The sequence below is a fragment of the Marinitoga sp. 1155 genome (assembly GCF_001021175.1).
Classification (GTDB): domain Bacteria; phylum Thermotogota; class Thermotogae; order Petrotogales; family Petrotogaceae; genus Marinitoga.
Map to the genome: position 1 here is coordinate 1 of NZ_AZAX01000005.1, position 115,343 is coordinate 115,343.

A 115,343-nucleotide genomic window follows, 5' to 3' on the forward strand; every position below is an offset into this window, starting at 1 on the left:
TCTCTAAATTGAATTCGCTCAAAAAATTTAATTTATAACTTATTTAAAAAGTCAAACAAAGCAAAAATTTGGGGAGCAAAATTATATAGAAAAAATAAAAAATATCCCTATCTTATGACAGGGATATTTTAGCATATTAAAGCTTCATTTAAAAAAAGATTTGTAAATATCATATAACAATTTTTCAGAAAAATAAAGCGAAAACTTTAAATAATATATAAGACACAATAGCAGCCGCTGGAACTGTTAAAAACCATGAAACAAATATATCTTTGATAACACCTAAGTTAATTGAGCCGGTACCTCTGGCTAAGCCATTTCCTATAACAGAACCAACTACTGTATGTGTTGTTGATATTGGCATTCCCATATTTGAAGCTAATAATACTGTTGTTGCGGTTGAAAAGTCTATTGCGAATCCTCTTGAATTATTTAATTCTGTAATTTCTGTTCCAACTGTTTTCATTACTCTGCTTCCCCATATTGCAACACCTATAGCTATACCTAAACCACCTAATGCGAGAATATACCTTGGGATTTCAGCTTTGGCACCAACTGTACCTGTTACTACAGCGGCGTATATAGCAGCTACGGGACCAATTGCATTTGCAACATCATTGGCACCATGGGCTAATGCAACATAACATGAAGTGACAACTTGAGATTTTCTGAATATTTCTTCGACATATACATAAGGATCATCTGAAACATTTTTCAATTTTATTATTATATAAATCATAATTATTAAAGACATAAATATTCCAAAAAGTATAGCGTATAATATGGCTTTAAAGGTTATCGGAATATGAAGGGTTTTTACTATAAAAGAAAGACCTATGATAAATGCAGCTAATCCAAGAAAGAATGGAATCCAAATTTTTGAGTTTTTCTTGATATTTTTACTATGAAGAATAGTTGCAGAAATAGCTTTAAACATTGCAAATGAAACTGCTAAACCAACTAAAGGAGAAATGATCCAGCTTAAGGTAATGGTAATGATTTTAGACCAGTTAACTACTGCAAGCCCGCCTGCAGCAATACCATAACCAACCATTCCACCAACGATTGAATGTGTTGTTGAAACAGGCCACGATTTATATGTTGCAATTGCAAGCCATATAGTAGCGCCAAGTAAAGCTGCCATAGAACCCCATATAACCAGTTTTGGATCTGCTAAAATGTCTAAATGTAGGATGCCCTTTCTTATAGTGTCTGTAACTTGCTTTCCGAAAAATGTAGCTCCAACGAATTCCAATACGCCAGCAATTACAACAGCCTGTTTAGGAGTTATGGCCTTAGCTCCAACAGCAGTAGCCATAGAATTAGCAACATCATTGGCACCAATTGCTAATGCCATTCCAAATCCTATTAATAGTCCGATAATAAGTATCGCGCTCACGATATTCCTCCTTTATTCATTTATTAGAATATGTACTCTATCACATACGTTTTGGGTTACGTCTGCTATTCTCGCAAGTAATAAAATTAATTCTCTAATATATAAGAAATCAATAGGGTGTATATTATTTTTTTGTGAATAAAGCCATTTTCCAAACTCAAACAATTTATTATCTATATCTTTTTCAAACCATTTCATTTCTGCAATATCTTTTTCTTCAGAAGAAATGGTTGATTTTGAAAAGTCTGATTCGAGTATTACATTTATATATTTTACAGTTTTTTTGAAATGATCTAACATTTTTTCAATTTCATCAACTACAGAATATATCATTTTTTTATGTTCTTCATCAAAATCTATTCTATTAAAAGTCATTTTTTTTGCGACATCTTCTATCAAATCTATTATTTTATCTTGTAGGTCAATGAAATTCAATAATTCAGATCTTTCAAATCTGTATAAGTGTCCCCTTTTTAAATATTGACGAAAGTTTCTTTTTATATCGTCAGCGTCATCTTCTAATTTATCAATTTTGTTTACAATATCATCAATAGGTTTGTTATTTAGATATCTTTCAAATAATTCTGGTAAATAATCAGATGCTTCTTCAACTATACGAGCATGTTTTATAAGTTCTTCTATGGGACTGAATTTTTGAAACATTTTACCCCAAATACTAATAACAATCACCTCCAGAGCTGTTTTCAAGGTTATTTTGCATATTTTAATAAAAATTCATAAGCTTCATTTATTTTTTTAAATCTCTCTTCGCATTTTTCTTTATCTTCTTGACATTTATCAGGATGATATTTTTTCGTTAATTCTCTGAATTTCTTTTTTAATTCATCTTTAGTGTAATTTTCTGGTAAATTGAATAAATTTCTGTAATAATCATATTTCTGCCTCAATTCATAGTAGTTTTGTGAACCATATGAATGTTGAGAAGTGTCATTATAATTTCTATTTTGGTTGTAGTATCGTCTATAAGTGTAAAATTTGAATCTCATATTCCTGAATATAAAGTATATTCCAAATATACCAAAAAGAAATAATATAGGATATCTGAACATCATAGCAAAGATTAGTCCAATAAATCTGAAAAATATTGATATAACAACTAATAATCCGATAAAGGTTAATAAACTTTCCATAGTATTCCTTCTTTCATAAATTTATAATTAGTATTTATAGATAAATATTTTATTTCACAAATTTATTGTATCATAAATACTTTGAAAAAATGTTTCCATGCTTTTTCAAAAGTAAATAATCAATAGTTTCTATTAGAGAAGCTATTAAATACATTTTGAAGGCAATGTATTTATAAAAATGTGGAAATAATTTTTTTATAATCTGTAATTAATAGACTCTCTGATTCTCAGAGAGTCTATTAATTAAGAATTCATTATTGATATATACCTTTCGATAAAATTTCTAACTTCTTGCATTCCAAAATTTCTGTAAAATCTATTTAATTCTCTGTTATCTTCATCAACAAAAACCAATGTTGGAACTGAAAACACTAACATCTGACCAGAAATTTCAGGTTTTTCTTCAACATCAACATATTCGAGTTCTACATTATATTCATCCATTAATCCTTCAACCTTTGGCCATAGTCCTTTACATGTTCTACATGTTTTGTTTGCAAAATAGTAAGCTTTCACTCAATTACCCCCTTTTCAAAAATTCTTTTCAGGGGATTTTAACAAATAGACTTTAAATATTTAAGAAAAATAGTTAACAAGAATCAAATTTTAAAATTCTATATAATCTCCAGGTTTTAATATTTTACATTTAATATTTAAGCTTTCAACCTTGGTTTTAAATACATTTGAATCAGCACTAATTATTTCCCATGTATTGTAATGAAAAGGAACAACTATTTTAGGTTTAATCATTTTAGCTGCAATAACGGCATCTTCAACATCCATAACGAAGTTACCTCCAATAGGCAGAAATGCAAGGTCTATATTCTCTAAATCCAATAATTCCATATCTTTTGTTAATCCGGTATCTCCTGAGTGATATATTTTTTTTCCATCAATTTTTACTATAAACCCACCAGGATTACCACCATAAATAATATTATCGCCCTCTATAATACCAGAACCATGTAAAGCAGGAGTCATTTTAATACTTCCGAAATCAAATTCCTTTCTTCCACCAATATGCATGGGATGTAAATTTTTTACTCCTTTTTTTCCAAGATAATTTACTATTTCAAAGTTAGAAATAACAGTAGCTTGAGTATTTCTGGCTATTTCTACTACATCACCCATATGATCCAAATGTCCATGAGTTATAAGTATATAATCTAATTCTTTAAAATCTGACACTTTTTTAGCGGCTTGAGGATTTCCATTTAGAAATGGATCTATTAATATTTTTTTACTTGCTTCAATATATACAACAGCGTGACCTAAAAAATATACTTTCATAAAATCCCCTCCTTATCCTAATTTTATGTTTATAAGAATATAAAAAATATAAGATAATAATAAAATTAAACCTTTCCAGAAACCAGCTTCTCTTTTTTTGAATAAAAATATTTCTGTAAGAAAAACAACTCCAACCATATAATAAGCATCAAATATAACGCTTCTATCAGGAATTACAGGATGAATACTTGCCGTTATTCCTAAAACAACAAGAATATTAAAGGCATTTGATCCTATAAGATTACCTATTAAAATATCATTTGTTCCTTTTTTGGCTGCAATAATACTTGTTACTAATTCTGGTAAAGATGTTCCAATTGCAATAATTGTTACACCGATTAGTGTTTCTGTTAAGCCGAGAATTTTTGCGAAATCTGAAGCACCTCTTACGGTTATTTCGCCGCCTATTGCAAGCATAACAATTCCAAGTAAAACAAGAAATACAATTTTATTCCATGAAGTTTCATCTGTTTTGACTTCATGTATTTCTTCTAACAATTGTTCCTGAATAGTTTTATCATTTTTTGCCATATTATACATATATGCTATGAATATAATCAAATAGGTTAGTAAAATAAAACCATCAAAATTTGAAAGAGAACTATTTCCATCTAATAACATAAATAATAAAGTTAGTGATATTAATATTACAAAAGGAATTTCATATGCAAGTGTGCTTTTTGGAATGGAACTTTTTTTAATCATTAATGATAATCCTAAAATTAAAGCTATATTGGTAATATTACTTCCTATTACATTTCCAAGGGCAATGCCAGCAGAACCGTTTAACGCAGCACTAATACTAACAAATAATTCAGGTGCACTTGTTCCAAAAGCTACTAATGTAAGGCCTGTAAACAATTCTGAAACTCCGATTTTTCTTGAAAATCCAACAGATCCTTCAATTAGATAATCTGCACCTTTTATCAACAATAACATTCCAATTATAATAAGGATTATATCTAAAATCAATTATTTTCTCTCCTTTCAAACTCTTTATAAAAATTGTTAAAATATTTATCGGATAATGTTTTGTTTTTATAGGTATTTATAAAATCAGTAATGAAGAAATGAAATTTATTTATTATTAAAGGGTATTTTAGCACCAGAGAGTATATATCTTTTTTGTTTTTTTCTTTTTTATTTAATAAATTATTATATAATTTTTGATTATCTAAATAAAGGTATTTGAGTCTTATGCTTTCACATAAAATTTCTGGCCATGTATCTTCTTCGTTTTTCTTTTTAATAAGGTAGCCAAATGTATAATGTGAAAGTTCATGAACTATTACTCCATTAAATAAATCATTTTTTCTTAAAAATATATAATTAGGTGGTGTAAAAAATGATTGCATGTATTCTGTTGAAATAATATATAATTGTTTTGGTAAGGAAATATAATTGTTTTTAAAGAATAGATCAATTATTTTAAAAGTTTCTGCAGGGATGTTTAATTGGGTAAATATAGTTAAATTACTTAAATACATCTGTTTAAATGTGTTGTCATAGACTAAAAATAAATTGTCTGATTCTGATATTATCTTTTTAGAAATATTGATAATTATTTTTTTCCCAGGACTATTAAATTTTAATACACCGTTTCCTTTAAATGGGATTTTTTTATATGTTGAAATTTCAGAATATAAATTATTATTATTTATTAATTCAAAATGAGGATAAAAGGATAAATTTAGTATATATAAGTAGTTATCAGTTACCAATATTATTTTAAGAAAATTAATTAATATTATTACCAGGAAAAATATAGATATCCTTCTGAATTTCCGCCTATCCATGTTTTATCACCTAATTTTATTTTTGTTTTACCCAATGATGGTGGAGTTAAATAAAGATAATTTTCTAGCTTAATTAAATTATTTTGATTTATAATTTCAAAATATGGGTTAATATAAATGTTTAAAATATTTTTATTATTTTCAGGATTAGAGTTTATAATTATCTTTTTTTCACCAGTAAGTTTAAATGAATAGGTTGTTACTATTTCCAATTCTTCATATGGTTTTTGAATAAATAACTGATATCTTTTATTATACATTTGTGCTGTAATTATAGTACAATTATTATAATCAGAAATAGCTGATAAAAAATCACTGATTTGTTCTATATCTTCATCGGATATGGAACCATTTTTAAATGGATTGCCATTAATAAGGAAAAAGGATAGTTTTTTATGATATACAAAATCCATAATTCCTTCTATAAATTCTAGATTATCTTCTAAAGTGTCAAGTGTATTAAATTGTAAAGCAAGATAGTTTAAACTCATATATAAGCCTCCTTTTTTAAAGCTGACATTAACACTAAAAAATAACAATAATATTATATCATATTAAATGACATTTTATTGTATAAAAATGACAATATGTCTTTTTATTGTTTAAAAGGTAATAAAAGTAATATATAATTTAAATAGACAAAAAGATAGTAAAGTGGGGTGATGGTATGGAAAAAGAGATATATCGTTCAAGGAAGGATAGATTTATTGGAGGGGTTTGTGGAGGTATAGCAAATTATTTTAATATTAGTTCTACACTTGTTAGACTATTATGTTTTGGATTAATTTTGGCAGATGGTATAGGCATAATATTATATATAATAGCCTGGATAATTATTCCTGAAGAACCGATAAATAAAACAGTAGAAAAAGAAGATAGAACTTCTGAACAAAATGATTTTTATAAAAAACATAGTGAAAGAAATAATTTTTTTATTGGACTATTTTTCATAACAATTGGAATTATTTTTGTAATAAAAAATTTTTTCCCTGATTTAATATCTTTAAGTTTATTTTTTGGAATTATCTTTTTGATCTTTGGGATATATTTATTGATGAAAAGGGGGAGATAAAATGAGATATGTATTTGGTCTTTTTTTTGTTGTAATAGGCATAATATTTATATTACAGGGTTTTACCGTTGATATATTAATTAAAATGGGATTTAATTTTTTAAAATTCTGGCCTTTTCTTTTGATAATTACGGGTATATCAATATTATCAAAAAACATCAAATGGATTAAATATATTAATTGGATCATAACTTTGCTTTTTTTATTGCTACTTGTTTTTTGGAATTATAATGTGGATTTTTTTGATTATAATAATGATATTAATTATGCTAATTATGAAAAGTTTGAATTTGCAATATTACCAGATTCTGAAATAATAACTTTAAGGTTTGATGTATTGACAGTTACACTTGATATATCAATAGATGATAATTCTGATAAAATATATGGATATTATTATGGCTTAAAGGATTTGAATATAATTCAAAAAAGAGGGAAAATAAATTTTGAAAGTGATATATTTGGATCAAAAGGATATAAAATTTATTTGAAAATACCATCTAAATATATATATAAATTTTATATTGATAGCGGTGTTGCAAATGTTAATTTAAATGAAGAAGTAAATACTATAAAATATTTTCAGATAAATTCAGGTGTTAGTAGAATTGAAGGTGAAATAGGAATGTTTAAAGAAAAAGTATTTTTTGATATAGATAGTGGGGTAACTAAGTTTAATATGATATTACCAGGTAAAACAACGTATTTTTTAAAATATGATGCAGGAATAAAAAAGATTAATATTAGTAGTGATATGATTAAAGATAGCGAAGGTGATTTTCAAGGAAATATAGATGCCGGAGTATTAACCATTAATTTAAAAACAAATGATTTTGAAAAATTGGAAAAAGAGGTGAAATAAGATGAGAAAAAATAAAAATATTTTAGGTGGTATGTTTTTAATAATAATAGGGATATATTTAATATTTTCTAATATTTTTAATATAAATATTTCTTGGAATTATATCTGGCCTCTATTTATACTAATTCCTGGGATAAAATTTGAATATGATTATTTTAAATATAAAAAGAACCCGGGTATTTTGGTTCCAGGAGGAGTATTAACTACAATTGGAATCATATTTTTAATAAGTTCTTTTTTGGGGAATGAGGTATTGAATTTATTATGGCCAGGATTTGTTTTAGCACCAGCTGTTGGATTATTTCAAATGTATTTGGCAACTAAAAGAAAAAATCTTTTATTTCCATCTTTTTTATTAAGCGGTATATCTATTATATTTTTTATTGAAGAAATTTCAAATAGTGTAAGAGTATGGAATTATGCTGTTGGTATAGTTTTTATTCTTTTTGGTTTAATGTTTTTAAGAAAAAAGGGTGTGGATAATAATGGATAATGTAATAGAAATAAGGCATTTAAAGAAATATTATGGTAAAGTTAAAGCCGTTGATGATATTTCTTTTGCTGTAAGAAAAGGTGAAATTTTTGCATTTTTAGGGCCAAATGGTGCTGGTAAAACAACTACACTTGAGATAATAGAAGGATTAAGAAAAAAAGATTCAGGAGAAATAATTTTTTTTGAAAAATACACATCTCCTCAGGATTTTTATATTAAAGAACAAATAGGGGTTCAGTTGCAGAACAATGCTTTTTTTGATAATCTAACAGTGTATGAGACTTTGAAAATGTTTGGCGGTTTATATAAAAAATCAATTGAACCTATTGAATTAATTAATAAAATGTCCCTAAATGAAAAAAAGAATGCTAAAGTAAAAGAATTATCTGGAGGTCAAAAACAAAGGTTGGCAATTGCTGTAGCATTAGTGAATGATCCTGAAATCGTATTTTTAGATGAACCTACAACCGGGCTTGACCCTCAATCGAGAAGAAATATTTGGGATATAGTGTTGGAGTTAAAACATCAGGGTAAAACTATAGTTTTAACTACACACTATATGGAAGAAGCTGAATATTTAGCAGATAGTGTTCAAATAATAGATCATGGTAAGATAATCGCAAAAGGTACAGTTGATGAATTGATAAAATTATTAAATAAGGAATCGGTAATAGTGTTTAAAAGTGGGAATAATAAAATATTTGAAGAAAAATTTAATGGTGTTATTTTTGATGAAAAAGTAGAAATTAAAACAGATAATGTTGAAGATACTCTGTTTAATATAATGAGTTTTTCAAAAGATAAAGATATATATCTGGATGATATAGTTATAAGAAAACCAAACTTAGAAGATGTGTTTTTAAACCTTACAGGGCGAACTTTACGGGAATAAGGTGATAAAATGAAAAAGATATTAAAACTTGCATATTTCCAATTTAAAAATGATATGAGAGAATTTGACTCTTTTTTCTGGTCTTTTATTTTTCCACTTATTTTGTTTTTTATATTGGTTTCAATTTTTGGAAGTATGAAAAATACTGAAAATATAGATTTATCAAGTTTAAAGGTTGGGGTAGTTTATGAAAAAGAATTATCCGGATTTTCAAAAATAATAATAGAAAAAACATTTAATAATGTCCCATTTGAAAAAGAAATATATGAAAATGTGGATGCTGCAATTAAAAAATTGAAAAATAAAGAATTAAATGCTGTATTATATTTCCCGGCTAAATTTTCTTTAGATTTTAATACTTCATTAATGGGGTTAAAAAAGAAAGAATCCAATATTGATATATATTATGTGAAAGGGAGAAGTGATTCAAATATCACAAAAGACATATTAAAAACATTTTTTGAATATGTGAATATTGAAATATTAAAAAGAATCAATGAAACGAGTGCAAAAAAAATAAAGGAGATAAATATTAATAAAGTATCAATAACAACGTTAAAAAACGAGTTTTCCTATAAAGATTTTGTTTTTCCTGGAATATTGGTTTTATCAATTATGTCAGTGGGTTTTTTTAATATTCCCTTTAATATTTTATTTGCTCGTGAAAAAGGAATAAACAAAAGATTTTTAATCATTCCAATAAATGGGTTTTCTTATTTTTTTTCTTTGATTATAAGTAGTTTTTTAATGGTAGTAATATCAAGTGTATTTGTTATAATTGAAGCTATTATAATGAAAGTTTCAACTAAATTTTTTTCATTTGAGTTTTTAATATTTTATATATTTTCTATAATAATAATTTTCTCCCTCGGATTAATGTTTATAAGTATATCGAAGAAATTATCAACAGCAATGGCATTGATAAATATAATATTTCAAGTTTCCATGTTTTTAGGAGGATTATATTTTCCAGTTTTTAATGTTTCGTGGGCGATTAAATGGTTTGTGTATATTAATCCAATAACTTATTTAGTTGAAGGAATGCGAAGAATAGTGGGATTTAATTTAGCGCCTTTTCAAAATCATTGGGTTTATATAATACCAATGATTTGGGGGATATTTTCTATAGTAATATTTTCTGTAAATTATAAAAGGGTGATGGGATATGAATAAAATATTATGGCTTTCAAAATATATTACAAAAGAAGCATTGAGAAACAAAGCGGAGATTTTTTTTACATTGTTTTTTCCGTTAATATTTCTTATTATTTTTGGTTTTCTATTTAATGATGAAGATAATGAAAGTATGTTAAACATAGCTTTATATGCCGATAAAAATATAAATTATTATTCAGCTGAGTTGTCAAAAGTATATACAGTTAAAATTATAAATAATATAGAAACCATATCAAAAGACATAAAAAATGGCAATTATGATGTTGGTATAATTATAGAAAATGACCAAATAACCTTATATTATGATAACGCAAATATGAATAACTCATCAATTTTAAGAAGTTTGGAACTTGATTTGAAAAAGATAGTAATGAAAAAGAAAGAAACTTTTTTTGAATATTTAAAAATTAATGAGATAAATGTTTATCCAACAAAAATTCAAAGTAAGTATATTGATTTTTTACTTACTGGAGTAATTGCAATTTCTATTTTATCAAACGGGATGTTTTCTATGATAACTGTTTTTGGTAGATATAAAAAATTAAATATTTTAAAAAGGTTTATATTAATTCCCATAAAATCATATGTATTTACTGTGGGAATAGTTCTTACAAGGGTAATAATTAGTTTTATATCATTGATTTTTCTTATAATAACAGGTATGATTATATTTAAGTCAAATATAGAAATAAACTGGATATTATATTTATTACTGTCATTTACAAGTACAATTGGTATGATGGGGCTTGGATTGGTATTTTTATTTGTATTTAAGAAAAGTGAAACTGCGCAAAATGTAGCATCGATATTTTTTACAATAATGATGTTTTTTTCTGGGGTTTATTTTCCAATAGAATTTTTACCAAAAACATTTCAAATAATTTCTAATTTTTTACCGATAAAATATATTGTTGATTCACTAAGATATGTAGCAGGTATAGATATTATGAATATATATTATTTTATATTTTTAAATGTAATAATGTTTGTATCAGGTACGTTTTTATTAATACTTGCATCAAAAGCATTTTTAACTCCAGAAAAATAAAAATTCACAAACTATATTATTAAAAGAAAAACAATAAGTGTATAATAAATGTATAATATGTAATTTGGAGGGAATTTTTGTGATTAATTATGAAGATGATTTAAAATATGATGTTATTGTGGTAGGAGCTGGACATGCTGGAATTGAAGCAGCGCATATTTCTGCAAAAATGGGTATGAAAACATTATTGCTTACTATAAACTTAGATAATGTTGGATGGGCGCCGTGTAATCCTGCAATAGGAGGGCCGGCAAAGGGGATCGTTACACGCGAAATAGACGTGTTAGGTGGGATTCAGGCTAAAGTTACAGATGAAAATATGATAAATATTAGAATGTTAAATACTAAAAAAGGACCTGCAGTAAGAGCATTGAGAGCTCAAATAGATAAATATGATTATTCTCAGCATATGAAAGAAATTTTACATTCTACACCAAACTTATTATTGAGATATGGTCTTGTTAAAGACCTGATTATAGAAAAAGGAAAAATAAAAGGCGTAATTACTGAATTAGGAGCGAAGTATGAAGCAAGGGCAGTTGTTTTAACTACTGGGACTTTTTTAAGAGGAAAAATTTTTGTAGGAAGAAGTGTATTTGAATCTGGAAGAATGGGAGATTTTCCAGCAAATGGATTAAGCAAATCTCTTTTGAAAAATGGTATTAAATTGGGAAGATTTAAAACTGGAACACCTGCAAGAATTCTAAAAGAAAGTATAGATTTTTCTAAAATGGAACGACAAGATACCTCTGATGAACCATTAGCTTTTTCGTATTTTTCTCAGCCTAAAGTGTTAAATAAAGAATATCCTTGTTGGCTTACAAGAACTACTAAAAAAACACATGATATAATAAAAAAATATTTGATGTTTTCGCCATTATATGGTGATATAAAATTAATAGAAAGTGTTGGGCCAAGATATTGTCCATCAATAGAAGATAAGGTGGTTAAATTTAATAAAGATTCTCATCAACTGTTTATAGAACCTGAAGGAAGAAGAACAAAAGAGTATTATATTAATGGATTAAGCACTAGTTTACCATATGAAGCACAAATTCAAATGGTGAGAAGTGTTCCAGGATTGGAAAATGCAGTTATAGTTAGACCAGCATATGCAGTTGAATATGATTTTGCTTATCCAGATCAACTTCAACACACTCTGGAATCAAGTATAATAGAAGGGTTGTACTTTGCGGGGCAAATTAATGGAACAAGTGGTTATGAAGAGGCTGCAGGTCAGGGATTAATTGCTGGAATAAATGCAGCATTGAAAATTAGAGGAGAAAAACCATTTATTTTATCACGAGCAGAATCGTATATTGGAGTATTAATAGATGATTTAATTATAAAAGGTACAAATGAGCCATATAGATTATTAACATCAAGAGCTGAATTTAGATTACTCTTAAGGCATGATAATGCGCATATAAGATTAGCTAAGTATGGTTATAAATATGGATTGATTCCTAAAGAATTTTATGAAAAGGTTATAAACTTGGAAAAGAAAGTCCAGGAAGAAATTGAAAGATTGAAAACAGTTAAGATAAAACCTAATAATAGGATTAACGATATTTTAGTAAAAAGTGGGACAACACCTATAAAAAGTGGGATGAATTTATATGAATTATTAAAAAGGCCACAGGTGTTATATGTAAACATAAGAGAATTTGACAATAATCCAATTTCAGATATAGAACTTTTAGAACAGGTTGAAATAGCAATAAAATACGGTGGTTATATAAAAAGAATGATGGAAGATGTGGAAAGAATGAAAAAACTTGAAAATGAAAAAATTCCTGAAAATATAGATTATAAAGAAATTCCTAATCTGGCTTACGAAGCGGTTGAAAAGTTAAGTAAAGTTAAACCGAAATCAATAGGTCAAGCAATGAGAATCCCGGGAATTACACCAGCGGATATAATGAACTTAACCATTTATTTAAAAACAAAATGAGCACTATGCTCATTTTGTTTTTAATATAGTAATTATTTTTATAATTCTTTAATTGTTGGATTCAATATTTTTATTAATAATTTTTTTAATAGTTATTTTATTTTTTATGAAAATATCAATTAAATCAGGATCAAACCTTTTTCCAGAATCTGATTTAATAATTTCAACAGCTTCTTCAAATGAATATGCATTTCTATATACTTTTTTTGACATTAAAGCTATTAAAGTATCAACAATAGCAACAATTCTTCCTTCTATTGGTATTTCGTCTTTTGAAAGGCCATAAGGATAACCTGAACCATCCCAATTTTCATGATGTGAAATAATAATTTTCCCAGCATTTGAAAATGGAAATATATTTATATTATTTAATAAAATTAGACCAAATTTTGTATGTTTTTTGATTATTTTCCACTCATTTTCATTAAGTGGTCCTTTTTTTAGTAAAATGTTTTCAGGAATAAATATTTTTCCCAAATCATGAATTTTAGCTCCATAATATAAACCTTTTAGTTTTAATTCATCTAATTCTATTTGTTTTCCAAGAAATAAAGAAATATCTCCCAGCAGATAATTATGAATATGATTGTATTCTTTTGATTCGGACATTATTCCAATAATATTAAAAAGGTTTTCTAGTTGGGAGTAATAATTATTTTTAATATTATTTATTTCAAGAACCTTAATATTTAACTTCGTTGCCAGATTGTTTAGGTTTTGTCTTAATAATTCAGATTCAAAAGGTAGTTCTGCAATTAGTTTATTTATGGACAATTCAAAATTCCTTCTATCATATTCTTCATAAATGAATTTTTTAAAAGAAGAAAGAAAAGTTATAATTGCAAAATTTTCTTTTTCTATTCTTTCTAATTTATTTTTTAAAATTTTATTTTCTGATATAGTTGTTTGTAAAGGGATTTTTAATGAATTTATTATATAAAAAAAAGAATTAAAAAGTTCATCGAATTCAGGAATAGATGTTTCTGTTGTTTTGAAGTAATCCTTTTTTTTAATAACGGAATTTAAGTTTAAGTTTTTTATAATATCTTTATTTATATTAAATCTTGACATTATAAATTTAAAAAGAAAGAAGTGATAGATAAAAACAATTATTATTGATATAATAAAAGAATAAAAAAAAGATTTAAAATAATTTAAAGGAAAATCAAAAATACCAGGTTTAAAAAATGTATAAATCTTTAAAAGTGGTTTATTTCCAAAATAAAAAAAATCAAAATAACTCATATAAAATTTTTTAATTTTGAAAGTATCTTTAATAAAATGAATATTTTTATATTTTTCATAATAGCTTTCATTACCATAAATGAAATTTCCAGAAAGATCTGTAATATAAAATTTGAAATCTAAATTTAATTTTGAAAAATGCGTGTCAAAAAAAGTATCCAATTGAAATTTTAAATTTTTAAAATCATCTTTGTTTCTTATTTTTAAATAAATACTATTATTTTTAATTCCATAAACATAAACATTTAAATCAAAAATATTTTTTACAAATTCACTGTTTTCAAAAGGAATTATTTGTGTTTTTAAAACAAAAGGAGGTTTTATTTCTGATGAATAATAATTTATTATTGTATGTTCGAAGTCATTTACTATAACATCATTTATAACTTCGATTGTTAATTTTATATTTTCATAAAATTTATCTATTTGCTCATTTTGTTTCAAAAAAGATGATATGATAATAAATGAAAGAGAAAAAGATAGCAAAATAACACTCATTGTTATTAATGTTATTTTATGCATAGATAAATTTTTCATTTAATACACCCTCTTTATTAGTTTCGTAAATATTATATCATAGAAAGGAGAAATAAGTATGTTTTTTTACGAATTGTTTGTAAGATCTTTTTATGATTCAAATAATGACGGAATAGGTGATATAAAAGGAATCACTAAAAAACTTGATTATTTAAAAAAGTTAGGTGTAGAAGGAATTTGGTTGTTGCCTATTATGCAATCGTCTGCATTTCATGGATATACTGTAATTGACTTCTATTCAATTAATCCGTCATATGGCACATTGGAAGATTTTAAAGAATTGGTGAAAGAAGCACATAAAAAAGATATTAAAATAGTTTTAGATATTCCAATAAATCATACGTCTGTTAAGTGTGAGTGGTTCCAAAAAGCTATAAATGGAGATGAAAGATATAAAAATTATTATATTTGGGCAAATGAAAAAACAGATTTAAACGAGAAAAGGCATTGGGATGATAGTAACATATGGTTTAAATATAGAGATAAGTATTTTTATGGATTATTTGGTTCATCCTCTCCAGACTTAAATTTTGAGAATAAAGAATTATGGAAAGAGATGAAAGCAGTTTTTAAATATTGGCTTGATTTAGGTGTGGATGGATTTAGATTGGATGCGGCTAAACATATTTTTGATTATGATATAAAAAATATGAAATTTAAATATCAACATGAAAAAAACATAAGATTTTGGAAAGAAATGGTAACATACATAAAAAATTTAAAACACGATGCAATTATCATCAGTGAAATCTGGGATTCTCCCGATATTGTAAAAAAATATCATGGTATTTTTGATGTGGAATTTAATTTTCCATTATCTTATTATATAAAGGATTCTCTTAAATATCATGATCCCAAAATATTGATTGAAGGAATAAAAGAAACATTAAGTCATTATATAACAGGGGATATTGAATCTATATCTGGTAATTTTTTTACAAATCATGATATGGAAAGGTTAATTTCAACATTATATGATAATTCTAATATGGCTAAGATGGCATTTAATATTCTATTTACGCTACCTGGTTATCCTTTTGTTTTTTATGGAGAAGAATTGGGTATGAGAGGAGAAATAATCGATGTAAATTATACAGAGGATTCTCAGGAACCGATGCAATGGTATGAGTCTGGTTTTGGTCCAGGGCAGACAGAATGGAAGGGTTGTAAATTTAATAAACCATATTCTTTTGTTTCGGTAGAAGAACAGGAAAAGGATAAAAATTCGTTGTTAATTCATGTCAAAAAGTTGACAGAATTTAGAAGTAAAAATAAATGGATTGAAAATGCATTAATATCTAATCTAAAAAATGATAGGTTTATAATAAAATATGAATTGAAAAATAATGAAAAAAACATATTAATTTATCATAATGTTAAACCACAAATAGTAAAAATAAACTTAGAAGTGTATAATTCATATAGTGTATTTGGTTCTGCAACTGTAAAAAACAATATAGCTTATTTAAATGGATACTCAACATTGATTTTGGAAAAATAAATTATGGAGGTGATACTTATAAAAAAGTATCTAATATTAGTTGTTGTTTTATTGACAGCTTTTGTATTTGGTGAAGTGAAAAATTATAATTTAACAAATGAAACGAATTTAAAACTATTTTTAGTGGATTTTATGAATCGTGAATACAAATTAACTACTGGAAAGGATTTAAAATCTGAAAGGAAAATATTACTGGCAGATGGTATTTTAATGGCATCAAAGGAATTTAATATTTCTCCAATACTTATTGCATCGATTATCGATATCGAAACAAGTTTTAGAAATGTTATAGGTAAGTATGGTGAAATAGGTTATATGCAGATTAGACCAGAAACAGCCAAATATATAATAGAAATGTATAAAGAAACATTTGAGAAATATAAATATTATAATCTGGATTTGAAATGGATTAAACAAAGATTATTATATGATCCAAAGTATAATATACTTGTTGGAACTGCATATCTTGATTATTTAAAAGAATTACATGGAGATATTACACATGCTATTAGCTGGTATAATGGTGGTGGAAATTCATATTATTTAGATAAAGTTGTATTTAAAATAGCTCAAATAACAATAGAATATCCAATAATCTAAAATATTCAAACGTAATCTAAAAGGAATCGCTATGCGATTCCTTTTAGATTTATATTATAAGCAAATTTATATATAAACCATTTTCACCTATTTTTGAAAGAAACGTTTTTCAACTATAATCACGTCTAGGGATATATTATGTTTTTTATGTTATAATTACAGAGTATTGAAGAGCACAAAAAATCCAAGTGTAATTTTGAAAGGAGGAGATATTATCGATAATTTATTAGCAAATGATTTAAAGGAAATAATAAATTACTCAGTTGAATCTGTTTTGCCTGAAAATGCTGTGAAAAATAATATAAAAAAGTTAAATATTGGAAATAAAATATTTTTAATCTCGATTGGAAAAGCAGCGTGGAGAATGGCAAAAGCGGCAAAAGAAGAATTGGGAAATAAAATAGAAAAAGGAATAGTTATAACAAAGTATAAGCATAGTATGGGAAATATTGACAATATAGAAATATACGAAGCGGGACATCCTATCCCAGATAATAATTCGATAAAAGCTACAAAAAGAGCTATAGAAATGATAAAAAATTTAGATAATAATTATGAAATATTATTTTTGATATCTGGTGGTGGATCAGCTTTGTTTGAACTTCCTGAAGAAAATATAAATCTTGAGGATATTCAAAAAATGACAGAAAAGTTATTAAAATCTGGAGCAAGTATAGTTGAAATCAATGCAATAAGAAAAAGGATGTCAATGGTAAAGGGAGGGAAATTTGCATCTTTGATATCACCAAAAAAAGTATATGCATTAGTGTTGTCAGATGTATTGGGAAATAAGATTGATAGCATAGCTTCTGGCCCCGCTTATATTGATGAAACAACTACAGAGGATATTTTTAAAATATTAAAAAAATACAATATAGTAGTAAATGATAAAATTAAAAAAGCCCTTATAAAAGAAACGCCGAAGAAAATAGACAATACAGAACATATTATAATTGGTAGTGTAAATGTAGCCTGTAATTCAGCAATAAAAAAAGCAAAAGATATAGGATACAATACTTTATTATTAACAACTACATTAAATTGCGAAGCTAAGGAAGCTGGGAAGCTTTTTGCATCAATAGCTAAAGAAATTATTGATTCAAATGAACCAGTAAAACCACCATGTGCGATTATCGCTGGCGGGGAAACAGTTGTAACTGTAAAAGGGAATGGATTAGGAGGAAGAAATCAAGAATTGTCGTATTCATTTGCTCTGGAAATAGAAGGAAAAAGAAATATTATATTTGCATCAATTGGAACAGATGGAACAGATGGTCCAACTGATGCCGCTGGCGGAATTGTTAACGGAAATACGATAAAGAAAATTAAAGAAAAAGGATTAGATCCTCTAATTTTTCTTGAAAATAATGATACATATAATGGGTTAAATGAAGCTAATTCATTGTTAAAACTTGGTCCAACAGGGACAAATGTAAATGATATAATGATTTTATTAATAAAATAAGCCTTGCTTTTGCAAGGCTTATTTATCTATTTTTTCTCCCATTTGAAATATATTCCAGCTAAAGGAGGTAAGGTTAAATTTATAGAATATTCTCTATTATGAAAAGGGATTTTTTCAGCATAAACTCCACCTTGATTTCCTACATTGCTTCCCCAGTAGATTTCAGAATCTGTATTTAGTATTTCTTTATAAAAACCATCTCTTGGAACACCTATGCGATAATTATATCTTATAACTGGAGTGAAATTGAATATGGCAAGTATCATTTCTTCATGATTTTTTCCTTTTCTTATAAAGGAAATGACACTATTTTCTTTGTCGTTATAATCTATCCATTCGAATCCATCTGGTGAATGGTCTAATTCATATAATGCTAGATTATTTTGATATAAGTTATTTAAATCGGTTACTAATTGAAGTAATTTTTTATGTGAATCAAATTCCAATAAATTCCAATCTAAAGATTTTTTGCAATTCCATTCATTAAATTGTCCGATATCATTTCCCATAAATAATAATTTTTTCCCTGGATGGGCAAACATATAAGAATAAAACAGTCTTAAATTAGCAAATTTTTGCCAGTAATCGCCAGGCATTTTATTTATCATAGAACCTTTTTCATGGACTACCTCGTCATGTGATAATACAAGAATGTAATTTTCTGCATAAGCATATACCATGGAAAAAGTAAGATCATTATGATGGTATTTTCTATATAAAGGGTCCTTACTTATATATCTTAAAGAATCGTTCATCCATCCCATATTCCATTTCATTGAAAAACCAAGACCACTAAAATCAACGGGTTTTGTTACTCCGGGCCATGCTGTGGATTCTTCGGCTATAGTTAAAATTCCCGGGAAATATTGATGTGTAATAGTATTGAAATATTTTATGAATTCTATTGCTTCAAGATTTTCTCTTCCACCATATCTGTTAGGAACCCATTCGCCATCTTTCCTGCTAAAATCTAAATATAGCATTGAAGCAACAGCATCAACTCTTAAACCATCAATATGAAATTTATCCAGCCAGTATAATGCATTTGAAATTAAAAAGTTTTTTACTTCATTTCTGCCATAATTAAAAATATATGTTCCCCAATCAGGGTGTTCCCCAAGTCTTGGATCCATATGTTCATAAAGTGCTGTTCCATCAAATTTTCCGAGTCCGTGAATATCTTTTGGAAAATGCCCGGGAACCCAATCAAGAATAACTCCTATATTATTTTGATGCATATAATCTATAAAATACATAAAATCTTCAGGTTTTCCATGTCTGCTGGTAGGAGAAAAATATCCAGTTACCTGATATCCCCATGATTCATCTAAAGGGTGTTCTAAAACAGGTAAAATTTCAATATGAGTATAATTATGCTTTTTAACATATTCTGCTAATTCATGTGCTAATTCTCTATAATTTAGAAAATCATCTTCATTTTTCTTTTTCCATGACCCAAGATGTACTTCATATATAGAAATAGGTTGTTCAAACCAATTTGTTTTTCTTCGTCTTTCCAACCAGGCTTTATCTTTCCATTCATGCTTTTTGTGAAAATCATAAACGATAGAAGCATTTTTTGGTCTCATTTCAGTATAAAAAGCATAAGGGTCTGATTTTAAAAGTATATTATTGTCTTTTGTCTTTATTTCAAATTTATATATATCCCCTTCCTGAACTAAAGGGATAAATATTTCCCATACGCCGGATGATCCCAGGACTCTCATCTGATGAACTCTACCATCCCAATTATTGAAATTGCCAACCACACTAACTCTTTTAGCATTTGGGGCCCATACGGCAAAATAAGTACCTTTTGTCCCGTCAATTTTCATAGGATGAGCACCCAGTTTTTCATAAATTTTGTGATTATTTCCTTCATTAAAAAGATATAAATCATAGTCTGAAATAATTGGTAAGAAACTGTATGGATCTCTTGAACGCCATACATTATCATTATTATCCTTATATTCAAATTCATATTTGAAAAAAGTTTTTCTTTTTAAAACCTTTTCAAATAACCCATCAGGATGAATCTTTTCCATTTTGTATCTTCTTTTAGTTTTTGTATTTAGGTTTATTATTTCAATTGATTTAGCAAAAGGATGAAAAGTTCTAATAACCATTTCCTTTTCATTTAATTTGTGTATTCCCAATATTGAAAATGGATCGTGATGTTCAGCATTTACTATTTTTAATATTTCTTCATTTAACATTGTTCCCATGTCATAACCACCCCCGCCTTATTTTTGTATAAAAAAAGGAGATTTTTAAACTTTATCGCTTTTATTTAATTATAACACAAAATTTTTATCTGTCAAGAGGAATAAAAAAGGTAGAAGTTTAAATTATTCTCAAATTAAAAATGGTTCTTTCTAAAAATACTTGAAAAATTTTATTGAAACATTTATTATAATTTTGGTTTGATTAAAATAATTTGTTATTAATTGGTTTTATCAAGTGAAATTAGACAGAATATTAAAAAGCAGAAGCATTAGCTTCTGCTTTTTAAGTAATCCTTTAATTTTTTAATATCTTCTGAATTTAATTTTTTTATATCTCCAGGATTTTTAACCTCGCTAATATTCCATGGACCAAATTTAATTCTTTTTAATTTAATTACATTATATCCCAGAGCTTTAAACATTAATCTAATTTGCCTTTTTTTACCTTCATGTATGCTTAAAGTTATTTCTGAATATTTACCTTTTTTTTGAACCTTTTCAATAGTTGCTGGTTGAGTTTTATAGCCACCTTCAATTAAAATTCCATTTTCTAGAATTTTTAAATCCTTTTCTTTTATGTGTTTGTTTATTAAAACTTTATATGTTTTATAAATTTTTCTTTTTGGATGAAGAAGTAAGTTAGCAAGGTCTCCATCATTTGTGAGTAACATTAATCCAGAGGTATTATAATCCAATCTTCCTACATGAAAAACCTTTTCTTTAATTTTATTTTTTATTAAATCGGTTATTGTTTTTCTTCCTCTATCATCCTTCAATGCTGATAAATATCCAACTGGTTTATGAATTAAATAATAAACATAATTTTCCGCTTCTTCAATTTTATCTTTGACATGAATTTTTTTGTTATTTATTTCAATAATATCCTCTTCTACAACTTTGAACCATGGTTCTCGTATTATTTCACCATTTACTTTAACTTTTCCAGATATAATTAAATTTCCAATTTCTCTTCTTGAGCCTTCACCTATTTTTTGAAGAAACGTTTGAAGTTTTATCAATTTTAGCACCTCTTAATTTATTTATAGTTTTTTCTGGTAATAATTCAAAAAACATTTCAGAAAGAGCGTATAAATATCTATTTTTCGCATTTTCTTTTCTTTTTTTTATAATTAATCCCATTTCTAAAAGCTTTTTTATTTGATGATATGATGATTTTCCTCTTGATTTTTCTATTTCTGTAGTTGAGGAAGGACCATTTAACAATAATATTGCCAATATTTCAAATTGTGATTCAGTAAGAGAAAAAACTCTTGGTTTTGGATTCAATATACTTTTTATTTCATTTTTTATTGTAAATCTATATTTACCCTCAAAATTTTCTAATTCTATACCATGTATTTCGGAATTATAATGTTCCCATATATCAATAAGTATAGAATTAATTTTTTCTTCTGGTTCATTTAATTTTTCAGATATTTCCTTTGAACTAAATCCAGAAGGTTTTGAAAAAAGCATTGCTTCAATTATTGGTATAAGGTGTTTATTTTTCATTTACAGACACCTCTTCTGTATTTTTTATAAATTCATAATTATCCGTTATATAATGTAATCCATTTCTAACCAGCATTAAAGAGGCAAGAAAATATACAATAAATCGTAAGCGTTCATGATTTGCGATTACATATAGTTCCTTTATTGTGAATCTATCTTTGTTTTTTAACTCTTCTACGGCTTCTTCAACAGTAAAACTCTCTTTTAATATTTCCAATTTTTGTTGTATTTGTAGATAATCATACATATATAATTCCAATTGTTTATGGATTTTATCTTTATCAAAACGTGAAGTTTTGATTTTTACTGATTTTTTCGTTGTATTTTTTCCAAAATCTTTTTGTAAAATTTGCATAGTTTCTTTTATTTTTTCATAATCTTCAATTATATTGTATAAAGTATTTCTTTCTCGTGTGAATTCTTTGTTTTCATCAGAACGTGGAAGTAGTTCTTTTGATTTTAATAAAGTAAGATAAGATGCTATTCTCAGAAATTCGCCGATATCATCAAGATTATCATAATTTTTTTCAATATATTCATTGAATATACTGGCTATTTTTGATACAGATAATAATCTTACAGGGATTTTTTTATCTTTAATCAGTTGAACAAGCGTTTCAAAAGGACCTGAAAATATATCTAATTCAATGTTTAAATCGGAAAACATTTAAATCACCACCTGAGATTCATAGCCTCCCGCACTTCGGCAAGCGTTTTTTGGGCAATATTTGAAGCTTTTTTATTTCCTTCATGTATAACGTTTAAAACATCTTTATCTGATATTTTACTATATTTTTCCCATATAGGTTTTAATCTTTCTTCCATATTTTTTAGTAGTAATTTTTTACATTGAACACAACCAATATCGGCGGTTTTACAACCATTTGCTACCCAATTTAATTCTTGATTTTTATGCGTAAAAGCTTTATGATAATCCCATACTGGACATTTTTCTGGATTTCCAGGATCAGTTCTTCTCATTCTCGCTGGATCTGTCATCATTGGCATAATTTTCTTTTTTAAACTTTCTGAATTTTCATCTATCATTATAATATTCCCATAACTTTTTGACATTTTCCTTCCATCTGTTCCAGGAAGTTTAGGAATCCTTGTAACAAGTGGTTTTGGTTCCGGGAATATTTCTTTGTATAGATTATTAAATCGTCTTGCAATTTCACGGCTTAATTCAATGTGATATACCTGGTCTTCGCCTACAGGGACACCAGTTGCTTTATAAATCAGAATATCTGCAGTTTGTAATACAGGATAAGTTAAAAATCCTGCAGTTGAAAGATCTCTGTTTTCTAAATTTTCTTTTAAATCTTTGTATGTAGGAATTCTTTCCAATCTACTTACAGAAACTAACATATTAAATAATAAATATAGTTCAGCATGTTCTTTAATTGCAGATTGAACAAAAATAACAGACTTTTCTGGATCTATACCTGCAGCTAAATATCCTCTAACTATATCAAGTGTTGATTGATATATAATGTGACTCTCTTCTTTATGAGTAGTTAAAGCGTGCCAGTCAGCAACGAAAAAGAATGTTTCATTACCCTCATCCTGTAATTTTTTCCAATCTTCCAAAACTAACACATGTCCAAGATGCAATTTTCCAGTTGCACGCATACCACTTAATATTCTCATACAACTCCTCCTTTTTCATGAATACTCCTTTAATTTTACCACATTTTGTGGTATTATATAATAAGAAAATATAAAAATTCAAGGAGGAATTTAAATGGCGGAAGGACAACAAAAGAGGAACTCATCTAATTTTATTATTTTTGCTTTAATATTTATAGTTGGTATAGGTATTTTTAATTATTTTATGGCTAAAAATGCAAGGATAGATTTTGATATAATTAACAATGATAATTATTATTACATTCAGGATAATGGAAATGTTATTATGTTATCAAAAGTAACGGTTCAGGCTAAAGATGAAAAATCATATAATAAGTTATTAGAAAGTTATAAAAAACCAGATTCTGAAAAAAGAAAGGTATATGAAGATTTCATTTCTAATTTGACCAAAAAAACTGGAAGAATGTTTGAATTAATCAGTGTTCAATCAACAGTATCGGTTAGTGATGGTTATAAAATTAATGTTATAGAAAAATCTGAAATTAAAGGATTTATTCAAAAAAAAGGTAATAATGAATATGAATTTTCTTTAGATGATCAGAAAATAAATTTAAATAGTGCAACATTATATATATATAAACCGGAAAATTGGGATTTTATCAAAGTTATACCAAATCCAACAGAAATTACGGAAAATTACTTATTATGGAAAAATACAGGTGAAATAGAATTTCCTGAAGTGACATTAGAAAGGAAGTAAATATGGTAACATTAATAATTTTTATTTGGTTAATAATTTTATCAGTCGTTTCTTTGATAAATTTATCGTTAATAATATCGTTATGGAGAAAATTTAATAATTTTTCTATTTCGATTGATTCATCAATTGAAGATCAATCCAATACTTTATTGGCAAGGTTTCAAAAAATAACTTCTTCGAGGTTACGAGCACTTGATAATAAAATAGAAATATTGGATCAGTTGATAAAAGATGCAGATGAAGCTTATATGAAATCATTTTCCATGCTTACAGATCTGGAAAAAAAGAATGATGAATTGATGAGAGTTAAAACTGTAGAAAGAATAAAAAAGGAAAAATCACATTTTTCGAGTTTGGATTCTAAAAAAGTAGAAATGCCAGATATTGAAGATAAAAAAAGAGTCAACAATGAATATTATAATCTTCAAAATACATTTAGAGAATCTTATACAGCACAAACAGATCAAATAGAAGAAAATATTGGAAACCGACAAAATGAAGAAATGTTGATAAAACAATTAGCCAAGAATAAGGAATTGAAAGAAAACTCATTAAAAGATAAAATTATAGAATATTATAATAGGGGAATGAGTATAAATGAAATAGCCAAAATGTTGGATAAAGGTTCTGGAGAGGTAAAATTAATAATAGATTTATACAATAGAAATACGTTGTAATAAAAAGAAATAAAAACAACAGACGTTTTGCGTCAGCACATAGTATTAATTATTTTAATAATAAAGTAAGAAATTATATATAAAGAATATAAAAAGAAATAAAAACAAGTGACGCTTGCGTCACTTGTTTTTAAAGGCTATAGTATAAATTTCTCTAATATCTTTTTCTTCTAATTTTTTTAATTTTCCCATAGGCGCCATTTGAACAGCATTTTTAACAAGTGTTTCAATATCCTCTTCTTTTGCACCTATCTCTTTTAATGATATTGGTTGGCCTATTTTTTTATACCATTCTTTTAATGCTTGAATACCTAAATTAGCATCTATAGCAGCATTTCCTGTGTCAATATTGAATATTTCATTAGCAAACCTATCAAATATTTCTAAGTTGTCATTTTTTACATATTCTAACCATGCAGGGAAAATAATTGCCAATCCTTCTCCATGGGCTATATCAAAAATAGCAGAGACAGAATGTTCAAGTGCATGACTTGCCCAATCACCACCTGATGAACCTGCATTTAAAAGACCATTTAATGCTAAAGTTGCACTCCAGGCAAGATTTGAACGAGCATTATAGTCTTTAGGATTTTCTAATAAAATTTCTGTGTTTTTTATTACAGTTCTAATAATTCCTTCTGCAATTTGATGTTGTATTTCTGTTCCAGAAGTTCCATCGAAATAATATTCCATAACATGACTAATTGCATCAACAGCACCATTAATAGTTTGTTTTTCTGGTAGGGAATATTGTGCTGTTGGATCTATAATGGATACTTTTGGATATAACTCTTTAGAATGAGTTGCCCATTTTTGTTTTGTCTCTTCCTTTGTTATAACTGAATTCCCGTTCATTTCAGAACCAGTAGCTGATAATGTTAAAACGCTAAATAAAGGCAAAGCTTTTTTTATGATATATTTCTTTGAATATGCATCCCATATATCACCATCATAATAAAAGCCACCAGCTATAGCTTTTGCAGAATCTATTACACTACCACCACCAACTGCAAGTATTCCATCAACATTGTGTTCTTTTGCGAATTTTATACCTTCATATACCTTAGATAATCTTGGATTAGGCTTTACTCCAGAAACTTCAATCCATTCAATATTATATTCTTTTAAAGAATTTATAACCTGATCATAAACACCGTTTCTTTTTATTGAGCCGCTTCCATAATGCAATAAAATTTTATTGAGACCAAATTTTTTAATTTCCTCGCCAATTTTGCTTATAGTATTTTCTCCAAAAATTATTTTTGTAGGATTATAAAAAACAAAATTTTTCATACAATCACCTCCATGTTTTATTCGTATAACTAATTATATTATATCACAAAATTTTATAATTTCTACATTTTTTGTAAGAAATAAAACGTTGGAGTTTGTAGAAATATAGCTGATAGTATTTACCTTTTTGATAGTCTAATCATTTAATATTATTCTAAAATCCCATTTTTTTTCTTCAAAAGGCTGAAAAGTGAGAATTTTTTGGTATTTTTTTGCAATTTCTAGAGAATCATAAAAACCATTAGATGGTTCTAAAGCACAATTAAATTGATTTTTGAAACCACCTTCATTTTTCCATATACCTAAATAGGGAATTTCGGGGAATTCTATAGTATATAATAATTTGTTGTTATTTAGAGTTAAACCAGCAGATGTAACTTTATCTATTAAATAGAATTTTTCAGTATTTTTAGAGCTTTTTGGTAAAAATTTATTTAATCTATAATTATTGTATTCAGGGTAAGAACATATGTTTTCCACGTTACCAAGAAATTTGCTTTTATGTACATTTATAACTTTTTTAACGTTTAATATTATTTCGCTATTTTCATCGATAGCGATTAAACCGTGAAATGTCCAAAATCCTCTAAATATATTATTAGATAAATTTTTTACAGAATAAGCCAAAAAAATTTTATTTTTTTCTAAGTGGATTGTTCGTTTGAAAATATAATTAAATTTGGGGCTTATTACTTCACAATGAATATTATTATTTTTTTTATAACAGTTCCATGGAATAGACCATAATTCTCCATGATCTGGTAAAATTTCGCCGAAATATTCTTCAAATGGATATTTCCCTTTATCTACGTTTGGAAACATTTCATCGATTCCTGAAGTATCATAATTTTCAAAAGGATCTCCGTATTTAGGTAATTTATATTCAGTAGTTCTAAATAAAACTTCAAAACTCTGTGGTTTATAAAAAATAGAAGCAATTTTAGCTCCTAAATCAGGAAATAGTTTCAAACTAATAAAATTGTTTTCTAAACAGATAATCCTCACGATATCATCTCCGAAATTGAATAAAAGCGATGCTTTACGCATCGCTTTTATTATTTTTTATTTGCTTTTGCTGCAATATTTAAAGACCATGCTAAACCACCAAATAATACAACTCCAGCAAAAATCATAAAGAATATAGCGCTTCCAGACATATTTTAGCCCCCTTATTCTTCTTCAATAGTAATTTTCGTTACTTTTTCACTATATTTATCATCTTTTGAAGGTAATTTTGAGAATATAAATGCTATTATTGGTACAATTAGGAAAATAATAAAGCCAACAGTTAGTGCCCATGATTCATAACCACCATATGGATTCTTAATTTCATCTGCTATATTTAACCCTAATATAGCAATTAATACAATAGGGATAATGTATTTTAAAGAAATATCAAACCATTTGCCAATTTTTATTTCAGATACTGAATTTATATATTCTCTCAGATTTTCTGCTCCTAATACCCAACCAATAATGATGGATTCTAAAATACCAACAACCAATAATGCGTATGTACCCATGAAATGATCTATAATATCTAACCAATACAAACCACCCTGAGTTGCAAATAAAAGACCAAAAATAAAGCCCAATATTGAGAATCCAATTAAAAATGATTTTTTATTAACTTTGAATTTATCTCCAGCAGCAGCTTCTATAGCTTCTACTAAAGAGAAGGCAGAATCAATTCCTAATGTTAATAACATTATGAAGAAAGCTAAACCTATAATCGATTGAACTATAACTCCACCGGGAATCAATGATATTGCCTGTGGATAAACAACAAATGCCAACCCAACTCCACCACTAACAACTTTGTCTACAGGTACGCTCATTTGTTGAGCCATATAACCTAAAACAGAGAATACAGCGATACCGGCTAAAAATGATGTAGCAGAATTACCAAGGGCAGTAATAATAGCATTATTTGCAACATCATTCTTTTTATCATTGTAACTTCCGTATGCTATCATAATACCAAATGCAACACTTAATGAGAAGAAAATTTGCCCAAAAGCATTAGCCCAAACTCTTGGATCGCCTAATTTTGAAAAGTTTGGTTCAAATAAGAAATTTAAACCTGTAGCTGCTCCTGGTAATGTAACGCCTCTAATTCCTAAAAGTAATAATAAAATTACTGGTAATGGAACTGTCCACATAACTGTTTTTCCAACAGATTCTGTACCTTTTCTTAATATTAAATATATCCATAACCATGAAATAAGAAGTCCGATAACAATAGGCCATCTCAATCCGCCGAGTTGCCCTGGGCCATCGGTTAATTTTAAGAAATCACCAAAGAAAAACCCCTTTGGATCATCTTTCCACGCAGTTCCTAATGAAAAATATAAATAGTTAAATATCCATGCCATAATTACATTATAATAAAAAGTAATTATAGCTCCAGTAATTACAGCCCACCAACCAATTGCTTCAGCACCTTTAGTTATTTTCCCTAAAGCCTTTGGAGCACTACTTTGAAGACCCTGACCTATTCCAAATTCAGCCATCAAAATTGGAATACCGGCTAAAAATAAAGCAACGAAATATGGAATATAAAAAGCTCCGCCACCATTTGAATAAGCCATATAAGGGAATCTCCATGCATTACCTAATCCAGCAGCTGACCCGATGGCAGCTAAAACAAACGCCCACCTTGAACCCCACTTTTGTCTTGCCACAAAACCACTCCTTCCATATTAAAATAAAAAAAATAATATTGCATTTATATATATTTTATTACTATTTATAGTTTTAAATAACAAAAAGCATGAAAAATATTTCATATATGTTAATCAATTATATAATACCATAATTTGACTGTAAAGTCAATATCTGGCATAAAAAAAGTGTTTTTATAGCAAGAAAAATTAACTTGACATAATATGAATTTTATGATATAATTATTATTGGCAGCCTTGGAATAGGGTTGCCGTTTTTTCTATTCAAGGAGATGATATGATGCTATGGATAATATTAATATCTTTTTTGGTTGGAATGTTTTTAGGGATGAAAGGAAAGTTATCGTTTATAAAAAGATATAAACCAGTTACCTATATTACAGTTCTATTGTTATTTTTTATGGGGTTTGAAATAGGTTCAGATCAAGATTTAATATCAAAATTATCAGAAATAGGATATTTATCATTATATATAGCTTTATTTTCAATTGCTGGAAGTGTGGTTTTAACAACAATATATGAAAAATTTTTTAGGGGGAATAGTAAATGATTTTATTACTTAGTTCTGTTATTATGGGTATTTTAAGTGGATACTTTTTTAAATTTAGTATTCCAGGAAATTTAATAACTGTGTTATTAATGTTGCTTGTTTTTACTGTTGGTGTTGATATTGGATCTGAAGAAAATATTTTATTTAAAATAAAAAAGAGTTTGAAAACTATATTTATTCAATCATTTTTAATAATTGTTGGTAGCCTTTTTTTTGGAGGTTTAGTTTCTTTGTTTACTAATTTAACATTTAAAGAAGCAGCAGGTGCTTCAGCTGGTTTGGGATGGTATTCTTTATCTGGAATAATGATAAGTTCCTTACACTCCCCATTTTTGGGAGCCGTATCTTTTACTGCAAATGTTATAAGAGAAGTGTTAGGGATTATTTTAATTCCGATTTATTCAAAATTTTCACAATTAGGAGCTATTTCTATAGGTGGTGCAACAACTATGGATACGTTACTGGGGGTAGTTTCTAAAAGTACCAATAAAGAAAATACATTAATAGGATTCGGACAAGGAGTAGTTTTATCAGTTGCGATACCTATACTTATCTCTTTAATTTTTTAGAATATATTATTTATTCAATTTTATCAACACCATTTGAACTTTCTACCTTAAAATAATGGAGTTTTATGTTAAATTTTTTTTCATATTGATAGGATAAATCATTAATATAGTATTCGATTTTATTCTTTTTAGAAAGAATCAAAACAGAACCGCCAAACCCACCGCCAACAATTCGAGCTCCGCATATTTTATTTTTTAAATATTCAACGATAAAATCTATTTCTTCACAGGAGACTTCGTATAAATTTTTTAAACTTTCATGGGATTCAAATAAATATTCTCCTATAATTTCAATATTCCCCATTTTTAGAGCATCTACAGTTTTTAATACTCTATTATTTTCGTCAAGAATATGTTTTGCCCTTTTATATAAAATACTATCCAGAAAATATAGATCATCATATGACACATCTTTAAAAGTTTTTTTGTTTAATTTTTCAAGTACCAGATTACATTGCTTTTTTCTAATATTGTATTCTGTGTTTCCTAATTCATGTTTCACCCCGGAATTTATAATATAAAAATTATAATCTTTTAAATTTAAGGGGATATATTCATATTTTTTTGTGAATGTATCTATTAGTAAAGCATTTTTTTCTTTTGAGAGAGCAGAAGCATATTGATCCATAATACCGCAATTTAAACCAATATATTGATTTTCAACTTTCCATGAAATTTTTGCTATCTCTTCTTTTGTTAAATTTAAATTAAATATGTCATTAATGGCATATGCAGAAACAATTTCCAGAGCAGCAGAACTGGAAAGCCCTGCACCAATTGGTAATGTTGAATCAATATAAAATTCCATAGGAGGTATGTCAGAATACTTTTTTTTGATTTCTAGTATAATACCAATAATATAATCTGCCCAGGTATTAGTTTTTCTTAATTCGTTTATGGATATTTCTTGATTTAAATTTTTTGAATGAAATAAAAATTTATCTGATTTTTTTATATCTAAAAAAATATATTTATTTATTGCAAAAGGTAATACATATCCATCATTATAATCAGTATGTTCTCCTATTATATTAATTCTTCCTGGAGCTCTATATTTCATTTTATCTCCACCTTTATATTTTTCAATTGTTCTGCCGCCTTTTCAGGATCAACAGGGTTTATAAAAGCCCATGTTCCACTTTCTACACTGGCAATCCATTTTATTAAATTCGGACCTCTCATTGGAGAGATAAATTCTACATGGAAATGAAAGAAATGTGTACTCTTATTTATATTAAAAGGTTTTTGAAAAAACATCATCATATAAGGAAATGGAGTATCAAATAATTTATTATATTTATTTGTAATAACTTTTAGAACAAGGGCGAATTCTTTCTTTTCTTTGTTTGATAATTCATAAATTGTTTCAATATGTCTTTTTGGATAAATGTGTACTTCATATGGATAACGAGCGTAAAAAGGAACTAAGGCAATAAAATTTTCTGTGTCATATATGATTCTTTCATTTATTTTAATTTCTTCTTTGATAATTTCACATATAGTACAGGTTTTCTTTTCAACATACCATTTTTTCATGGATTGCATTTTTGCTTTTATTCTTGGGGGCAAAAAAGGAAATGCATATAATTGTCCGTGAGGGTGTGGCAAAGTAGCTCCAACTTCTTTCCCTTTGTTTTCAAAAATAAATATATATTTTATAAAGTCATATTTTGAAAGTGTTAAAGTTCTATCAGCCCACATATTTATTAATTTTTCAATTTGCTTTATTGACATTTTGGATAACTCAGAATTATGTTCTTTGGTATATACAATAACTTCACAAAAACCTTGAGATTTCTCTTTAATTAGAACTTTACTTTTATTTTCAATTTCCGGTGCATCTTTTTTTAATGCCGGAAATCTATTTTCAAAACTTACTAAATCATATTCAGCAGGTAACTCTAATGCCCCAGGACAAATTGGGCAGCTATTTTTAGGAAGATTTGGTCTTTTTTGTCTTGAGGAGGATATCATTACCCATTCATCAGTAATGGGATTATATCTTCTTTCAAGCATTATTATCACTCTTTTCGCTGTAATAGTAGAATAATCTTTTATCATTTTTTAATTTTATAGTCTTTTCTAATTCTGGATATTCTATATCTGAAAAAATTTTATATTCAATATTGTTTAAATTTATCTTTATATTTGTTCTTCCATAAAATGGTAAGTAAGATATTATTTCGTATTCATTATTAATATTCATTAATCCTTTAACACTATATGTTCCATTTCTAAACTTTAAAGTTTTGAAATATATATCTTTTTTTAATTCTTTTGATAAATCATCACATTGTATAGTCATATTATTTAAAAAACTTGATACATAAGCATACATTTCAACTATTTTACTATTTAATCCGGAGTTTTTTGTGTTTAATAATAAACAACTTGGATTATTCCACCACCATTTTTCATTTATGAAAAATTTAGAAATTGTATTTTTTAACGAATAAACATAGGGGTATACAAAGTCATAATCATCAATATTACAATGTGGCGATGTTCCTATTTCCATTCCATCTACATAATTAAATGAAGTTAATAAGGGAGCTTTACAGCCTAAAATAAAATTATCTTTTAAACTTTCTTTTATAATTTTCATACCAATATGATAGGCTTCAATAGGAGTAACATTTAAATATCTTTTTCCTGGAGTAGCTCCAGAGAATAAAAAATCAATTTTAAAATATTGTATTCCATTATTTTTTAAATACAAAAATGTTTTCTTGATATATTCTTGTGCATCAGGGTGAGTTGTATCTAAAGCATATATTTTTTTGTTAAAATAAATATAAGCCACTTTTGGTAAATTATTTTCATCTTTTATTAACCATTCTTTGTGTTTTTTGAAAATTTCTGATGTCTCTGATATGCTAAATGGCGCTAACCATAAACCTGTAATATATCCGTAATTATTAATAGTTTTAGATATTTCGGAAATTTTTGGAAATGAATCTTTAGGTATCCAATCTCCAATATCTTTTTGCCATGAATCATCTAATTGAAAAACATCATATTTAAAATCTTTTGATAATTCAAGATTTTTTAAAATATTATTCCATTTAAATTTTTTTAAATATAAATATTTAGAGGACCATACAACAGGCTTCCATTTGGAAAATTTAATATTGTTTTCAGCTTTTACATAATCTGCATAAATTTCCAGAAGTTTTTCTAAAGGCATATTTTCTAAATAAATAAAGGATTCAATATTTGTAAAATCATCAAAAATTTTATCAAAATAATCAAGATATCCGATAATTTCGTTGTTTTTAATAATGAAAAATGGGTGTGCAATTTTTGAAGTCAAAAATCCATATAAAGCATTTTTTTTACCTAAAAAATAATCAGAAACAATACTTTCCTTAATTAATTCTGAAAAGATATGATCACTACATTTTGACTTTTTCATATGAGATGTATAATATTTATCTGTATCAATAACTTTTGAACTTCCCGAACTTTGCCAGTTATTTATAAATAAAAATCTGTCGCCAATATCTCTAAAAATTTCAATTCGACCAGGTTTTCCCTTTATTTTTCCTCTAACAATAAATCCTTCGGGGATTTTTTCTATATAAAATCTAAGTATATAATTGTTATTTTTAATCTCTAAAAAATGATCGATATATTTTATATTAAATATATTCATAAAACCACCTATCCTTTTACTGACCCGGCTAAAAGACCTTTTATAAAATATTTTCCAAGTGCAATATATACAATAAGTGTTGGTAAGGCAGCAATCAAAGCACCTGCCATCTGTATGTTCCATTCAACAACCTGACTTCCTGCTAAGTTAACAAGAGCTACGGTTATAGGTTGTTTGGCAGGATTACTGGTAACTGTTACTGCAAACAGAAATTCATTCCATATATTTGTAAATTGCCAGATAGCGACGACAACAAAACCTGGTAGTGAGATTGGCAATAAAATTTTTGTATAAACATCATATAGGTTTGCACCATCAATAGAAGAGGCTTCTATTAATTCATCAGGGACTTCTTCATAATAATTTTTAAACATAAGTGTTGTGATTGGTATACCATAAATTACATGTATTATAATTAACGCAGGAATTGTGCCATATAGCCCAATTTTCTGAAAAAATTGTATTAAAGGAAATAAAACACTTTGATAAGGGATAAACATACCGAATAAGATAAGTGCAAAAATGAGATTTGAAAATTTAAATTTTAATTTAGAAAGAGCAAATCCATTTATAGACCCTAAAAAAGCTGATATAATTGTTGCCGGGATTGTTAAATAAAAACTATTTTTCATATTAGGAGCTAATTTCTTAAATGCACCAATAAATCCGTCAAAAGAAAAATGTTTTGGGAAATTCCACATAGTAGCGATGGAAATTTCACTTAATGGTTTAAAACTTGTTATTAAAGTGACATAAAATGGCGTAATAAAAAATAAAGATACTAATATCAATATTATATATGAAATAGTTATTTTAATTTTTGTCATGAACTCACGCCCCTTCTAAGGGAATAATAAAGGTATGGAATAATAATTATTGCAACCATTAATAACATAATAACAGATATAGCAGAACCCATAGCATATTTATTAGATCTAAATGTCAATTCAAACATATAAATAGCTGGAACATCTGTGACATTATTTGGACCGCTACCTGTCATGGCATATATTAAATCGAAAATTTTTAAAGATACATGTCCTAGAACAATCATAGCACTTAATGTAATTGGTTTTAGCAAAGGCATTTTTATTTTCCAGAATATATAATTTTCATTTGCTCCATCAACCCTTGCTGCTTCCAGTATTTCTTCTGGAATAGCTTTTAAACCTGCTAAATACATGGCCATAATATAACCGGACATTTGCCATATTGCTGCAATAATAACAGGTATTAAAGCAAAATTAAAGTGATAAATACTTTCGGAACTGGTATACCACAACCATTGCAAATTTTCTAATCCGAAAATTTTTAATAATAAATTTATTCCCTGCGGGTCTTTTGGAATATTTCCAGGAGCGAATATCCAGCTCCATACTGTTCCTGTAACAACAAAAGCTATAGCCATAGGAAATAAAAATAAATTTTGAAAAAATCTTGAACCTTTAATTCCTTTATCAATCATATTAGCCAGGAACAGTCCAAGACTTATGGAACCAAAAATAAAAAAGAGTGTAAAGTATAAAGTATTCCATAAATCTGTTTGAAAACGTTCATCCATAAAAATTCTTTGATAATTTCTAAATCCAACAAATTTATATATTCCCCTTAATAAACTACCAAAACTATTCCAATTGGAAAAAGACGTTCTTATTGTCAAAAAAATAAAATAATATACAAATATACCTATTAATATTAATGATGGAAGTATAATAAAAAAGCCAATTTTAGATTTTCTTCTTTGAATGCTCATATTTTCACCACCTTATTTTATAAAACCCGGTTCTAAGAACCGGGTTTTACATTATTACTCAGTTACATAACCTTCATCTTCAGCAGCCCACATTATATCTCTTAATGTATTGGAAATATTTTTCTTTACAAGGAATCTATTAAGAGCATCATTTAAACCTGTAACAAAACCTTCTGGAGCAGCAGACCCATGAATAATTGAAGGTACAACAGATACAGTAGCGAAATCATTCATTGACCATGTCAAATATACATCATATTTAGATTTATCTGCATCAATTCTTGCAGGGATAGATCCTTTTATAGGATTGAAAATATCCTGAGCTTCTTTTGTAGAGATGAATTTTAACCATTTTAATGCGTTTTCCCTATGAGGTGCATTTTTAGGTAACCCAAATGTATCAGAAATAAACATAAATGCATTAGATGTTCCAGGAAGAGCAAACCAACCAAAATCGACACCAGGAGTCCAACCTAAAGTTTTAAAATAACCTTCTTCCCAATCGCCCATTACATTAAATAAAGCTTTTCCTTCAAAAACCAGCCTTCCAGCATCCTGCCAGGTTAATGCAGAGTGATCTCTATTAAAGAAAGGTATTAATCTTTCTAAAAGAACAAGAGACATTTCCATTTCAGGCGAATTAAATGAAGTTTTTCCTTCAAATAATCCCTTATAACTTTCTGGACCATAAAGTGATAACATAATATTTTCAAATAAATGTGTTGTAGTCCATTTGTTTTTATCACCTAAAGCTAAAGGAATATATCCAGCAGCTTGAGCTCTTTTTAAAGCATCAAAAAATTCAGCCCATGTTGTTGGTTCCTTTGTTAATCCTAATTTTTTGAATATTTTTTTGTTATAAAATACTACATTCCCTCTATGTACATTTACGGGTATAGAATAAACTTCACCTTGATAGCTGACTATTTTCATAACATCTTTAGGGAACTTATCATATACTCCCCATTCTTTTAAATAATTTGTCAATGGTTCCATTAATCCAGGAATTACATAAGTATCAGTCAATTCCATACCAGCATGAACCTGGAAAGAATCTGGAGGATTTCCTCCAAGCATACGTGTTTTCAAAACGGCTTTTGCATTTGTTCCTGCACCACCAGCTACAGCGGCATTAATAATATTGATATCTGGATAATACTGATTAAATCTTGCAAATAAGGCCATTAAACCTTCTTCTTCACCACCACCAGTCCACCAACTGAAAATTTCCAAATCATTTGATGCAGCAAAAACACTAGATACAACTAATAAAAGTGCTAATATACCCAAAACAAACTTTTTCATAAATACACCCCCTGTTTTTAAGATATCTATGTAGTTTTCCTCTGTATTAATTCAACATCAAGAATTATTTTTTCCCCTTTTTTTGTTTTGTTATTTATTTTATTTAAAAGCATATGAAAAGATTTATAGCCTAATTCAAATTTTGGTATTCGAATGGTTGTTAAATCAATAATTGATGAATATATTATGTCATCGTATCCAACTATCTTTATGTCATCTGGTATATTGAAACCTTTTTCTCTTAAGGCTTTTAGAGCACCAAAAGCTAAAATATCATTGAAACAAAATATGGAATCAAAAAAGATTTTTTTATTTATGATTTCAATTGTTTTTTTATAAGCTGCATTTACATCTTCATCAATCTCAAAAATTAGCTTTTCATTTATTGTTAACTTAAATTCCTCAAAGGCTTTTTTATAACCCAAAAATCTAGAATAAGATACAAAATTATGATTTTTCACACTTAAAAAAATAATATTTTTCCCACCACTTTCGATAAGATGTTTTGTAGCAATATACCCTCCTTTTACATCATCTGCATAAATTTCATCAGCGTCAATACTTTCAAAATGATCGCCTAATATTACATAAGGTATTCCCAGTCGCATAATATCTTTAAATTTTCTATTTGCGCCTCTTACTGGACTTAGGATTATGCCATCTACTCTTTTTTCTGCCATTATTTTTAAAGCTTTTTTTTCAACATTATAATCTTTTTCAACATCCATTAAAATTAAACTATAATTATTTTCTTTTGTAGCTTTTTCTATTCCTTTTAAAACTTCAACAAAAAAAGGATTAGTTATATCTTTGAAAAGAACACCAATTGTTTTTGTTTTTTTATTGCGCAAAGAACTGGCAGTTACATTTTTAACATATCCTAACTCTTTTGCTATTTTTAATATATTTTTTTTTGTTTTTTCATTTATATCAGGTTTATTATTTAAAGCTCGTGAAACTGTATTTATAGAAACTCCTGCAATATTTGCAATATCTTTAATTGTAATTTCTTTTTTTTTCATATTTATCACCCCGAAAATTTATTACCCCAATTATCGGTAACGTTACCGATAACGTTACCGATAATATTAAAACATATTTAACATAGAAATCAAAAACAGATTATCCCTTATTAAACTTGATTATAATATATGATAACTATTTATAGTTTTTTATTAATATAAATTAAACATTTTTAATTTATATTGCTCATACACGCTGCCGTGGATATTGGTTTAAATATTTTTTAGACATCGTAATATTTTTTATAAAAAATCTAAGCGTAAAATGAAGCCGGGCAATTTTGTATGGATGTAAAATACCGAACATGGATGTGAATTTGATACGACTGGTGAAAATATGCTATTTTTGAAGATTGGCAATTAAGGTTTGAGCGGCTTTACTTTTTGAACACTTTATTATGGTATAATAAAAAAAATATTTAGGAGTCGTTTAACATGAAAGAATTTATTAGAGGATTAAAAGATGGAATTCCCATTTCTATAGGTTATATTACAATAGCAATTGCTTTTGGAATTTTAGTAAAGACATATAATTATCCACGATATGTTGGATGGCTTATGTCTTTAATGGTATTTGCCGGTGCTAGTCAATTTGTTGCAGTTGAAATGTTAAAAAATGCTTCTATTTTTGAAATTGTTATAACAACTTTTTTTCTTAATCTAAGACATATATTAATGTCTTCTACTATTGCTACAAAATCTGAAAAAAATAAATATTTCTATTTTCTTTCTTTGGGTATCACTGATGAAACATTTTCTATAGCTTATTTTAATAATAAAAATAGAATTACCTTTAATTACTTTTTTGGATTAATATCAATATCATATCTGGGTTGGAATTTTGGTACTTTAATAGGGTTATTATTTTCATCAACATTTAATACTACGCTAAAAAATAGTATGGGAATAGCATTATATGCAATGTTTTTGAGTATTTTAATTCCAAATATAAAAAAATCATATTATGAATTTTTAAGCGTTATAATTTCTATCATTATTTATATAATTGTAAGAAATTATCTTCCGAAGTATTTTAGTATAATTATTGTATCTGTTATTATATCCTTTATCTTTGCATATTTTGAAAAACACATAGGGAATGATATTAATGAATAAATATATTATAACTATTATATTAATGAGTATTGTTACTTTGATTCCCAGAATTGTTCCTTTTTTTATTGCTGAGAAATTGACTTCTAATTCTTTTTTAAAAAAATTTTTTAAATATATCCCGTACACAATTTTAGGAATGTTAATTATTCCCGATATTTTTTATTCTACAGGAAATATTTTTTCTGGTATTATTGGTTTTATCACTGCACTTATACTATCTTTTTTAAACATGAATTCAATAATTGTAATATTTATCACCGTCTTAGTTGTTTATCTTATTCAATAATATTAATTAAATAATAAAAAAGCCTTTCAAAAATTCTGAAAGGCTTTTTTACTTTGATTTTTATATTATCCTAATGTTTTCCATTATGTCTTTTAATGTTGTAATGAAAATACCTATGCCATAATCTGAAATACCACCTATCCATATAATATAATCTTCATATTTTACAAGACCATTTCCAAAAATAACAAAAGCTCTATCTCCATAATTTTCAGTCAATCCTTCTGGATATAATAAATAATCACTAATTCCTAATAATTCCCCTTTTCCATTTACTATAGCAAAACCATTCTTATAAGAAAGATCATTTTTCATTACAGCATGCCAGCCTACTAAATATTCATCATTAGATAATTTAATAGTATTGGTAGACCATCCTACCTTTGTTTCCCACTCTTCCATTGCAAAAACAGGATGTAAAGATTCTGGATCAATAGTTAATTTATTAATATTTGCTATTCCCCGCCAACAAAAAAATTTATCTTTTAACTGGATTCTGGTAAGTAAAGACACATTGCCTTCTTTAAAATCTAAAAATGCACTGTCTTTTATAGTTTCCGGTAAAAAAAATTCATTTCTATCAGAAATTTTGAAATAATCTTTTCTTTTTATTTTGAAGTCTTTGTCTAATTTTGCAAATGACAGAACATCTCTTCTTTTCTTGTTAAAGTCCACATAACCTTTTCCAGTATATAACATTAAAATTTCTTCGTTATTTTCAATTACTCTTGGATCTTCAATTCCGAGAAATTCCCATAAAAACTCAGGATATAAAATTATTTTTGTCTCAAAATTCTTATCTAAAATTCCTTTTAAAATTCTTCCAATTTCAACCTCGAAACATCCCACACTTGAAGTATATTTATAATAATCGAATATTAATCTAGGAAAAACTTTTAACTTATCATCTTTCAATAAAGCTCCAGGATTAAATACGGCAATCGGTTTTTTATGATAATTTTTTACTATAATATTTTCTGGAAAAATATAATATCTTTTATCAAATATATTCTTTGTTTTATTATCTCTAATACTTCTCCTGCCATTTAGAAATTGCTCTGCTTTTTTCTCTAAATACCTTTTAATCTTCATAATTTTCAACTCCTTTTTGTTTTAAATTGAAAACGCTTACAAAATAATTTTATATAAAAATATTATCATTTTTTTTGATTTGTATGAAATCTATTGTTGGTAATTTATTAATAATATAGCTTATTTATACAAAGTTATACTATAAAATCTAAAATTTTCTCCTCCACAAATTATAAAAAAACAGCAAAAATTAAATATTATTGTTTATTCAAGGATAAAAATGTATAATCAAACATAATACGTTTATATTTAGTTTAATCTAATTTGAATTTTTTTTAAATAATTTATATAATTAAGTATATAAAAATTGTAAGCGTTTTCAAAATGGAGGTGAACAATATAATTACAACAAAGGATATTGCTAAAATAGCGAATGTTTCAATAGCTACAGTTTCAAGAGTTTTGAATAATAATCCCAATGTTTCCGAAAAAACTAGAAAAAAGGTAATCATGGCTATAAAATCCTTAGGTTACGAACCAAATTTATTTGCAAAAAATTTAGCCAAGAAAAATAAGTGGAATATAGGAATTGGATGTACTGATGAAGTTTTCGATGGACTTCATAATTCTGAAAACAATTTCTATGTTCCCATAATGTCTGGGGTTAAAGATTATTTTTCAAAATTAAAATCGAATTTGTTTATTTTTTCAATTGAAGATAAAAAATTAAATATATCTTTTGATGAAATTGATGGATTCATGTTAGTTGGTGGTGGTTTGAAAAAGGAAGATATTGAATATTTTTTAAATTATAATAAACCTGTTGTTGTAGTTGATGAATATATTTGGGGACTTGATGTTGACAGTATTGTAAGCAATGGATTTTTAGGAACATATAATATAGTAAAAACTTTTTTAAATAAAGGTTATAAAAAAATAGTCTATTTTCATTACAAAGAAGAACATTACAGTTTCGAACAACGAAAATTAGGTTACGAAAAAGCCTTGATTGAAATAGGTTTAACGCCAAAAATTTATTCTTTTACAGAAGTTTCAGATTTAAAAAAATTAACATTAAATGTGGCAAAAGAAAAACCAGAAATTATTGTAACAAGTAAAGATTTATGCGCTATAGAAATAATGAAAATTTTAGAGAAAAATAACTATAAGATACCAGAGGATATTGGAGTTATTGGTTTTGATGATTTAAACGTTGCCGAACAATTTCAACTTACAACTGTTAGAGTTCCACGAGAAGAAATGGGAAATTTAGCTGCAGGAAGATTATTTAATTTAATGAATGGAATTAATCCACATCCTATAATGATTTCTCTTTTTACAAAACCAATAATCCGGAAAAGTGTAAAACTTTAAGAAAGGAGTTGTTAAACATGGTAAAGGTGGGTGTTGTAGGTTATGGTACAATTGGTCAAAGATTGGCTGATGGAGTTGCTTTACAAAAAGATATTGAGTTAATTGGAATCGCTGATGTTGCACCAACATTACCCGTATTAGCTTTGAAAGAAAAAGGAATGCTATATGACTTTTATTTAGCTCTTCCTGAAAACAGAGAAAAATTAGAAAAATTTGGTATTCCAATTTCAGGTACTTTGGAAGATTTAGTACAAAAATGCGACATAATATTAGATGCAACAAGTGCTGGCATCGGAGCAAAAAATAAAAAACTTTACGAAAAATACGGTAAAAAAGCTATTTTTCAAGGTGGTGAAAAAACAGAAATAGCAGACGTTTTCTTCCATGGATACGCAAATTTTGAAAAAGGATTAGGAAAACAATTTTTAAAACTCACTTCGTGTAATACCACAGGGTTAATTAGAACTGTAGATGCGTTGGATAGAGCGTTTGGGATAGATAATGTAATAATTACAATTGTCAGAAGAGTGGCTGATCCCGGAGATTATCATAGAGGTCTTACAAATGCCCTGAAGGTAGATAAAGTTCCAAATCATCAAGCAGTGGATTTAATGCTTGTAATGCCTCATGTAAAAGCTACAGGGACGTTAGTTCACACTCCTGTTACTCATGGTCATTTTATAACAGTTGCTGCTAAACCAAAAAAATCTGTTACCACACAGGAAGTAATAGAAATATTTAAAGAGCATCCAAGAATTCGCGTTGTAAAAATCGAAGATGGATTTTTAGGAAATGCTGCGATTTTTAAATTTGCTCGTGATTTAGGACATCCAAGAGGAGACTTATACGAAGTGTTCACTTGGGAAGAAACAATTACCGTATTTGATGACAGAATATTATATTCTATTCATATTCCTCAAGAATCAGTTACCATTCCAGAAACAATAGATGGAATCAGAGCTGCGATGGAAATGCAAAAGGACAGATTAGAAGCTGTTTCATTAACTAACAAATATTTAAACATTAAAAATATCAATTATTGATAATTATCGTGCGGTGACTGTTAGTCGCCGTACAAATTTTATAAGTGAGGTGATAATATGACAGTTCTCAAAATAAACACTTTAGATGATTTTGATTTTTATGACAAAACTGTCATTTTAAGAGTTGATATTAATTCACCACTTGATCCAAAAACAAAAAAAATAGTAGATGAAAACAGAATTAACAAAAGTGTACCAACAATAAAAGAATTATTAGAAAAGGGATCAAAATTAGCTATAATAGCCCACCAGGGTGATTCGTTAGATTATTTCAATTTAATTCCTCTGGAAGAACATGCAAAAAAACTTTCAGAAAAACTCGGTATAGAAATTAAATATATCGATGATGTTGCAGGACCTGCCGCACAAGAAGCGGTTAAAAACTTGAAAAGAGGAGAAGGAATTCTTTTAGGAAATCTTAGATATTTAAGTGAAGAAATATCAACTTTTGAAGATGCTATAAAATTAGTTCCTGAAGAAATGTTAAATACATTTTTAATCAGGCATCTGGCACCACTTGGAGATATATATGTGAATGAAGCCTTTGCAGCGGCACATAGAAATGCTCCTTCAATGGTTGCATTTGAAGAAATTTTACCTACTGCTGGTGGTAGGTTGTTAATTTCTGAAATTAAAGCATTGACTAACGTAATGGAAAACCCAGAAAAACCTTCTATCTTTATTTTAGGTGGGTTAAAAGTTTCAGATGCTTTTGGAATGATGAAACAGGTATTGGAAAGTGGTACTGCGGATAAAATATTAACTTGTGGCGTGACTGGAATAATTATGCATATGGCTCAAGGTAAGTTTTTCAGTAAAAAACAAGAAAAATTTATATATGATCGTTCTTTAAACAAGTTTTTTGAACCTGCTAAAGAATTTATGGAAAAATGGGGAGATAAATTTATTAACCCAGTTGATTTTGCATATGAAAATAATGGTGAAAGAATTGAGGTAAATTTAGAAAATCTGCCTATTGAAGATGCTTTGTTTTTGGATATTGGTACAAAAACAATTGATTTGTTTAAAAAAGAAATAAACAATGCAAAAACAATATTTGTTAATGGTCCTGCAGGTGCTTACGATCAAAATAAAATATTTGAAAAAGGAACATATGAAATATGGAATGCTATTGCAAATTCATATGCTTATTCTGTAGTAGGCGGCGGAGATTCTGTAAGTGCAGCCAATAAATTGGTAAAAGATGCAGAAAAAAAGTTTAGTTATATCTGTACAGCTGGTGGAGCAATGGTTAGGTTTTTATCTGGAAAAGAATTACCGCTTATAAAAGCGTTAAAAAAAGCATATAAAAAGAGGTGATTTTGTGAAAAAATATAAGATAGCTGTAATACCAGGTGATGGTGTAGGAGTTGAGGTTATAAATGAGGGATTGAAAATTCTCAATACTATAAAAGAAATACATGGAGGAATAGATTTTGAATTTGAAACATTTCCCTGGAGTTGTGAATATTATTTGAAAACTGGAAAGATGATGCCTGAAGATGGAATGAAAATTTTAAGTAATTTTGAAGCAATATATTTGGGAGCAGTTGGGTTTCCTGGGGTTCCCGATCATGTCTCGTTATGGGGATTGTTATTACCCATAAGAAAAGAATTCAATCAATATATAAATCTAAGGCCTGTAAAGTTATTAAAAGGTATAAAAGGACCTTTAAGAAATGAAAAAATAGATTTTGTTGTTGTTAGAGAAAATGTAGAAGGTGAATATTCCGGAACTGGTGGTCGTGTATATCAAGGGACAGAAGATGAAGTAGCAATTCAAACAGCTATCTTTACCAGAAAAGGAACGGAAAGAGTTATGAAATATGCTTTTGAACTTGCGTTGAAAAGAAATAAGAGTCTAATATCTGCAACAAAATCGAATGCTTTGAATTATAGTATGGTTTTCTGGGATGAGGTTTTTAATAAACTAAAAAATAATTATCCCGAAGTTGAAACTCGTATTATGCATGTAGATGCTTTATCTGGATATTTTTTGTTACACCCTGAAAATATCGATGTTGTAGTTGCTTCAAATTTATTTGGAGATATATTAACAGATTTAGGATCTGCAATGCAAGGAAGCATAGGTATAGCACCAGGTGCAAATATTAATCCTGAAAAAAAATATCCTTCTATGTTCGAGCCAGTACACGGTTCTGCACCAGATGTAGCTGGAAAAGGAATAGCAAACCCTATAGGTGCCATTTGGACAGCAAGTATGATGTTAGAGCATTTAGGTGAGAGTGATTCAGCAAAATTAATAATGGAAGCAATGGAAAAAGTTACAGAGGAAGGAAAATATCTTACAAAAGATATTGGCGGAAATGCAAAAACTAACGAAGTTGGAGATGCAATTAATGAAAAAATTAAAGAATTAGTAAAAAAAGGTTGGTGAAATTATGCTTTCAAAAGAAGATATCAAAGAATTGAAGAAATTCGCCATTCAAATAAGAATTGAAACATTAAAAGAAATCGGACATTTGGGCTTTGGACACTTACCAGGAGCTATGTCCATTGTAGAATTACTTGCCGTATTATATGGAAAAATTATGAAAATAAACCCACAAAATCCAAAATGGGAAGAAAGGGATTGGTTTATTTTATCAAAAGGACATGCAGGTCCATCATTATATGCAACTTTGGCTTTAAAAGGATATTTCCCGAAAGATTGGCTTTTAACTTTGAATAAAGGTGGTACATTATTGCCAAGTCATACGGATAAAAATTTAACACCCGGAATCGATATGACAACTGGTTCTTTGGGTCAAGGTATGTCAACAGCTTTAGGAGTGGCTCTAGGACATAAACTTTCCAAAAAAGATAATTATGTATACGTAATGTTAGGCGATGGCGAAACTCAAGAAGGACAAGTTTGGGAAGGGGCTTTATATGGAGGGAACGCAAAAATTGATAATTTAACGGTTTTTGTTGACTATAACAAACAACAATTAGACGGATATACGTATGAAATAAATGATTTAGGAGATTTAAGAAGAAAATGGGAAGATTTTGGATGGTATTCACTTGAAATTGATGGGCATGATATTGAAGCCATATACAACGCAATAATAAAAGCTAAAAATGTCAAAAATAAAAGTTCTGTAATTATTTTACATACAATCAAAGGAAAAGGCGTTTCTTTCTTGGAGGGAAAAGTAGCGCATCATGTAAAAGTAAAACAAAGTGAAATTGAAGAAGCAATCGAAAAACTTGAAAAAGAATTAAAGACACTTGAAGAAGGTGAGTCGTAATGGATATAAAAATTTTGAATAATAGAAAAACCGATACAAAAATGATGAGAGATGCATATATAGATAAATTAATAGAATTGGCAAGGAATGATGAAAGAATTGTTATTTTAGATGCAGATTTAATGAATTCAAACGGAACATTGAAATTTTTAAACGCTTTTCCTGAAAGGGCCTTTAACATAGGTGTTCAAGAATCAAATATGGTGGGAATAGCTGCGGGATTAGCTGCAACAAACAAAATTCCATTTGCTCATACTTTTACTTCATTCATGTCAAGACGTGCTCTCGATCAAGTTTATATGTCAGTTGCTTATGCAAGATTAAATGTTAAATTGGTTGCTACAGATCCTGGAATAACAGCAGCATATAATGGTGGAACTCATATGGCTTTGCAAGATTTTGCGGTTATGTTATCAATACCGACTATGTATGTAGTTGAACCTACAGATTGTGTTATGATGGGAAATTTAATTGAACAAATTACTTATACTGAAGCCCCGTTTTATATTAGGTTATTACGTAAATTCCCAACAAAAATATATGAAGAAGGTAGTAAATTTAAATTAGGCAAAGGTGTTTTGCTTTTAGATGGAAGTGATGCAACCATAATATCAAGCGGGATTATGGTTGAAGAATCTCTAAAAGCTGCAGAACAGTTAAAAAAGGAAAGTATAAATGTACGTGTAATAGACATGTTTACTTTAAAACCTATTGATAAAGAATTGATAATAGAAAGTGCAAAAAAAACTGGTGCAATTGTAACTGCTGAAAATCATACGGTAATTAACGGTTTGGGAATGTCTGTATCTAAAATAGTTTCTGAAAATTATCCCGTACCTATGGAAATGGTTGGAATAAACGATGAATTTGGTGAAGTAGGCGATGTTGAATATTTGAAAAAGCGTTTTAATTTAACAGCACAGGATATTGTTCAAAATGTTAAAAAAGTTATAAGTAGAAAATAAGGGGGAGATATCTTTGTTAATTAAGAAAAAAAACGAATTTAGAAAAGGGTACAATCAAATAACTTCAGAAGATGAAAAAGATAACAATATGATGATGGACTTTGGAATAATAATATTAGAAAAAAATGATGTTTACGCGAATGATGAAAAAAAAGAAAGAGCCTTTTTATTAATGAGTGGAGACGTTACTTTTGAATTCGATGATGTTTCATATAGTGTTAGAAGAAATTCTTTACTCGATGAACTACCATACACACTACATGTTTCAAAAAATACAAAAGTAAAGTTAACTTCCACTGGCAAGTGTGAAATTTGCTATATTGCAACAAAAAACGATAATGATTTCAAAAGTGTATTTTATAAACCTGAAAATACAAGATCTGAACAACGCGGAAAAGGCACAATGAAAGAAACGTCGACAAGAATAGTTAGAACTATTTTTGATAAATCAAATGCTCCATATGCCAATTTAGTGCTTGGTGAAGTTGTAAATTATCCAGGAAAGTGGTCAAGTTATCCTCCGCATCATCATCCACAACCGGAGATCTATCATTACAGAATATTTCCCAAACATGGATTTGGAATATCAATTTTAGGCGATGAAGCATATAAAGTATGTGATGGGGATACAGTAAAGATATTAAATGATAAAGTACACCCACAAGTTTCTGCACCTGGATATGCAATGTATTATATATGGGCAATAAGACATTTTAAAGATAATCCATATATTACTCCTGTATTTGTAAAAGAACATATGTGGGTAATGGAAGAAAATGCTTCTATTTGGCCAGAGGAGGAGAAATAAATGAAACGAATAAAACTAACAATGGCACAGGCTTTATTAAAATTTTTAGATAATCAATATGTAGAACTTGATGGGAAAGTATATAAATTTGTAAAAGGAGTTTTTGGTATTTTTGGACATGGTAATGTATTGGGAATTGCAGAAGCTCTGGAAAACATGAATGATTTATCATTGAAATTTTATCAAGGTCATAATGAACAGGGAATGGTTCATGCTGCAACCGCCTATGCCAAACAAAAAAATAGATTGGAAATTTTTGCATGTACAAGCTCCATTGGACCAGGCGCTTTAAATATGATAACAGCTGCAGCAACAGCAACAGTTAATAGAATTCCAGTATTGTTATTACCTGGAGATATTTTCGCTTCGAGACAACCGGATCCTGTATTACAACAATTAGAGCTTCCGAATAATTATAAAATTGTAGCTAATGATGCATTTAAATCTGTAAGTAAATATTGGGATAGAATTGAAAGACCTGAACAATTAATGACAGCTGCAATAAATGCTATGAGAGTTTTAACTGATCCTGTAGAAACAGGTGCTGTCACATTAGCTTTACCTCAAGATGTTCAAGGTGAAGTATATGAATATCCGAAATCTTTTTTTGAAAAAAGAACATGGACAATTGAAAGAAGACAACCCAATCCAAAGAGCTTGGAAAAAGCTATAAAACTTATTTTAAATAAGAAGAAACCGTTAATTATAGCAGGCGGTGGCATACACTATTCATTTGCATATGATGAATTAAAAGAATTTGCCGAAGCATTTAATATTCCTATTGGATTTACTCAAGCCGGAAAAGGTATATTTACCTGGGATCATCCATTAAATATGGGAGGTATTGGAACTACAGGAACTTTAGCAGCAAACATTTTAGCAAAAGAAGCAGATTTAGTTATAGCTATAGGAACAAGATTGATGGATTTCACAACCGCATCAAAAACACAATTTCAAAATTCAGAAGTTGAAATATTAAGTATTAATGTTTCAAGATTTGACGGTATAAAAATGGACTCGACATTACTCTTATCAGATGCTAAACTAGCTTTGAAGGAATTAAAAGAAGTGCTTGAAAAACATAATTATAAAACTTCTTACAAAAAAGATTATATTTTTTCTTTAAAAAATGAATGGAAAAATGAAGTTGACAGATTATATTCTTTAGAATCTAAAAAAGGTATTGTTCAAACAAAAGCTTTGGGAGTAATTAACGAATTTTTGAATGAGAATGATATTATCGTAGGTGCTGCAGGAAGTTTACCAGGTGATTTGCACAGACTTTGGAGATGTAAAGGAAGAAAAACTTATCACCTTGAGTATGGATTTTCATGCATGGGATACGAAGTTGCAGGATCTTATGGGGTAAAATTAGCTGAACCTGAAAAAGAAGTATGGACTATGATTAGTGATGGTAGCTATATAATGTTACATTCAGAATTAGTTTCCACAATTCAGGAAAGAAAAAAAATAAACATCATTATGTTTGACAATGGAGGGTTCCAATCTATAAATTCATTACAAAAGGGGCATGGAAGTGAAAATGGATTTGGAAATGAATTGAGGTACAGAAATCCTGAAACCAATAAACTTGACGGTGATTATATGAATATTGATTTTGCAAAAAATGCTGAGAGTTATGGAGCAAAGTCTTATGTCGTAGATTCTATTGAAAAATTAAAAAAAGCTTTAAAAGATGCAAAAAAATCAAAAATCAGTACATTAATCCATATAAAAATTTTACCGGGAACTCAATCTTCTGGTTATGAATCATTCTGGAGAGTAGGAATAGCCCACCACTCTGAAAATAAAAGAGTCATAAAAGTTCAAAAGGAACATGACGAATATTTACAAAAATATGCAAAAGATTATTGATAGGAGGATGTATTATGCTAAAAAGAGAAGATATTAAAATTGGTATTGCTCCAATCGCATGGACAAATGATGATATGCCGGAATTAGGTGGGAATATATCGTTTGAACAATGCATAAATGAAATGCAAAAAGCAGGTTTTGAAGGCACCGAAATAGGAAATAAATACCCTAAAAATCCAAAAGTATTAAAATCTGAATTGGAAAAAAGAAATTTAAAAGTAGCAAGTCAATGGTTTAGTACTTTTTTTACAATAGGTGAATTTAACAAGACAGTTGAAAATTTTAAAAAACATAGAAATTTTTTAAAAGAAGTTGGAGCTGAGATTATTGTTGTTGCTGAATGTGGTAAAGCTATACATGGTAATATAAATGTACCTTTACACAAAAACAAACCAATTTTCAACGAAAATGAATGGAAAAAACTCTATGAAGGGCTGAATTTTCTTGGTGATTTGGCTTTGGAAAAAGATATGAAAATAGTATATCATCATCATATGGGAACGGGAGTTCAAACATATGAAGAAATTATTAAATTAATGGAATTAACAGACCCAACAAAAGTTTTTTTATTGGTTGATACAGGACATATGATATTTGCAAACGGTGATCCTGTCGAATTGATTAAAAGATTCCCCAACAGAGTCAAACATGTTCATTTAAAGGATTTAAGAAAAGAAATATTAGAAAAAACATATAGTGAAGATTTAAGTTTTTTAGATGCTGTAAAGGCCGGAGTATTTACAGTACCTGGTGATGGAATGATTGATTTTAAACCTATTTTTGATGTTTTAGATGAAATTGATTATACAGGTTGGTTTGTGGTGGAAGCTGAACAGGATCCCCAAAAAGCTCCACCTTTAGAATATGCTATAAAAGCACGAAACTATATTAGAAATCTAATAGGATTTTGAGGTGATATTATGAATAAAAAACTTAAAGTTGGTGTAATTGGTGCAGGAAGGATTGGTAAAATTCATGCAATGAATATTGCTAAATTAAATAACGTTGAATTAATAAGTATTGCTGATATTAATGTTGATGCTGCAAAAGATTTAGTGATGAAAGTTGGCGCAAAAAAGTATTTTTCCGATTTTTCGGAAGTTATAAATGATAGTGAAATTGATGCAATAGTTATTTGTTCGCCAACTAATACTCATGCAAAGCTAATAATAGAAAGTGCAAAAGCAGGAAAAGATATATTCTGTGAAAAGCCAATAGACTTTGATATAGAAGTTATCAAAGAAGCTTTGAATGTTGTTAAAGAATGCGGAGTAAAATTACAGTTAGGTTTTAATAGAAGATTTGATCATAATTTCAAAAAAATAAAAGATTTAATACAAAATGATAAATTAGGAAAACCACATATTATAAAAATTACATCAAGAGATCCAAAAGCTCCTCCTGCTGAATACGTAAAAACTTCTGGAGGTATATTTATGGATATGACTATACACGATTTTGACATGGCAAGATATCTTGCTGGATCAGAAGTAGAAGAAGTTTTTGCAGTAGGTAATGTTTTAATAAATTTGGAAATTGAAGGATTAGGTGATTTTGACACTGCTGTAATCACATTAAAATTTAAAAATGATGCTGTATGTATAATTGATAATAGCCGCGAAACTTCTTATGGTTACGATCAGAGAGTTGAATACTTTGGACTTAAAGGTTGTGCTATAGCTCAAAATGATAAACCTACAAACACTATTTTATTAAATGAAAACGGTGTTATAGAAGATAAGCCTCTATACTTTTTTCTTGAAAGGTATATGCAATCATTTGAAGATGAATTGAAAGAATTTGTTGATTCTATCTTGAATAATAAAAATGTTCCTGTTTCTGGCGAAGATGGTTTAAAAGCAACTTTAATTGCAAAAGCTGCGCTAATATCAGCAAAAGAAAATAGAGTTGTAAAAATTAGTGAGATATTATAAAAATCAAAAGCTGGCGAAAGAATTTTTGCCAGCTTTTTTTACATATGTAGATAAAGGGAGGAAAACAAAATTATAAAGATTTTAATTAAATTCTATATTTATTTCTTCTAAATTTTATATTTATTAGAAATCTTTTATGTTCTTATTCAAAACAATGACATAAGAGAAAAAGTTAATTTATACGGAATATTTCATCATTTTTTTGAATTGACTCTATGAGTCGATTTTACTTTCCATAAACTTTCTAAATTAAAAATACTCAATATGTTATTCGCAAAAATCACCTATTTTTTTTAATAATAATGGATTATGAGTAGTTATTCCATCTACATTCATTTTTATTAATTTTTTCATATCTTCTTCTTTATCTAATGTCCATACTTGAACAAATAAACCATTTAAATGTGCTTGATATACAAGTTCTTCACTGCATAATTTGTAGTTTAAATTAAGTCCTATAGCTCCTGTTTTAATAGCTGTTTTAACAAATACTTTTATGAATTTTTTATAATTTTCTTTTGCTAAATTTTCAAATTCCTGTGAATTGAGAAAAACACCATATTCATCACATAAATTTCTTATTTTAACAACCCAATTTGAATTGCATCCACTGAAAATTATATTATCGGTATAATTTAATTTTTTTAATAATTTTATAGTTGGTTCTATAACTTCAATGCTTTTTAAATCAAGATTAAGAGGTATTGTCATATTAATTCTTTTCAATACAGATTCCAAAGTGATAATTCCGTTTGATTTTAAAACTTCACTTGAAATATTCGAAGTTTTTTCAAAATGACCGGAATATTGATAAATAAATGGATCATGCGAAAGTACCAGAATCCTATCAATACTAATATCAATATCAATTTCAATAACGTCAGCATTTGATTTAATTGCGGAATATATATGTTCAAAAGAATTATCTTTTGTATTATTACACCCGGAATGAGCTGTAATTAATATTCTCATAGTACCTCCTAAAAAAGAAGATTTTTTCCACTTTCTTTATCAAAAAGATGAAATTCCTTTTCTGGAAAATCCAGATATATTTCTTCGTCTAACTTAAGATTATATTTTTCATCACTTATTATTTTAAAAATATTGTTTCCTAATTTTATATTATATATAATTTCCCGACCTAAAGGTTCTAGAATATATACTTTTGATTTAAAAGTGTTAACATTCTCTTTTTTAAATTTTATTTTAATATCTTCAGGTCTTAATCCTAATAGAACATTACTTTTTTCAATTTTTTCAATTTTCGCTTTTATCGTTTTATCTTCAATTTTTATCCTGGTATCTTCATCGATTTTTATATAAATATTTCCATTTATTCTTATGATTTCTACATCTATTATATTCATAGAAGGTGTTCCAACAAATTTTGCAACAAATAGATTTTTAGGTTGATTATAAATTTTATCTGGTGAATCAAATTGCATTAATTTTCCTTTGTTAAACACTGCGATTCTATCAGCCATAGTCATTGCTTCTATTTGATCATGGGTTACATAAACTGATGTTATCCCTAAATCATGTTGTAATTTTTTTATTTCTGCTCTCATATAAGCCCTTAATGCGGCATCTAAATTTGATAAAGGTTCATCAAATAATAAAATTTTTGGTTCTTTTACAAGAGCTCTTGCAATAGCAACTCTTTGTTGTTGCCCACCAGAAATCTGATTTGGTTTCCTATCAAGTAATTTTCCAATATCTAAATTTTTAGTTACGCTTCTAACTTTTTTATCTATTTCCTCTTTTGACATTTTTTTTGCTTGAAGTGGAAAAGCAATATTTTCATATAATGTCATATGTGGATATAAAGCATAACTTTGAAAAACCATTCCGATTTCTCTATCTTTTGGTGGTACTTCATTTACAATCTGATCATCAAATAATATTTCTCCTTCAGTTGGTTTATATATCCCTGCTAACATTAGTAAAGTAGTAGTTTTCCCACATCCAGATGGACCTAAAAATACTACAAATTCTCCATCGTTTACCTTTAATGAAATATCGTCTACAGCCTTTACATTTCCAAAATATTTTTTTAAATTTTTAAGTTCAATTGTAGCCATAACTATCACTCCTTAACCCTTAGTTCCTGTTATATTTACTTCTAATAGATATTTATTGGTGAATAAAAAGAAAATTAAAGTTGGTATTATATAAAATAATGAAATTGACGTTAATAATCCATAATCAACAAATCTAAAATCTCCAATTATTCCTTTGATATATCTTGATAAAGTCCAGGTTTGCTGATTTAAAATAAATGTATTTATAAAAATAAATTCTGACCAACCTGATAAAAACCCAAAAATTGCAGCAACAGCTATACCCGGCTTTACCAATGGCAGGATTATTTTTCTAAAAACCTGTATCCTTGTATATCCATCTACCAAACCTGCCCATTCAATTTCCCATGGTAATTGATCATAAAATCCCTTCATAATCCATGATCCCCATGGTATTTCCAGAGCAGCTTTTAACAAAATAACGCCACCTAATGTATTAATTAAATTTAAAGTATTTAATACATAATAAATTGCAACCAACAATGAAACAGATGGAAATGAATGCAGTACAAGAATTCCTTTTAAAATAGGGACACGTCCTTTAAACTTAAATCTTGAAAGTGCATAACCGGCAAAACTTGATACAAAAACTTCAAAAGCCATTACAAGAAAAGCTACAATAAAAGTATTAAATGTAACAGACCAAATATTAGGATATCCTTTAACTGATTCCCATAAAAATCTCCAGTGTTCTAAAGTAAATTCTTGTGGAATTATCCCATATTTCATACCATTTGAAAATGAGCTTAATATAAGCCACATATAGCTTAAAATTATAGGTAAGCTTATAAATGTTAAAACAACATAAACAATAATACGTGTTATTTTTTCCTTTTTTCTTTGAAAATATGTTATTTTATATTTTTTTTCAGTCATTATGAATCAACCTCGATTCTAGGATCTTCCATCATGCTTCCGAATTTGAATACTTTCAAATATAGTAATGAAGCTACAAAACCTAATATTACTAAAACTAAAGATAATGATGCACCATAACCAAATCTGAAATTTTCAAATGCAGTATGGTATGTATATAATGCCCATACTTCTGTAGAAAATACCGGACCTCCATTGGTTAAAATCAAAATATATTCAAATGATGTCAACAAAGATAAAGTTTGATAAGCAGTTGTAAAAAGAATTTGCCATTTAAGGATAGGTAAAATTACCTTTCTAATAGTAAAAAACCATCCTCCGCCATCAACCTTAGCAGCATAAATATAATCACGTGGTATAGATTTTATCGCTGATGTAAATAAAATCATTCCAAAAGATGCTCCAACAAATCCATTTGCAAAAATAACAATTAACATTGGATGAGAACTTAAGAAATTTATAGGATCTTTTCCGAAAATCTCTGTCCTAACGCCATTTATCATTCCGAATTTTGTTGGATCAAATATCCATAACCATAATAATGAATATACAACAGAAGGAGTTAATCTTGGCAACATCCATATTAATCTAAAAAATAATCCGCCTTTTTCATCAATGGAAGTTGTTAATAATGATAAAATCAAAGCTAATCCCACATTAAAAAATGTCAAGGTCAAAATTACATATATAAATGTATTTTTTATAACTATGGGTATTAAAAAGTCTGAAAACATATCCTTAAAATTAGTAAAACCGTGAAAATCCCAATTAAATGAATAGTCCATATTGGTAAATGAAAGAATAATTGTTAATATTGCAGGTACAACAAAAAATACTATTACAAGCAAAATTCCTGGAAATAAAAAGAAAAAAAGTGAAAGTTTCGTCCCCTTTTTATAATTTTTTTTCGAGATAGTCATTTTATATCAACCCCTTTACTTTAAATACTCTCTCTCCAACAAAGGGAGAGAGAGTAAAAAAATCTACTTCTTTATAATCACATTATCTTTCAGCCTTGATTTCAAGGTCATTTCGACAAATCTAATTGCTTGATCAGGTGTAAATCTTCCAGCTTCCAAAGCTGTAATTGCATCAAAAATTGATTTGTTATATTCATCAAATCTATCGTTATTAGGTATGAAAGAGGTGTAAGGTAATAATTTGGTTACTTCTTTTGTAAATTCATCTTTTGCATAATATTGGTTACTCATCTCTTCGAATCTTATAGCTAAATGTCCGCTGTCTATAGCATGTTTAGCATTTAAATCTGCTGCGGAAGCTAAGGTTATCAATAATGTAGCTAATTCAGGATATTTTGATCTTGATGTAACCATATACACAACAGGATGTGATAATGTATTACCAGGATAACCTTTATAAGCGCTAGGAGTTAAAGAAAATGCGAATTTTTCTTTTATATCTTCATTAGTATATCCAAACATTTTTTTCCATTCTGCAACATTCCAGGTTCCACCCATATGGAATAATACATTGCCTTCTGGTCCAGCAAATGAACTATGAACTGAATTCCATGGGGTTCCAATCAAAGTTTTTGGTGTAATTTTATATTTGTTTGATATATCATAGAAAAACTGGAATGCTTTTCTCATATTTGGTTCATCAAAAACTAATTTATTAGTAGTTTGGTCATATATTTGTGCTCCGAAAGATGTGAAGATTTGGAAATAGTCAATACCTTTTGAAGGTCTATGCCATAATCCCCATTTTACAACACCTTTTCTAATACCTTCTTGAGCAATTTTTACTAAGTCATATAATGTGTATTCACCAGTATTGAATTTTTTCATCATTTCATCTATTTGAGAATCGGTGTAACCCATTTCTCTCAATTTATCTCTTCTTGCATACAATGGTCTAGCTTCAGTGTCCTGAGGGATAGCATAAATTTTACCTTTAAACTTTGTTGATTTCCACAATGAAGGTATTATGTCATATAACCCTAAATCCCAAAATTCCTTAACATAAGAATCTATAGGTATAATGTAATTTGCTGCTGCCCACATTCCTATATCATCATGACCACTAGTTATAATATCAATTTGTTGTTTTCCTGATTGAAATGCTATCAAAGCTCTTTGCTTATATGAACCCCAATCTGTAGAATCAAATGATACTTCTAAATCAATACGTATATCGGCTCCAGCGGTTTCTAACATTTTGTTTAATCTTTCAGCTGCTTTTTCTAAATTAACTTTTCTGTTAATTGACGGATCATCAGGTCCGACTGTCCAGGCTACCATTTTTATAGTTTTTACACTAAACATCAATGTAGTTCCAATAATCAATAATACCATCAACATACCTAATTTTTTCATACTAATCCCTCCTGAAATAGTTTTTAATTACCCTTTATAAGGACCTTTATATTGCATTTTTTTTGTTGTGATTTCAGCTGCATAATTTAAAGCATTTTGAAAATCCATTTTTTTTCTTGCTACCAAATATGCAGCTACGCATGTATCACCTCTGCCCGTCCTTCCTTCAATTTTATACTTTCCAAAAGAAGATTCTAAAATTTTATTATCTACTCCTAAAATAATCCCTCTGTTATGGGTTAATAAAACCTCTTTAGCTCCATATTCTTTTATGATTTTTAATGCTTTTATAGGATCATTTTCCTGTGTCAATATATATGCTTCTTTAATATCAACTTTAAATATATCAACTAAGGGTAAATACTTAAGTTTGAATTCCCAATCTGAATAATTCATATTTCTATTTTCATCAACATTCCTTAAAAAGCCCTGAGCATCGAGACCTAAAATTTCCGCCTTTTTCCTAATTACTGGAATAAGCTCTTCAGGAAATTCACCATGCCATAATGGAGAAATATGAATTATTTCATCATTTAAATTTTCAAAGTCTTTTACAGCAAAAGAATCAGCTTTTGATAACATTCGACTCATCCTATGATCTGGATCTCCTGAGGGATAAACATTCTCGATAGATGTGGAAGTTTTAGAATAGCACCATTTGACTTTTATAAGATTTTTATCCAAATCAGAAAATAATTGTTGGTCGTTTTTTGAAACTTTGGTTATTACATTTACTTCATTATTTAATGAAGCTGCAGCAATTGAACCAAAAAAGACACCTCCGCCTGGAATTTCTAATTTATTTTTTATGACTGAATTTTCCATAACTATGTTTATATCTTTTGATACGTGCCCTATAAATGTAATTGACATAATATAACCCCCAGTTAAACACAATCAATTTTTATTTTGTTTTCATCAAAAAAAGTTAAAAATTCAATAGGCATTGTGTTGCCTGATATAATACCTGTAATATCTTTAAAATCAGCAAAAGAAACAAAAGATTTTTTTGAAAATTTTGATGAATCAGCAACAATAAATTTTTTTTCCGAAGAATTAATAATCGCTTTTTTTAATTCTGCTTCAAGAAAGTTCGCAACCATGAAACCTTTCTCTTTAGAAATGCCAGTTGTCCCGAGAAATGCAATATCTAAATTTAATTCTTTTAATAATTTTATAGACCATGGTCCAACAATTGAGAAACTGTTAGTTCTTATTGTTCCACCTAAAAGAATTATTTCATAATGGCTTTCTACAAGTTTTTCAGCTATATATATATTATTTGTTATAATAGTCACACCGTTAATATGTTTTTCTTTTAGCAATTCTGCAATATAGTAATTTGTGCTACTACTATCAAGGACAACAGTGTCATCTTCCTGTATGTATGAATATGCTTTTTTAGCAATTATTTTTTTTTCATTACTCATTTGTTTTATTTTACTCAAAAAATTCCATTCTACCTTTGCATGATCTGGTAAAATGGCACCGCCATGAGTTCTAATCACTTTCCCTAATTCTTCTAAATAAGATAAATCTTTTCTTATAGTTACAGCACTTACATTTAAAAATTTAGATAATTCATTTACGGATGCTTTCCCTTTGTTTTTTATAAAATTTAATATTTTCTTTTGTCTTTCTTCAGCAAACATAATATCATCCTTTCTCTAAATTATCATACATATACTAACAATATTATTTTAATACTTTATTTATATTTTTCAAAATTCATTAATATATCTTTATGTTCTCTTACAAAACATTATGAATTGTTATAATTTAATTTCGTTTATTTTCGTATTATTTGAAAAAACGAAAATAAACGAAATAAAATAAAAGTCAGATAGTTCAACTATCTGACTCTAAAATATAATATAATAATATTTAGCAAATTTTATTTTATAGTAATAGCAAAAATATGCATGGTTGGTTTCTTGGGAAGATAAATATATTTGATTTTTTTATTCTTTAATAAAAACTTGTTTAAATAAATTTTAGGATTCAAATTTTCTTTTATACCAATACCATTATATCTATATTTTGTATCAATAACGATATTTTCATTAAAAATAGGTTGCTGGCACCAATCAGAAAAACTAAGTATTTCTTCTTGAAGTGTTCCATCAGTATATTCAATAATAAGTTTTGCTTGGTAATTTCCGTGATCAGATGATCCTAAAATATATAAAGTATTTCCAATTATATTTTTTAGTTCTAATTTTTGCCCAACTGCTATTAAATTATCTAAACCTTGGATTTTTATTTTAAATAGTATGTTGTTATATTTTAATATATTATTAGATAAATATTTTTCAATTTCCTCTGCAGGATATTTAGCACCGAAAACTCCATCTGGATTGTCAAAGTTTCCTTCTTTCCTTTCTGAAAATTCTACAATACCATTATTATTAAAAATATTATCTAAATTTGCAATATAATAGTTATCCTTCTTTATAAAATCTATTTTTATATTTAATAAGTCTTTTTTATATGAAATATCATCACCATTATATGAAATAATTCTATATTCATTATTTAAAATCTCAAAAAATTCATTTTTTACTTTAACAACAAATTTGAATTTTTTTGGAATAATCAATATTTGATCCAGATATAACGTTTCTTTAGGAGTTATCGAAATTGTTAATTTACCTTTTTCAAGTTCAATAGGAATAAAAATTTTATTATTTACTATTATTTTATTTTTACCGGAATATATTTTTATTTTTGAATCAGGAATTTTTCCTATTAAATATATATAATAGTTTCCTGAAATATTTATATATGTTTTCAAGGCTATTTTTTCATTGGTTTTAATCTGTATATTATTTGTATTTTCTAATTCAAATGAATAAATTCCATAATCCATTTTTTCAGCCTCTAAAAGTAAAGAATTTCCATTGTCTATAGTTTTTGAAAAATAAAATTTTTCAAAAGTTTTTGGTAATTCATTCAATCTTTCTAAAGAAATTAGATATGACACAGTTGATTCTGCACCAGCATTTTGATTAATATAAACAGAATGCATGCCATCGAATCCTTCTCCGTTTTTGCCGGTAAAAGGAGAGTTTAAATGGTTATTCCCATTATAAAAAGAACCAAATAAAAATGCTTTAACAGCATAAATATCTTCTTTTGTCACAAGATATAGTTTTGATAAAGTAGAAATTATTGTTTCTAACCCATAAGATAAATATGGATATTTTTTTATATAATCTTTTATTTCATATACAGGTCCAATTGAAAGTAGTAAATCATAAAAATCGACATATTTTTTTACAGAATTTAAATATTTTATATTTTTTGTAATTTTATAAACTTCAATGAGAGCCTCACCCTGTCTTGATCCCCATGTATGCCATAAATAACGATTATTATCAGAACTTTCGTTATAAGAGCCGCTAAAAGGTCCATTTGATATTTGTGTTTTTAATATTGAATCAGCTATGTTGATTATATAATTTAAGTCACTATTGTTTGGGTACTGATTATAGTAAGCGGATAATCCTAATAAAAAAATTGAAGACACATCGGAACTTTTATTTAATAAATAATTAGAATCCAGTTTTTTTAATAAAAAAGATTTGGCCTTTTTAGCAGAATTTATCAATTTTTTATTAAATAAATCATCAGGAAATACATTTATAGCATTACTCAAAGCCCAAAAAGCCCTTGCAGCCCACCAACTTCCTGATTTTTTACTTGTTATTCCATATTTGTTTATATTTCCATTTTTTAAAATGAAATTGTAGAAATCACCATCAAAATCTTGCATAGAGATGACAAAATTTAAAGCTTCTTTAGCTCTTTGATAATAAAAATCATTTTTATTTGTTTTGTAAAGATCTGTATAAAGTATAGCAACTCTTGCAACATCATCTACACAGGTAACGCCTTCACCGATAGCTTCTTTATGTACATATTTTTGACCATATTTATCGGCGTATATCCAATATCCAACTACATTTTTATCGTTTATCTTAAAGGTATCTCTTAAAAATTCGAGATGTGAGAAATTTAATTCAATTGAAAATAAATTTAAAGAGAAAAATACGATAAAAAAAAGAATTATGTATTTATTTTTCATATTCACCCTCCAAAAAAGGGCACGTTAAGTGCCCTTATATTATTTTTCGATTACATGAATTCCTTGAATTTCAGCAGAACGTTTTTCTAAAAAGTTAATAGCTTCTGTTGTATCACGAGATTGGAAAATAGAATAATACCTATTATACTTTACAACATCTCCAGCTTTAAATTTAGCCATCCAGTATTTTCCAACATTTTCTTCAGAATACGGTGGAAAAACACCTTTAGTTGCTTTATAATTATCCATTTCACCTGGTAACCATCTGAAAATACCATCTCTGAATTCTCTACTTTCATAGAACCAAAAATCATGGAAAACAAAGTCTTTTAAATCGGAATATACAACAGGTTTTTCTGGTAATATTTCTGCTGCACCAATTCCATATTTTGGTGAGAAATTAGCCCTCCAATTTTCTTCAGAAACAAAAGCATATGTTGCTCCCCACCATAAAGGTTTCATGGAATCAATAGCAGAAAATTCAATATATGGTTTTCCATTTACGTATTTTATAGCATTTCTTTGTGACCAGTAATCTAAAGGCGTTCCATTTATTTGTTCAGCCCATACCATTCTTCTAAATAATGGAAGAATATGTAAAGCGTTATCATCAACGCTTGTGATAGGTGATGTAGCCATGACCTGCAATTTCATTATGTCAACATAGTTTGTAAAAGAAAATGTATTTTCAACTAATACATCACCAGTTTTAAAAATATATGTTACCATATGTTGATTTAATCCTGGTAGCAATCGGGAATATAAATCAGAAATAACTGTTACTGCAATAGGACCAGCATCCAAAACTCTAACTTTTTCAATAGATAGGCCAGATGAAGTCATTTCTACATGTTTTCCTAATTTTCCATTGATATAGAAAGTGCTTCCAGACCAGCCAGCTATTCTTGCAGTTCCTAATTCGTTATATATATTTCCTTTTATATCTTTATATCTAACGAAGTTTGCCAAACCATATTTATTTATTTTTATATCAAAGTCTTTTGAAGTGATTAAATATTCATCGTTATTTTTTTCAATAGAAAAATAAGGATTGAAATTCATTAAATCCATATTTGAGTCATCTGAAATGATGATTTTAGCAGTTTTTTTAAACGTGAATAACAATACATCGTCAGAAGATATACGTTTGTTGCCGTCTATATCATCGATTTGATAAGGTAAATAATTTCCGTTTTCATCAACAACTCTGATAGAATACCAATTAGCTTCGAAATCTTCACCAACAATATCAAGCATTTTTGAAAAAGAAATTTTATAAGGTACTTCCATCCATGTCATTTGATTAGTACGTACTTCAATGACCTTTTCTTCTGCCATTACAAAAATAGTCAAAATAACAACTAAAGTCAAAAATACAAATTTTTTCATAATATACCCCCTTTTAATATTTGTAATGTTCTTTCATTTTTTTATTTTCAGGAAGACAAATAATTTCTTTTAAAACATCTTTTACTTGTTCATAAGAATGAGTCCTTCTATCTCGAATTAAAAATTCTTCAAGAAGTTTAATATCACCAGTTAAAAATGCTTCAAGAGCCATCTCCATTCGTATCATTCTAGGATAAAGATAATAATATAAAATTCTTTTATTTAACTTAGGAAAAATTTTTTCAGGATGAATTCCATTTTTATTTACCTTAACTGGAACTTCAACAGCGACATTTTTGGGGATATTTTCAATAATGTTTGAGTTCATTATATTTAACACAAGGCGAACTTCCTTATTATTTACAATAGCATTTATAAAAGGAATATGTTGTTCTTTGCTTAAAGAATTTGGATTCAATATATTTTTCATTTCTTCTTTAAAATGCGATTGTAATTTATATCTTTTTAAAGAGATTTCTAATAATTTTGAAAAATCTTTTTCCGGATTTTCTGTAACTAACCTTGATAAGTATTTAATAGTTTTTGTTACTTCTTCAAGCATGTTTTGATACCATTTCCAGCCTAATTCTGAATCAGCACCACCCCAAGGTATACCATACCATTTTTTCTTATCTTCAAAAGTGTAATGATATTTCCAAGAACTATTCCTAACAGTATCACCAATTGGAAATAAACCATAAAAGTTATACATATCAATGGCTGCCGGACTCAACTGATCATTAAACGGATGTTCTGGATTATATTGGTAGTTTTCTTCTATCCATTTTTCCAATAAAGGATAAGCATTTTTCCCATTATATTCAAATTTATTTAACCATATAGCATGATTAAAGCCAGCGACTTGCCATGATACTTTATTTTTATCGATATTCAAATTTTTAATAATATCTTCAATACCATAGTGGCCATGGCATATCCCTATTATTTTTATAGAAGACTCTCTTGAAATTAGTGTAGTTATTTCAAAAACAGGATTAGCACCTTGTATTAACCAAGCATTGGGTGAAAATCTTTCCATAAGTTTTGCAACAGTAAGAGCAAAACTTAACTGGTTGTAGTTAGAGATTGTAAAATAATCAGAAACCATATTAAATTCTTGAGAATCAATACCTCTATAATACCCATATTTTTCACTAATACTTCTAACTTTTTCTAAATATTTGTGTCCACCAACCATTGCTGTATTAATGACAAAATCTGAATTTTTAATTGCTTCTTCTAAAATAGAAGTCTTTTTAAAATTAATAGATGCATTCAATTTATTAGCAATTTCATTTGCTAATAAATATATAGCATTTAATCTTTCTTCATCAATATCCATTAAAGTTATTTTACTATTTGACAACTCATTTGTTTTACATATATCACTTATAAGTTTCATTGAAAAAACAGCACTTCCAGCCCCGATTATACTAATATTCACACTCATAAAACTCACCTCAAAATGAAGATATCCGTATTTCTATTTTAGTTAAGCGCTTACACATTTGCATTATATAATATAAATTCATTTATTCAAAACATATTTTAAGCTGAATATTAGTTTTTAGAAGATATTATAATTAAAAATCGTTTATTACGATGGAATTTCTTTTATTTTTATAAATTATAAAAATAATAAAAAATTACAATGAAAAATTAGAATTCCTTTGATAATAATACGTAAGATACTATAAAAAACTATAATCAATATTAACTAGTCATTTTCAAATTTTTGTATTTTAATTATCTATGATATTATATTATTAGTTAAGCGCTTACACAACGAGGTGATAATATGGCAACAATAGAAGATGTTGCAAAGTTGGCTGGAACATCAATTGCAACAGTTTCTCGTGTATTAAACAATAAAGGAAAATTTTCAGAAAAAACAAAAATAAAGGTTTTAAAAGCTGTTGAAGAACTTAATTACAAACCTTCGAGTCAAGCAAAACATTTAGCAAAGGTAAAATATGGTTTTAAAATAGGAGTTTTAATTAGTAATAGAATAAAAAATATATTAGAAAAAAGAAAAAATGAATATGGTGAAATGGATTTTTATTCTACAGTGTTAAAAGGAATATACGATGGAGCAAAAGAAAATAAAGCTGAAATAAGATTAATGACTTTTGATGAATTTATAAATCAAAAAAAAATATGCGATGGTATACTGATTTTGGGTTCAGATAAAATTCCATTTGAGATTTTAGATTGCAAGATACATAAAGTTTTGATTGATAATTATATTATGGGTAAAAAAATAAATGCAATAATTTCAAATGGTTTTGATGGAGCATATTATGTTATAGATAAGATGATAAAAAGAGGGTATAAAAAAATTGTACATGTACACGGATCTTTAGAATTTTATGGTTTTAGGAGAAGGTTTGAAGGATATGAATTGGCAATGAAAAATAGTAATTTACTGCCTATAACTTATGAAGTTGCAGAAACTCAAAATTCTATAAATTATATTATAGATTTAATCTTATCAAAAAATCCAGAAATAATTTTCACATCAAATGATCCAATTGCTGTAATGATTATAAATATTTTGAAAAAAAAGAAAATTAGAATACCTGAGGACATACAAATAATAGGGTTTGATGATATTGTATTTTCCTCAACAGTTGAACCATCATTATCTACAGTAAAAGTTTTTAAGTATGAAATGGGAAATGTTGCATTGGAAAGAGTTATTGAACTTATTAATGGTAAAAATTTACATCCGTACGTAACTTCATTATTTACCGAATTTATAGAAAGAAAATCTACAAAGGGGGTTTGAAAATGAAAAAGTTATTATTCGTTTTATTCTTAACATTAATTATTATGTCATTTGCAAAAACAAAAATAGTATTTTGGACAGCGCCTAATCCTAATCAAGAAGCATATTGGAAAAAGTTAGTTTCAGAGTATGAAAAATTAAATCCGGATATAGATATAGAATGGACTACTATTCCAGCAGCTGGAAGCTCTGAAGAAGCAATTTTAAGTGCTATAGCTTCGGGAAGAACACCTGATATATGTACTAATATTTTTTCTGGTTTTGCAGCACAATTAATTGAATTAGATCAACTGGTTGAATTAAGTAAATTACCTGGTTTTGATGAGGTAGTTTCACAAAGAAAAATGAATGATATTATAAAAGGTTGGAAATTTATGGGTAAAAGTTATGTTTTACCTATATATTCAAATCCTATATTAATGTGGTGGCGAAAGGATATATTACAGGAATATGGATTTAAAAAACCTCCTAGAACGTATTCTGAAATTTATGAACTTTCAAAAAAATTTGTTGTTCCAAAAGAAAAATATACTATGAGAGTAGTTGCAGGGAGAAATTGGTGGGATAGATGGTTTGATTATATTACTTATTATTATGCTGCAAGTGAAGGAAAACCTTATATAGATTTAAAAAAGTATCGTGCAGTATATAATAACGACGCGGGGATAAAAGTAGCTAAGTTTTTTGAAACAATGTTTAAAAATAAATGGACAGCTGTTGATTTAGGTAATGCTCCTTTATATAACGGTGTGATAATTGGAAGTTTAAAAGGTCCATGGGAAATACCATATGCAGAAAATCAGTTCCCTGAAATAATAAAAAATATTACTATAACTCCACCAGTAGTTCCAGATAATTATCCAAAGGACAAACCTATTTACACTTTTGCAGATACTAAAGGATTAGTTATATTTAAAAGTTCCAAACATCAAAAAGAAGCATGGGATTTTGTAAAATGGGTATATTCTAATCCGGAAAATGATAAATTATGGTTAGAAATGACAAAGATGCCACCTGCAAGGTCAGATTTGCTAAAGAATCCACTTTTTAAAGACTTTTTTGATAAAAATCCTTTAGCTGCTGAGTATGCAAAATATGTTGGATATGCAATACCTCCAGCTTTAATTTCGAAAACAGTAGATGTGCAGGATGAAATGACTTATAGTTTAATAGAACCTATTATGTATGGAAAAGCAAATGCAGAAGATGCTGTAAAAAATTCTGTGAAAAAAATTAATAGAATAATATGGTGATTATATGACAAAAAATATAAGAAAAAGAGAAGCCCGAAAGGGGCTTCTTATATCCTCAACATACCTTGTATATGCGGCTATTTTTTGGGGATATCCATTTGTATGGCTTGTAATTTTAGCTTTTTCCAGATGGCGATATGTAGGCTCCCCCAGATTTGCAGGTTTTAGAAATTTTTTAAGAGTATTATATGATCCTATATTCTGGAAAGCTTTTTTTAATGTATTAAATTTTTTAATGTATTATATTCCCATTGTATTAATTTTTTCTTTATTGTTTGCATTGGCTTTGAGTAAAATAAAATATGGGAAAACATTTGTAGCCTTATCCTTTTTAGTAGCAAATATATCTTCTGGTGTAGCTTATTCAATAATGTTTTCTAAATTGTTTGCTGAAAATGGTCCTTTAAATCAGATAATCTATAAATTATTCAATACAACTATTCCATGGTTTACAAGTCCTCAATTAGCAATGTTTTCCATTTCATTAATTGTTGTATGGAAATTTATAGGTTATTATGGTTTGATATTATATGCTGGTATAATAAGTATTCCAAACAATATATATGAAGCTGCAGAATTAGATGGAGCAAATAAATATGTTAAATTTTTTAAAATAACATTGCCACTGTTAAATCCCTCAATAGTTATGGTTTTAGTTTTTGCAATATCATTATCTTTTGGGATATTTACTGAACCATATATGATTACAGGTGGTGGTCCCATGAGAAGTACTTTAATGCCAATGATGGTAATGTATACATCAGCCTTTCAAAAGTTGGATCCAACATATGCAGCAACAATGTCTATATTTACTGCTATATTTAGTTTTGTCATTATCTGGATAACAAGAAAATTATTTGAAAGAGAAGTTGATATAGTATGAAAAAAATACGTGTTATAATTTTTCATATAATAATGTTTTCATTGTCATTATTATGGTTATATCCATATATCTGGCTATTTATGTCCTCTCTAAAACCTTCAAATGAAATATATACAAGATTTTGGCCAACGCATTTTACATTAGAGCATTTTAAATTCATACTAGAAAGTGCAAAAAAAATGCAAAGACCTTTTATACGTGCGTTTTTTAATAGTTTGTTTATTTCATTAACTGTAACTATTTCTGTTGTGTTAACATCAGCAATAATTTCTTATGCATTAGCTAAGCTAAGATTTAGAGGTAGAGATAAAATATTTGATTTTCTAATTTTTCAAATGGTATTTCCCGGATTTATGTTTACTATTCCACTTTATATTTTGATAAGAAATTTAGGATTATTGAATACTTATTCTGCTCTTATATTACCAAGTTTAATGAGCGGATGGGGAATTTTTATGTTAACACAGAGTTATAGAAGTACTCCAAATGATTATATTGAGGCTGCAAAAATGGATGGCGCTACTGATTTATGGATAATTTTTAAAATAATGATGCCTTTAAATAAATCAGCACTTTCTATAGTTTCATTATTTACATTTATAGGTATATGGGATAATTTTATGTGGCCATTAATTGTAATGAAGGATTATAATAAAATGCCATTGTCTGTTTTATTGGCAAGTTTTAATCATGAATATGGCGCATATATTGGTCCAATATTAGCAGGTTCTGTTATACAAACTATTCCTATGGTCATTCTGTTTTTAATATTTAGAAAATACTTCTTACAAGGAATTTCAATTACATTAAAGTGAGGTGTTTTAATTGGAACTAAAATTAAAAAGGCATCCATTAAATCCGTTATTTTCACCAAACCCAAATCATTTGTGGGAATCAAGATTTGTATTTAATCCAGCAGTAGTATATGACGGAGATTTGTTTCATATGCTATACAGAGCACAAGGTGAAGATATGGTATCAAGGATAGGATATGCTGTTAGTACAGATGGAATACATTTTAACAGAATGGAAAAACCCGTATTTGAACCTGAAGATATAAGTGAGATGTATGGTGTTGAAGATCCGAGGTTAACTTATATTGATGGGAAATATTATATGTGTTACACAGCATATTCACCCACTAATATAAGTGTTGCTTTAGCATCAACAACAAATTTCTTTAATTGGGAAAGATATGGAATTGTTTTGCCAGAATCTCCAAATAAAGATGCTGGAATTTTATCAGAGAAAATAAATGATAAATATGTAATGTTTCACAGATTGGAACCAGACATTTGGTTAGCTTTCTCAGATGATTTAGTTCATTGGGGTGATTATATAAGTATTGCTAAACCCAGAGAAGGTTATTGGGATGATTTAAAAATAGGTATAGCTGGGCCACCATTAAAAACAGAATACGGATGGTTGTTGCTTTATCATGGGGTTCAAAAAGCTCCACGAAATATTTATAGATTAGGATTTATGTTGTTAGATCTGGAAGATCCAACAAAAGTTTTAAAGAGAAGTGAAAAACCTATATTAGAGCCAGAAGAACCATGGGAAAAGTTTGGTGGAGTACCTATGGTAGTATTTTCTGATGCAATGGTAGAATATAATGATCAATATTATATTTATTATGGGGCTGCTGATAATTATATTGCATTAGCCACTATAACAAAAGAAGAAGTTTATAAATGGATTAAAGAATAAGGCCCATAATGGGCCTTATATTAATGATTATGAAATTTTTCTTTTACTTCATATTCTCTATCAAATAGCTTTTGTTCTTTTAAATCATTTATAATTTCTTCAACAGTTCCATCAGCACCTCTAATTACATGAATTCCGAGTTGTTCGAAAAATGTAATTGCTCTTCCTCCAATCCCTCTGGCTATAAGAAGACTAATACCTTCTTTATGCAAGTAATTTGGTATATCCCCAGGTCCATGTTCTTCTAAAGGATTTTTTATTATACTTAATTTGTACTCACCATTTTCCTTGAGAATAATAAAGGCAAAGTATGGTGCATGTCCAAAATGTTCGCTGATTTTAGAATTTTTTCCATCATCGTTTAATACAGGAATCGCTATTTTCATTATTTCCCTCCTTGACATATATGTTTTAAATATATATTTCAATTAATATTATAAACTGATTTTTTTATTTTTATATGAGAATAAAATAACAATTATATTTCAATTTCTTTTACATAACGAGCAATTATATCTATTTCATAATTAACAAATTCATTTATTTTCAAATATCGTAGGTTTGTATTTTTATATGTATGTTCTATTACCTGTATTTCAAACGAATCCAGATCTTTTTTTGCAATCGTTAAACTAATACCATTAATTGTAATAGCTCCTTTGTTAGCAATAGCCCATTTTTCTGTTGGGATTTTAAATTTCATCCAGTATGTATTTGAAGATTTTTTAATACCTAAAAATTTGATTATTCCATCAACATGCCCGGTAACAATATGCCCACCAAGAAAATCAGTTAATCGCAAAGCCCTTTCGAGATTAACTATTTTATTATTGTAATATTTTAAATTTGTTTTTATATATGTTTCCTCGCCTATTGAAAAATAAAGTTTATTATTATCAATTCTTTCTACAGTTAAGCAAACACCGTTAATAGCAATGCTTTCGCCTAATTGAACATCTTTAAAGGGATTATCTATAATAACTGATTTATTTGCAATGCGAATTTTTGCTAGTTGTTGTATTATTCCTGTAAACAAGGTATCAACTCCCAATATATATTATTATCAATTTTTTTACTTTTAACAGGTTTGAATTTTATAGAATCTTTTATATTATTAATTTTTAATTTATTGAAAGGAGAAATGCCGTTACCAATAATCTTAGGAGAATAAAAAACATGAATTTTATCGACAAGATTATTTTTTAAAAATAAGGATAGAATTGTCGCACCACCTTCAACTAAAATGCTGTCTATTCCTTTTTCATATAAAATATTCAATATCTTATTTATATTTGTTTCATTTATTATCTCCGTATTTTTATGTTTTGGAGCAACTTTAAGAATAGAAAAAATTATATTTTCTCCTTTTTCAGTAAAAATATTTAAATTTTTATTATAAAAAATTCCTTCTTTATCTAAAATAATTCTTATCGGTTTTCTTCCGTTTTTTATTCTGCAGGTTAATTTTGGATTATCATATATTAATGTATTGGCTCCAACCAAAATTGCTGAATAATAATTCCGCAATTTATGAACTAATTTTCTTGATTTTTCATTGGATATCCATTTTGAATCAAAATTTTTCGAAGCGATAAAGCCATCCATAGTCATTGCGAATTTTAGGGCAATAAAAGGCCTTTTTTTATTAACGTAAGTAATAAAAATCTCATTTAATTCTTTTATTTCATTTTCTAAAATACCGAATTTTACATTTATTCCATTTTCTTTTAAAATTTTTACTCCATTTCCGTTGACTAATGGATTAGGATCTAACATCCCTATATAAACTTCTTTGAAGCCTTCTTTTGCCAATCTGTTTGCACAAGGTGGGGTTTTTCCAAAATGAGAACATGGTTCTAAAGTTACATACATTGTAGCTCCTTTTATATCAATCTTTTTTTCTTTAGCATTATCAATAGCTACAATTTCCGCATGTCTTCCACCATAGTATTCATGATAACCTTTTGATATAACTTTTCCATTTTTTACTATAATAGCTCCAACTAAAGGATTTGGGTTTACTTTTCCAATCCCTTTTTTAGCCTCTTTTATTGCTAATTTCATAAAATATTCATGATTCATAAAATCACTCTTTCAAGATTTTATTCAGATTAGCCATTTCTAATGCTGCCATTGCAGCTTCAAATCCCTTATTTCCTGCTTTAGCACCTGATCTATCTATGCTTTGTTCAAGCGTTTCTGAGGTTACTATTCCAAAAGTAATTGGTACATCAGACATCAAATTCAATTGAGCAATTCCTTTTGAAACTTCATTAGATACAACTTCAAAATGATATGTTTCACCTCTAATTACCACACCTAAAGCTATAATTGCATCGTAATTCTTTTTTATTAATTTTTTTACTACAAAAGGAATTTCAAAAGTACCTGGAACTTTAAAAATATCGATATTATTTTCTTCTACATTATGCCTTTTTAAAGCGTCCAGAGATCCATCTAATAATTTTTCAGAGAAAAATGAATTGAATCTTGAAACTACAATGCCAAATTTCAAATTCTTTCCATCAAAGATTCCTTCTATAACCTTCATTTATATTTCCTCCTTTATTTTAATTTTATGATTCATTTTTAACTTTTTAATTTTTAAGTAAAACTTGTTTTCTGGAGTAATTTCTCCAATATGCGTATCCATATTTTTTACATTAATTCCGTATTTTTTTAATTGTTTAACTTTATCTGGATTATTTGTCATTAAAATAATATTTTTAATATTTAATGATTTTAATATTTGAGCAGCTATAGCATAATCTCTATTATCGGCTGGCATTCCAATTTTTAAATTAGCTTCTACTGTATCCAAACCATTATCTTGTAATTTATATGCTTTTATTTTATTAGTAATACCAATATCTCTTCCTTCCTGTCTTAAATATATTATTAATCCACTACCTATATTATTTATTTTTTGCATGGCTAAATGTAATTGGCTACCACAATCGCATTTTTTTGAATTTAATACGTCGCCAGTTACACATTCTGAATGAATTCTAACTAATAAAGGGTTATTATTTAAATTGCCTTTATATATTGCAAAATGTTCTTTTTTATCAAAATTATTTTCAAAACCAATAATTTTAAAGTTTCCAAATTTTGTAGGTAGTTTGGCTTCTGTAATAGGTTTAACATATAAGTTGTTTTTTACTGTTTCAATAACTATATCTTCTACAGAAATTATAGGTATTTTGAATTTTTTAGATAATGATTTTATGTAATTAAAGTTATGGGAGTTTCCATTTTCATCTAAAATTTCGATTAAAGCTGCGAAAGGTTTAAATCCTAATAGTTTCATTAATTCAACGGAACTTTCAGTATGTCCTTTTCTTTTATTAATACCGATGCTTCCTAAAAGTTGAACATGACCAGGATATTTATAGTCATTTATAGTAGTGTTTTCTGTAATAGATTTTATAGTCTTTGCACGCTCATATGAAGAAATTCCTGTTACATTTTTTTTATGATCAATAGTTATGAAATAATTTGTATTTAATGCATCCATATTGTTAGATGGAAGTTTAAAAAAACCTTTTTGGATAAGATAAATTTCTTCAGCTGCTAAGCATAATAATCCCTTTCCTTGAGATACCATGAAATTAATAATATCGCTATTTGCTAATTCTGCTGGAAAAATAAAGTCAGCTTCTATTTCTTTTTTTTCATCCCAAATAATTATTGGTTTGCTTGATTCGAAAGTTTTAATTATATTTTTTTTATCCATAAATTCTCCTCCCAATAACAAAATTGCCCTGGATTTCTCCAGGGCATGATTTTTTATTACTATTGGCATATATATCAATAGAGATATCACTGTAATATACAAATAATAAATCTAAGTATATGCCTTTGTTCTCCTCCCATCCAGACTTTAACTGTCGGCTCTGGAATTTCACCAGATCAACCTTAATAGCATTTATTAAGGCTCGCGGGCTTTCACCGCCGGTCGGGAATTTCACCCTGCCCCGGAGAATATTCACTTCTTATGGATTATATCATATAATTATGAAAAAAACAACCTCATGTGAGGTTGTTTAATGTTGCAGTAAGGGAGGGCAGTTCTTTTATATCAAATGAATTTTGGGTGATTTTAATATTTAATAATTTGTTTTTATAAATAATGTTAAATTCTAGACTTTTCCAATGTTCAGGTATCCAGGGATTAAAAGTAATTTGTTCCTTATTATCAATATACATTCCACCAAACCCATAAATTATAGATTGCCAGGTTCCACCAGCGCTTGCAGCATGTAATCCAAAGGCTGTATTTCCTTGATTATTTTCCAAATCGACTAAAGCTGTTCTCATAAAATATTCATAGGCTTTAGAGTGATTACCTATTGCCAATCCCATTATTGCATACATACTGGGGCTTAAAGAGGATTTATGCATGGTTCTTTTTTCATAATATTCAAAATTTACCTTTTTTGTTTCAAAATCAAAATCTTCTGGTAACAAATGCATTAGCATTAGAACATCAGCTTGCTTAATTAACTGGTATTTATTTAAATTAGATAAATCGATACCTTCAGGCCATTCTGGCATATTTTTCTCATTGTATTTACTAATTGTGAAATCTTCAAGTTTAAAATAATTTTCGAATTGTTCAATTAAGTGAGAAGATTTATTCCATGGAATATATAATTTTTCAGCTACATCTTTCCATATTCTTAACTCACTGTTTGTCAAATTTATTTTTTTTATTATTTTTAAATAATTTTCTGGAAATTTTTGTTTTAGTATATTTAAATATTCAAAAGCTTTTTCTATATTCCATTTAGCCAAATAATTCGTGTAAAAATTATTATTAACATGTTCGTGAAATTCATCTGGCCCAATAACATTATTAATTTCATATCTATCTTTTTCATTATTATATTCAGCTCTTGAAGCCCAAAATCTTGCTGTCTCAAAAAAAATTTCTGCACCATAATTTACAAAAAATTCCCAATCATCAGTAGCTCTAAGATATTCTCTTATTGCGTAAGCAATGTCAGCTGTTATATGATATTCTATATCACCAGTCCATATTCGCACTTTGTTCCCATAATAATCCTCACCCCATTTTGGAGTCTCTTCCTGTCCGTTATCAGCAGATTCCCATGGATATTGGGCACCTCTATATCCATTTTTCAAGGCATTTTCTCTTGCTTTATCAAGAGTGTGATATCTATACATTAAAAATGATTTGGCTGCTTTTGGATATTCATATATATAAAATGGGAGCATGTATATTTCAGTGTCCCAAAAAACATGACCTTTATACCCTTCACCGTGCAATCCTTTAGCTCCAATACTAACCAATTCATCTTCAGGATTTGCGAGAGAAAGTAACGAAAAAATATTGTATCGTAAGGATTTATCAGCCTTTTCATCACCAACAATTTTTATATCAGCAATTTTCCATAATTCTTTAAATTTTTCATAATGATTTTTAAGTAGATTTTCAAAACCAATTTTTTTTGCTTTATTAATTTCTTTAATATTTTTATTAAATAAATCATTATGTCTTTTGGAGTCCAAAATGCTTGTATAAATGTTTATAGTATGACTTTCACCAACTTTTAAGTCAATATCAATAGATTGAGAAATAAAGTCGATGAAATTTCTTGAAGTTTTTGTAAAAGTGCTTTTTGTTTCTATGGTTGATAATATTCCAATTTTATTTTTTTCGTCTTTTGTCCATGCTTCTACATATATATAATCCTCTGATAAGATATGATTGTTTAGATAGTAGTGCTTCACGCGGTCTTTAGGGTGTTTTGTTGAATTATAAGTTCTACCATCGATAAATGTTTCTATTGTTATTCTGTCGCTAAAATTTTCTGAAGTTATAGTATAAGTCATTAAAGCTAAATTTTTTTTATCCATACTTAAAAATCTGTAACCTTCAATTTTCATTATTCTTCCTTTTTTATCTTTTAATCTCATTTTTTTGTATAAAATTCCTTGTTTCATATCCAATATCCTTTTAAATTCTAATATATTGCACTCAAATGGATTTAAATATTCATATTTTATATAAAGTCTTAATCCCCAGAAATAAGGGAAATTAACTAATTCCTTGACAGATGCTTCTGATTTATCAAAAATACCTGCAACATAAGTTCCAGGAGTTTCATTATAAAATAGATCTTCGTAAGTGCCTCTAACACCCAAGTAACCATTAGACAGTGTAAAAATAGTTTCTTTTACAGGAGAAATTTCAAAAATATTTTCTTCAAGTAGCCATTTTTTTTCAGATAAAATCATATTTTTGCCTCCTGTAATAAAATATTTAGTTTTTCAATATTTAATTCATTTAATGATTTTACAACTAGATTTGCATGTGACAATTCTATTTCATTCCCATGTCGGGCTATTCCAATAGTAACCATTCCAGCATTTATTCCAGCATTTATTCCTTCAATAGCATCTTCAATTACTATGCAATTTTGAAATTTAGTATTTAATCTTTTAGAAGCTATTAAAAAAATTTCCGGATCAGGTTTTCCGTGTTTAAAATCATATCCTGTTATAACATCATCAAATAAATTATAAATATTTAATGACTGTAAAATTTTTTTTGTATTTTTACTTGAAGAGGCAACGGCGATTTTTATAGAATTTTTCTTTAATAAGTTTATTAAATATAAAGCATCATCAAATATTTTTGGCGGATGATTTTCAATGAGATTTAAAAAATATTTTTGTTTTTCTTCGGCCATACTATTTAAAACTTCATCATTTTCATTTGATGCAATTGATGCTATACCTTTTATTCTCGGTTTTCCATCGACCTTTTCTTTGTAAATATTAAAGTTGAATTCATATCCATGATTTTTAAACATTTTTTCCCATGCTTTGTAATGTAAAGGAACTGTATCTGTAATTACACCATCCATATCAAAGATAACAGCTTCTAACATATTATTCCTCCTAACCTTTTATTGCAGCTGCTTTTCCTGATTCTACAAATTGATTTTGGAAAGATAAAAAGATAATTATCATAGGTATTGTCATTAAAATAGATGCTGCCATCATATATTGCCAAAAAGTATAATAAGATGTTTTGAAAAAGTTTAATCCCATAGTTAATGTATACATCGTTTTATCAGAGGTAATTATTAGTGGCCACATAAAATCGTTCCAGGCGCCTAAAAAAGTATAAATTGCAAGTGCAGTCATAGCAGGTTTGGCATTTGGCAATACTATAGTAAAAAATGTTTTAATAATTCCTGCTCCATCAATTCTTGCAGCTTCTTCTAATTCTCTTGGAAAATTTAAAAAAAATTGCCTCATTAAAAATAATCCAAATACACCTGTTAATTTAGGTAATATTAAACCTGTATAGGTGTTTACCAGGCCAAATTTAACCATTAAATTATATTGAGGAATCATTACAACCTGAAAGGGCACCATCATTGTTGCCAGAAATAAAGAAAACCAGAAATTTTTTAGTGGAAATTTTAAACGCGCAAAAGCATATCCTCCAAGAGTATCTAAAATTAAGTGACCAAATGTCAAAGCAACAGCGTAAAAAATAGTATTTAATATCCATCGACTATATAAAGGGACTACTTCAAAAATTTTTTTATAATTTTCAAATGTAGCATTAGTTCCGAATACTTGAGGCGGAATTTTAAAAAGATTTATTTTTGGAGGCCATTGCATAATATCAATACCAAATCTTTCACCGGTATCTGGATTTATTCCGTTTAAAGGGGTTATAGAAATTAAAAATGCCCAAAAAAAAGGAAATAAAGAAATTAAAGCGTATATTATTAATACAGTGTAGGAGATAATTTTTGCATATTTATAACTCATAATTTCACCTCAATATTCTTCTCGAATGAACTTTCTCTGTAAGAAAGTTATTGTTAAAATAATTGAAAATAATATTAATGCCAATGCAGAAGCATAACCCATATTTCCATATTCAAATGCATTTTTATAAATATAATAAGATATAGTTATATTTCTCATGTTTTTTATCAAAAAATAGATTTGATCAAAAACTTGCATCGTTCCAATTGTTCCCATTATCATTACAAATAATATTTGTGGGCGCAACATGGGAATAGTTATTTTCCAAAAAATTTTAGATGAGGAAGCGCCGTCAATTCTTGCGGCCTCATATATTGAGACAGGGATATCCTGTAAACCAGCTAAAAAAGTAATCATAAAATAACCTGCAGTGGTCCAGATATTCATAACCATAATAGCTGGTAATGCTGTATTTGGATTTTCCAACCATGCAATAGGCTGAAATCCGAATAAAGACAAAAATCTATTTAAAATTCCCGGACGCGAATATAACATCCAGAAAATCATTGATATCGCAGCTGAAGAAGTAATTGATGGTATGAAAAATGTTGCTTTGAAAAATTTTACACCTTTTATTTTAGAATTTGCTGCTACGGCTAAAACTATTGCTAATAATGTTTGAACTGGAACAACTATAATAGAATAAAAAAAAGCATTAAATAAAGATATTTTAAAATATTGGTCTTTGAACATACGTTTAAAATTTTCAAAACCCAAAAAATTTGGAATATATTTTTTAAACGAAGATGCACCTTTATCCAGATAAATAGACATGAATTGAGAAATTTTCATTTCTTTATTTAACTTACCAGAAATAAAGTCATTTAATAACTTATTAGTATTAAAATATTTTTTTATTATTTCTTCTTTTTTTTCATCCAAATTTATTCCAACGTCAGATTTTATATATGTCATCAAATCAAAATTATTTTTAATTTCATTAATATTTTTTATCTCATTTTGAAACATTCCTAAATGAAATTCTAAAGTTTCCTGGGGATTAAATAGAACTTCCAAATTTCTTGCATTTAATGGATTGTAATCAGTAAAGCTATAATAAAATGCTGCAAATATCGGATATATTGTAAAAATTATTATTGATAGAATAATAGGCGAAGCAAATAAATACCCGATTAAAGCTTCTTTTGTTTTCCATTGAACTTTCATAATAAATATCACCATCCTTTAAATTTAAAGGGGGATATCCCCCTTTAAATCATTGACCACTAATCCATTGAGGATAATTCTTTTTAATCTGATTTAGAGCCTCATCTAATGTTATTTTATTGTAGAATAAATCTTTTAATCTAGAATTAATTTGATCATTAGCAACAGAAAAAATCCCTGTAGGTGTTGGAACACTCCATGGATGAGCATATTCTGCACCTTTATAAAAAGGTATTTTCATAGGGTCTGTATCTTTAGAAGCTAAATCTTTTCTGGATGCAAGAACACCAGCTTTTTCAACAAAAATTTCTTGACCTCTTGTAACCAGAAATTTTAGTACTTCCCATGCTTCTTTTTTATGTTTTGATTCTTTATTTATAGACCATGAAACTGTATAAACCATAGTTGATTTTTTTATTAATGAAGGCATTTCAACAATACCCATTTTTTTATATACATCAGGGTAAGATCCCTTTAAGAATCCCAATGTCCATGGTCCCGACATTCCCATAGCAACTTTTTCTTTTCCCAATGCTTCTCCAATCCAACCTGCTCCAACAGCTTGTGGCTCAAAAGCAACACCGTACTTTGTTACAAGGTCAATATAAAACTTGATTCCAAATCTGGAAGAAGGTTCATTTAGAGTAGTATTTAAATTTTCGTCTACCAATCTACCATTAGCCCCTAAAATAAAAGGAATAACTCTGTTAAAATCTGCAGCTAAAACTAAAGGTGTTTTAAAACCTTTTCTTTTTAACTGTAAAGCTTTATCCAATAAATCAAACCATGTATCATTATTAGTAGGATATGATACCCCATATTTATCAAAAATTTCTTTGTTAAAGTATAGAGCTAAAGTTGAGAAATCTTTTGCAATACCATAAATTCTGTTATTGAATTTAAATGCATCAACTAATGTAGAGAAATAATCATTTAAATCAAACTTGTCTTTTTTTATATATAAGTCTAACGGTAATAAAACGTTTTTGGAAGCAAATTCTTGAAAAAAGTAAACATCAACATAAAAAATATCAGGAGCAGTTCCGGCAGATAAACGTGTCTTTAAAGTTTCCAAATAATTTCCAGGAATTGGTTCCCAAACTACCTGGATATTGCTATGTGTTGAATTGAATTCTTTAACCCCCGCCTTAATAGCTGCTTCTTCATCAGGATTTCCAGGCCATCCTGAAATTTTAATAGTTGTTACTGCAAATAACGATGATACAATGAAAAATACCAATAATAAAGATAATACCTTTTTCATGAAAAACCCTCCTTTTAAAGTAATGAAATCGATTACATTTTTTTATAAACTAAAGTTCATTTTAAGAACCTTAGTGTACTTTCCCTTTTTGATATTTCAACAGGAATAATAATACTTTTCACTTCTTTTCTTAAAGATAAATCATGAAGCATTTTTGCTGCGTTATATCCTACTTTATATATATTTTGATTAATAGAAGTAATTTTTAATATTTTTGATGATGGTAAGTCATCAAATCCGATTAAAGGTAAATAATATTTTTTTTCATTCATATAATCATATACACCATAAGCCATTAAATCAGAACCACAAAAGATACCATCAAAATTTTTAAAATTTGCTTTTTTTATTATTTCATAACCAGATTTTCTGCTGAAATCACCGTATATTATATCGATATTCACATCAAAGTCTTTTTTCGCTTTTAATACTCCGTTTAAACGTTGATAAGTTACGGCTGGCCCCAAGTTACCGCTAATGTATAAGATATTTTTGCATCCAACTTCTTTTAAATGTTTAATTCCTAAGTATCCACCTAATTCATTATCTGGATCAACAAAATGAAAATTATTTTTATTGTTGCGTCCTATTACAACGAAAGGAAATTTAATTGAATTAAAAAACTCAACTCTTTCATCATCATCTTCTAAATCTGTTATAAAAAAACCACCTACTAAATTGCTTCTAATTAATTTTTTATACTGATCAATACAATGTTTATCAGAATGAGAATCAACAATTAATTTTAAACTATTATGAAAAAAATACTCTAAAATACCATTTAAAAAAGGATTAGTATATGAATCATTTTTTGGCATTTCTGTTCTCAACATTAATATGCCAAATAAATTTGATGATCTTTTTCTTAATGATTTTGCACTGTAATCTGGTTCATAACCATATTTTTTTATAACTTTTAGTACCTTCATTTTTGTTTCTTCTCTAACTTTTTGAGAATTATTTATTACTCTTGAAACTGTTGCTACAGAAACTCCAGCCAAAGAAGCTATGTCTTTTATGTTCATATTATCACCTCGTATGTAATCGATTACATAAATATTATAACAAAAAAATAATAAAATCCAAATCACCATATTTTATATTTGTTGGTTATGACAAATAATTAAATTTTATTAGCAATAATTAATTAAAAAAATTTTAAAAAAACTAAAAAAAACACCCTTCAAGGGTGTTTTTTTAATTACTTTACAGGTGTGTTTTTAAATGCTTCTTCTAAAACTTTATTTAGATTTTCATAAAATTCTTTTCCCTGTTCTCCCAATTGTTCGATTAAATAAGATTGCTGTTGTAATAATGAAAATGCGGTTTTTGGATTATATATTAACACGGAATGATATTCTATTCTTCCTGCTTTCATCACATAGTATTTTGCAACAACTTCGGCACCAGTTTGAATAGTTTTTGCAAAATTAGAACTTACATTTTTAAATACGCTATTAGTAACTGCAACAACTTTATCTTTATCTGTACCCTGGGATGAACTCTGTAAAACTCCTTGAGCTCTTTGTTGGAAATTTGTAACTACTGAATTTAAATATCTTGCTAATTGTTCTCTCGCATCCTGTTCTGCTTGATTATACATGACTGATCCCATACCTGGGGCGCCTTCTGAAATTCCATCAAAATATAAAAGAAATCCTTCTTTTTTAAGTTGTTTTAATTCAGGTCCTTTACCAGCTTTTTTAAATTCAATAACGGCCTCTTTAGGAATTTCTGCAATTTTTACGCCATCAATATCAAGCGGTTTAAAAGGATATGTTAAAGTGTGATATAAAAAAATACCTCCAAGTAGTAAAGCTAATACTCCTAATCCCACTCCAGTCCATAATACAATGTTGTTATCCATAAAATCCCCTCCTTCAAAAATTTTATTTATTATGTTAATTGTTCACCAATTAAATTATATCATAAATAATGAGAAATACAATTTAATTTATTGATTTTTTTTAAAAAATAATATATAATAATTCGTAAAGCTAAATAAATTCAAATTGTGAGGTGTTGATGTGGAAAAAAGTTTAAAAAGATATTTAATTTTTAATTCGATTCCAGCATTTTCCTTTATTATAATATTGATTTCTCCCATGTTTGCTAATAAAATTGGATTAAATATATATGAAACTAGTTTAATATTTTCTATAGTGTATGGAGTTCAAGCTATATTAACTTTTATATTAGGGCATTATTTTGAGAAGAAATCTCCAAATTATGGATTAGCTTTTGGAAGACTATTATTTGCCATTGGAAGTGCATTGTTATCTTTTGCATATAACCCCTATACATATTTAATAGCTCAGATTATAATAGGAAGTATAGATATTTTTTGGCCACTTGTGAGCATGTATGAAAGAGCTATTATTCCACCAGATAAAAGAAATACTTTTTATTTTTTGTTACCATTGATTTCTGAAGGAATAAAAGTAATTTTATTTATACCATTAATACTTTTTATGAAACCAGATGAGACTTCTATAATATTTTATAAAAGTGTGTTTTTAACAGTGTCTATTTTAAATATAATATATGCAATATCTATTTTGAAATTATTACCTTATGTTAAAAGCGGGAGTGATTTACACAAAGAACATGTTCATATACACAAACCAAATTTAAGAAAGTATATCACGGTTTTGTTAAATCAGATAATATTTTTTGCTAATTTTGGTTTTGGGAGTTATTTAATAATATCATATTATGTGAAAGAGAACCTGAATGGTGATGCAAAAATAATGTTAATATATGAAGTTGTTTTTTCAGCGACTGTTGTATCTTCGTTTATATGGAAAAAGTATATAAAGTATAATGTAGAAAATACGTTAATTTTTGGTACATTTATAATGTCTTTATTTTATTTGCTATTATTATTTAAAGGTTGGATGTTTTTTTATATATCACATGTTTTTTTGGGAATAGGGTTTATATTATGGATTTCATCTAAAGAACCATTAAAACAGGAATATGCACCTATTAATTTTGGGAGATATGAGGGATTTTTCAATGGTATTCAGTTGTTTTCAAAAATATTTACGCCAATCCTTGCAGGTTATATAGCTTATAAATTTTCGTATGAAATTGTTTTTTTAATATCTTTTATTGTATTATTTTTAAATTCTATAATAACATATGTAGGATTAAAAGAAGCATGATGCTTCTTTTTTTATTTTTTTATAAAAAGAGTATAATAATAATGGAGGTGATAATATGAAAAAAATATTTTTTAATTTTTTTGTATTGTTTTTTGTTGTATTAACGTTTTCTCAAAATATAAGTTTTAAAAATTTTAATACATATTATATCGAACATAAGATAGGATGGAATTTTGATATTTCTTATGATGGATCAATTTTATATTATTTAGAATTTAAAAATGAAGAAATACAAACAGATATGACTTTTATTACAGAATATAAGGACGTATTGATTTCCGGAGAAAAAAAAGGATATATATATTATTTAAAAGTTGTTGCTAAGAATATTGATAGAAATATTTTAGGTGAAAGCAAGATAGCAACTTTAGTGGTTTTTGATAATGAAGAAGAACCATTAAGGATTATAGGTGCAAAGGTTGTTAAAACAGAAGAAAAAAAGTACATACACTTTGTTTTAAGAAATGTTTCGAGTAAAACTATTAGAGAATTTAAAATACGTTATTGGGGTATTGATTATTCAGGAAAAGCAATAAGAATTAATAGAAAAAGTTATTTAAAATATGAAGAAAAAAATATTGAAATAAAGCCTTTTGATTTTTATAATGTTGATATTGAAATTCAAGATGCAGAGTTACTTAGATTTGTTAAAGGAAAAATCTGGGAAATAATTTTTGATGATGATTCAGAATGGAAAAGAATAATAGAATAAACAAAAACAGTCTCTTGCTTTTTGCAAGAGACTGTTTTAAATAGGGTTTAAAATGGTTCATAATATGCGTAATAGATCAATATACTCTTTTTGTTTTTTCTTATACTCTTCGAATCTATTTATTTTAGAATGTTCGTCAAAATAATCAAAAATATCTTTTTCTAATATTGTAACATCATATTTAGACTTTAACTCCGAAAGTATTTTTTTAACTTTCGACTTAAAATCTTCGTACCCTATCATTTCATATATGTATATCGAATATTTTTTCAAATCTTCAAATTTAAGTTTATTCTGCCCCTTAATCATCAACCACTCTAAAATAAATCTTTTTAAATTTTTTTCAACATAAAAAATAAAATTTTTACTTGGAACATATGGTGGTTCATGAATAATAGTAATATCCTTTTCCGGGCTATAATATGTTTTAAATATAGGATCTTTTGGCTTTATTCCTGCATACTCATTTCCATTTTCATATATTAATCGTGATGCTAATAATAATGCAAAATCTTCTCCACGAGGTATTTCTAAAGGGTAAAACATTTTTTGAGCAAATTCTTTTCGTATTATCATATTACCACCAAAACCAAATATAGCTTCTTTTAAATCATTAGTTTTAGATAATCGAATAATATCTTTATCCATAGATTCATTTTTTCTCCAATTTTTTAAAATATCTTTTCCTAAAATTCTTATTGTTCCATTTTTTTCATAGGGAGCAGTTATTAAATATTTATCAAGATTTTTTGTCAAAATTTCTTTAGCTTTTAGAATATAATTTTTTCTTAATAATTCATCATCATCTATTTGTATAATAATATCTTCATTATTCATAGTAGGGAATATAAAACCAAGATTCCTTATTTCAGAATATCCTTTTGTTGAAAAGAAATTTGAGTTGTATTTTTCTCTGTACTTTTTTATGTCTGTATTTGTATATAAATAATATTTGAATTTCAATTTTTTTAATATTTTTTCTGTTTTTTCTTTGATTTCATCATCGTGAGAAGTATTTTCATGTGCTGCTATTGAAAAAATATAAACATTTAATTCATCATTTTCATCCATATTTAAATTATTAATGCTTTTTATTGTTTTATACAATGTGTTTTTTTGTTCAAATTCATTTAATGGTGTTGGATGATCAAAGTTATCTACAAGATTTTCATTTACTCTTATATAAGTATTTATAACGATAGCAAATTTCATATCTATCCTTCTTTCTATATAATTTTATTAGTTTCTGTTATAAATATTAGGAACTTAATATATCCATTAACTTTGCAGATGCAACTCCGATTACTTTATCACCTCCGCCATAATAAAATAAAAGTTCATCTTTATCTTTTATTATTTCATTTGAATCTTTATTTTTCATAGTTATTCCATTAGTAAATACAACATTTGGTGCCCAACCATATAATTCATAATCTTCTTCTGGTAAAAATATAGGTTTCTTTGAACGATAAAGGATTTCTGATGGATTGTTTGGATTTAGTAGAGCTACACCTAACATATAACTCCTTCTGCCTTTATTAATTCCAACTCCGTGATAAATCAATAATAATCCATGTACAGTTCGCAAAATCTGTCCCGCACCTATTCTTTCTGAATCCCATTTGTTTTTTCTAGTTTTCAAAACATCCACAAAATCATTATTCCATATTTCTTCAATTTTATTTGAATAACTAATAGCAATATTTTTCGTTTTAGATATCATTGGTCTGCGTAATAATGCATGTTTACCATTTATCTTTTCTGGAAATAAGACAGCATTTCTATCATAGATATTAGGAAACAAAAGTCCATGTTTTGTCCATTTGTTTTTAATTTCGTTTTTCGAAATATCTTTTAGATTAATAAAATCTTTTATATCAATAGAAGCTAATGCAATTTGAGTTTTATCAGAATAGGCCGTATAAGTCATATAAATCTTTTTATTTATTATTGTTAGACGAGGATCTTCTACACCACCTCTTTCACGTTTCCTTTCATTTAATTTTTCGTTTTTTGGTATTTCATATTCTGTAGTAGGAATGAAAATTGGAAAATCTAATCTCCCATCAATATCTAAACCGTTTTTGCTCCATGCTAAACCAAATCTAGAAATATGATCATTTCCAAAAGCTCTATAAACTATGTAATGTATGCCGTCTATTCTAAGTGCAGCAGGATTATAAACCAATTTTGATTCCCAGTTGTTTTTTGGAATTGGTGATAATATTGGATTTTTTTCATATCTTTTTAAAATACTATTTTTTTCAAATAAATCTTTTACGGGTATATTAAATAAAACTTTACGAAAGTCATAACTAGTACCATTAATATAATCCCTTTTAAATTTTGATAATGAGATTATAGCATCAAAAAGCATTTCTTCTCCATCTATAATAAATTTTTTACTATTTAAATCTTCCCATTTTTTTAAAACTAATCTTACTTTTTTTATTATTTCATTTTTTAAAATAATTAAATCTAAAATCATTTCATCTTTTTTTGCTGAAACTTCTTTATCATTTAATTGTTCAACTAAATAAAACAAACTATTTGGATTAGCATCAATCTTTCCAATTATTGAATCAATAACTATAGCTCCTTTTTTTATCTTACCTTTTAAAATCTTTGAGTTACCTAAAACTGCTGCTCCGGACTCTATTACAACATCTTTCCCTAATTCTGCATGCTGATCTATTAATACCCCATCTTTTAAAATTATATCAAATTTTTTTCTTAATCTTTCATCAAAAAACATCTTTTTTATTATTTTAGGTAATAAATGAATATCTTTATAGTTAGGTATTAAATTAGTAAATTTAGATAAATATAATTGATTCACCATTTCCCACCTTTCAATTCTGATAATTATCAAATTTTTAACTAATCTTTGCTTTCAATATTTTTAGAGCTTTTATATTTTTGATAATAATACTCATAAATATATTCATATACACGTTTATTAACTCTAGCGTTATTTAGTAAATACCCCAAATCTCTCAATTCTGATTTAATTTTTTTTATCTGATGAAGAAAATCTTCTGTATTTCTTTTATAAGTTTCAAGATATTTTTTTTGAGATAAAATTACAGATATTTTAGCTTCCAAAAAAGCCCTTTCATAAGACATTATTTCATTTTTTATTTTATGATATTCATATTGTATCTCTATAAATTTATCAGAATTCTTCATATCCCTTAATTTGTTTTCAAGCTTTTTTGCCAATTTTTTAGCTTCTTCTAATTTTTTTTCTATAATCTTCATTCTTTTTTGTTCGCTTTCTATATCTTCTTTTAATATTAAAGGCACACTTTCGTATAATTGAAAATCTTTATCAATATTTAATTCAAAATCTCTATTAATTATTTTAAAATAAAAAGAATTCATATTTTTATTCTTTATAATATTCTTCATATCAAAATCTAATTTAAAAGTTACTATTTCTTTTGGTTCTGCTTTAAAAGAAATCTCGTTATTGCTGATAATTTCTACTTTTCCAATATTATCTTCATATAAATTTGTTATATAAGCATTTTTGATTTTAAAAATAGTTGAAATTTTTCCAGAGACTTTTTTATCAAGCGTGTTAAATAATCTAATAATTATTCCATCATTTTTTTCTGCAATTTTTAAAGAAGATAGCTGTAATGAATTATTTTCAGATATTAACTCAAAAAAATTATTTTCATCTTTTAATATTCCAATATGATTATCAGTTTTGACAATTAATGGTTCTATGTTGAACTCAAGGCTTTTATAATATGACATACCATCAACATGAGAACCTTTATGAGGATAAATAGCATATTCAAATTCCATTTTTCTTAAACATTGAGCATCTGGTGTAAATATTATCGGACCTGCATCTCCTATTCTTGTTAATAAATCATTTCTTGCCAACCATCCTACAGCTCTAAAAAGAGTTAGAGCTATAGTATTTTTTTCAGGTAAAATTTCATATTCAGTCAAACCTTTATTTAAAACAGAAATTCCCTTTTCTCCATCATTTATATCAACAAAATATTGTTGATTAAATGCTGTTATTGGTTTATTTTCTCTAGCACCAATGATTATCCTTTTTACATTATCCGGTATCAAAGTATCATCAAACTTTTTTTGTTTAATGCTTCTTTTCATTATATCAAATTGAGAACCGGCAAAAGAATGCTTTGAATTCAATTCTGTAGGAAATAAAATTCTTAAACGATGATCTTTAACAGTATTTTTTATTTCTGTTTTAATCTTTATTACAGGAGAATTTGATTCTACAATAACCCAATGAATAATTGGCATTTCCCTTAATATTTTAGTTCTTGTCTTTCTATCTTCTGTTAATGATTCAGGTAAAAGCAAACTTAAACTAATTTTAACAACAACCTTAAGAGGGCCTTTTTCAATAAATTCTATCTTAGCTTTATTTTTATTATTTGTAATAATTACATCTTTTTCGGGATAAGAATAATTGTATTCATCACCAGCATCTGCCTCATCAATTACAGTACATAAATTATTATACGTATAATTATTTATTTTATCTGTTAAATCTAATGTACCATTAGAATTTAGAATAACTTTCAAATATTTATTCTCTATTATATTCTTTTTCGTGACCACTTTATCATAATTCAAATATTTTATCTTTGAATTTTTATCTTTTCTTTTGAGATAAATTGTTTTGTATCCCATTGCTGGAATTTCATTTAGCAAAATAAATATTTTGCCATCTTTTCCTTTTTGAAAGGGTATATAATTATTATGTGAATCCAAAATATAAAAGTTTTTTTCATCTGTTTTTAAAGTAATAATTTTATTTTGTAATTTATAAGGCATATTATTAAAAATAATATAAGGATCTTCTTCTAAAGATGTATCGATATACGAAACTATTTGTTTTAATGAATTCATAGAAACTTCTTTTGATAAAGAGTACGATTGTTCAAATCTTTTTTCCATATCTATATGAACATCATCAATACTAACACCACAAATACTATCATGCGGATGATTCTTCAATAACATCTTCCAGCTATTTTCAATTTTTTCTTTTTCATACATACCAGTAAACAACCAATTGATAGTTGAAAAAGGTTCAGTGTACTTTTCTAACTCAATTTGACATCTATGATTTAACAATTTTAGATACATTCGTGATGAAAGAACACCAGGAAATACAGAAATAAATCTTCCACTATAAAGTGCTCCTTTTAATACTTTTAATTTAGGAGAATATTTTTTAATTTCTTCTATATACTCTTCAGGAGTACTTTGTTTGACTTTTATATCTGAAAATTCTGTATTTCTTAATGCAGGAAAAAAATTATCTGGTTTCATTTCCTGATCATATCCATTCATTAACAATACATTCGGCGTAGTTGCAAAAGGATATATTTTTTTGACTTCATTTTCGATTCTCTCTTTGAAAATTTCTTTGTATTCGCCTAATCTCATAGCATTTCTGTAACTACTTAAAAGATAAACCGATAATATCTGACTTCCATCCGGACTTTCCCATAAAAACTCAGAATTAATATCAGTTGGTTCCATCTCAACACCACGCCATAGAAAAAGACCCTTAATATCAAATTTTTTATGTATTTGTACCGCCTGAGAAATTTGACCAAAATTATCTAACAACCATCCTACTTTCATAACATTTCCATATTCTTCTGAAATTTGATGCCCAATTAATAAATTCCTTACTAAAGCTTCTCCACTTGTAAGCTGCCAATCTGGTTGCAAATAATATGGTCCTATAAATAATCTTTTTTGTTGTACATACTTTTTTAATTTTTCTTTGTATGAAGTAACATCCATATTCTTCTCCGCTAATTGTTGAAGATAATCTTCTATTATCAATGTTTGACCATCTAAAATAAAACGATATGTCTTTTCTTTTTCCAATAAAGCAAACAGAGAATCAAAAAAAGGAATTAACCATTCATTTGTATATTCACTATTTAAAAACCATTCACGATCCCAATGTGTGTGTGAAATAATATGCACATATATTGTTGATATCACTCAAAAAACCTCCTTGTACAAATTTTTTTATTCTTTAACCGCACCAGCTGTTAAAGCACTTACAATAAACTTTTGTAATAAAATAAATAGTATTACTGTTGGAAGGGTTGCTATAATACTTGCTGTTGCTGTCAAGTGTATAGTTATAGCCTCGCCACCAGCTTGATAGTTATATATACCTAACGATATTGGGAATAATTTTCTTGTACTCAATAATATAAAGGGTATAATAAATTGCCCCCAACTTGATATTGCATTAAAAATTACTGCTGTTGAAATTCCCGGAGTAACAAGTGGAAGTATTATTTTAAAAAGCAATTGCCAATCAGTGCATCCATCAATTTTTGCAGCTTCATCTATACTTATAGGAATACTATCTATTGTTCCTTTTAATAACCAAACTGTAAATGGAATTTGTATCGCAATATAAACTAAAATAACACCTAAATGAGTATCCAATAATTGTAATTTATTAAAATAATTATACAAAGGAATAGCTATTATCAATGGAGATATCATTTGAAAAAGTAATATTGAAAATAGAATTACTTTTTTAAATTTAAACCTATATCTTGAAAAAGCAAAAGCTCCAGGAATACTAACCACCAAGGTTCCTAAAACTGTAAATATTGTTATTTTAAATGAATTATATAAGTAAAAAACAATATTTTTATCTTTTAATATTTTTGCATAATTATTCAAATCTATTTTCCTTGGTATTAATGTGGGTGGATATCTAAAAACTTCGCTTAAAGGTCTTAAAGAAATCGAAAAAATCCATAATAATGGAAGTAGAAAAAAACAAAAAATTATAAAATATCCAATATATATTAAAATATCACCTTTTTTATTTCTAATCATTTTCAACACCACCTTTAGAAATTACCATCTTATAATAAAATATCGATATAATTAAATTTATGAAAAATAAAATCACTGCTAAAACTGATCCTCTACTAAGATTCAATTTCCCAAAAATCGTATCATAAATATTTAATGAAATAACTTCCGTGGATCTTCCAGGGCCTCCGCCAGTTAAGGCCATTATCATATCAAATGTATTAAATGTATAAATTGTAACCAAAACTGTATTAATAAAAATCATAGGCTTTAATTGAGGTAGTGTTATATAAAAAAACTTTTTAATACCTGATGCACCATCTATACCAGCAGCTTCATATAATTCATAAGGTATTTGTTTAATACCGCCATATTGCATAATCATAGAAAAAGCTGTTCCTCGCCATACATTAGCAACTATAATTGAATAAATCGCTAACTTTTGGCTTGAAAGAAATGGAAAAGAATGCCCGAAAATTAACATAAGATAATAATTAAAGATGCCATAATTCGCTTCTGTTAAAAATAACTTCCATATAATTCCAATTATTACTCCAGGAATTACCCAAGCTATTAATACAACAGTCCTAAGAATTAATGTTCCTTTTAAATTTCTTTTTTCTCCTTCATCGATTAAAGCTGCAATTAAAATACCTAAAAAAATTTGAATAATAATGCTCAAAAAAACAAATAACAATGTAGTTTTTAACATTATCCAAAAATTTAAGTCTGAAAAAACGCTAAAATAAGAAGAAAATGTAAAAGAATATTGATTTTCACCTAATCTAATGTCTGTAAAACTATATTTAAAAACATCCAAAATAGGAATTAAATAAAACACTGATAAAATCAAAAAAAGCGGAGTAATATATATATAAAAATTTCTTTTTTTCAAGATTTTCACCCCCATATACAAATGGCCCTTACTTTCAAGGGCCATTTGTATTAAATTTTATTATTTTATTTCATTATATTTTTTCATAACTTCTGCCCACGCATTGTTTAAAGCCTCTTCAGGAGATTGTTTTCCTTCTATTACATTGGCAATAGCAACTTGAAATTCCGTTGAGATTGTTGGATATATTGGATAACCTGGTCTAACATATCCATCCTCTGCAATTTTTAATAATTTTTCCATCCATGGATTTTCAGAGTAATAACTGAATTCCTTATAAACACTTTTTCTTGTTGGAAGATATCCAGCATTTTTTGTCCAACCGGCCATACCTTCTTTTCCAAAATAAAGAGTTGTTATAAATCTAATAGCAGCTGCTTGTTTTTTTGGATCGTCAGTAGTTATTCCCCATGTCCAACCACCAACACTTGTAGCTTTCATACCTTTTTTAAATTGAGGCAAAGGAGCAATATCCCATTTTTTCGCAAATTCTTCTTCACCCATAACTTCTGATAATTGTTTTATTTGCCAATTTCCACCTATAAACATCGCTACATTGTTTCCAATAACATCACCATTAACATCAGATTCGCTTTTTATGTTAACAACTCTTCTTGGAGAAACTCCTTCATCAACTAATCTTTTTATAAAATCTAATACATTTATCATATACTTTCTATTTGGCCCTAAATTAAATACAGGTCTTCCTTTTTCATCAACAAGTTTTCCACCTTGAGCCCAAAAATATGGAAAATTACATATAGACGTTCCTTCTCCTCTTCCTGCTGGAAATAAAAATCCTGTCATTCTATATTTTTTAGAAATATTTTTAGCTACAGTGATCAATTCATCCCATGTTGTAGGCGGCGTTTTTATTAAGTCTTTTCTATAAAATAAAACCCTTACATCTGTTGTAAACCATATTGCTTTTATATTTCCATCTTTATCTACAATTCCCTTTTTTACATAAGGCAAAAAGTCATCAAATTCTGTTCTGGTTATGTATTTATTTAAATTTTGCAACTTATCTTTAAACACCGGTAAATAAAAAGAATCAATTTGTACTATATCTGGGGTTTTACCAAGATTTTGTTGTTGAAGAAGCTTCATTACCTGTGTTGCAACATCACCTGTTAATAAAGTTGGTAATATTTTTACTTCTGGATTTTTTTTCGCAAATCTTTCAGCAGCTTCAAATAAATAATCAGCTCTTTGTTGATATGGGTTTGATAATGAATAATGCGGGAGTGCTGCCCATGTAAGTGTGATTTCAGCCTTAGGATTTCCAACTAAATCTTCGCTTACAACAATATTTTTTGCAAATGAAAAATTAAAAAAAGATAAAGACATAATAAAAACAAATATACACATAATCTTTTTCACGAAAAATCCCTCCTATTAAAAAATATTAGGTAATTAGTTAATTAATTTAATTAACTAATTACAATTTATTATAACTCCTTTTGATTTAAAAGTCAAATTATTTATTTCTCATTTGCGGTTATAAAAAGAGATCAAATTTGATTAAATATATTTAAGAAATAAAATTGTTAATTTCTTCTTATTATTAATTTAAATTACCAAAAAACGAATATAAATTATTTTATTAAAAAAGCTTATGATTTTTTTATGTTATAATATAGTATGAATTTAAAAGCATTTCAATTTCTTCATACTATAATCGAGGTGAAAAAATGAACTTTATATATTCAAACTCCGAAACAAAATTTAAACTTTTTTCCACACTAATTAGAAAACAATCTATATCAAGAAGTGATCTTGCTCAAATTCTTAATCTCACACGTGCATCTGTTTCCAATATTGTTTCAGAATTAAAAAAGAAAAATCTTATTATAGAAAGTGATAAGATTTCTGGAGGAGTTGGAAGAAAGAAAATCTTATTAGAAGTAAATTCAGATGCATTATATGTTATAGGCATTGAATTTGAACGGAAATCTTTTACTGCAGGAATCTACAATTTATCCGGAAACCTTTTAAAACATTTAAAACATAAGTTTTATCAAATACAATCCATTGAAGATATTTTAAAAGATGTTGAAAATTCTGTTGTTTCATTGCTTTCATGGGCTCAAAAAAAGAATATTAACGTTAGTGCAATTGGTATAGGAATACCGGGACCAGTAGATCCAGAAGAAGGAGTCATATACAATGTTCCATATTTTTTAGATAATAAAAAATATGAATTAAAACTTGAATTTGAAAAAAGGTTTGGTATACCTACATTTATTGAAAAAGATGCAAATGCTGCTGCTCTTGGAGAATTTTGGTATGGTATCGGAAGAAATTACAACTCTTTTGTCTATTTATTAATGGTTGAAGGAATTGGTGCTGGATTAATATTAAATCAATCTATTTATAGAGGTATAAATGGTTTAGCTGGAAAGGTTGGTAAATTTTTATTTTTAAATGAAAATAAGAAAGCAACACCTTTTGAAAAGTATGGGGGAGAATTATCTATATTAAATTTAATATGTCATTATTCTCATAAAAGTCCTTTTTATTCTAAAATATTAAAGGAAAGAGATATAAAGATATCTGACTTTATCGATGGGGTAAAAAGGAAAGATACTATATCATTAAAAGTTTTAAATGAAGTTGAATATTATATTGCTTTAATTATTTCTAATATCATTTATCTATTAGACCCAAATTTGATAATTATTGGTGGAGACTTAATAAACGTAAAAGACGATTTTTCAAAGGATATTGAAAAACTAACAAAAAATATAATTAAAGATCATCCTATGCCAGAAATAAAAAAATCCGGAATTTATAACATGTCAATTTCATTAGGTGGAGCTACAAGAGCTTTTATGGAAATAATATCAACTCTATTAAAATAAAAATACTTAAAATATGCGAAGTCCTTAAAGGACTTCGCGTTTAATAAATATTGTTTGGATTTGATAAAAATTCCTCTTTAAATTGTATAAACCTATCATCTTCTATTGCTTTTCTTACTTCTTTCACGAAATTAATTAAAAATCTCAAGTTATGTATACTCAATAAAATCTTTCCTAATATTTCGTCCTTTCTAATTAAATGATGAATATATCCTCGTGTATGATTTTGACAAGCATAACAATCACACTTATTATCAATTGGATCTGTTGAATATTTCCATTTTCCAGCTTTTAAGTTCACTTTTCCTTCCCATGTCATAGCTGTACCATGCCTTCCCATTCTTGTTGGCAATACACAATCGAACATATCCATTCCATTTTCAACAGACATTAAAATTATTAAAGGTGTTCCAATTCCCATTATATATCTCGGTTTATTTTCTGGTAATTTTGGACCAGAATGTTTTAAAATCCTTTCTGTTTCAGAATAATGTTCTCCTACAGATAATCCGCCTAATGCGAATCCATCAAAATCAATTGAGGTAATTTGTTTTATACTTTTCTCTCTTAAATCTTCATGAAATCCTCCTTGGACAATTCCGAATAATGCTTGATCTTTTTTGGTGTGAGCTTGATATGAGCGTTTTGCCCATTGATAAGTTCTTTCGACAGATTCTTCGACGTATTTTTTTTCTGCTCCAGCTTCAACACACTCATCAAATGCCATAGCAATATTTGAACCAATTATCATTTGAATTTCCATTGAAAGTTCTGGTGTCATCATTATCTTTGAACCATCAAGTGGAGATCTGAATAAAACCCCATCATCAGAAATTTTTCTGTCTTTTAAAGAAAAAACCTGAAATCCCCCACTATCAGTTAATATAGGTCTATCCCAATTCATGAAATTATGAAGGCCTCCAACATTTCTTAAAACATCTAATCCTGGTCTTAAAAATAAATGAAAGGCATTTCCAAGAATAATTTCTGCTTCTATATCTTTCAAATCAGAATTCTTTAATGTTTTTACTGTTCCATTGGTTCCTACTGGCATAAAAACTGGTGTTTCAATTATTCCATTTTTTGTATATATTCTTCCTCTTCTAGCATTTGAATTTTTATCTTTATGCAATAGTTCATATTTTAAAGGGCTATCTTCAAACATTAAATATCCTCCTGTAATTATGATTTTTTTCATCACTTAAACTTCTTATTTTGCTTATTAAATTATCTGTTTCAACTATAAATTCTTTAATTTCTTCAATAAATGTTTTTTTGTATTCATCGTCTTCTAAATAATTTAAATTATCTTTTACTAATGTTAATCCAGATTGCATAGTAGCCCATGCATAATATCCAGTTATAATAGCATCCGATAATAAATTTTGATTTCCATATTTTGCAATATTATATGCATTGTTAAGTATTGTATAAGCGCATTTTGCAATATTATACGCAGTTTCTATACTATGTTTAGTCGCATTTGCTATGTCATCTTTATTTTTGCTTTTGGCAGCATTTTTAAAATTTTGATATGCTTTTACATCTTCATCTGCCAATTCTAAAAGCCTTTCTTTGCATATAAGGAAATTTTCTAATGCTTCTTCAATAATTTTTTCATAATCTTCTAAACCTTTTTTCTTAATGGAATATCTTGAAACCATTCCTCCGAGTGAAGAAGCTAAAGCACCACATATTGCAGCTAAAGCGCCACCGCCTGGAGTTGGAGTTTTGGAATCTAATTCATTTATAAATTCTATTATTTTTTTCTCTTTTATCATATTTTTCACCTCCTCGAAATCTTTTTCATGTATTAATTATATCAGATAATTTTTAAAATAGTAAATTTAAGATAATTTTGTGATAAAATCTAAGTAAAGAGAAATGTATAAAGGAGGAATTTAAATGTATGCTAAAATTAAAGAGGCGGCAGAATATATTAATTCTAAAACGGATATTAAACCGTTATTAGGTCTTATTTTAGGGTCTGGTCTTGGGTATATAGCGGATGAGATAGAAGATCCAATTGTTATTGATTACAAAAATATTCCGTATTTTCCACAATCCACTGTTATTGGACATGCTGGGCAAATGGTTATTGGTATGTTGGAAGGGAAACCAGTTGTTGCTTTAAAAGGGAGATTTCATGCATATGAGGGACATAGTTTAAAGAAATTAATATTTCCAATTTATGTTTTTAAAGAGTTGGGAGTAGATGGTTTGATTTTAACAAATGCAGCTGGTGGAGTAAATAGAACATTAAATCCAGGAGATATAGTAGCCAATGTTGATTTTATTAACTTTGCGATGAAAAATCCATTAATTGGTCCAAATATTGAAGAATTTGGTCCGAGATTTCCTTCAATGGTATCACCAATAGATAAAAAATGGTTAAAGAAAATTAAGTATAAAGCGGAGGAAAAGAGGATAAAGATTGAAGAAGGTACGTATTGTTGGATGTTAGGGCCTTCGTATGAAACACCTGCGGAAATTAAAATGCTGGAAAAATTTGAAGGAGATTTAGTTGGTATGTCAACAATGCCAGAAATAATAGCTGCTAATCATTGCGGTATAAGAGCTGTAGCTTTTTCAGCAGTAACTAATATGGCTGCAGGTATATTGCCTCAGCCACTTAATCACAAAGAGGTTATGGAGGTTGCTGAAAGAATAAAACATAAATTTGCAAAAGTTGTAAAAATAGCGATAAAAACATTTTGAGGTGATAGAATGATTAGAACAATAGAAGCTATAATAGGTGAAATAAATAAAGTGAAAAATATTATAGTTGTTGGTCATATTATGCCAGATGGAGATGATATAAGTTCCGTTTTGTCTTTAACTATGGGATTGGAAAAGTTAAATAAAAATGTTCGAGCAGTAATTGATGACAATATTCCAGGTTATCTTGAAGAGTTTCCCTTTGTAAAAGATAAAATAAAATCATATGATTGTATTAATAAATTTCCAGCTGAATTAATAATTTCTGTTGATGCTTCATCACCGGATAGAATTGGCAGGGTGTATGAGCATTTTAAATATGCTAGGAGTATAGTTATAGACCATCATGCAACTAATACATATTTTGGAAATATAAATTGGGTCGATACTTATGGAGCAACTGCTCAAATGATTTTAAGGTTAAATAAGATGTTAGAAATTGAATATGATAAGGATATATCTACAGTTAATCTTTTAGGAATTGCAACTGATACTGGCTTTTTTAGATATTCCAATACTGATGCAGCAGTGTTTGAAGATGTTGCCTGGCTTGTTGGAAAAGGTGGAGATATTGGGTTAATAAGCAATATGATTTTAGAAAATAAACCATTGGAAAATTTAAAATTATATAAAGATTTTCTTGACGTTATGAAATTAGAAAAAGATAATACAATTGTGTATTCTCATATTACTCTTGATATGTTAAGTAAATACAATATTTTACCTAAGGATGCTCCTTCATTTGTTGGGGAATTAAGAGCGATTAAAGGCGTTGAAGTTGCCATTACATTTTTAGAAGCAGAAAAGAATGTTTATCACGTAAGTATGAGGTCGAAAAATTGGTTTGATGTTTCAAAAGTGGCGGTGCATTTTGGCGGTGGAGGTCATCCAAGAGCTGCAGGATTTAGTAAAGAAACACATGACCTTGAAAAATTGGAAAAAGAAGTTATAGAAACTATAAAAATTTTGATGGAGAGTTATAAATGATATACTTATTTATTATGTTTCTATGGTTAGGTTTTATAGGAGTATTAAATGATATGACAATTTTTTTAGGAATAATAATATCAATTTTAGTAGTAAAAATTTCAGAATTTTTTTTAAAATCTGAAATTTATGGTTTTGTTGAACTTTTTATTTCTGCGATAGGTAGAATTTTAGATATGTATAAGATGACCTTTAAATCTTTAAAATATTTAGTCAAAAAAAGTTATTGTGGATTAGTTCCGATTAATGTTGAAAATAAGACTGATTCAGAAAAAGCCGCAATAGCAAATTGTATTACATTGACACCAGGAACTATGTTTATTTTAGAAGAAAATAATCAACTTGTTATACATAAATTTGATGAAACTCCAGTAGAGGCACATTCTTATGAGGATGTTTGGAAGGGTGAATTATTTTGATATATTTAATATTGGATTTATTGGTAATTGTATCCCTGGTTTTAATGATTGTTAAATTAATTCTCGGTCCTACTGCCTGGGACCGAGTTTTGGCATTTTCTTCTATGTCTTCAAAAATTTCTATTATTTCTTTAATATATGCTATAAATAAAGGTTTTTTTGTTATGATAGATATTATTATAATTTTTTTAGTTTTAAACTTATGGGGAGTAGTTATTATTTCTCGTTTTTTAGAAAGAGGGAGAAAGTGATGTTTGCTAACGCTCTTCTTGTTTTAGGTGGAATTTTGATATTTTTAGGAAGTATAGGTATGTTAACACAAAAGGATTTATATACCAGAATACAATTTGGCGGTATAGCTGATACTGTAGGTACATTTACTGTTTTAATTGGATTGGCATTAAAAACGCAAAATGAGATATTCAGATTTATTATAATAGGATTATTGGTTTTATTAATAGGGCCGGTTTTATCACATGCAATTGCTCATAGTGCAGCATATAATAAAATAAGGGTGAAAGACAATGAGTGAAATTATAGAAAGTATTTTCTTGATTTCTGCAGTAATATTAACAATTCTGATGTTTTTTGTAAAAAGATATATTAATGCTATTTTAATATATGCAGCTTTTGGAACAATATTATCAGGAATATTTTTTATTTTTAATGCACCAGATGTCGCAGCGGTTCAAATGACGATAGGATCGGCATTTATAATTTTCGTTTATATTATTGCCGTAAAAACAAGATCAAAAATAAAAGTTGGTTATATTGAAACACCGTATTTATTTGAAAAGCAGGGTAAAAAATTAAAAGGTTTTGAAAAAGAATTATTGGATATTTTTTCGGAAAACTCTTTTTTTGAAATTGATTATATACCAATAGAAAAGGAAAAGATTAATGATTATATTTATAAAGATGAATTTGATATTATTGTTGGGGGGATAATAATTGAAAATAAAAGATTTGATAAATTTTTATGTTCTAAAGAATATTTACCAACAAAATTATTTAAATATGATGGTGTAATAGATAAAGAGTTTGAATGTGTTATTTTAAATAGGACAAAGAAACAGAAAATTATAGATTATTTACGTTTGAAAGAATATTTTAGAAACAATTCTTATTTGAAAACGGAAGAATTTATAAGTACAGGGTATGTGTTGATTTTTTCTAAAAATAATAAAGCTTTAAGAGATGATTTTAACAGATTTTTAAAAACCTTTTTAAAATCGAAAGAATATGAAACTATAATCCGGAGGAATATAGGATGAAAAAAATAATAATTTCATTAATAGCAATATTAATTCTTTTTTTTATTTTATATGAAGAGACGCCGAGAGAATTTGTAAAAAATCCTAACTATAATATTAATATTTTATCAGAAAATGGATCTTTAAACATGGTATCTGCTATTGTATTAGATTATAGGTTTTATGATACTTTTTTTGAAATTTTAGTTTTTACAGTAACAATAATTGGAATATCTTATTTTATGAAATTTTTTCAACCAGCTAAAACGGAATTTTCTGAACCATCTGTTGTTTTAAAGGTATTTGCTCCAGTTATGTTTCCAATAACTTTATTATTGGGATTTTATAATACATTAACAGGACATTTATATCCTGGTGGTGGTTTTAATTCTGGGATTATACTTGGAACGGGAGTCCTTTCTTTGACACTTATAAAAAAATATGAAGATATAGAAGATATATTTGAAAAATCAAAAATAGAAGAAATCAAAGTTTTAATGCCTTTATTTATAATAGTGTATGGAGTGGTAGGAAAAATATTTTTCGGAGAATATTTTATCAATTTTTTTCCAAAATTTCAACCAGGTAGTATTTTTAGTGGTGGAAGTGCCATTATGTTGAATTCATTTATAGCTTTTGAAGTTTTTGGAGGTTCATGGACCATACTTTATCAATTTATAAAGCACAGGGGGTTGCTTTAATGAGGATATATTTTATATATGCCTATATAGTTTTGTTTTTAGGACTATTAGGTATAATTATAAAAAAAGATTTAATAATGAAATTATTTTTTTTGAGTATTTTTCAATCAGGAGTTCTATTATTCTTTATTTTTCTGGGATATGATGAGAATATTCCTATTATAACGTCTAATATTATACTTAAGAATGCTGATCCATTGATACACTCATTTTTGTTAACTGTAATTGTTATAGGTTTTGCAACAATATCTCTATCTTTAGTATATATAATGATTTTAGCAGAAAATTTTAAAACTCATAATATAGATATAATTGAAGAGGAGTTAGAAAAATAATGGCAATATTATTAATAATATTTCCTATTTCTTTGGGAATTTTAGCTTATCTTTTTAAAGAGCATCATAAGAAAATTGGATATATTACTTATATAATTTTATTAACCTTAAATACATATTTAACTTTTTTTGGTAAAGAAGAAAGAATATTTCCAGGTGGATGGGATCGATTAAAAGGAATAGAAATATATTTTCCAAAAGAAATGTACGTAGTAGCCTTCTTTTTTAATATTATGATGTTTATTATTTATTGGCGTTCTGCACGAAGACATAACAATATTTTTACCGCTTTATGGTTGATAATAAATGGAACATTAATAGGAATTCTAACTTCTGAAGATTTTTTTAATACATATGTTCATCTTGAGCTGATATCAATATCTTCATTTTTATTAATTGGAATTGGAAGGACTGAAAAAAGAATTTGGGCAAGTTTAAAATACATGTTTTTAAGCTATATTGGTTTAAGCTTTTATCTTTTAGGAGTAGGATTAATTTATGCGCAAACTGGAAGTTTGAATTTGCATATAGCATTTTCTAAAGAACCTAACCCGTTAGCGGTATCTTTTATTATTACTGGTTTATTGGTAAAAAGTGGTATGTTATTTTTATCAGCATGGCTTCCTATTGTATATTCAGAATCATCTTCTGAGGTTTCTGCAATTTTATCTGGTTATATATCACCTATTGGAACCTATGTTTTGTATTCTTTTTCCTTATATGAAGGTTTTTATAATGAAGCAAAAGGAATTTTCCTTATATATGGTTTTATATCATTAATATTTGGTGGAATATTGGCTTATTTAGAAAATGATCCAAAAAAAATATTGGCTTATTCGACAATTTCTCAAATGGGATTAGCAATAATAATTATTGCTGTAAAAAAAGAATTATTTATTTTATTTTTTATATTGCAAATGTTGTATAAAGCTTTAGCTTTTTATAATATTGGTCGAATTTATGAGAAAACAAAATGTAGAGATATATATTTATTAAAAAATATAAAAGGTTACAATACAAATAAGATATTGGCAATGCTTAGTATTTTCGGATTATCTGGGATTTTTCCAGCGCATACATTTTTTATTAAAGAAGGTATTGAATTGCAAGGAGGGCTTAAAACTTTATTGTATATTTCAGCATTTATAACAGCATCTTATTCAATTAAATTAATAGCCTCATTAAAATTAACTAAAAAGTTCTACTATTTTAGCCTTTTAATTGCAACTCTGCCAATACTTGATTTTTTATCAATACATTTTAGTTTAAAAGATATGAGTATTTCAATATCGGCATTTATAACAGCATTAATTCTTTCAAGAATAAAGACAAAACCAATATTGGTTAAGCTTAATTATCTTGAAAATGCATTAATTTTACAGGTTTTTTCTATAATAATAGGATATTATATAATAAAAGTAATATAAAAATATTTAGATAAAAAATGAGAGGAGGAGGTTTATGAAAAAAGTCGTAATTTCTTTACTGTTTATTATTTTTTTCTATTCTTTTTCATTTGCTGCGTTAATGAAATCTGTTGATGGTAATACTGTTAAAGTAGAAGTTTTGGAAATAAAAGATGGAAATATCAAGGTAAAACTTTTTAATCAAATATATACAGTTCAGGAAAGTAATGTATTGTATATATCTTTTGATGAAAAAACCACAGCTGATTATGGAGTTATTATAGATGATAAAGTCTTTTCTGGTAAGCTGACATCATATGCATCAACAACTGCAAACATTCAGATGAATATAGGTGAATTTATATTAAATGATGTTTCTAAATTGAAGTTTGTTAATTTTGCCAATTCTGAAGTTCCAGATATAAAATGGTTTAGAGAAAAACAACCTCAAAATTTTGATATAACATTAGGTGATGATTATACAGAAATAAAAGGTAATATTTTTGAAGCAAAAGAAAATCAATTGTTTTTAAATATACCTATTTTGGGGCAGGGTGTATTGGATTTGAGTGTAATAAAAAGCATTTCATATCCAAAGTATGATTTTAAAGAACCATATATTCTAAAATTATATAATGGTTATGAATTTAAATATGTAAATTTTTTGAAAAAGGTTAATGACTATTATTTCTTTGATTTAGGGTATGGTACATTAAGTTTGTTTAATTCATCAATTTTTGGCTTTTCTGGTGGTATGAAGACTCCGACTACTAAATATACATATTTTATATTAAAAAATGGAATGAAATTTTTTGGGGATATTACTGGTAGTGACGAAGAAAACTTAAATGTTACAAGTATATTTGGAGAACATAAAATATCAAAAAGTTCCATTTTAACATATGCTAAAATACCTGATGAAAAAATAATGCTTATCGTTTCCAAAGACGAGGTTTTATATGGAAATTATGAACGTGAGAATAGAAAAATATCTTTAAATCCAGAAAATATTGGTAAAATAGATATTATATTAGTTAATTCTAATAAAGAAAAAGAAAGTATTGTAAGTACTCCAATGAAAAATTGGGAATTGAAAACAAATGTAATAAATAAATCTCTGGCTTTGAGTAAATATAATTTATTAGCTTATGGAAATGACAAAATGGTGATGATAGTTTCTGCAGTAAATAATGAAGGTTTTGGTAATTATAACCATGATTCAAAGGTTACAGCATTATCGTTTGATGATGAAAGTCAATTACTGTATTCAGGAGATGAAAAGGGGATATTGAATGTTTATAATTTAATTACTAAAAAAATTGATTATATGTTTGATTTTAAAAGTAAAATTACATATTTAATATCAAAAAATAAGGTATTATATGTAGCTCTCGAAAACGGAAAATTATATACAATTACAGGGGTTGAAAGTAAATTATTGATTGATATGAATGATGAGATAACGAGAGTAAGTGTGAATGATAGAGCAATATATATTTCTATGAAAAATGGAAAAATTTCAAAAATTGATAAATTTAACGGAAAAACAATTTGGAATATAAAATTTGATAATTCTATAACAGATATTTTATTATTAAAAAATGATAAATATTTAGTAGCAGCACAATATAATGGGAAAATATCAATTTTAAATATCGAAAATGGAAATGTTTTAACCTCATTTCAATCATTTGAAGGTGTATATAGTATTTTACCATCTTTATTGAAAAATTATTTTATAGTATCAGGAAAAAATGGAGAAATAGAAGTATGGAATAGTATAAATTTAAATAAAGTTTCAAAATTTAATATTGGAAAAGATATAATTTATACGTTATTAGATTCAACAGGTGATGTTATATTCTTATTAAAAAATAATTCTGTTGTATCTATGAAAATATTTGAATATTAAAAAGTGTTTATAAAAAGTGTTTAAATATAAAAATGGCTGAATTATCAGCCATTTTTATATTAATAAATTATTTATTATACCCTTCTTTTTTTAAAAAATTAGTTTCTTTGTAAAGTACATATAGCATTAAAAAGGAGAATAAGTATATTGAAATTTTAAAATCAGGGATATCATTACCGCTCGTATAAACTGCAAGCCATCCAAAAATATATTTTAATAGTTCGTATGTACCAATTAACAAGGATATAATTCCACTAACTATAATATGAGCAGAGAAATGATACCAGACGTTTTTTATATCCTCCCATAATCCAATAAAAGCAATAAGTGATACTATGATATAAGATACAAATATGAAATTATCATATTTAAAATTAATTATAGCCATAAATATGGATAAAATTCCAATAAAAATTAAAATATTTTTCTTAAAATTATTTTTTTTATTTTTCATAGGAATATTCCTCCTATCACATAAACTATATTGGCTATTATATAAGCTACAATTAATGTATAAATTAATTCAAAGAAAACCCATTTCCAACCATTAGTTTCTTGTTTTATTACACTTAATGTAGCAAAACATGGAATGTAAGCTAAAACAAAGAAAATTAGAGCTAATGCTGATTGAGGAGATAATATTGTTTGCAATGCATAAGTTATACTCTCTTCTCCAACATTTAAAATAGTCATATAAGAAGAAGCTACAACTTCCTTTGCAACTGCTCCAAAAATCAAAGAAATATTCGTTTGCCAATTCCATCCAAGATTTTGAGTTATAGGCTCAAAAAATTTTCCCAGATAAGCAGCATAAGAATTTGCAATATCATTATTGTTTGGAAAATAAGATAAAAGCCATATAAAAATAGTTGCTATTAATATAATCCCTCCAGCCTTCTCTAAGAAATGCTTCCCTCTATTCCAGGAATATAAGATTAAATTTCTAAAAGTAGGCATTCTAAACCTTGGTAATTCTATTGTAAAGGGAACCTCTTCTCCTTTTATAAAAAATATTTGAAGTATCTTTGCAGATAATAATACTAAAATTATACTTGATATGTACACGAAAAGTAATATAGTAGCAGCGTTTTTTTCAAAAAAGGCACTTATTAATAATATATAAACAGGTAATCTTGCAGAACAGGAGGCAAAAGGTATACTTAATATTAAAGCCATTCTTTCCTTTTTATTAGCTATAGTTTTTGTTGACATTATTGCAGGAACACTACATCCGAACCCAAGTATAATAGACATGAAAGAGCGACCACTGAGGCCAAATTTTCTAACTAATTTATCAACTAAAAAAGCTGCTCTGGGTAAATATCCTGATTCTTCTAAAAAACCCATAAAAAAGAATAGTACAAATAATTGAGGAACAAAAATTAAAACGCCACCTACTCCTCCTATCACTCCATCAACAATTAATGAATTTAACCATGGTATAGGAATTTTTCCATTTATTGAATTTCCTAAATTGCTAAATAATATATCAATCAAATCTGAAAGAGGGCTGGCAATATTAAAGGTTAACGAAAAAACAAAATATAAAGCAACGATATATATTAATAGTCCTAATATTTTATGTGTCATTACATGGTCAAGAATATCTCTCATTGCCCAGCTTCTACCTTGTTCAATTACAGAACTTTTTATAACAGTTGAAATAAACTTAAATTTCCAATCCATATATTCTGATTTTAATTTATTAATATCAACCTTTGAATTTATTTCTTTAATCAATTCTTCTGGATAATATAAATTTTTGGATCCAAATTCTAAATAATATATTGATAGCCACCTTTTGTCATATGATTTTAAGAAATCAAATTTCTCTAATCCTTTCGAAAAGATTTTTATAAAAGAATTTATTGAATTTGTATATGCGAATTTTTTTAGTGGAATATTTTTATTTTCTGCTGTTTTATGAATGGCTTCTAGTAGTTGATCTATCCCAATATTTTTTTTTGCAGAGGTTAAAACAACAGGTATATTTAGAGTTTTTTCAATAAAAGAGGGATTTATAACTTTACCTTTTGAATATGCTTCATCAATAGAATTAATTGCTAGAATTACAGGAAGATTCATTTCTAAAATTTGTATTAAAAGATAAATAGACCTTTCTAAATTAAGGGAGTCAGCAACGACGACAACTGCATCTGGAGATTCATTTATCAAATAATCTCTTGCAACCTTTTCATCATCACTTTGAGCAGATAAAGTATAGATTCCAGGTAAATCTACAAGTTTAAAATGATGATTTTTATATTTAAATGAGCCAACTTTTTTTTCAACAGTTACTCCAGGCCAATTTGCAATATATTGTCTACTTCCAGTTATAATGTTAAATATAGAGGTTTTACCAACATTTGGATTTCCGATTATAGCAATTTCAAAAGTCATGTTTTACCCTCCGCAATTTTTTTTATTACAAAATTTATTTATTGGACAATCACTGCATTTTAAATTTAATGAATCAAATGTATTTATTTTTATGCCGTTAGATATTAAAAAAGGGAATAAAATTTCCCATTCTTGATTATTTAAATTGAATTTCCTTTTAATTTCATCTATAGAAATATTTTCGTTTGTGTTTTTCAAAAATGTTAGAACTTGATTTATCATATGCTCACCACTTTTTTATTCTTTTTTTAAAAGAATTTTTTTTGCGCGACCTTTACCAAAGATTATTTGTTTTCCATTTATGTCTATTGTTACTTTACCACGATGATTATGAAGTACATTTATTTGTTTTCCAACAGATAAATTTAAACTTTCCATATCCTTTTTAAAAAAGATTCCGCCTTTAATGAAAAAAATCTCATATTTCCCAGGTGAAGCTTCATCTAAGGAAAATATTTCATTTGTAACTTCTACAAAAATTTTTTGAGCTTCATTTTTCCTTATCATGATTTTATTATCATCTATTTTAAATACCATTGGATCGCCAAAAGGAGATTCGTGTATATATATTATTTTTTTTCCAGGGATTAAACCCATGGCGATAAATCTTTCTTTAATACCTTCATCAAATTCCAATCTTACAATTATGCCATCCATTCCTATTTTTAAACTACTTAATGGTATAATCACATTAGTTTCCTCCTGAAATAAGTGATATTTTTCGTTTATATTATATCCAATTTCTGTTAAAATCTTACAGCATAAAATAAAATAGAGAATTACTTAATTCTATATATAAAATAAATATAAACTTTTCATATAAAATAATTAACAATAATAAATTAAAACATTAAATATATATTATTATATTTTACAAAGTTTTATTTATATATTCTATAACATCTTCTAATTCTTTTAGTTTTATTTCTATTTCTTTTGAATCATCCGAATATGCAGCTTCTCTTACACAAGTTTCAAGATGTTCTTTTAAAATTTGTGAATTAGCTTTTTTTAATAAAGATATAGAAGCCAAAATTTGTTTTGATATATCAATACAATATCTGTTATCTTCTATCATCTTTATAACAGCTTCAACCTGTCCTCTTGCAGTTTTTAATACATTTAAAGTTTTTTTGTGCTTCATATGATGATGTGTGTGTTTATCCATTTTTTTTTCCTCCCTGTTCTATATTTTCTTCTCATATATAATTATATACTATTTTTATTTATTTTGTGTGTTGTCAAATAAAAAATTTGTGGTATGATAATATAGAAAGAAAAAATTCGAGGGAGGTTGAATATGAAAGAATTATCAAAATATTCTAAAGACATAATTGCAATGGGAATATTTTTTTTGTTATTGCCTTTTTTAATGGTTCCAAATTGGGTATACGAATATTCAACACAGAAACATCTTGTTTTTTCATTATTCTTTACAATAATGTTTTTTATTTATTACTATAAAATTCAAAAAGAAAAATATGAAATAGAATATTCATTAAATCATGTATATTTTTCTTTATTTGGTATAGCGACTTTGTTTTCTTTAATAAGTGTTATTATTCAGAATAAATATTATTTTAGATATTCATTTGAAGTGTCATTATATACTTTAATTATTGTTTTTGTTTCTTATATATTAACTAATAGATTTGGGAAAGATTATAAATATATTGAGGATGCTTTATTTATTTTTTTAATTACAGGAGTTATAATCGGATTCGATGGTCTTCTAAATAAATTTTTTGGATTTGACATCTTTTTTGGTAAGTATGGAGATCCATCTCAAAGAATTACTTTAAGAACAACAATTGGAAATCCAAATTTTGTATCTGATTATATGGGGCAAATGATACCAATAGGTATATATTTTGCATTATCCAGAAATTCTAATATATTTAAAAAAATTTTTTCCATAATATCTGTTTTTATAATGTTCTGGGTATTATTATTTGCACAGACACGTTCAGTTTATTTGTCTTTTTTTCTGGGAATGATGATTTTTGCAATTTTCTTTACTCTTAGTATTTTAAAAAATAAAGACGAAGAAAAAGTTAAATATATAACATCTAAACGATTCATCATACCTTTGCTGTCAGTTTTTTTGTCAATTTTATTTTTATTTATAATGTTTAATATTCCTTCACCGTTTAATAAAAGTGGAGAAGTGGTAGCATCAAAAAGATTTGGAGCAATGGCATCAGTATCTTCATGGGATGAAAGAACTTTATCTTGGTTAGCTGCTGTTGAACAATGGCAGGATAAAAATCATATAGAAAATAGATTTATAGGCGGGGGAATAGCTACTTATCCTGTTTATGCTGTTAGATATATGTCAGATATTCAGGCAAGAAATCCTGAAAAATTTTATTATGCCTGGAATAATTTTAAAAGAGCTCATAATGATTATCTACAGGTTTTAGGTGAAACAGGTCTTTTTGGATTTATAGCAATAATTTTGTTATTATTCGGATTAATAACAGTTTTTATAAAAAGAGTTTTTAAAATAGAAGACTTTGATAAAATTTTATTATTTAATTTATTTGCGTGGAGTTTAACTATAGTTGCAATACATTCATTTACAGAATTTCCAATGCATCTTCATCCAAATATAATGTCTGCATTATTCATTATATCGGTGGCACTTTCCAGACAATTTGGAGAAACAAGAAAAATAAGAGTTTCAAAACAGGGATTGAAAGTTTTATTATTAGTTTTTTTTGTTATAGGTATAATTGTATCTTATTTAAAAATTCAGTCAACAGCAGCTGAGGTTTATTTTAAAATAGGAAATACTGAATATATGAAAATTGATGCATATGAAAATGTAGTAAAAAAACAAATACCAGATGTTTTAAGACAAATAGATAAAAAGATACAGGAATATAAAAGTTATAAAGTTACAAATCCTCTGGATTTGCAAAAGATATCAATGGAAATAAAAAATTTAGAGGAGCAAAAACAAAAATATATATCTGCTAAAACAGAGTATGAAAATAAAGCTTTTGAGTCATACAAAAAGGCTAAAAAATACTTTTTGAAATCATTAAAATCAAATTCTGCTTTTGGAAAATCTGGATTTTATCTGGCCCAATTATTAGCTAAAACTCCATATAGATTAATGGAAATAGATTATAATAATCTTGAAAAATATATGAAAATGGAAACTCCAGATTATAATTTTATATTAAATAAATTTGAAGGGTCAATAGATTTAATGCCATTTAATAGATATCAAATAAGGGATACTATAATGAGACTCTATGAGTTGTTAAAGGATAATAATAATAAACAATTATTGCAGGCTTTAGCTTATATTCAGATAGTACAGGATGAAATTGATCAATTAGAAAGCAATTATATATCTTTTAATGAAAAAAATGCATATAGGTTAATTGCTAAATTAAATGTTTTAATATTTCAAAATTTAAGCAATATAGAAAAATTTTTTAAGACAGAAGAAGATATTGTTAAAGAAATAAATAGATTAAAAGAAAAGTATTATAATGATTTTGTTCATTGGTATGATAAAACTATTGAAATATTACCAGGAGGCTGGAATAGATTTCCAGAATGGGAAGATGTATATACTGAGTACATGAGAATAATGTTTAATTTTAATCAATACTTAGGATATGAAACAGTCGTAGACAATATAATAAAGATATCAGAAAAGGAAGGAAAAGCTGATTATTATATGGCAAAGAAATATAAAGGAATACCAGATAAATCATTTAAATTTTTTGAAGATTTATATTTTTATTTAAAATCAAATAAAAAGGAAGATTTGGCTTTAAAATTATCAAAAGCTGTATCCAAAAATTATGAAAATGTATATAGTTTTTATGTGGAGTATTTAAAAAAATATCCTGATTATAGATATAAAAGTAGAGTAGAAAATTTCATAAAAACATATGAATTTTTAAAATGAGAATAGCAATAATTTTATTAACTATAGTTATTATTTTGAATTCTATAACATTTTATTTTTATTTAAAAATAAAAAATATCGAATCAGTTAATTCACAGTATTCGATATATGATGTATATATGAAGACAAGATTTTATGATAAACTTATAATATTTATGTTAAATCATAATAATATTCAAGAAGTAGAATTAAATGGGCTTATATTTAAGAGAGAAGGAAATAAAATTATTGTTAAGGAGGAATAAAATGAAAAGAGCTATAATCATAGATTCCGGATGTTCCCCAACGCCAGAATGGATAAAAAAATATAATTTGAAATTTATGGGAATGAAAGTATATGTTGACGGTGGAGAATATACTGATGGAATAAGTTTAAATCATGACAAATTTTATGATTTAGTAAAAAATGCTAAAGAAATTCATACTGCACAGCCATCTTTAAAGGAAATAATGAACATCTATGAAAAATTAATGGAAGAGGGATACGAAGAAATAGTTGATATACATTTTTCATCTAAAATGTCTGGATTATATAATACTGCGCAAATGGCAAGAAATATGCTTGATAATATAAATCTTAAAATTATTGATACTAAAATGGTATCAATAGGAGCATCTTTGGTAGCAAGAAGAATTGTTGAATTGTTAGTAGATGAAAAAATTCCTTCTGAAAAGCTTGATGATTTAATACCAAAAATTATTAATAACACTTTTATGGAATTTTCAGTTCCAACTCTAAAATATCTTATAAAAAATGGAAGAATAGGAAAAGCATCAGGTATGGCTGGTACACTATTGAAAATTTTGCCTGTATTAACAGTTGAGGATGGTGAAATAACCCCTTTAACAAAAGTAAGAGGAATAAATAAAGTTTTCAAAGTGATGGCTGATAATGCCTTTGAATTTATAAAAGAAAGGCCATATAATATAAAAATTTATAAAGTGCATGGATTTGAGTCAAATTTAGAACAGGAAAATAAAGTTTTTAATATGTTTATGGAAAAATTTGAAAAATTAAATTATAAATACGAATTAATTGAGGGGAGAATCTGGCCAACAGTTGCATGTCATAGTGGTCCAGAGGTTTTTGGATTGGGTGTTTATGGGGAGGAAAATTCTTTATAATGTTTCTTGAGGATTTTTTTAAAGAACTCGAAAAATATTTAAAAAGAGGATTGAATAAAGAAATTTCGTGGAATACTTTTTTCCCGGAAATATACAGATTTTGTGAAAATAATATAAATATTATAGAAAAAGAAAAGGGCCTAAAAGAGAAAATAGGCTCATTTTTAGCATATTACAAACCCATAAATAAATTATCAGAAGAGAGAAGAATTAGAAGAATAAAAGAAGGGTTTAATTTAATTGAAAAATTAAAGAATATGTATTTAATTGATACTCCTGCTTTTCCACATAAAGAATTGCCATTGAAAACAGATATTAAATTTATAAAAGGAGTAGGGAATAAAAGAGCTACGTTAATGAGAGAATTAGGGATTAATAATATTGAAGATACGTTTTATTTTTTTCCAAGAGAATATGAAGATAGAAGAGAGATAAAGTGTATATTAGATTGTTACCATGGACAAAATTGCTTAATTGTTGGAAATATAGTAAATTATGAAGAAAAAAAAGTTGGAACATTAAGAATACTTTCTTATGTTTTAGAAGATAAAAATAATTCTATTATAATATTGACGTGGTTTAATCAAGAATATATAAAAAAATTTTTAAATATAGGAATGAAAGTTGCGGTTTATGGTACGCTAGAGATTGATTTTGGAAGAAAACAGATGAAAAACCCTGATTTTCAAGTTATAACTTCTATTGATGAAATAAAAACGGGAATCATGCCAATATACCCGTTAAAAAAAGGATTATATCAAAATACTATGAGAAATATTTTTTCAGAAACTATTCAATATGCTAATAATGTGAAAGAGTTTATACCTGAAAAATTATTAAAAAAATATAAATTTTTAAATTTTCCATCAAGAATAAAGGGAATACATTTTCCAAAAAGTTTTTATCATCTCAAAAAAGCAAAAGATACACTTAGATATGAAGAAATATTTTTATTTGAATTATCAGTATTAATTCAAAAACTAAAAATCCAATTAAAGAAAGGTTTTTCAAAAAAAATAAATGGTGAACTATCAAAAAAATTCATGGAATCCTTACCATTTAAATTGACCAATTCACAAATTAAGGTTTTTGAAGAGATTAGAAAAGATATGAAAAAAGATGTGCCTATGAACCGACTACTTCAGGGAGATGTTGGTTCTGGGAAAACTGTAGTATCTGAATTAGCTTTGATTGATAATTTTGAAAGTGGGTTTCAAGGAGCAGTAATGGTTCCAACATCGGTTTTGGCTAAACAACAATATAAAAGGTTAAAAAAGGATTTTGAAAAGTTTGGAATTAATGTAGAAATACTATTGGGAGAAACAAAAAAATCTAAAAAAATAGAAATAAAAGAAAATTTGATAAAGAATAAAATAGATATATTAATAGGCACCCATGCTTTAATACAGGATGATGTAGAATTTAAAAAATTGGGGTTAGTCGTAATAGATGAACAACACAGGTTTGGAGTGAGGCAGAGATTGGCTTTGATAAGCAAAGGTAAAATGCCAGATATTTTATTCATGACAGCAACTCCAATTCCCCGAACTCTGGCAATGACATTATATGGTGATCTGGATGTTTCTATAATTACTGAAATGCCTGCGGGAAGAAAAAAGATAAAAACATTATTACTAAAAGAAAACAAAGTAAATGAAATTTATAAATTTATAGATAAAGAATTAGAGTCAGGGAATCAAGCTTTTTTCGTATATCCTTTAATTGATGAATCTGAAGTAATGGAATTGAAAGCTGCTACTGAAATGTATGATATATTGAAAGAGAGATTTAGAGAATATGAAGTAGGATTGTTACATGGAAAAATGACACCTCTGGAAAAAAATGATATTATGGAGAAATTTATAAATAAAGAATTTAGAATATTAGTATCAACTACTGTAATAGAAGTGGGAATGGATATACCAGATGCAACAATTATGGTAATTGAACATGCTGATAGATTTGGTTTATCTCAATTACATCAATTAAGAGGTAGAGTGGGAAGAAGCAAAAAACAGGCATATTGTTTTTTGATTATGAGTCAAAATGTATCTGCTGAGACAAAAGAAAAACTGAGATTATTTGCTAATACAACGAATGGTTTTGAAGTGTCGGAGATTGATTTAAAATGGAGAGGACCTGGAAAATTTTTTGGGACAGAACAACACGGATTACCAGATTTTAAATTTTTAGATATATTGAAAGATACAGAATTAATAGAAAAAGCAAGAAAGGATGCATTAGAAATATTAAAAGAAGATCCTGAACTAAAAAAATATAAAACTCTAAAATATGAAATATATAGACGTTATGGGAAAAAATTAAGGATGCTGGAGGCATAAATAAAGATGTTGTCAATAGAAAATGGAATATTAAAAGGTAGAAAAATAAATATTGTTCCTGACAAAAGGACAAGATATACTCCTGCGAATGTAAGAAGAGCTTTAATGAATATAATAGATGTAAAAGATATGAATACGCTGGAGATGTTTGGAGGATCTGGTGTAGTTTCTTTTGAATTTATTAGTTCTGGAGCTGAAAAAGCAACTATAATTGAAACATCACGCAAAGCATGTTCGACCATAATAAAGAATTCAAAAATTTTAAAAATAAATAATAAACTAAAATTAATATGTTCAGATTTTCGAAAAGCTTTGAAAAAGTTAACAGAAAAATACGATCTAATATTTTTAGATCCACCATTTCAAATGGGAATTGCAGATGAAGCTCTGGAAAAAATAAGTGAAAATAAATATATATATAATGAAAACACATTAATAATAGTAGAACATTCTAAAAGGGAAAAGCTGAAAAAAACATATGGTGATTTAATATTGGATAAGGAGTATAATTATGGTGATATAAAAATATCTATTTACATAAAGGAAGGTGGATGATATGATTATAGAAAAATACCATATTTTTAATGTTTTAGAGCATTTAGTTGAAGATATAACCAATGAAATGTTTAGCATGCCAAATGTTGATATGTGTATTTGTGATCGTTGTAGGGCAGATGTTATAGCTTTAGCTCTAAACCATTTACACCCTAAATATGTAGTTACAGAAAAAGGAAGGATATTTTCTGAACTTGAAACATATACATTTCAAATAAGAGCAGAAGTTTTATCAGAAGTTTTAAAAGCAATGGAAAAGGTAAAAGAAAGACCATCGCACCCAAAAGAAGAATCAATCTACAAAGAAAAACTCATAGACTTAGATAAATTAGAAGAACATTTTAATAATTTGCAAAAAAAGAATGATTAAGAATTACAGAAAAAATAATTAAAAATAAGCTGTAAAAATCATTCCGAGGATTTCATCATTTTGATTTGAAATAGCATTACCCAGCTTTAACATTAATAATTTATTTTCAAGTGTTTTTATTTTATTTTCCAATTCTGATTTTATATCAGGGTCGGTTTCTGTTTTTATATAATTTTTAAGATTATTGATTAATTCTTCCAGCCTTTTTATCTTATCATCCTTTTTATTATCTAATTTATTTGGATTATTTTCGATTATATTATCGTCATTTTTTGGACTATTGTCCATTTTGTTTTTATATGCAATCATTACCTGTGTTTTTCCAGCAACGGCGGCGAGGAAAGCACCTCTTTTTTGAATATCAAGAGATATTTTGCTGTATATGACATATCCTCCGTTTTGAATGGCTTCTTTTTTAAATGCCATTAAATTGCCAGTTTCTTGAGATAAAACACGTATAATACTCATTGAAGCAGGAGCTCCCGAGGCTATTCCCGGTTCTCCTGGGTCTAATTTATAACCAAGTATGGGATTAATATTATTAGGATTAATTTTCATATTTATCATTTTTACCACTCCTGAGAAATTATAACCATATTTTACACTTAGATTTTTTATTTTGCATTTAAAGATAAAAATTTTAATGTTCTTTTTTTAATCATATTATTTAGATGTTGAAAAGATTAAAAATGTTCTAATAAAAAAATAAAAAGTGAGTGATTGTATGGATATACCACAAATTTTGGAAAAAAACATAAAAAAAATAAAAATAGGCTATTTAAAAGTAAATTTTACATACATAGAAAATAAAATCATAAAAATAAAAAAGTATGGAAGAATATTGCATGAAAAATATCCATCAGATATTCTAATAATACTTGAACTTTCTGAAACAATAAAAGCATATATATTTTTTTATACTTTTGAATGTGATATAAATATATTTAAAAAATTCAATCCTGAAGTAAAAAATAATAT

General features: G+C 27.2%; 113 protein-coding genes and 1 riboswitch (1 of these 114 running past the window's edge). Of the genes, 51 read left to right on the top strand and 62 right to left on the bottom strand.

What is annotated here, in order from left to right; all coding sequences use genetic code 11:
• Positions 1-184: 184 nt before the first annotated feature.
• From X274_RS02450 to X274_RS02485, 8 genes are all read right to left on the bottom strand, one after another.
• Complete coding sequence (locus X274_RS02450) at positions 185-1,357, bottom strand: inorganic phosphate transporter (protein ID WP_084822615.1); 1,173 nt, start codon at positions 1,355-1,357, stop codon at positions 185-187.
• Positions 1,358-1,411: 54 nt separating this feature from the next.
• On the bottom strand, positions 1,412-2,107 hold the full coding sequence (locus X274_RS02455) for a DUF47 domain-containing protein (protein ID WP_197073314.1): 696 nt from the start codon (positions 2,105-2,107) through the stop codon (positions 1,412-1,414).
• 2 nt (positions 2,108-2,109) lie between these two features.
• Positions 2,110-2,550, bottom strand: coding sequence for a J domain-containing protein (locus X274_RS02460; protein WP_047265225.1), 441 nt, complete (start codon positions 2,548-2,550; stop codon positions 2,110-2,112).
• A gap of 243 nt (positions 2,551-2,793) precedes the next feature.
• The gene (locus X274_RS02465; RefSeq protein ID WP_047265226.1) at positions 2,794-3,066 is read right to left on the bottom strand and encodes a thioredoxin family protein; all 273 of its coding nucleotides are present in this window, start codon (positions 3,064-3,066) and stop codon (positions 2,794-2,796) included.
• A gap of 90 nt (positions 3,067-3,156) precedes the next feature.
• The gene (locus X274_RS02470) at positions 3,157-3,840 is read right to left on the bottom strand and encodes a metal-dependent hydrolase (RefSeq protein WP_047265227.1); all 684 of its coding nucleotides are present in this window, start codon (positions 3,838-3,840) and stop codon (positions 3,157-3,159) included.
• Positions 3,841-3,852: 12 nt separating this feature from the next.
• Entirely contained in the window at positions 3,853-4,812 is a 960-nt protein-coding gene (locus X274_RS02475; RefSeq protein ID WP_047265228.1) for a calcium/sodium antiporter, read from the bottom strand.
• Positions 4,809-5,636, bottom strand: a complete 828-nt coding sequence (locus X274_RS02480) for a hypothetical protein (protein ID WP_047265229.1) — start codon at positions 5,634-5,636, stop codon at positions 4,809-4,811. Before X274_RS02480 ends, X274_RS02475 begins: the two co-directional genes overlap by 4 nt.
• Entirely contained in the window at positions 5,591-6,127 is a 537-nt protein-coding gene (locus tag X274_RS02485) for a hypothetical protein (protein WP_047265230.1), read from the bottom strand. The genes X274_RS02480 and X274_RS02485 overlap by 46 nt, the downstream gene beginning before the upstream one ends.
• A 176-nt stretch (positions 6,128-6,303) precedes the next feature.
• Between X274_RS02485 and X274_RS02490 the strand changes: the two genes are divergently transcribed.
• The 7 genes from X274_RS02490 (at position 6,304) to mnmG (ending at position 13,133) form a co-directional block, all read left to right on the top strand.
• The gene (locus tag X274_RS02490) at positions 6,304-6,708 is read left to right on the top strand and encodes a PspC domain-containing protein (protein ID WP_047265231.1); all 405 of its coding nucleotides are present in this window, start codon (positions 6,304-6,306) and stop codon (positions 6,706-6,708) included.
• A gap of 1 nt (position 6,709) precedes the next feature.
• Entirely contained in the window at positions 6,710-7,570 is an 861-nt protein-coding gene (locus X274_RS11445) for a LiaF transmembrane domain-containing protein (RefSeq protein ID WP_052913137.1), read from the top strand.
• A 1-nt stretch (position 7,571) separates the two neighbouring features.
• Complete coding sequence (locus tag X274_RS02500) at positions 7,572-8,063, top strand: hypothetical protein (protein ID WP_047265233.1); 492 nt, start codon at positions 7,572-7,574, stop codon at positions 8,061-8,063.
• Positions 8,056-8,955 (top strand): ABC transporter ATP-binding protein, encoded by a 900-nt coding sequence (locus tag X274_RS02505; RefSeq protein WP_047265234.1) that lies wholly within the window; start codon positions 8,056-8,058, stop codon positions 8,953-8,955. Before X274_RS02500 ends, X274_RS02505 begins: the two co-directional genes overlap by 8 nt.
• A gap of 9 nt (positions 8,956-8,964) precedes the next feature.
• Complete coding sequence (locus X274_RS02510) at positions 8,965-10,128, top strand: ABC transporter permease (protein WP_047265235.1); 1,164 nt, start codon at positions 8,965-8,967, stop codon at positions 10,126-10,128.
• Positions 10,121-11,179 (top strand): ABC transporter permease, encoded by a 1,059-nt coding sequence (locus X274_RS02515; protein WP_047265236.1) that lies wholly within the window; start codon positions 10,121-10,123, stop codon positions 11,177-11,179. Before X274_RS02510 ends, X274_RS02515 begins: the two co-directional genes overlap by 8 nt.
• 82 nt (positions 11,180-11,261) lie before the next feature.
• The gene (gene mnmG, locus X274_RS02520) at positions 11,262-13,133 is read left to right on the top strand and encodes a tRNA uridine-5-carboxymethylaminomethyl(34) synthesis enzyme MnmG (protein ID WP_047265345.1); all 1,872 of its coding nucleotides are present in this window, start codon (positions 11,262-11,264) and stop codon (positions 13,131-13,133) included.
• A gap of 48 nt (positions 13,134-13,181) precedes the next feature.
• Here the strand turns inward: mnmG and X274_RS11450 are convergent, their stop codons facing one another.
• Positions 13,182-14,915, bottom strand: coding sequence for an HD-GYP domain-containing protein (locus tag X274_RS11450; protein ID WP_052913138.1), 1,734 nt, complete (start codon positions 14,913-14,915; stop codon positions 13,182-13,184).
• A gap of 58 nt (positions 14,916-14,973) precedes the next feature.
• On the opposite strand from X274_RS11450, the gene X274_RS02530 reads away from it, so the two are divergent.
• From X274_RS02530 to X274_RS02540, 3 genes are all read left to right on the top strand, one after another.
• Positions 14,974-16,416, top strand: coding sequence for an alpha-amylase family glycosyl hydrolase (locus tag X274_RS02530; protein ID WP_047265237.1), 1,443 nt, complete (start codon positions 14,974-14,976; stop codon positions 16,414-16,416).
• 3 nt (positions 16,417-16,419) lie between these two features.
• Positions 16,420-17,016: a transglycosylase SLT domain-containing protein gene (locus X274_RS02535; protein ID WP_217683611.1), complete on the top strand. Its 597-nt coding sequence runs from the start codon at positions 16,420-16,422 to the stop codon at positions 17,014-17,016.
• A gap of 211 nt (positions 17,017-17,227) precedes the next feature.
• A complete protein-coding gene (locus X274_RS02540; protein ID WP_175419594.1) occupies positions 17,228-18,481 on the top strand; it encodes a glycerate kinase type-2 family protein in 1,254 nt (417 codons plus the stop codon).
• A gap of 26 nt (positions 18,482-18,507) precedes the next feature.
• Here X274_RS02540 and glgB read toward each other — a convergent pair whose 3' ends face one another.
• The 5 genes from glgB to trpS form a co-directional block, all read right to left on the bottom strand.
• Positions 18,508-20,706 (bottom strand): 1,4-alpha-glucan branching protein GlgB, encoded by a 2,199-nt coding sequence (glgB, locus tag X274_RS02545; RefSeq protein WP_047265238.1) that lies wholly within the window; start codon positions 20,704-20,706, stop codon positions 18,508-18,510.
• Positions 20,707-20,975: 269 nt separating this feature from the next.
• Positions 20,976-21,734, bottom strand: a complete 759-nt coding sequence (locus X274_RS02550; protein ID WP_231580370.1) for a pseudouridine synthase — start codon at positions 21,732-21,734, stop codon at positions 20,976-20,978.
• Entirely contained in the window at positions 21,688-22,218 is a 531-nt protein-coding gene (gene scpB, locus X274_RS02555) for an SMC-Scp complex subunit ScpB (RefSeq protein WP_047265240.1), read from the bottom strand. The genes X274_RS02550 and scpB overlap by 47 nt, the downstream gene beginning before the upstream one ends.
• A complete protein-coding gene (locus tag X274_RS02560) occupies positions 22,208-22,885 on the bottom strand; it encodes a segregation and condensation protein A (RefSeq protein WP_047265241.1) in 678 nt (225 codons plus the stop codon). Before X274_RS02560 ends, scpB begins: the two co-directional genes overlap by 11 nt.
• A gap of 5 nt (positions 22,886-22,890) precedes the next feature.
• On the bottom strand, positions 22,891-23,868 hold the full coding sequence (gene trpS, locus X274_RS02565) for a tryptophan--tRNA ligase (RefSeq protein WP_047265242.1): 978 nt from the start codon (positions 23,866-23,868) through the stop codon (positions 22,891-22,893).
• A gap of 94 nt (positions 23,869-23,962) precedes the next feature.
• Between trpS and X274_RS02570 the strand changes: the two genes are divergently transcribed.
• Together X274_RS02570 and X274_RS02575 are read left to right on the top strand one after the other, a co-directional pair.
• A complete protein-coding gene (locus X274_RS02570) occupies positions 23,963-24,568 on the top strand; it encodes a DUF4897 domain-containing protein (protein ID WP_047265243.1) in 606 nt (201 codons plus the stop codon).
• 2 nt (positions 24,569-24,570) lie between these two features.
• A complete protein-coding gene (locus X274_RS02575) occupies positions 24,571-25,245 on the top strand; it encodes a DUF6115 domain-containing protein (protein ID WP_047265244.1) in 675 nt (224 codons plus the stop codon).
• 120 nt (positions 25,246-25,365) lie between these two features.
• On the opposite strand, the gene X274_RS02580 is transcribed toward X274_RS02575, so the two are convergent.
• The 4 genes from X274_RS02580 to X274_RS02590 all read right to left on the bottom strand — a co-directional run bounded on the left by X274_RS02580 (position 25,366) and on the right by X274_RS02590 (position 29,222).
• The gene (locus X274_RS02580) at positions 25,366-26,538 is read right to left on the bottom strand and encodes an iron-containing alcohol dehydrogenase (RefSeq protein ID WP_047265245.1); all 1,173 of its coding nucleotides are present in this window, start codon (positions 26,536-26,538) and stop codon (positions 25,366-25,368) included.
• A 135-nt stretch (positions 26,539-26,673) separates the two neighbouring features.
• A complete protein-coding gene (locus tag X274_RS02585) occupies positions 26,674-27,543 on the bottom strand; it encodes a hypothetical protein (protein WP_047265246.1) in 870 nt (289 codons plus the stop codon).
• 50 nt (positions 27,544-27,593) lie between these two features.
• Positions 27,594-27,695, bottom strand: coding sequence for a MetS family NSS transporter small subunit (locus X274_RS11930; protein WP_156166120.1), 102 nt, complete (start codon positions 27,693-27,695; stop codon positions 27,594-27,596).
• A 12-nt stretch (positions 27,696-27,707) separates the two neighbouring features.
• Positions 27,708-29,222, bottom strand: a complete 1,515-nt coding sequence (locus X274_RS02590) for a sodium-dependent transporter (protein ID WP_047265247.1) — start codon at positions 29,220-29,222, stop codon at positions 27,708-27,710.
• Between the two features lie 280 nt (positions 29,223-29,502).
• Here X274_RS02590 and X274_RS02595 point away from each other — a divergent pair, with 280 nt between their 5' ends.
• Together X274_RS02595 and X274_RS02600 are read left to right on the top strand one after the other, a co-directional pair.
• Positions 29,503-29,772, top strand: a complete 270-nt coding sequence (locus tag X274_RS02595) for a LysO family transporter (protein WP_047265248.1) — start codon at positions 29,503-29,505, stop codon at positions 29,770-29,772.
• Positions 29,769-30,341: a lysine exporter LysO family protein gene (locus tag X274_RS02600; protein WP_047265249.1), complete on the top strand. Its 573-nt coding sequence runs from the start codon at positions 29,769-29,771 to the stop codon at positions 30,339-30,341. The genes X274_RS02595 and X274_RS02600 overlap by 4 nt, the downstream gene beginning before the upstream one ends.
• Positions 30,342-30,351: 10 nt before the next feature.
• Here the strand turns inward: X274_RS02600 and X274_RS02605 are convergent, their stop codons facing one another.
• Genes X274_RS02605 through X274_RS02635 form a run of 7 tightly spaced genes read right to left on the bottom strand, consistent with a single transcriptional unit; the run spans position 30,352 to position 38,076 of the window.
• The gene (locus X274_RS02605; RefSeq protein ID WP_047265250.1) at positions 30,352-31,401 is read right to left on the bottom strand and encodes a galactokinase; all 1,050 of its coding nucleotides are present in this window, start codon (positions 31,399-31,401) and stop codon (positions 30,352-30,354) included.
• The gene (gene galT / locus X274_RS02610; RefSeq protein WP_047265251.1) at positions 31,398-32,357 is read right to left on the bottom strand and encodes a galactose-1-phosphate uridylyltransferase; all 960 of its coding nucleotides are present in this window, start codon (positions 32,355-32,357) and stop codon (positions 31,398-31,400) included. Before galT ends, X274_RS02605 begins: the two co-directional genes overlap by 4 nt.
• Complete coding sequence (locus tag X274_RS02615; RefSeq protein WP_052913139.1) at positions 32,350-33,996, bottom strand: glycoside hydrolase family 36 protein; 1,647 nt, start codon at positions 33,994-33,996, stop codon at positions 32,350-32,352. The genes galT and X274_RS02615 overlap by 8 nt, the downstream gene beginning before the upstream one ends.
• An 8-nt stretch (positions 33,997-34,004) precedes the next feature.
• Positions 34,005-34,823, bottom strand: a complete 819-nt coding sequence (locus X274_RS02620; RefSeq protein ID WP_047265252.1) for a carbohydrate ABC transporter permease — start codon at positions 34,821-34,823, stop codon at positions 34,005-34,007.
• On the bottom strand, positions 34,820-35,749 hold the full coding sequence (locus tag X274_RS02625; protein ID WP_175419572.1) for a carbohydrate ABC transporter permease: 930 nt from the start codon (positions 35,747-35,749) through the stop codon (positions 34,820-34,822). Before X274_RS02625 ends, X274_RS02620 begins: the two co-directional genes overlap by 4 nt.
• A 54-nt stretch (positions 35,750-35,803) precedes the next feature.
• The gene (locus X274_RS02630) at positions 35,804-37,054 is read right to left on the bottom strand and encodes an ABC transporter substrate-binding protein (protein WP_047265253.1); all 1,251 of its coding nucleotides are present in this window, start codon (positions 37,052-37,054) and stop codon (positions 35,804-35,806) included.
• A gap of 26 nt (positions 37,055-37,080) precedes the next feature.
• A complete protein-coding gene (locus X274_RS02635; RefSeq protein WP_047265254.1) occupies positions 37,081-38,076 on the bottom strand; it encodes a LacI family DNA-binding transcriptional regulator in 996 nt (331 codons plus the stop codon).
• A gap of 435 nt (positions 38,077-38,511) precedes the next feature.
• On the opposite strand from X274_RS02635, the gene X274_RS02640 reads away from it, so the two are divergent.
• Both X274_RS02640 and X274_RS12360 read left to right on the top strand, forming a co-directional pair.
• Positions 38,512-39,192, top strand: coding sequence for an AzlC family ABC transporter permease (locus X274_RS02640; RefSeq protein ID WP_047265255.1), 681 nt, complete (start codon positions 38,512-38,514; stop codon positions 39,190-39,192).
• A gap of 22 nt (positions 39,193-39,214) precedes the next feature.
• On the top strand, positions 39,215-39,478 hold the full coding sequence (locus tag X274_RS12360) for an AzlD domain-containing protein (protein ID WP_442914799.1): 264 nt from the start codon (positions 39,215-39,217) through the stop codon (positions 39,476-39,478).
• A 60-nt stretch (positions 39,479-39,538) separates the two neighbouring features.
• Here X274_RS12360 and X274_RS02650 read toward each other — a convergent pair whose 3' ends face one another.
• On the bottom strand, positions 39,539-40,570 hold the full coding sequence (locus X274_RS02650) for a hypothetical protein (RefSeq protein ID WP_047265257.1): 1,032 nt from the start codon (positions 40,568-40,570) through the stop codon (positions 39,539-39,541).
• Between the two features lie 324 nt (positions 40,571-40,894).
• On the opposite strand from X274_RS02650, the gene X274_RS02655 reads away from it, so the two are divergent.
• Genes X274_RS02655 through iolG form a run of 10 tightly spaced genes read left to right on the top strand, consistent with a single transcriptional unit; the run spans position 40,895 to position 51,763 of the window.
• Positions 40,895-41,884: a LacI family DNA-binding transcriptional regulator gene (locus X274_RS02655; protein WP_052913140.1), complete on the top strand. Its 990-nt coding sequence runs from the start codon at positions 40,895-40,897 to the stop codon at positions 41,882-41,884.
• Between the two features lie 17 nt (positions 41,885-41,901).
• Positions 41,902-42,927 carry a type II glyceraldehyde-3-phosphate dehydrogenase gene (locus tag X274_RS02660; protein WP_047265258.1) on the top strand — a complete coding sequence of 342 codons (1,026 nt, stop codon included), beginning with the start codon at positions 41,902-41,904 and terminating at the stop codon, positions 42,925-42,927.
• 57 nt (positions 42,928-42,984) lie between these two features.
• Positions 42,985-44,247 carry a phosphoglycerate kinase gene (locus X274_RS02665; RefSeq protein WP_047265259.1) on the top strand — a complete coding sequence of 421 codons (1,263 nt, stop codon included), beginning with the start codon at positions 42,985-42,987 and terminating at the stop codon, positions 44,245-44,247.
• A gap of 4 nt (positions 44,248-44,251) precedes the next feature.
• Positions 44,252-45,325, top strand: a complete 1,074-nt coding sequence (locus X274_RS02670) for a tartrate dehydrogenase (RefSeq protein WP_047265260.1) — start codon at positions 44,252-44,254, stop codon at positions 45,323-45,325.
• Between the two features lie 4 nt (positions 45,326-45,329).
• Entirely contained in the window at positions 45,330-46,181 is an 852-nt protein-coding gene (locus X274_RS02675) for a transketolase (protein WP_047265261.1), read from the top strand.
• Positions 46,181-47,146 carry a transketolase family protein gene (locus X274_RS02680; RefSeq protein ID WP_047265262.1) on the top strand — a complete coding sequence of 322 codons (966 nt, stop codon included), beginning with the start codon at positions 46,181-46,183 and terminating at the stop codon, positions 47,144-47,146. Before X274_RS02675 ends, X274_RS02680 begins: the two co-directional genes overlap by 1 nt.
• A 13-nt stretch (positions 47,147-47,159) precedes the next feature.
• Entirely contained in the window at positions 47,160-47,954 is a 795-nt protein-coding gene (locus tag X274_RS02685; protein ID WP_047265263.1) for a 5-deoxy-glucuronate isomerase, read from the top strand.
• Positions 47,955-49,829 carry a 3D-(3,5/4)-trihydroxycyclohexane-1,2-dione acylhydrolase (decyclizing) gene (gene iolD, locus X274_RS02690; protein WP_047265264.1) on the top strand — a complete coding sequence of 625 codons (1,875 nt, stop codon included), beginning with the start codon at positions 47,955-47,957 and terminating at the stop codon, positions 49,827-49,829.
• Positions 49,830-49,843: 14 nt separating this feature from the next.
• Complete coding sequence (gene iolE, locus X274_RS02695) at positions 49,844-50,740, top strand: myo-inosose-2 dehydratase (RefSeq protein WP_047265265.1); 897 nt, start codon at positions 49,844-49,846, stop codon at positions 50,738-50,740.
• Positions 50,741-50,749: 9 nt separating this feature from the next.
• On the top strand, positions 50,750-51,763 hold the full coding sequence (iolG, locus tag X274_RS02700; RefSeq protein WP_047265266.1) for an inositol 2-dehydrogenase: 1,014 nt from the start codon (positions 50,750-50,752) through the stop codon (positions 51,761-51,763).
• A gap of 267 nt (positions 51,764-52,030) precedes the next feature.
• Here the strand turns inward: iolG and X274_RS02705 are convergent, their stop codons facing one another.
• The 10 genes from X274_RS02705 to aglA form a co-directional block, all read right to left on the bottom strand.
• A complete protein-coding gene (locus X274_RS02705) occupies positions 52,031-52,735 on the bottom strand; it encodes a glycerophosphodiester phosphodiesterase (protein ID WP_047265267.1) in 705 nt (234 codons plus the stop codon).
• A gap of 8 nt (positions 52,736-52,743) precedes the next feature.
• Positions 52,744-53,844 (bottom strand): ABC transporter ATP-binding protein, encoded by a 1,101-nt coding sequence (locus X274_RS02710; protein ID WP_047265268.1) that lies wholly within the window; start codon positions 53,842-53,844, stop codon positions 52,744-52,746.
• A 12-nt stretch (positions 53,845-53,856) separates the two neighbouring features.
• A complete protein-coding gene (locus X274_RS02715) occupies positions 53,857-54,720 on the bottom strand; it encodes a carbohydrate ABC transporter permease (RefSeq protein WP_047265269.1) in 864 nt (287 codons plus the stop codon).
• Complete coding sequence (locus X274_RS02720; protein WP_047265270.1) at positions 54,720-55,640, bottom strand: carbohydrate ABC transporter permease; 921 nt, start codon at positions 55,638-55,640, stop codon at positions 54,720-54,722. The genes X274_RS02715 and X274_RS02720 overlap by 1 nt, the downstream gene beginning before the upstream one ends.
• Before the next feature lie 63 nt (positions 55,641-55,703).
• Positions 55,704-57,056, bottom strand: a complete 1,353-nt coding sequence (locus X274_RS02725; RefSeq protein ID WP_047265271.1) for an ABC transporter substrate-binding protein — start codon at positions 57,054-57,056, stop codon at positions 55,704-55,706.
• Positions 57,057-57,083: 27 nt separating this feature from the next.
• Positions 57,084-57,929 (bottom strand): PfkB family carbohydrate kinase, encoded by an 846-nt coding sequence (locus X274_RS02730; protein ID WP_047265272.1) that lies wholly within the window; start codon positions 57,927-57,929, stop codon positions 57,084-57,086.
• A 14-nt stretch (positions 57,930-57,943) separates the two neighbouring features.
• Entirely contained in the window at positions 57,944-58,708 is a 765-nt protein-coding gene (locus X274_RS02735; protein WP_047265273.1) for a DeoR/GlpR family DNA-binding transcription regulator, read from the bottom strand.
• A gap of 242 nt (positions 58,709-58,950) precedes the next feature.
• A complete protein-coding gene (locus tag X274_RS02740) occupies positions 58,951-61,143 on the bottom strand; it encodes a hypothetical protein (protein ID WP_047265274.1) in 2,193 nt (730 codons plus the stop codon).
• Between the two features lie 39 nt (positions 61,144-61,182).
• Entirely contained in the window at positions 61,183-62,532 is a 1,350-nt protein-coding gene (locus X274_RS02745; RefSeq protein WP_047265275.1) for a hypothetical protein, read from the bottom strand.
• 13 nt (positions 62,533-62,545) lie between these two features.
• Positions 62,546-63,982: an alpha-glucosidase AglA gene (aglA, locus tag X274_RS02750; protein ID WP_047265276.1), complete on the bottom strand. Its 1,437-nt coding sequence runs from the start codon at positions 63,980-63,982 to the stop codon at positions 62,546-62,548.
• Between the two features lie 348 nt (positions 63,983-64,330).
• Here aglA and X274_RS02755 point away from each other — a divergent pair, with 348 nt between their 5' ends.
• Genes X274_RS02755 through X274_RS02775 form a run of 5 tightly spaced genes read left to right on the top strand, consistent with a single transcriptional unit; the run spans position 64,331 to position 69,166 of the window.
• Positions 64,331-65,320 (top strand): LacI family DNA-binding transcriptional regulator, encoded by a 990-nt coding sequence (locus tag X274_RS02755; RefSeq protein WP_047265277.1) that lies wholly within the window; start codon positions 64,331-64,333, stop codon positions 65,318-65,320.
• Positions 65,321-65,322: 2 nt separating this feature from the next.
• Positions 65,323-66,573, top strand: a complete 1,251-nt coding sequence (locus X274_RS02760; protein ID WP_047265278.1) for an ABC transporter substrate-binding protein — start codon at positions 65,323-65,325, stop codon at positions 66,571-66,573.
• A 4-nt stretch (positions 66,574-66,577) separates the two neighbouring features.
• Positions 66,578-67,456, top strand: coding sequence for a carbohydrate ABC transporter permease (locus X274_RS02765; RefSeq protein ID WP_047265279.1), 879 nt, complete (start codon positions 66,578-66,580; stop codon positions 67,454-67,456).
• Entirely contained in the window at positions 67,453-68,271 is an 819-nt protein-coding gene (locus X274_RS02770; protein ID WP_047265280.1) for a carbohydrate ABC transporter permease, read from the top strand. Before X274_RS02765 ends, X274_RS02770 begins: the two co-directional genes overlap by 4 nt.
• A 10-nt stretch (positions 68,272-68,281) precedes the next feature.
• Positions 68,282-69,166: a glycoside hydrolase family 130 protein gene (locus X274_RS02775; RefSeq protein WP_047265281.1), complete on the top strand. Its 885-nt coding sequence runs from the start codon at positions 68,282-68,284 to the stop codon at positions 69,164-69,166.
• Between the two features lie 20 nt (positions 69,167-69,186).
• Here the strand turns inward: X274_RS02775 and X274_RS02780 are convergent, their stop codons facing one another.
• The 12 genes from X274_RS02780 to X274_RS02840 all read right to left on the bottom strand — a co-directional run bounded on the left by X274_RS02780 (position 69,187) and on the right by X274_RS02840 (position 81,282).
• Positions 69,187-69,552 carry a NifB/NifX family molybdenum-iron cluster-binding protein gene (locus X274_RS02780; RefSeq protein ID WP_047265282.1) on the bottom strand — a complete coding sequence of 122 codons (366 nt, stop codon included), beginning with the start codon at positions 69,550-69,552 and terminating at the stop codon, positions 69,187-69,189.
• A gap of 92 nt (positions 69,553-69,644) precedes the next feature.
• Complete coding sequence (locus tag X274_RS02785; protein ID WP_047265283.1) at positions 69,645-70,202, bottom strand: riboflavin synthase; 558 nt, start codon at positions 70,200-70,202, stop codon at positions 69,645-69,647.
• Positions 70,187-71,248 carry a bifunctional diaminohydroxyphosphoribosylaminopyrimidine deaminase/5-amino-6-(5-phosphoribosylamino)uracil reductase RibD gene (gene ribD / locus X274_RS02790; protein WP_047265284.1) on the bottom strand — a complete coding sequence of 354 codons (1,062 nt, stop codon included), beginning with the start codon at positions 71,246-71,248 and terminating at the stop codon, positions 70,187-70,189. Before ribD ends, X274_RS02785 begins: the two co-directional genes overlap by 16 nt.
• Before the next feature lie 4 nt (positions 71,249-71,252).
• Entirely contained in the window at positions 71,253-71,717 is a 465-nt protein-coding gene (gene ribH / locus X274_RS02795; protein ID WP_047265285.1) for a 6,7-dimethyl-8-ribityllumazine synthase, read from the bottom strand.
• Positions 71,718-72,902: a bifunctional 3,4-dihydroxy-2-butanone-4-phosphate synthase/GTP cyclohydrolase II gene (locus X274_RS02800; RefSeq protein ID WP_047265286.1), complete on the bottom strand. Its 1,185-nt coding sequence runs from the start codon at positions 72,900-72,902 to the stop codon at positions 71,718-71,720.
• Positions 72,903-73,026: 124 nt separating this feature from the next.
• Positions 73,027-73,155, bottom strand: a riboswitch (FMN riboswitch).
• 43 nt (positions 73,156-73,198) lie between these two features.
• Entirely contained in the window at positions 73,199-75,430 is a 2,232-nt protein-coding gene (locus tag X274_RS02810; protein WP_047265288.1) for a glycoside hydrolase family 65 protein, read from the bottom strand.
• A complete protein-coding gene (locus tag X274_RS02815) occupies positions 75,427-76,086 on the bottom strand; it encodes an HAD family hydrolase (protein WP_047265289.1) in 660 nt (219 codons plus the stop codon). The genes X274_RS02810 and X274_RS02815 overlap by 4 nt, the downstream gene beginning before the upstream one ends.
• A 10-nt stretch (positions 76,087-76,096) precedes the next feature.
• Entirely contained in the window at positions 76,097-76,984 is an 888-nt protein-coding gene (locus X274_RS02820; RefSeq protein WP_047265290.1) for a carbohydrate ABC transporter permease, read from the bottom strand.
• A 9-nt stretch (positions 76,985-76,993) separates the two neighbouring features.
• Complete coding sequence (locus tag X274_RS02825; protein ID WP_052913141.1) at positions 76,994-78,151, bottom strand: carbohydrate ABC transporter permease; 1,158 nt, start codon at positions 78,149-78,151, stop codon at positions 76,994-76,996.
• A 49-nt stretch (positions 78,152-78,200) separates the two neighbouring features.
• Positions 78,201-79,415 carry an ABC transporter substrate-binding protein gene (locus X274_RS02830; protein ID WP_047265291.1) on the bottom strand — a complete coding sequence of 405 codons (1,215 nt, stop codon included), beginning with the start codon at positions 79,413-79,415 and terminating at the stop codon, positions 78,201-78,203.
• 56 nt (positions 79,416-79,471) lie between these two features.
• Positions 79,472-80,440 (bottom strand): LacI family DNA-binding transcriptional regulator, encoded by a 969-nt coding sequence (locus X274_RS02835; protein ID WP_047265292.1) that lies wholly within the window; start codon positions 80,438-80,440, stop codon positions 79,472-79,474.
• 176 nt (positions 80,441-80,616) lie between these two features.
• Positions 80,617-81,282 carry a hypothetical protein gene (locus X274_RS02840; protein ID WP_047265293.1) on the bottom strand — a complete coding sequence of 222 codons (666 nt, stop codon included), beginning with the start codon at positions 81,280-81,282 and terminating at the stop codon, positions 80,617-80,619.
• Positions 81,283-81,442: 160 nt separating this feature from the next.
• On the opposite strand from X274_RS02840, the gene X274_RS02845 reads away from it, so the two are divergent.
• Positions 81,443-82,582, top strand: a complete 1,140-nt coding sequence (locus X274_RS02845) for an MFS transporter (RefSeq protein ID WP_047265294.1) — start codon at positions 81,443-81,445, stop codon at positions 82,580-82,582.
• Between the two features lie 55 nt (positions 82,583-82,637).
• The gene (locus tag X274_RS02850) at positions 82,638-83,294 is read left to right on the top strand and encodes a hypothetical protein (protein ID WP_047265295.1); all 657 of its coding nucleotides are present in this window, start codon (positions 82,638-82,640) and stop codon (positions 83,292-83,294) included.
• A gap of 57 nt (positions 83,295-83,351) precedes the next feature.
• Here X274_RS02850 and X274_RS02855 read toward each other — a convergent pair whose 3' ends face one another.
• Genes X274_RS02855 through X274_RS02880 form a run of 6 tightly spaced genes read right to left on the bottom strand, consistent with a single transcriptional unit; the run spans position 83,352 to position 92,430 of the window.
• Entirely contained in the window at positions 83,352-84,506 is a 1,155-nt protein-coding gene (locus tag X274_RS02855; protein ID WP_047265296.1) for a hypothetical protein, read from the bottom strand.
• A 46-nt stretch (positions 84,507-84,552) separates the two neighbouring features.
• On the bottom strand, positions 84,553-86,133 hold the full coding sequence (locus tag X274_RS11455) for a hypothetical protein (protein WP_052913142.1): 1,581 nt from the start codon (positions 86,131-86,133) through the stop codon (positions 84,553-84,555).
• Between the two features lie 41 nt (positions 86,134-86,174).
• Positions 86,175-89,312, bottom strand: a complete 3,138-nt coding sequence (locus X274_RS02865) for an alpha-mannosidase (RefSeq protein WP_047265297.1) — start codon at positions 89,310-89,312, stop codon at positions 86,175-86,177.
• Positions 89,313-89,339: 27 nt separating this feature from the next.
• Positions 89,340-90,173, bottom strand: coding sequence for a carbohydrate ABC transporter permease (locus tag X274_RS02870; protein WP_047265298.1), 834 nt, complete (start codon positions 90,171-90,173; stop codon positions 89,340-89,342).
• Positions 90,166-91,047 (bottom strand): carbohydrate ABC transporter permease, encoded by an 882-nt coding sequence (locus tag X274_RS02875; protein ID WP_052913143.1) that lies wholly within the window; start codon positions 91,045-91,047, stop codon positions 90,166-90,168. The genes X274_RS02870 and X274_RS02875 overlap by 8 nt, the downstream gene beginning before the upstream one ends.
• 60 nt (positions 91,048-91,107) lie before the next feature.
• The gene (locus tag X274_RS02880) at positions 91,108-92,430 is read right to left on the bottom strand and encodes an extracellular solute-binding protein (RefSeq protein ID WP_047265300.1); all 1,323 of its coding nucleotides are present in this window, start codon (positions 92,428-92,430) and stop codon (positions 91,108-91,110) included.
• A 311-nt stretch (positions 92,431-92,741) separates the two neighbouring features.
• On the opposite strand from X274_RS02880, the gene X274_RS02885 reads away from it, so the two are divergent.
• Positions 92,742-93,911 (top strand): ROK family transcriptional regulator, encoded by a 1,170-nt coding sequence (locus tag X274_RS02885; protein WP_047265301.1) that lies wholly within the window; start codon positions 92,742-92,744, stop codon positions 93,909-93,911.
• Positions 93,912-93,951: 40 nt separating this feature from the next.
• Here X274_RS02885 and tgt read toward each other — a convergent pair whose 3' ends face one another.
• Complete coding sequence (gene tgt / locus X274_RS02890) at positions 93,952-95,076, bottom strand: tRNA guanosine(34) transglycosylase Tgt (protein WP_047265302.1); 1,125 nt, start codon at positions 95,074-95,076, stop codon at positions 93,952-93,954.
• Positions 95,069-95,692 (bottom strand): cyclodeaminase/cyclohydrolase family protein, encoded by a 624-nt coding sequence (locus X274_RS02895; protein WP_047265303.1) that lies wholly within the window; start codon positions 95,690-95,692, stop codon positions 95,069-95,071. The genes tgt and X274_RS02895 overlap by 8 nt, the downstream gene beginning before the upstream one ends.
• 124 nt (positions 95,693-95,816) lie before the next feature.
• Here X274_RS02895 and X274_RS02900 point away from each other — a divergent pair, with 124 nt between their 5' ends.
• From X274_RS02900 to X274_RS02945, 10 genes are read left to right on the top strand one after another with little or no spacing between them, the layout of a single operon-like run.
• Positions 95,817-96,629 (top strand): purine-nucleoside phosphorylase, encoded by an 813-nt coding sequence (locus tag X274_RS02900; protein WP_047265304.1) that lies wholly within the window; start codon positions 95,817-95,819, stop codon positions 96,627-96,629.
• Between the two features lie 9 nt (positions 96,630-96,638).
• The gene (locus X274_RS02905) at positions 96,639-97,616 is read left to right on the top strand and encodes a DHH family phosphoesterase (RefSeq protein WP_052913144.1); all 978 of its coding nucleotides are present in this window, start codon (positions 96,639-96,641) and stop codon (positions 97,614-97,616) included.
• A complete protein-coding gene (locus X274_RS02910) occupies positions 97,613-98,035 on the top strand; it encodes a Na+/H+ antiporter subunit E (RefSeq protein ID WP_047265305.1) in 423 nt (140 codons plus the stop codon). Before X274_RS02905 ends, X274_RS02910 begins: the two co-directional genes overlap by 4 nt.
• Positions 98,032-98,286: a monovalent cation/H+ antiporter complex subunit F gene (locus tag X274_RS02915; RefSeq protein ID WP_047265306.1), complete on the top strand. Its 255-nt coding sequence runs from the start codon at positions 98,032-98,034 to the stop codon at positions 98,284-98,286. Before X274_RS02910 ends, X274_RS02915 begins: the two co-directional genes overlap by 4 nt.
• Positions 98,286-98,567, top strand: coding sequence for a monovalent cation/H(+) antiporter subunit G (locus X274_RS02920; protein ID WP_047265307.1), 282 nt, complete (start codon positions 98,286-98,288; stop codon positions 98,565-98,567). Before X274_RS02915 ends, X274_RS02920 begins: the two co-directional genes overlap by 1 nt.
• Positions 98,560-99,309 carry a transporter substrate-binding domain-containing protein gene (locus tag X274_RS02925; RefSeq protein WP_047265308.1) on the top strand — a complete coding sequence of 250 codons (750 nt, stop codon included), beginning with the start codon at positions 98,560-98,562 and terminating at the stop codon, positions 99,307-99,309. Before X274_RS02920 ends, X274_RS02925 begins: the two co-directional genes overlap by 8 nt.
• On the top strand, positions 99,306-99,989 hold the full coding sequence (gene mbhE, locus X274_RS02930) for a hydrogen gas-evolving membrane-bound hydrogenase subunit E (protein ID WP_047265309.1): 684 nt from the start codon (positions 99,306-99,308) through the stop codon (positions 99,987-99,989). Before X274_RS02925 ends, mbhE begins: the two co-directional genes overlap by 4 nt.
• Entirely contained in the window at positions 99,989-100,324 is a 336-nt protein-coding gene (locus X274_RS02935) for a cation:proton antiporter subunit C (protein ID WP_047265310.1), read from the top strand. Before mbhE ends, X274_RS02935 begins: the two co-directional genes overlap by 1 nt.
• Positions 100,324-101,751 carry a proton-conducting transporter transmembrane domain-containing protein gene (locus X274_RS02940; protein ID WP_047265311.1) on the top strand — a complete coding sequence of 476 codons (1,428 nt, stop codon included), beginning with the start codon at positions 100,324-100,326 and terminating at the stop codon, positions 101,749-101,751. The genes X274_RS02935 and X274_RS02940 overlap by 1 nt, the downstream gene beginning before the upstream one ends.
• Before the next feature lie 34 nt (positions 101,752-101,785).
• Entirely contained in the window at positions 101,786-103,642 is a 1,857-nt protein-coding gene (locus X274_RS02945) for a hypothetical protein (RefSeq protein WP_047265312.1), read from the top strand.
• 67 nt (positions 103,643-103,709) lie between these two features.
• Here X274_RS02945 and X274_RS02950 read toward each other — a convergent pair whose 3' ends face one another.
• From X274_RS02950 to X274_RS02970, 5 genes are all read right to left on the bottom strand, one after another.
• Positions 103,710-104,096 (bottom strand): hypothetical protein, encoded by a 387-nt coding sequence (locus X274_RS02950; protein ID WP_047265313.1) that lies wholly within the window; start codon positions 104,094-104,096, stop codon positions 103,710-103,712.
• A complete protein-coding gene (gene feoB, locus X274_RS02955) occupies positions 104,093-106,042 on the bottom strand; it encodes a ferrous iron transport protein B (protein WP_047265314.1) in 1,950 nt (649 codons plus the stop codon). Before feoB ends, X274_RS02950 begins: the two co-directional genes overlap by 4 nt.
• Before the next feature lie 3 nt (positions 106,043-106,045).
• Complete coding sequence (locus X274_RS02960) at positions 106,046-106,264, bottom strand: hypothetical protein (protein ID WP_047265315.1); 219 nt, start codon at positions 106,262-106,264, stop codon at positions 106,046-106,048.
• Positions 106,265-106,279: 15 nt separating this feature from the next.
• On the bottom strand, positions 106,280-106,732 hold the full coding sequence (locus X274_RS11460; RefSeq protein ID WP_052913145.1) for a ferrous iron transport protein A: 453 nt from the start codon (positions 106,730-106,732) through the stop codon (positions 106,280-106,282).
• 181 nt (positions 106,733-106,913) lie between these two features.
• Complete coding sequence (locus tag X274_RS02970) at positions 106,914-107,210, bottom strand: metal-sensing transcriptional repressor (RefSeq protein ID WP_231580372.1); 297 nt, start codon at positions 107,208-107,210, stop codon at positions 106,914-106,916.
• Positions 107,211-107,342: 132 nt separating this feature from the next.
• On the opposite strand from X274_RS02970, the gene X274_RS02975 reads away from it, so the two are divergent.
• Genes X274_RS02975 through X274_RS11465 form a run of 6 tightly spaced genes read left to right on the top strand, consistent with a single transcriptional unit; the run spans position 107,343 to position 114,365 of the window.
• Positions 107,343-109,973, top strand: coding sequence for an O-antigen ligase family protein (locus X274_RS02975; protein WP_047265316.1), 2,631 nt, complete (start codon positions 107,343-107,345; stop codon positions 109,971-109,973).
• The gene (locus X274_RS02980; protein ID WP_047265317.1) at positions 109,970-110,218 is read left to right on the top strand and encodes a hypothetical protein; all 249 of its coding nucleotides are present in this window, start codon (positions 109,970-109,972) and stop codon (positions 110,216-110,218) included. Before X274_RS02975 ends, X274_RS02980 begins: the two co-directional genes overlap by 4 nt.
• A gap of 1 nt (position 110,219) precedes the next feature.
• Positions 110,220-111,098, top strand: a complete 879-nt coding sequence (locus tag X274_RS02985) for a DegV family protein (protein ID WP_047265318.1) — start codon at positions 110,220-110,222, stop codon at positions 111,096-111,098.
• On the top strand, positions 111,098-113,440 hold the full coding sequence (recG, locus tag X274_RS02990; RefSeq protein WP_047265319.1) for an ATP-dependent DNA helicase RecG: 2,343 nt from the start codon (positions 111,098-111,100) through the stop codon (positions 113,438-113,440). Before X274_RS02985 ends, recG begins: the two co-directional genes overlap by 1 nt.
• Positions 113,441-113,446: 6 nt before the next feature.
• Positions 113,447-113,995 carry a 16S rRNA (guanine(966)-N(2))-methyltransferase RsmD gene (rsmD, locus tag X274_RS02995; RefSeq protein ID WP_047265320.1) on the top strand — a complete coding sequence of 183 codons (549 nt, stop codon included), beginning with the start codon at positions 113,447-113,449 and terminating at the stop codon, positions 113,993-113,995.
• 1 nt (position 113,996) lies between these two features.
• Positions 113,997-114,365 (top strand): late competence development ComFB family protein, encoded by a 369-nt coding sequence (locus tag X274_RS11465; protein WP_052913146.1) that lies wholly within the window; start codon positions 113,997-113,999, stop codon positions 114,363-114,365.
• 18 nt (positions 114,366-114,383) lie between these two features.
• On the opposite strand, the gene X274_RS03005 is transcribed toward X274_RS11465, so the two are convergent.
• The gene (locus X274_RS03005; protein WP_052913147.1) at positions 114,384-114,932 is read right to left on the bottom strand and encodes a hypothetical protein; all 549 of its coding nucleotides are present in this window, start codon (positions 114,930-114,932) and stop codon (positions 114,384-114,386) included.
• A gap of 157 nt (positions 114,933-115,089) precedes the next feature.
• On the opposite strand from X274_RS03005, the gene X274_RS03010 reads away from it, so the two are divergent.
• On the top strand, positions 115,090-115,343 hold the 5' end (the start) of the coding sequence (locus X274_RS03010) for a CBS domain-containing protein (RefSeq protein WP_052913148.1). The gene runs 1,777 nt beyond the window's last position; only the first 254 of its 2,031 coding nucleotides appear in the window; its start codon is at positions 115,090-115,092; its stop codon lies beyond the right edge, outside the window.

Coding starts and splice junctions, on each gene's coding strand:
- aglA (WP_047265276.1), bottom strand. CDS start 63,982: ATGAGTGTGAATATTAGTATAATCGGGGCTGGAAGTGCTGTTTTTTCA.
- tgt (WP_047265302.1), bottom strand. CDS start 95,076: ATGTTTGAAGATAGCCCTTTAAAATATGAACTATTGCATAAAGATAAA.
- X274_RS02730 (WP_047265272.1), bottom strand. CDS start 57,929: ATGTCAATTACATTTATAGGGCACGTATCAAAAGATATAAACATAGTT.
- X274_RS02855 (WP_047265296.1), bottom strand. CDS start 84,506: ATGAAATTTGCTATCGTTATAAATACTTATATAAGAGTAAATGAAAAT.
- scpB (WP_047265240.1), bottom strand. CDS start 22,218: ATGAAAAATAAACACCTTATACCAATAATTGAAGCAATGCTTTTTTCA.
- X274_RS02835 (WP_047265292.1), bottom strand. CDS start 80,440: ATGAACATAAAAGACATAGCTTCTTTGGCTGGAGTTTCTGTAGCAACA.
- X274_RS02850 (WP_047265295.1), top strand. CDS start 82,638: ATGAAAAAAATATTTTTTAATTTTTTTGTATTGTTTTTTGTTGTATTA.
- X274_RS02885 (WP_047265301.1), top strand. CDS start 92,742: ATGAACTTTATATATTCAAACTCCGAAACAAAATTTAAACTTTTTTCC.
- glgB (WP_047265238.1), bottom strand. CDS start 20,706: ATGGGAACAATGTTAAATGAAGAAATATTAAAAATAGTAAATGCTGAA.
- X274_RS11930 (WP_156166120.1), bottom strand. CDS start 27,695: ATGTCTGGAAGCGCTATATTCTTTATGATTTTTGCTGGAGTTGTATTA.
- X274_RS02820 (WP_047265290.1), bottom strand. CDS start 76,984: ATGAGTTATAAATATGCAAAAATTATCTCCTACACTGTATTAATAATA.
- X274_RS02970 (WP_231580372.1), bottom strand. CDS start 107,210: ATGGATAAACACACACATCATCATATGAAGCACAAAAAAACTTTAAAT.
- ribD (WP_047265284.1), bottom strand. CDS start 71,248: ATGAATCATGAATATTTTATGAAATTAGCAATAAAAGAGGCTAAAAAA.
- X274_RS02815 (WP_047265289.1), bottom strand. CDS start 76,086: ATGTTAGAAGCTGTTATCTTTGATATGGATGGTGTAATTACAGATACA.
- trpS (WP_047265242.1), bottom strand. CDS start 23,868: ATGAGAATATTAAGTGGTATGCGTGCAACTGGAAAATTGCATCTTGGA.
- X274_RS02515 (WP_047265236.1), top strand. CDS start 10,121: ATGAATAAAATATTATGGCTTTCAAAATATATTACAAAAGAAGCATTG.
- X274_RS02620 (WP_047265252.1), bottom strand. CDS start 34,823: ATGACAAAAATTAAAATAACTATTTCATATATAATATTGATATTAGTA.
- X274_RS11465 (WP_052913146.1), top strand. CDS start 113,997: ATGATTATAGAAAAATACCATATTTTTAATGTTTTAGAGCATTTAGTT.
- X274_RS02910 (WP_047265305.1), top strand. CDS start 97,613: ATGATATACTTATTTATTATGTTTCTATGGTTAGGTTTTATAGGAGTA.
- feoB (WP_047265314.1), bottom strand. CDS start 106,042: ATGACTTTTGAAATTGCTATAATCGGAAATCCAAATGTTGGTAAAACC.
- X274_RS02625 (WP_175419572.1), bottom strand. CDS start 35,749: ATGAGCATTCAAAGAAGAAAATCTAAAATTGGCTTTTTTATTATACTT.
- X274_RS02825 (WP_052913141.1), bottom strand. CDS start 78,151: ATGAAAGTTCAATGGAAAACAAAAGAAGCTTTAATCGGGTATTTATTT.
- X274_RS03005 (WP_052913147.1), bottom strand. CDS start 114,932: ATGATAAATATGAAAATTAATCCTAATAATATTAATCCCATACTTGGT.
- X274_RS02510 (WP_047265235.1), top strand. CDS start 8,965: ATGAAAAAGATATTAAAACTTGCATATTTCCAATTTAAAAATGATATG.
- mbhE (WP_047265309.1), top strand. CDS start 99,306: ATGAAAAAAATAATAATTTCATTAATAGCAATATTAATTCTTTTTTTT.
- X274_RS02735 (WP_047265273.1), bottom strand. CDS start 58,708: ATGTTTGCTGAAGAAAGACAAAAGAAAATATTAAATTTTATAAAAAAC.
- X274_RS02595 (WP_047265248.1), top strand. CDS start 29,503: ATGCTATGGATAATATTAATATCTTTTTTGGTTGGAATGTTTTTAGGG.
- X274_RS02830 (WP_047265291.1), bottom strand. CDS start 79,415: ATGAAAAAGGTATTATCTTTATTATTGGTATTTTTCATTGTATCATCG.
- X274_RS02980 (WP_047265317.1), top strand. CDS start 109,970: ATGAGAATAGCAATAATTTTATTAACTATAGTTATTATTTTGAATTCT.
- X274_RS02575 (WP_047265244.1), top strand. CDS start 24,571: ATGGTAACATTAATAATTTTTATTTGGTTAATAATTTTATCAGTCGTT.
- rsmD (WP_047265320.1), top strand. CDS start 113,447: ATGTTGTCAATAGAAAATGGAATATTAAAAGGTAGAAAAATAAATATT.
- X274_RS02950 (WP_047265313.1), bottom strand. CDS start 104,096: ATGAAAAATAAAAAAAATAATTTTAAGAAAAATATTTTAATTTTTATT.
- X274_RS02755 (WP_047265277.1), top strand. CDS start 64,331: ATGGCAACAATAGAAGATGTTGCAAAGTTGGCTGGAACATCAATTGCA.
- X274_RS02490 (WP_047265231.1), top strand. CDS start 6,304: ATGGAAAAAGAGATATATCGTTCAAGGAAGGATAGATTTATTGGAGGG.
- X274_RS02725 (WP_047265271.1), bottom strand. CDS start 57,056: ATGAAAAAATTAGGTATGTTGATGGTATTATTGATTATTGGAACTACA.
- X274_RS02600 (WP_047265249.1), top strand. CDS start 29,769: ATGATTTTATTACTTAGTTCTGTTATTATGGGTATTTTAAGTGGATAC.
- X274_RS02705 (WP_047265267.1), bottom strand. CDS start 52,735: ATGAGAATATTAATTACAGCTCATTCCGGGTGTAATAATACAAAAGAT.
- X274_RS02905 (WP_052913144.1), top strand. CDS start 96,639: ATGATTAGAACAATAGAAGCTATAATAGGTGAAATAAATAAAGTGAAA.
- X274_RS02530 (WP_047265237.1), top strand. CDS start 14,974: ATGTTTTTTTACGAATTGTTTGTAAGATCTTTTTATGATTCAAATAAT.
- X274_RS02500 (WP_047265233.1), top strand. CDS start 7,572: ATGAGAAAAAATAAAAATATTTTAGGTGGTATGTTTTTAATAATAATA.
- X274_RS02760 (WP_047265278.1), top strand. CDS start 65,323: ATGAAAAAGTTATTATTCGTTTTATTCTTAACATTAATTATTATGTCA.
- iolG (WP_047265266.1), top strand. CDS start 50,750: ATGAATAAAAAACTTAAAGTTGGTGTAATTGGTGCAGGAAGGATTGGT.
- X274_RS02740 (WP_047265274.1), bottom strand. CDS start 61,143: ATGAAAAATAAATACATAATTCTTTTTTTTATCGTATTTTTCTCTTTA.
- X274_RS02720 (WP_047265270.1), bottom strand. CDS start 55,640: ATGACTATCTCGAAAAAAAATTATAAAAAGGGGACGAAACTTTCACTT.
- X274_RS02470 (WP_047265227.1), bottom strand. CDS start 3,840: ATGAAAGTATATTTTTTAGGTCACGCTGTTGTATATATTGAAGCAAGT.
- ribH (WP_047265285.1), bottom strand. CDS start 71,717: ATGAAGGTTATAGAAGGAATCTTTGATGGAAAGAATTTGAAATTTGGC.
- galT (WP_047265251.1), bottom strand. CDS start 32,357: ATGCTTGAAAGAAGATATAATCCCATTACTGATGAATGGGTAATGATA.
- X274_RS02870 (WP_047265298.1), bottom strand. CDS start 90,173: ATGATTAGAAATAAAAAAGGTGATATTTTAATATATATTGGATATTTT.
- X274_RS02940 (WP_047265311.1), top strand. CDS start 100,324: ATGGCAATATTATTAATAATATTTCCTATTTCTTTGGGAATTTTAGCT.
- X274_RS02765 (WP_047265279.1), top strand. CDS start 66,578: ATGACAAAAAATATAAGAAAAAGAGAAGCCCGAAAGGGGCTTCTTATA.
- X274_RS02650 (WP_047265257.1), bottom strand. CDS start 40,570: ATGAAGATTAAAAGGTATTTAGAGAAAAAAGCAGAGCAATTTCTAAAT.
- X274_RS02535 (WP_217683611.1), top strand. CDS start 16,420: ATGGAGGTGATACTTATAAAAAAGTATCTAATATTAGTTGTTGTTTTA.
- X274_RS02745 (WP_047265275.1), bottom strand. CDS start 62,532: ATGAAAAAATTTGTATTTTTGACTTTAGTTGTTATTTTGACTATTTTT.
- X274_RS02680 (WP_047265262.1), top strand. CDS start 46,181: ATGGATATAAAAATTTTGAATAATAGAAAAACCGATACAAAAATGATG.
- recG (WP_047265319.1), top strand. CDS start 111,098: ATGTTTCTTGAGGATTTTTTTAAAGAACTCGAAAAATATTTAAAAAGA.
- X274_RS02895 (WP_047265303.1), bottom strand. CDS start 95,692: ATGATAAAAGAGAAAAAAATAATAGAATTTATAAATGAATTAGATTCC.
- X274_RS02925 (WP_047265308.1), top strand. CDS start 98,560: ATGAGTGAAATTATAGAAAGTATTTTCTTGATTTCTGCAGTAATATTA.
- X274_RS02485 (WP_047265230.1), bottom strand. CDS start 6,127: ATGAGTTTAAACTATCTTGCTTTACAATTTAATACACTTGACACTTTA.
- X274_RS02840 (WP_047265293.1), bottom strand. CDS start 81,282: ATGGATAACAACATTGTATTATGGACTGGAGTGGGATTAGGAGTATTA.
- iolE (WP_047265265.1), top strand. CDS start 49,844: ATGCTAAAAAGAGAAGATATTAAAATTGGTATTGCTCCAATCGCATGG.
- X274_RS12360 (WP_442914799.1), top strand. CDS start 39,215: ATGAGTATTGTTACTTTGATTCCCAGAATTGTTCCTTTTTTTATTGCT.
- X274_RS02945 (WP_047265312.1), top strand. CDS start 101,786: ATGAAAAAAGTCGTAATTTCTTTACTGTTTATTATTTTTTTCTATTCT.
- X274_RS02710 (WP_047265268.1), bottom strand. CDS start 53,844: ATGGCTACAATTGAACTTAAAAATTTAAAAAAATATTTTGGAAATGTA.
- X274_RS02960 (WP_047265315.1), bottom strand. CDS start 106,264: ATGATAAATCAAGTTCTAACATTTTTGAAAAACACAAACGAAAATATT.
- X274_RS02770 (WP_047265280.1), top strand. CDS start 67,453: ATGAAAAAAATACGTGTTATAATTTTTCATATAATAATGTTTTCATTG.
- X274_RS02715 (WP_047265269.1), bottom strand. CDS start 54,720: ATGACTGAAAAAAAATATAAAATAACATATTTTCAAAGAAAAAAGGAA.
- X274_RS02560 (WP_047265241.1), bottom strand. CDS start 22,885: ATGTTTTCCGATTTAAACATTGAATTAGATATATTTTCAGGTCCTTTT.
- X274_RS02570 (WP_047265243.1), top strand. CDS start 23,963: ATGGCGGAAGGACAACAAAAGAGGAACTCATCTAATTTTATTATTTTT.
- X274_RS02460 (WP_047265225.1), bottom strand. CDS start 2,550: ATGGAAAGTTTATTAACCTTTATCGGATTATTAGTTGTTATATCAATA.
- X274_RS02505 (WP_047265234.1), top strand. CDS start 8,056: ATGGATAATGTAATAGAAATAAGGCATTTAAAGAAATATTATGGTAAA.
- X274_RS02900 (WP_047265304.1), top strand. CDS start 95,817: ATGTATGCTAAAATTAAAGAGGCGGCAGAATATATTAATTCTAAAACG.
- X274_RS11450 (WP_052913138.1), bottom strand. CDS start 14,915: ATGAAAAATTTATCTATGCATAAAATAACATTAATAACAATGAGTGTT.
- X274_RS02920 (WP_047265307.1), top strand. CDS start 98,286: ATGTTTGCTAACGCTCTTCTTGTTTTAGGTGGAATTTTGATATTTTTA.
- X274_RS02935 (WP_047265310.1), top strand. CDS start 99,989: ATGAGGATATATTTTATATATGCCTATATAGTTTTGTTTTTAGGACTA.
- X274_RS02655 (WP_052913140.1), top strand. CDS start 40,895: ATGGAGGTGAACAATATAATTACAACAAAGGATATTGCTAAAATAGCG.
- X274_RS02780 (WP_047265282.1), bottom strand. CDS start 69,552: ATGAAAATAGCGATTCCTGTATTAAACGATGATGGAAAAAATTCTAAA.
- X274_RS02450 (WP_084822615.1), bottom strand. CDS start 1,357: ATGGCATTAGCAATTGGTGCCAATGATGTTGCTAATTCTATGGCTACT.
- X274_RS02480 (WP_047265229.1), bottom strand. CDS start 5,636: ATGGATAGGCGGAAATTCAGAAGGATATCTATATTTTTCCTGGTAATA.
- X274_RS02665 (WP_047265259.1), top strand. CDS start 42,985: ATGACAGTTCTCAAAATAAACACTTTAGATGATTTTGATTTTTATGAC.
- X274_RS02580 (WP_047265245.1), bottom strand. CDS start 26,538: ATGAAAAATTTTGTTTTTTATAATCCTACAAAAATAATTTTTGGAGAA.
- X274_RS02800 (WP_047265286.1), bottom strand. CDS start 72,902: ATGGATAAAAAAAATATAATTAAAACTTTCGAATCAAGCAAACCAATA.
- X274_RS02640 (WP_047265255.1), top strand. CDS start 38,512: ATGAAAGAATTTATTAGAGGATTAAAAGATGGAATTCCCATTTCTATA.
- X274_RS02810 (WP_047265288.1), bottom strand. CDS start 75,430: ATGATTTTATCTGAAAAAAAATGGCTACTTGAAGAAAATATTTTTGAA.
- X274_RS02675 (WP_047265261.1), top strand. CDS start 45,330: ATGCTTTCAAAAGAAGATATCAAAGAATTGAAGAAATTCGCCATTCAA.
- X274_RS02635 (WP_047265254.1), bottom strand. CDS start 38,076: ATGAAAAAAAAAGAAATTACAATTAAAGATATTGCAAATATTGCAGGA.
- X274_RS11445 (WP_052913137.1), top strand. CDS start 6,710: ATGAGATATGTATTTGGTCTTTTTTTTGTTGTAATAGGCATAATATTT.
- X274_RS02630 (WP_047265253.1), bottom strand. CDS start 37,054: ATGAAAAAGTTTGTTTTGGGTATATTAGCACTTTTATTAGTTGTATCT.
- iolD (WP_047265264.1), top strand. CDS start 47,955: ATGAAACGAATAAAACTAACAATGGCACAGGCTTTATTAAAATTTTTA.
- X274_RS02975 (WP_047265316.1), top strand. CDS start 107,343: ATGAAAGAATTATCAAAATATTCTAAAGACATAATTGCAATGGGAATA.
- X274_RS02615 (WP_052913139.1), bottom strand. CDS start 33,996: ATGAATATATTTAATATAAAATATATCGATCATTTTTTAGAGATTAAA.
- X274_RS02605 (WP_047265250.1), bottom strand. CDS start 31,401: ATGAAATATAGAGCTCCAGGAAGAATTAATATAATAGGAGAACATACT.
- X274_RS02985 (WP_047265318.1), top strand. CDS start 110,220: ATGAAAAGAGCTATAATCATAGATTCCGGATGTTCCCCAACGCCAGAA.
- X274_RS02660 (WP_047265258.1), top strand. CDS start 41,902: ATGGTAAAGGTGGGTGTTGTAGGTTATGGTACAATTGGTCAAAGATTG.